Source organism: Pseudoalteromonas aliena SW19 (assembly GCF_014905615.1).
Taxonomy (GTDB): Bacteria; Pseudomonadota; Gammaproteobacteria; order Enterobacterales; family Alteromonadaceae; genus Pseudoalteromonas; species Pseudoalteromonas aliena.
The window spans coordinates 287,618-402,960 of sequence record NZ_AQGU01000027.1 but is presented as its reverse complement, the minus strand read 5'-3'; the positions used below and the strand labels follow the sequence as shown (position 1 = coordinate 402,960).

At 39.4% G+C, this 115,343-nt stretch carries 103 protein-coding genes and 1 pseudogene (2 of these 104 running past the window's edge); 36 read left to right on the top strand and 68 right to left on the bottom strand.

What is annotated here, in order from left to right; translation table 11 throughout:
* From nusB to PALI_RS15155, 11 genes are all read right to left on the bottom strand, one after another.
* On the bottom strand, positions 1-397 hold the 5' portion of the coding sequence (gene nusB / locus PALI_RS15205; protein ID WP_002961751.1) for a transcription antitermination factor NusB. The gene continues 14 nt to the left of window position 1, outside the view; 397 of the gene's 411 nt are visible here — the first part of the coding sequence; its start codon is at positions 395-397; its stop codon lies off the left edge, out of view.
* Between the two features lie 15 nt (positions 398-412).
* The gene (gene ribH, locus PALI_RS15200) at positions 413-877 is read right to left on the bottom strand and encodes a 6,7-dimethyl-8-ribityllumazine synthase (RefSeq protein ID WP_007587130.1); all 465 of its coding nucleotides are present in this window, start codon (positions 875-877) and stop codon (positions 413-415) included.
* Positions 878-978: 101 nt separating this feature from the next.
* A complete protein-coding gene (gene ribBA, locus PALI_RS15195; protein WP_193156359.1) occupies positions 979-2,091 on the bottom strand; it encodes a bifunctional 3,4-dihydroxy-2-butanone-4-phosphate synthase/GTP cyclohydrolase II in 1,113 nt (370 codons plus the stop codon).
* Between the two features lie 29 nt (positions 2,092-2,120).
* Positions 2,121-2,774 (bottom strand): riboflavin synthase, encoded by a 654-nt coding sequence (locus PALI_RS15190; protein ID WP_077535894.1) that lies wholly within the window; start codon positions 2,772-2,774, stop codon positions 2,121-2,123.
* Positions 2,775-2,798: 24 nt separating this feature from the next.
* Entirely contained in the window at positions 2,799-3,923 is a 1,125-nt protein-coding gene (gene ribD, locus PALI_RS15185; RefSeq protein WP_193156358.1) for a bifunctional diaminohydroxyphosphoribosylaminopyrimidine deaminase/5-amino-6-(5-phosphoribosylamino)uracil reductase RibD, read from the bottom strand.
* A gap of 166 nt (positions 3,924-4,089) precedes the next feature.
* Positions 4,090-4,539 (bottom strand): transcriptional regulator NrdR, encoded by a 450-nt coding sequence (nrdR, locus tag PALI_RS15180; protein ID WP_077535896.1) that lies wholly within the window; start codon positions 4,537-4,539, stop codon positions 4,090-4,092.
* Positions 4,540-4,905: 366 nt separating this feature from the next.
* On the bottom strand, positions 4,906-6,162 hold the full coding sequence (glyA, locus tag PALI_RS15175) for a serine hydroxymethyltransferase (protein ID WP_193156357.1): 1,257 nt from the start codon (positions 6,160-6,162) through the stop codon (positions 4,906-4,908).
* Between the two features lie 258 nt (positions 6,163-6,420).
* Positions 6,421-7,713, bottom strand: coding sequence for a threonine synthase (thrC, locus tag PALI_RS15170; protein WP_193156356.1), 1,293 nt, complete (start codon positions 7,711-7,713; stop codon positions 6,421-6,423).
* A gap of 11 nt (positions 7,714-7,724) precedes the next feature.
* The gene (gene thrB / locus PALI_RS15165; RefSeq protein ID WP_193156355.1) at positions 7,725-8,660 is read right to left on the bottom strand and encodes a homoserine kinase; all 936 of its coding nucleotides are present in this window, start codon (positions 8,658-8,660) and stop codon (positions 7,725-7,727) included.
* A gap of 9 nt (positions 8,661-8,669) precedes the next feature.
* Complete coding sequence (gene thrA / locus PALI_RS15160; RefSeq protein ID WP_193156354.1) at positions 8,670-11,087, bottom strand: bifunctional aspartate kinase/homoserine dehydrogenase I; 2,418 nt, start codon at positions 11,085-11,087, stop codon at positions 8,670-8,672.
* 228 nt (positions 11,088-11,315) lie between these two features.
* Complete coding sequence (locus tag PALI_RS15155) at positions 11,316-11,681, bottom strand: response regulator (protein ID WP_182702852.1); 366 nt, start codon at positions 11,679-11,681, stop codon at positions 11,316-11,318.
* Between the two features lie 353 nt (positions 11,682-12,034).
* Here PALI_RS15155 and PALI_RS15150 point away from each other — a divergent pair, with 353 nt between their 5' ends.
* Positions 12,035-13,801 (top strand): sensor histidine kinase, encoded by a 1,767-nt coding sequence (locus PALI_RS15150; protein ID WP_193156353.1) that lies wholly within the window; start codon positions 12,035-12,037, stop codon positions 13,799-13,801.
* An 84-nt stretch (positions 13,802-13,885) separates the two neighbouring features.
* On the top strand, positions 13,886-14,803 hold the full coding sequence (gene rdgC / locus PALI_RS15145) for a recombination-associated protein RdgC (RefSeq protein ID WP_182702854.1): 918 nt from the start codon (positions 13,886-13,888) through the stop codon (positions 14,801-14,803).
* Between the two features lie 449 nt (positions 14,804-15,252).
* Here rdgC and PALI_RS15140 read toward each other — a convergent pair whose 3' ends face one another.
* Positions 15,253-16,092 (bottom strand): HDOD domain-containing protein, encoded by an 840-nt coding sequence (locus PALI_RS15140; protein WP_193156352.1) that lies wholly within the window; start codon positions 16,090-16,092, stop codon positions 15,253-15,255.
* 295 nt (positions 16,093-16,387) lie between these two features.
* Here PALI_RS15140 and PALI_RS15135 point away from each other — a divergent pair, with 295 nt between their 5' ends.
* Positions 16,388-18,094 carry a dipeptidyl-peptidase 3 family protein gene (locus tag PALI_RS15135; protein ID WP_193156351.1) on the top strand — a complete coding sequence of 569 codons (1,707 nt, stop codon included), beginning with the start codon at positions 16,388-16,390 and terminating at the stop codon, positions 18,092-18,094.
* 216 nt (positions 18,095-18,310) lie between these two features.
* On the opposite strand, the gene PALI_RS15130 is transcribed toward PALI_RS15135, so the two are convergent.
* Together PALI_RS15130 and PALI_RS15125 are read right to left on the bottom strand one after the other, a co-directional pair.
* On the bottom strand, positions 18,311-18,844 hold the full coding sequence (locus tag PALI_RS15130; RefSeq protein ID WP_193156350.1) for a fused DSP-PTPase phosphatase/NAD kinase-like protein: 534 nt from the start codon (positions 18,842-18,844) through the stop codon (positions 18,311-18,313).
* Between the two features lie 30 nt (positions 18,845-18,874).
* Complete coding sequence (locus tag PALI_RS15125; RefSeq protein WP_193156349.1) at positions 18,875-19,273, bottom strand: HIT domain-containing protein; 399 nt, start codon at positions 19,271-19,273, stop codon at positions 18,875-18,877.
* Positions 19,274-19,385: 112 nt separating this feature from the next.
* Between PALI_RS15125 and PALI_RS15120 the strand changes: the two genes are divergently transcribed.
* Positions 19,386-21,611 (top strand): S9 family peptidase, encoded by a 2,226-nt coding sequence (locus tag PALI_RS15120; protein ID WP_193156348.1) that lies wholly within the window; start codon positions 19,386-19,388, stop codon positions 21,609-21,611.
* Positions 21,612-21,755: 144 nt separating this feature from the next.
* Positions 21,756-23,393, top strand: coding sequence for a methyl-accepting chemotaxis protein (locus tag PALI_RS15115; protein WP_193156347.1), 1,638 nt, complete (start codon positions 21,756-21,758; stop codon positions 23,391-23,393).
* 66 nt (positions 23,394-23,459) lie between these two features.
* On the opposite strand, the gene PALI_RS15110 is transcribed toward PALI_RS15115, so the two are convergent.
* Both PALI_RS15110 and dinB read right to left on the bottom strand, forming a co-directional pair.
* On the bottom strand, positions 23,460-24,995 hold the full coding sequence (locus PALI_RS15110; RefSeq protein WP_193156346.1) for a M17 family metallopeptidase: 1,536 nt from the start codon (positions 24,993-24,995) through the stop codon (positions 23,460-23,462).
* 130 nt (positions 24,996-25,125) lie between these two features.
* Positions 25,126-26,178, bottom strand: a complete 1,053-nt coding sequence (dinB, locus tag PALI_RS15105; protein WP_193156345.1) for a DNA polymerase IV — start codon at positions 26,176-26,178, stop codon at positions 25,126-25,128.
* A gap of 395 nt (positions 26,179-26,573) precedes the next feature.
* On the opposite strand from dinB, the gene PALI_RS15100 reads away from it, so the two are divergent.
* Positions 26,574-27,008 (top strand): acyl-CoA thioesterase, encoded by a 435-nt coding sequence (locus PALI_RS15100; protein ID WP_193156344.1) that lies wholly within the window; start codon positions 26,574-26,576, stop codon positions 27,006-27,008.
* Between the two features lie 9 nt (positions 27,009-27,017).
* On the top strand, positions 27,018-28,070 hold the full coding sequence (locus tag PALI_RS15095) for an aldo/keto reductase (RefSeq protein ID WP_193156343.1): 1,053 nt from the start codon (positions 27,018-27,020) through the stop codon (positions 28,068-28,070).
* Positions 28,071-28,325: 255 nt separating this feature from the next.
* On the opposite strand, the gene PALI_RS15090 is transcribed toward PALI_RS15095, so the two are convergent.
* Genes PALI_RS15090 through PALI_RS15065 form a run of 6 tightly spaced genes read right to left on the bottom strand, consistent with a single transcriptional unit; the run spans position 28,326 to position 34,503 of the window.
* The gene (locus PALI_RS15090; protein ID WP_193156342.1) at positions 28,326-28,940 is read right to left on the bottom strand and encodes a fumarylacetoacetate hydrolase family protein; all 615 of its coding nucleotides are present in this window, start codon (positions 28,938-28,940) and stop codon (positions 28,326-28,328) included.
* 13 nt (positions 28,941-28,953) lie between these two features.
* On the bottom strand, positions 28,954-30,924 hold the full coding sequence (locus tag PALI_RS15085) for a hybrid sensor histidine kinase/response regulator (RefSeq protein WP_193156341.1): 1,971 nt from the start codon (positions 30,922-30,924) through the stop codon (positions 28,954-28,956).
* Positions 30,925-30,934: 10 nt separating this feature from the next.
* Positions 30,935-31,396 carry a response regulator gene (locus PALI_RS15080; RefSeq protein ID WP_077535915.1) on the bottom strand — a complete coding sequence of 154 codons (462 nt, stop codon included), beginning with the start codon at positions 31,394-31,396 and terminating at the stop codon, positions 30,935-30,937.
* The gene (locus PALI_RS15075) at positions 31,397-32,881 is read right to left on the bottom strand and encodes a sensor histidine kinase (protein ID WP_193156340.1); all 1,485 of its coding nucleotides are present in this window, start codon (positions 32,879-32,881) and stop codon (positions 31,397-31,399) included.
* A 28-nt stretch (positions 32,882-32,909) separates the two neighbouring features.
* Positions 32,910-33,128: a histidine kinase gene (locus PALI_RS15070; RefSeq protein ID WP_138585652.1), complete on the bottom strand. Its 219-nt coding sequence runs from the start codon at positions 33,126-33,128 to the stop codon at positions 32,910-32,912.
* A 34-nt stretch (positions 33,129-33,162) separates the two neighbouring features.
* Positions 33,163-34,503 carry a sigma-54-dependent transcriptional regulator gene (locus tag PALI_RS15065; RefSeq protein WP_077535918.1) on the bottom strand — a complete coding sequence of 447 codons (1,341 nt, stop codon included), beginning with the start codon at positions 34,501-34,503 and terminating at the stop codon, positions 33,163-33,165.
* Positions 34,504-34,937: 434 nt separating this feature from the next.
* On the opposite strand from PALI_RS15065, the gene PALI_RS15060 reads away from it, so the two are divergent.
* Entirely contained in the window at positions 34,938-35,465 is a 528-nt protein-coding gene (locus PALI_RS15060; protein ID WP_193156339.1) for an NUDIX hydrolase, read from the top strand.
* A 290-nt stretch (positions 35,466-35,755) separates the two neighbouring features.
* Here the strand turns inward: PALI_RS15060 and PALI_RS15055 are convergent, their stop codons facing one another.
* Genes PALI_RS15055 through PALI_RS15045 form a run of 3 tightly spaced genes read right to left on the bottom strand, consistent with a single transcriptional unit; the run spans position 35,756 to position 37,907 of the window.
* Positions 35,756-36,250: a YgjV family protein gene (locus PALI_RS15055; protein WP_077535920.1), complete on the bottom strand. Its 495-nt coding sequence runs from the start codon at positions 36,248-36,250 to the stop codon at positions 35,756-35,758.
* A gap of 49 nt (positions 36,251-36,299) precedes the next feature.
* A complete protein-coding gene (locus PALI_RS15050) occupies positions 36,300-36,866 on the bottom strand; it encodes a Crp/Fnr family transcriptional regulator (RefSeq protein WP_138585750.1) in 567 nt (188 codons plus the stop codon).
* A complete protein-coding gene (locus PALI_RS15045; protein ID WP_193156338.1) occupies positions 36,867-37,907 on the bottom strand; it encodes an NAD(P)H-dependent flavin oxidoreductase in 1,041 nt (346 codons plus the stop codon).
* Positions 37,908-38,107: 200 nt separating this feature from the next.
* Here PALI_RS15045 and PALI_RS15040 point away from each other — a divergent pair, with 200 nt between their 5' ends.
* Entirely contained in the window at positions 38,108-39,484 is a 1,377-nt protein-coding gene (locus PALI_RS15040; protein WP_193156337.1) for an NAD-dependent succinate-semialdehyde dehydrogenase, read from the top strand.
* 266 nt (positions 39,485-39,750) lie between these two features.
* Here the strand turns inward: PALI_RS15040 and PALI_RS15035 are convergent, their stop codons facing one another.
* From PALI_RS15035 to PALI_RS15025, 3 genes are all read right to left on the bottom strand, one after another.
* Positions 39,751-40,602 (bottom strand): hypothetical protein, encoded by an 852-nt coding sequence (locus tag PALI_RS15035; protein ID WP_193156336.1) that lies wholly within the window; start codon positions 40,600-40,602, stop codon positions 39,751-39,753.
* A 211-nt stretch (positions 40,603-40,813) separates the two neighbouring features.
* Entirely contained in the window at positions 40,814-41,893 is a 1,080-nt protein-coding gene (locus PALI_RS15030) for an endonuclease/exonuclease/phosphatase family protein (RefSeq protein ID WP_193156335.1), read from the bottom strand.
* A 113-nt stretch (positions 41,894-42,006) separates the two neighbouring features.
* On the bottom strand, positions 42,007-42,255 hold the full coding sequence (locus tag PALI_RS15025; RefSeq protein WP_039485113.1) for a TIGR03643 family protein: 249 nt from the start codon (positions 42,253-42,255) through the stop codon (positions 42,007-42,009).
* A 124-nt stretch (positions 42,256-42,379) separates the two neighbouring features.
* Here PALI_RS15025 and PALI_RS15020 point away from each other — a divergent pair, with 124 nt between their 5' ends.
* The 3 genes from PALI_RS15020 to PALI_RS15010 all read left to right on the top strand — a co-directional run bounded on the left by PALI_RS15020 (position 42,380) and on the right by PALI_RS15010 (position 45,905).
* Positions 42,380-43,078 carry a substrate-binding periplasmic protein gene (locus PALI_RS15020; protein WP_193156334.1) on the top strand — a complete coding sequence of 233 codons (699 nt, stop codon included), beginning with the start codon at positions 42,380-42,382 and terminating at the stop codon, positions 43,076-43,078.
* Between the two features lie 35 nt (positions 43,079-43,113).
* The gene (locus PALI_RS15015; protein WP_077535926.1) at positions 43,114-43,770 is read left to right on the top strand and encodes a YoaK family protein; all 657 of its coding nucleotides are present in this window, start codon (positions 43,114-43,116) and stop codon (positions 43,768-43,770) included.
* Positions 43,771-43,844: 74 nt separating this feature from the next.
* Entirely contained in the window at positions 43,845-45,905 is a 2,061-nt protein-coding gene (locus PALI_RS15010; protein ID WP_193156333.1) for a TonB-dependent receptor, read from the top strand.
* A 4-nt stretch (positions 45,906-45,909) separates the two neighbouring features.
* Here PALI_RS15010 and PALI_RS15005 read toward each other — a convergent pair.
* Positions 45,910-46,059: pseudogene (locus PALI_RS15005) on the bottom strand (helix-turn-helix domain-containing protein); the annotation flags it as partial.
* Here PALI_RS15005 and PALI_RS15000 point away from each other — a divergent pair.
* Positions 46,056-46,478 (top strand): MFS transporter, encoded by a 423-nt coding sequence (locus PALI_RS15000; protein WP_226894558.1) that lies wholly within the window; start codon positions 46,056-46,058, stop codon positions 46,476-46,478. The pseudogene PALI_RS15005 and the gene PALI_RS15000 sit on opposite strands and share 4 nt — an antisense overlap.
* On the opposite strand, the gene PALI_RS14995 is transcribed toward PALI_RS15000, so the two are convergent.
* The 3 genes from PALI_RS14995 to PALI_RS14985 form a co-directional block, all read right to left on the bottom strand.
* A complete protein-coding gene (locus PALI_RS14995) occupies positions 46,458-46,679 on the bottom strand; it encodes a hypothetical protein (RefSeq protein ID WP_193156332.1) in 222 nt (73 codons plus the stop codon). The genes PALI_RS15000 and PALI_RS14995 overlap by 21 nt on opposite strands.
* A gap of 134 nt (positions 46,680-46,813) precedes the next feature.
* Complete coding sequence (locus PALI_RS14990) at positions 46,814-47,221, bottom strand: GFA family protein (RefSeq protein WP_193156331.1); 408 nt, start codon at positions 47,219-47,221, stop codon at positions 46,814-46,816.
* Between the two features lie 231 nt (positions 47,222-47,452).
* On the bottom strand, positions 47,453-48,745 hold the full coding sequence (locus PALI_RS14985; protein ID WP_193156330.1) for an amidohydrolase: 1,293 nt from the start codon (positions 48,743-48,745) through the stop codon (positions 47,453-47,455).
* 823 nt (positions 48,746-49,568) lie between these two features.
* On the opposite strand from PALI_RS14985, the gene PALI_RS14980 reads away from it, so the two are divergent.
* Positions 49,569-49,877 (top strand): hypothetical protein, encoded by a 309-nt coding sequence (locus PALI_RS14980; RefSeq protein ID WP_077535933.1) that lies wholly within the window; start codon positions 49,569-49,571, stop codon positions 49,875-49,877.
* Between the two features lie 200 nt (positions 49,878-50,077).
* Here the strand turns inward: PALI_RS14980 and PALI_RS14975 are convergent, their stop codons facing one another.
* Positions 50,078-50,224 (bottom strand): hypothetical protein, encoded by a 147-nt coding sequence (locus PALI_RS14975; protein WP_193156329.1) that lies wholly within the window; start codon positions 50,222-50,224, stop codon positions 50,078-50,080.
* A gap of 146 nt (positions 50,225-50,370) precedes the next feature.
* On the opposite strand from PALI_RS14975, the gene PALI_RS14970 reads away from it, so the two are divergent.
* Together PALI_RS14970 and PALI_RS14965 are read left to right on the top strand one after the other, a co-directional pair.
* Positions 50,371-51,228: a chitodextrinase gene (locus PALI_RS14970; protein ID WP_193156328.1), complete on the top strand. Its 858-nt coding sequence runs from the start codon at positions 50,371-50,373 to the stop codon at positions 51,226-51,228.
* Positions 51,225-52,379 carry a KTSC domain-containing protein gene (locus PALI_RS14965; protein ID WP_193156327.1) on the top strand — a complete coding sequence of 385 codons (1,155 nt, stop codon included), beginning with the start codon at positions 51,225-51,227 and terminating at the stop codon, positions 52,377-52,379. Before PALI_RS14970 ends, PALI_RS14965 begins: the two co-directional genes overlap by 4 nt.
* Before the next feature lie 176 nt (positions 52,380-52,555).
* Here the strand turns inward: PALI_RS14965 and PALI_RS14960 are convergent, their stop codons facing one another.
* From PALI_RS14960 to PALI_RS14930, 7 genes are all read right to left on the bottom strand, one after another.
* Positions 52,556-53,449 (bottom strand): Abi family protein, encoded by an 894-nt coding sequence (locus PALI_RS14960; protein WP_193156326.1) that lies wholly within the window; start codon positions 53,447-53,449, stop codon positions 52,556-52,558.
* Between the two features lie 398 nt (positions 53,450-53,847).
* On the bottom strand, positions 53,848-54,366 hold the full coding sequence (locus PALI_RS14955; protein WP_007579957.1) for a hypothetical protein: 519 nt from the start codon (positions 54,364-54,366) through the stop codon (positions 53,848-53,850).
* A 9-nt stretch (positions 54,367-54,375) separates the two neighbouring features.
* Positions 54,376-55,491 (bottom strand): hypothetical protein, encoded by a 1,116-nt coding sequence (locus PALI_RS14950; protein WP_007579956.1) that lies wholly within the window; start codon positions 55,489-55,491, stop codon positions 54,376-54,378.
* A 1,147-nt stretch (positions 55,492-56,638) separates the two neighbouring features.
* Complete coding sequence (gcvP, locus tag PALI_RS14945) at positions 56,639-59,530, bottom strand: aminomethyl-transferring glycine dehydrogenase (protein ID WP_193156325.1); 2,892 nt, start codon at positions 59,528-59,530, stop codon at positions 56,639-56,641.
* A gap of 172 nt (positions 59,531-59,702) precedes the next feature.
* Entirely contained in the window at positions 59,703-60,092 is a 390-nt protein-coding gene (gene gcvH / locus PALI_RS14940) for a glycine cleavage system protein GcvH (protein WP_193156324.1), read from the bottom strand.
* Positions 60,093-60,165: 73 nt separating this feature from the next.
* Positions 60,166-61,248: a glycine cleavage system aminomethyltransferase GcvT gene (gene gcvT, locus PALI_RS14935; protein ID WP_193156323.1), complete on the bottom strand. Its 1,083-nt coding sequence runs from the start codon at positions 61,246-61,248 to the stop codon at positions 60,166-60,168.
* A gap of 97 nt (positions 61,249-61,345) precedes the next feature.
* The gene (locus PALI_RS14930) at positions 61,346-61,945 is read right to left on the bottom strand and encodes a hypothetical protein (RefSeq protein WP_193156322.1); all 600 of its coding nucleotides are present in this window, start codon (positions 61,943-61,945) and stop codon (positions 61,346-61,348) included.
* A gap of 127 nt (positions 61,946-62,072) precedes the next feature.
* On the opposite strand from PALI_RS14930, the gene PALI_RS14925 reads away from it, so the two are divergent.
* Together PALI_RS14925 and PALI_RS14920 are read left to right on the top strand one after the other, a co-directional pair.
* On the top strand, positions 62,073-62,918 hold the full coding sequence (locus PALI_RS14925) for a LysR family transcriptional regulator (protein ID WP_077535947.1): 846 nt from the start codon (positions 62,073-62,075) through the stop codon (positions 62,916-62,918).
* Positions 62,919-63,215: 297 nt separating this feature from the next.
* Positions 63,216-65,372, top strand: a complete 2,157-nt coding sequence (locus PALI_RS14920) for a TonB-dependent receptor family protein (protein WP_193156321.1) — start codon at positions 63,216-63,218, stop codon at positions 65,370-65,372.
* Between the two features lie 530 nt (positions 65,373-65,902).
* Here the strand turns inward: PALI_RS14920 and rlmB are convergent.
* From rlmB to PALI_RS14890, 6 genes are all read right to left on the bottom strand, one after another.
* Positions 65,903-66,646: a 23S rRNA (guanosine(2251)-2'-O)-methyltransferase RlmB gene (rlmB, locus tag PALI_RS14915; protein ID WP_193156320.1), complete on the bottom strand. Its 744-nt coding sequence runs from the start codon at positions 66,644-66,646 to the stop codon at positions 65,903-65,905.
* Positions 66,643-69,135, bottom strand: a complete 2,493-nt coding sequence (rnr, locus tag PALI_RS14910; protein WP_193156319.1) for a ribonuclease R — start codon at positions 69,133-69,135, stop codon at positions 66,643-66,645. Before rnr ends, rlmB begins: the two co-directional genes overlap by 4 nt.
* Positions 69,136-69,523: 388 nt before the next feature.
* Entirely contained in the window at positions 69,524-70,258 is a 735-nt protein-coding gene (locus PALI_RS14905) for an enoyl-CoA hydratase/isomerase family protein (RefSeq protein ID WP_193156318.1), read from the bottom strand.
* 160 nt (positions 70,259-70,418) lie between these two features.
* Positions 70,419-71,033 (bottom strand): response regulator transcription factor, encoded by a 615-nt coding sequence (locus PALI_RS14900; RefSeq protein ID WP_077535951.1) that lies wholly within the window; start codon positions 71,031-71,033, stop codon positions 70,419-70,421.
* On the bottom strand, positions 71,030-72,133 hold the full coding sequence (locus PALI_RS14895) for a sensor histidine kinase (protein ID WP_193156317.1): 1,104 nt from the start codon (positions 72,131-72,133) through the stop codon (positions 71,030-71,032). The genes PALI_RS14900 and PALI_RS14895 overlap by 4 nt, the downstream gene beginning before the upstream one ends.
* Complete coding sequence (locus PALI_RS14890; RefSeq protein ID WP_193156316.1) at positions 72,130-72,300, bottom strand: hypothetical protein; 171 nt, start codon at positions 72,298-72,300, stop codon at positions 72,130-72,132. The genes PALI_RS14895 and PALI_RS14890 overlap by 4 nt, the downstream gene beginning before the upstream one ends.
* A gap of 165 nt (positions 72,301-72,465) precedes the next feature.
* Here PALI_RS14890 and PALI_RS14885 point away from each other — a divergent pair, with 165 nt between their 5' ends.
* The 4 genes from PALI_RS14885 to queG all read left to right on the top strand — a co-directional run bounded on the left by PALI_RS14885 (position 72,466) and on the right by queG (position 76,562).
* Positions 72,466-73,332, top strand: coding sequence for a DMT family transporter (locus tag PALI_RS14885; protein ID WP_077535953.1), 867 nt, complete (start codon positions 72,466-72,468; stop codon positions 73,330-73,332).
* Entirely contained in the window at positions 73,329-74,033 is a 705-nt protein-coding gene (locus PALI_RS14880; protein ID WP_077535954.1) for a glycerophosphodiester phosphodiesterase, read from the top strand. Before PALI_RS14885 ends, PALI_RS14880 begins: the two co-directional genes overlap by 4 nt.
* A 51-nt stretch (positions 74,034-74,084) precedes the next feature.
* A complete protein-coding gene (locus PALI_RS14875) occupies positions 74,085-75,305 on the top strand; it encodes a methyl-accepting chemotaxis protein (protein ID WP_193156315.1) in 1,221 nt (406 codons plus the stop codon).
* A 117-nt stretch (positions 75,306-75,422) separates the two neighbouring features.
* Entirely contained in the window at positions 75,423-76,562 is a 1,140-nt protein-coding gene (gene queG / locus PALI_RS14870; protein ID WP_404935937.1) for a tRNA epoxyqueuosine(34) reductase QueG, read from the top strand.
* A gap of 34 nt (positions 76,563-76,596) precedes the next feature.
* Here the strand turns inward: queG and PALI_RS14865 are convergent, their stop codons facing one another.
* The 3 genes from PALI_RS14865 to PALI_RS14855 form a co-directional block, all read right to left on the bottom strand.
* The gene (locus PALI_RS14865; RefSeq protein WP_077535956.1) at positions 76,597-77,724 is read right to left on the bottom strand and encodes a response regulator; all 1,128 of its coding nucleotides are present in this window, start codon (positions 77,722-77,724) and stop codon (positions 76,597-76,599) included.
* Positions 77,725-77,788: 64 nt separating this feature from the next.
* Positions 77,789-79,771, bottom strand: coding sequence for a sensor histidine kinase (locus PALI_RS14860; RefSeq protein ID WP_193156313.1), 1,983 nt, complete (start codon positions 79,769-79,771; stop codon positions 77,789-77,791).
* A 116-nt stretch (positions 79,772-79,887) separates the two neighbouring features.
* Positions 79,888-80,376: a GNAT family N-acetyltransferase gene (locus PALI_RS14855; RefSeq protein WP_077535958.1), complete on the bottom strand. Its 489-nt coding sequence runs from the start codon at positions 80,374-80,376 to the stop codon at positions 79,888-79,890.
* 81 nt (positions 80,377-80,457) lie between these two features.
* Here PALI_RS14855 and PALI_RS14850 point away from each other — a divergent pair, with 81 nt between their 5' ends.
* The 5 genes from PALI_RS14850 (at position 80,458) to PALI_RS14830 (ending at position 85,774) form a co-directional block, all read left to right on the top strand.
* The gene (locus PALI_RS14850; protein ID WP_193156312.1) at positions 80,458-81,033 is read left to right on the top strand and encodes a glutathione peroxidase; all 576 of its coding nucleotides are present in this window, start codon (positions 80,458-80,460) and stop codon (positions 81,031-81,033) included.
* A gap of 83 nt (positions 81,034-81,116) precedes the next feature.
* Positions 81,117-81,398: a peptidylprolyl isomerase gene (locus tag PALI_RS14845; protein WP_077535960.1), complete on the top strand. Its 282-nt coding sequence runs from the start codon at positions 81,117-81,119 to the stop codon at positions 81,396-81,398.
* 525 nt (positions 81,399-81,923) lie between these two features.
* Entirely contained in the window at positions 81,924-82,274 is a 351-nt protein-coding gene (locus PALI_RS14840; protein ID WP_007579911.1) for a DUF2750 domain-containing protein, read from the top strand.
* A 98-nt stretch (positions 82,275-82,372) separates the two neighbouring features.
* A complete protein-coding gene (locus PALI_RS14835; RefSeq protein ID WP_193156311.1) occupies positions 82,373-83,053 on the top strand; it encodes a site-specific integrase in 681 nt (226 codons plus the stop codon).
* A gap of 147 nt (positions 83,054-83,200) precedes the next feature.
* Positions 83,201-85,774, top strand: coding sequence for a M1 family metallopeptidase (locus tag PALI_RS14830; protein ID WP_193156310.1), 2,574 nt, complete (start codon positions 83,201-83,203; stop codon positions 85,772-85,774).
* A 68-nt stretch (positions 85,775-85,842) separates the two neighbouring features.
* Here PALI_RS14830 and PALI_RS14825 read toward each other — a convergent pair whose 3' ends face one another.
* A complete protein-coding gene (locus PALI_RS14825; RefSeq protein ID WP_007579906.1) occupies positions 85,843-86,208 on the bottom strand; it encodes a hypothetical protein in 366 nt (121 codons plus the stop codon).
* A 73-nt stretch (positions 86,209-86,281) separates the two neighbouring features.
* Positions 86,282-87,157 (bottom strand): TolB-like translocation protein, encoded by an 876-nt coding sequence (locus PALI_RS14820; RefSeq protein WP_193156309.1) that lies wholly within the window; start codon positions 87,155-87,157, stop codon positions 86,282-86,284.
* A gap of 157 nt (positions 87,158-87,314) precedes the next feature.
* On the opposite strand from PALI_RS14820, the gene PALI_RS14815 reads away from it, so the two are divergent.
* The 3 genes from PALI_RS14815 to yjjG all read left to right on the top strand — a co-directional run bounded on the left by PALI_RS14815 (position 87,315) and on the right by yjjG (position 89,532).
* Positions 87,315-88,214, top strand: a complete 900-nt coding sequence (locus PALI_RS14815) for a phosphoribulokinase (RefSeq protein ID WP_138584668.1) — start codon at positions 87,315-87,317, stop codon at positions 88,212-88,214.
* A gap of 84 nt (positions 88,215-88,298) precedes the next feature.
* Complete coding sequence (gene yjjX, locus PALI_RS14810) at positions 88,299-88,844, top strand: inosine/xanthosine triphosphatase (RefSeq protein ID WP_193156308.1); 546 nt, start codon at positions 88,299-88,301, stop codon at positions 88,842-88,844.
* A 13-nt stretch (positions 88,845-88,857) separates the two neighbouring features.
* Positions 88,858-89,532 (top strand): pyrimidine 5'-nucleotidase, encoded by a 675-nt coding sequence (gene yjjG, locus PALI_RS14805; RefSeq protein WP_193156307.1) that lies wholly within the window; start codon positions 88,858-88,860, stop codon positions 89,530-89,532.
* Positions 89,533-89,612: 80 nt separating this feature from the next.
* On the opposite strand, the gene lpxC is transcribed toward yjjG, so the two are convergent.
* From lpxC to mraZ, 16 genes are all read right to left on the bottom strand, one after another.
* Positions 89,613-90,524: a UDP-3-O-acyl-N-acetylglucosamine deacetylase gene (lpxC, locus tag PALI_RS14800; RefSeq protein WP_077535966.1), complete on the bottom strand. Its 912-nt coding sequence runs from the start codon at positions 90,522-90,524 to the stop codon at positions 89,613-89,615.
* A 103-nt stretch (positions 90,525-90,627) separates the two neighbouring features.
* Positions 90,628-91,878, bottom strand: coding sequence for a cell division protein FtsZ (gene ftsZ / locus PALI_RS14795; RefSeq protein ID WP_182701934.1), 1,251 nt, complete (start codon positions 91,876-91,878; stop codon positions 90,628-90,630).
* Positions 91,879-91,899: 21 nt separating this feature from the next.
* A complete protein-coding gene (ftsA, locus tag PALI_RS14790; protein WP_077535968.1) occupies positions 91,900-93,132 on the bottom strand; it encodes a cell division protein FtsA in 1,233 nt (410 codons plus the stop codon).
* Entirely contained in the window at positions 93,129-93,908 is a 780-nt protein-coding gene (locus PALI_RS14785; protein ID WP_077535969.1) for a cell division protein FtsQ/DivIB, read from the bottom strand. Before PALI_RS14785 ends, ftsA begins: the two co-directional genes overlap by 4 nt.
* A 1-nt stretch (position 93,909) precedes the next feature.
* The gene (locus PALI_RS14780; protein ID WP_193156306.1) at positions 93,910-94,830 is read right to left on the bottom strand and encodes a D-alanine--D-alanine ligase; all 921 of its coding nucleotides are present in this window, start codon (positions 94,828-94,830) and stop codon (positions 93,910-93,912) included.
* A complete protein-coding gene (murC, locus tag PALI_RS14775) occupies positions 94,827-96,278 on the bottom strand; it encodes a UDP-N-acetylmuramate--L-alanine ligase (protein WP_193156305.1) in 1,452 nt (483 codons plus the stop codon). Before murC ends, PALI_RS14780 begins: the two co-directional genes overlap by 4 nt.
* Entirely contained in the window at positions 96,279-97,355 is a 1,077-nt protein-coding gene (gene murG / locus PALI_RS14770) for an undecaprenyldiphospho-muramoylpentapeptide beta-N-acetylglucosaminyltransferase (RefSeq protein WP_193156304.1), read from the bottom strand. It abuts the gene before it with no gap.
* Complete coding sequence (ftsW, locus tag PALI_RS14765; RefSeq protein ID WP_193156303.1) at positions 97,352-98,527, bottom strand: cell division protein FtsW; 1,176 nt, start codon at positions 98,525-98,527, stop codon at positions 97,352-97,354. Before ftsW ends, murG begins: the two co-directional genes overlap by 4 nt.
* On the bottom strand, positions 98,524-99,858 hold the full coding sequence (murD, locus tag PALI_RS14760) for a UDP-N-acetylmuramoyl-L-alanine--D-glutamate ligase (protein ID WP_193156302.1): 1,335 nt from the start codon (positions 99,856-99,858) through the stop codon (positions 98,524-98,526). The genes ftsW and murD overlap by 4 nt, the downstream gene beginning before the upstream one ends.
* Complete coding sequence (mraY, locus tag PALI_RS14755; protein WP_077535975.1) at positions 99,859-100,941, bottom strand: phospho-N-acetylmuramoyl-pentapeptide-transferase; 1,083 nt, start codon at positions 100,939-100,941, stop codon at positions 99,859-99,861.
* The gene (locus PALI_RS14750; protein WP_193156301.1) at positions 100,941-102,323 is read right to left on the bottom strand and encodes a UDP-N-acetylmuramoyl-tripeptide--D-alanyl-D-alanine ligase; all 1,383 of its coding nucleotides are present in this window, start codon (positions 102,321-102,323) and stop codon (positions 100,941-100,943) included. The genes mraY and PALI_RS14750 overlap by 1 nt, the downstream gene beginning before the upstream one ends.
* A complete protein-coding gene (murE, locus tag PALI_RS14745; RefSeq protein ID WP_193156300.1) occupies positions 102,320-103,798 on the bottom strand; it encodes a UDP-N-acetylmuramoyl-L-alanyl-D-glutamate--2,6-diaminopimelate ligase in 1,479 nt (492 codons plus the stop codon). The genes PALI_RS14750 and murE overlap by 4 nt, the downstream gene beginning before the upstream one ends.
* Complete coding sequence (locus tag PALI_RS14740; protein WP_193156299.1) at positions 103,791-105,608, bottom strand: penicillin-binding transpeptidase domain-containing protein; 1,818 nt, start codon at positions 105,606-105,608, stop codon at positions 103,791-103,793. Before PALI_RS14740 ends, murE begins: the two co-directional genes overlap by 8 nt.
* A complete protein-coding gene (ftsL, locus tag PALI_RS14735) occupies positions 105,605-105,934 on the bottom strand; it encodes a cell division protein FtsL (RefSeq protein WP_077535979.1) in 330 nt (109 codons plus the stop codon). Before ftsL ends, PALI_RS14740 begins: the two co-directional genes overlap by 4 nt.
* Entirely contained in the window at positions 105,931-106,869 is a 939-nt protein-coding gene (gene rsmH / locus PALI_RS14730; protein ID WP_077535980.1) for a 16S rRNA (cytosine(1402)-N(4))-methyltransferase RsmH, read from the bottom strand. The genes ftsL and rsmH overlap by 4 nt, the downstream gene beginning before the upstream one ends.
* Positions 106,870-106,897: 28 nt before the next feature.
* Entirely contained in the window at positions 106,898-107,356 is a 459-nt protein-coding gene (mraZ, locus tag PALI_RS14725; protein ID WP_138584678.1) for a division/cell wall cluster transcriptional repressor MraZ, read from the bottom strand.
* Positions 107,357-107,853: 497 nt separating this feature from the next.
* On the opposite strand from mraZ, the gene PALI_RS14720 reads away from it, so the two are divergent.
* The 5 genes from PALI_RS14720 (at position 107,854) to PALI_RS14700 (ending at position 113,572) form a co-directional block, all read left to right on the top strand.
* Complete coding sequence (locus PALI_RS14720) at positions 107,854-108,192, top strand: DUF883 domain-containing protein (RefSeq protein ID WP_077535982.1); 339 nt, start codon at positions 107,854-107,856, stop codon at positions 108,190-108,192.
* Between the two features lie 6 nt (positions 108,193-108,198).
* Positions 108,199-108,645, top strand: a complete 447-nt coding sequence (locus PALI_RS14715) for a hypothetical protein (protein WP_193156298.1) — start codon at positions 108,199-108,201, stop codon at positions 108,643-108,645.
* Positions 108,646-108,655: 10 nt separating this feature from the next.
* Positions 108,656-108,898: a hypothetical protein gene (locus PALI_RS14710; protein WP_138584680.1), complete on the top strand. Its 243-nt coding sequence runs from the start codon at positions 108,656-108,658 to the stop codon at positions 108,896-108,898.
* Positions 108,899-109,542: 644 nt separating this feature from the next.
* Complete coding sequence (locus tag PALI_RS14705) at positions 109,543-112,587, top strand: bifunctional diguanylate cyclase/phosphodiesterase (protein ID WP_193156373.1); 3,045 nt, start codon at positions 109,543-109,545, stop codon at positions 112,585-112,587.
* An 85-nt stretch (positions 112,588-112,672) separates the two neighbouring features.
* Positions 112,673-113,572 (top strand): LysR family transcriptional regulator, encoded by a 900-nt coding sequence (locus tag PALI_RS14700; protein WP_193156297.1) that lies wholly within the window; start codon positions 112,673-112,675, stop codon positions 113,570-113,572.
* 30 nt (positions 113,573-113,602) lie between these two features.
* Here the strand turns inward: PALI_RS14700 and PALI_RS14695 are convergent, their stop codons facing one another.
* The gene (locus PALI_RS14695) at positions 113,603-114,547 is read right to left on the bottom strand and encodes a YihY/virulence factor BrkB family protein (RefSeq protein ID WP_193156296.1); all 945 of its coding nucleotides are present in this window, start codon (positions 114,545-114,547) and stop codon (positions 113,603-113,605) included.
* Between the two features lie 120 nt (positions 114,548-114,667).
* On the opposite strand from PALI_RS14695, the gene PALI_RS14690 reads away from it, so the two are divergent.
* Positions 114,668-115,343, top strand: partial view of a mechanosensitive ion channel family protein gene (locus PALI_RS14690; protein ID WP_193156295.1) — the 5' portion only. The gene runs 401 nt beyond the window's last position; only the first 676 of its 1,077 coding nucleotides appear in the window; it begins with the start codon at positions 114,668-114,670; its stop codon lies off the right edge, out of view.

Genomic DNA, 115,343 nt, shown 5'->3' with positions numbered 1-115,343 from the left:
GCTTAACAGCTTTATCAAGTACACCGTTTACAAATTTATGGCTGTCTTCTGCGCCAAATATTTTAGCCAGCTCAATACCTTCGTTAATAGCCACTTTATAAGGTACGTCTTCACGGAACTTAAGTTCATAGCTGCTTAAACGTAAAATTGCGCGCTCAACCATATCTAAGTCATCAAACGGACGTGTTAAATGTGGTGATACAGCTTCGTCTAGTTGCTTATAATTTACAGCAACACCCGTCGCTAGATCTTTAAAGTATTCAACATCAATTTTAGTAACGTCTGTTTCGATCAACATTTGTTGTTCGATATCGGCAATTAAATTGCCACTTATTTGCCAAGAATAAACGGCTTGGAGTGCTAAGATACGTGCTTTACGTCTTGCTGCTGGTTTCACAAAAATTCCTTAAACTTAAATTTTATCTAACACATTAACCATTTCGAGCGCGCCTAAAGCAGCTTCGCCGCCTTTATTGCCCATTTTGGTGCCAGCACGCTCAATTGCTTGTTCAATGCTTTCTGTGGTTAATACGCCAAATGCAACCGGGATATCATACTCAAGTGATACTTGCGCAAGACCTTTGTTTGATTCGCCAGCAACTAGGTCAAAATGTGGTGTACCACCTCTGATCACTACGCCTAAAGCGATGATTGCATCATACTCTTTTTTTGCCGCAACGCGTTTAGCCGCTAAAGGTAATTCTACTGCACCAGGTACATAAATAACGGTAATATCGTCATCAGATACGCCACCAGTGCGTTTTAGCTCATCAACAGCACCGGCAAGGAGGCTGCTACCAATAAAGTCATTAAAACGAGAAATGACAATGGCAAATTTCTTGCCCGGAGCGTACTTACTACCTTCAATAATTTTCATTTGATAACCCTAAAAATAAGTTCAAGCGGTTGCGATTGCGCAAAAATTGCTGCGCATCATACCATAAAAATAAAATAATAGACTAGTTAAAAGCAGAGCGCTTATTGTGGCTCAATATAGTCAATAACTTCTAAATGAAAGCCCGAAAGTGCATGGTACTTTTTAGGGCGACTCATTAATCGCATTTGCTTAATTCCCAGATCAGCAAGTATTTGCGAGCCAACACCAACAGTACGAGATGTTCCTTGGAACTTACGAGGTGTCACATTCTCGCCTGCATCAGCTGCGGCAAATGCCTTTACTGTTGCCTCTAATTCTTCTGTACTTTCTTGTTTACCTAAAATAACTAATACACCGTCGTTTTTAGTAATGTATGCCATGGCATCAGAAAGCCCCCAACTCCGGTCTGCGCTTCTGTCTGAAAGTAAAATATCGTTAAAAGTACTCTGCAAATGTACGCGGACAAGTGTAGGTTCTTGCTCTTTTATTTCGCCCTTGAGCAATACGTAATGTAATTGGCCGTCGATCGTGTCTTTGTAAGTTACTAAATCAAAGTCACCATGCTCTGTAGGCAGCTTACATTTTGCAACTTGTTCAATCGTGGTTTCGTTTAAATTACGATATTCGATTAAATCAGCAATGGTGCCAATTTTAATATCATGTTGTTTTGCAAAAACTTCTAAATCAGGGCGGCGCGCCATTGTGCCATCAGCATTTAGAATTTCAACAATAACAGATGATGCTTCAAGCCCAGCTAAACGGGCTAAGTCACAGCCTGCTTCAGTGTGCCCTGCGCGAGTGAGTACGCCACCAGGTTGTGCCATGATAGGAAAAATATGACCTGGTTGAACAATATCACTTGGTACTGCGCCTTTTGCTATAGCAGCTTGTACTGTACGCGCTCTATCAGCGGCAGAAATACCCGTAGTTACACCTTTTGCGGCTTCAATCGACATTGTAAAGTTTGTCGAAAATGCAGCGCCATTATTTTTAACCATAAGCGGTAAATCAAGTTGCTCGCAACGCTCTTGCGTCATGGTTAAACAAATTAAACCACGGCCATGAGTTGCCATAAAATTAATTGCTTCTGCGCTAATATGTTCTGCTGCGATAATTAAATCGCCTTCATTCTCTCTGTCTTCATCGTCCATTAAAATAACCATTTTACCAATTTTAATGTCGTCGATGATTTCTTGTGCGCTGTGTAAATTCATAAATTTGCTCGTGTAAGTTGTCAGTTTCGTTATTTAATAAAGCCCGCTTTAGCGAGTAAGCTCATCGAAATATTTGAGCCAGTTGGTTGTTCTGCACCTTTTATAAGACGCTCTAAATAACGTGCAATTTGATCGACTTCTAAATTAACTTGAGTGCCCACTTTAAAATGAGCAATGGTAGTTTGCTCACTCGTATGAGGAACAATTGTTAATTTGAATTTATTACCTTCGACAGCGTTAACTGTCAGGCTTATACCATCAATACATACCGAACCTTTGTACGGAATGTATTTCATTAAATCTTCGTCAGTTGCAAGCCAATATTCTGTTGCCCGGGCGTTTTTTGTGACGCTTGTAATCGTTGCAATACCATCAACATGACCAGAGACCAAATGGCCCCCCAGACGAGAAACAGGTTGCATGGCTTTTTCAAGATTAACAGTTTGCCCTATAGCATAGTGAGCAAATCCAGTTAAACCAATCGTCTCATTAGATAAGTCAGCACTAAAACCATCAATATGTTTATCAACTACGGTTAAGCAAACGCCATTGGTTGCAATGCTATCGCCTAGCTTTACGTCTTTCATATCAAGATCAGCACTTTGAATACGAATGGCTAAGTCGCCTTGTTTTTTTTGTAATAAAGCAATTTTGCCTGTGGCTTCTATTATTCCAGTAAACATAGCGCTACTCTTTTTTAAGTGATTTTAATAAGTTTTCAGCGCAGTGATACGTATATCGTCACCAATGCGTGTACATTCATTAAATGTTAAATTAACGGTGTTTTGCATACTCGTCAACTCAGAAAAATTAACTAAACTTTTTGCATTGTGGCCCATTAGTCTAGGCGCTAAATAAAAAACAAACTCGTCAATTAAATCAAGTTCTGTCATTTTACCAGCAAGTGTTGCGCCCGCTTCAAGCCATACATTATTAAACTGCAGTTGCCCAAGCTTTTCTAAAACAGCCTGCAAATCAACTTTGCCATTACTTTCTTTTACTTCAATATGCTTTACAAAATGCGGCCACTGCAGTGATTTATCAACCTTGGTGGTAAATATAATTATATCACTTTGAATATTGAATAAAGCAAGGTTAGGCGTTAAGCGATTTTGAGAATCAATAATAACGCGCACAGGTTGCCGTAGCGCTAAATCAGTGGGGAGTGGGCACGGTAATTCACTTAGTCGTACATTTAATTTTGCATCATCTACTAACACGGTATCGGCGCCGGTTAAAATAGCGCAGCTTTTTGCACGGTATAGCTGTACGTCTTGGCGAGCAGCGGTGCCTGTGATCCACTTACTTTGACCATTTTTAAGCGCTGTTTTACCATCTATACTTGCTGCCATTTTGCAGGTTACATACGGCAAACCTCGCTCCATTCGCTTAAAAAAGCCAACGTTGAGTGCCCGCGCTTGTGATTCAAGTAACCCATAAGCAACGTCAATGCCCGCGTCGCTCAGTATTTTAAGGCCTTTACCTGCAACTTGTGGGTTTGTATCAACCATAGCGGCAATTACTTTTACTATGCCCGCCTTTTTTAAGCCTTCAGCACACGGTGGTGTACGCCCATAGTGACTACAAGGTTCAAGCGTTACATAAGCCGTTGCACCTTGTGCATTATTACCCGCTATTGCCAGTGCATTTACTTCAGCATGACCTTGACCAGCTAATTGATGGAACCCCTCACCAATGATTTGATTATTCTTAACTAATACACAGCCAACATTAGGATTAGGTGTGGTAGTAAACTCGCCTTTTTTGGCAAGCTCTATGGCGCGTGCCATATACATTTCGTCATGTTCGGTAAAAGTAATTTGGCTTTGCATTTATTATACCAATTGCGTTAAATAAGTGGTCTATTATAGCGCTAAGAAAATAGCGCAATAACAAGGCGAAAATTATGACATATAGTTGTTCTATATGAATAATTTTTAACGCAGTGAGTGCGCTATTTAATGCGATAGAATGATCATGTTTTTAATAAAATTGGTATTACTCCCCTAAGCGGGCAATTTCTTCGCCAAATTCGCGTATATCTTCAAAAGAGCGATAAACAGAAGCAAACCTTACATAAGCAACTTTATCGAGCTTTTTAAGCGCTTCCATAATGCATTCACCCACTAAGTGGCTTGAAATCTCTCGCTCACCCGTTGCACGTAATTGTGATTTTATTATGTTAACCACTTCTTCAACCTGTTCAGTACTCACTGGACGTTTCTCAAGTGCACGATTTAAACCATTCAACAGTTTATCTTCATTAAACGGCTCCCGACTGCCATCTTGTTTAACAACACGTGGCATAACCAGTTCAGCGCCTTCAAATGTAGTAAAGCGCTCGTGACAGTCGTTGCACTCACGGCGCCTACGAACTTGATGGCCTCCACCAACTAGGCGTGAATCAATAACTTTAGTATCTTTTGCTGTACAAAATGGGCAATGCATAACTCGGTACTTCCGTTTTAAAACAAAAAAGACCGCTAAATAGCGGTCTTTTATCTTAGCAAAAAAAAGGGCCTGTTGACCTTTCAGGATTAAATTTGTTCTATCTAGGGGCGATTTAATCGCGGCGCGAGGTTTGTAACCTAATGGGCTAAGTAAAAACCGAGCAACAAAGAGTAAATAGCCCCTAGGACGAACCCGAGGGCAGCGCATGTTTGGTATTTATGCTGCGTTATCGCCTATTTATGGGGAATAACCACACTACATAGGCTCTGCCTTGCCTAAAAACCAAACAGACTGCTGCAAATTAAACCTCGAAAGATAAACAGGCCCTAGCTGTTGTGCTCTAAATTACTGCTGCTTATGCAATTAAGCGTAAACAGGTAGTTTTGCACAAATTGCTTTTACTTTTTCTTTAACTTGCGCCTGTACAGATTCATCAGTGATGTTATCTAGTACGTCACAAATCCAGCCAGCAAGCTCTTTTGATTCTTCTTCTTTGAAACCACGACGAGTGATTGCAGGAGAACCAATACGCAAACCAGATGTTACAAACGGAGAACGTGGATCGTTTGGCACTGAGTTTTTATTAACTGTGATGTTAGCGTTACCAAGGGCTGCGTCTGCATCTTTACCAGTGATATCTTTATCGATTAAATCGAGTAGGAATAAGTGGTTTTCAGTTTTGTCAGATACGATTTTGTAGCCGCGCTCTTGCATTACAGCAACCATTGCTTTTGCGTTTTTAACAACTTGTGTTTGGTATACTTTAAATTCTGGTTGAAGTGCTTCTTTAAATGCCACTGCTTTTGCTGCAATAACATGACATAAAGGACCACCTTGGCCACCAGGGAAAACAGCGCTGTTAAGCTTTTTGTAGATTGCTTCGTCGCCACATGCAGAAATAATCAAACCACCACGAGGACCAGCAAGTGTTTTATGCGTAGTTGTAGTTACAACATGTGCATGAGGAACTGGGCTTGGGTAAACACCCGCCGCAATTAAACCTGCAACGTGAGCCATATCAACAAACAGGTAAGCACCTACTTTGTCAGCAATTTCACGGAATTTAGCCCAATCAACAATACCTGAGTACGCTGAGAAACCACCAATGATCATTTTTGGTTTGTGCTCAAGTGCTAGTGCTTCAACTTGTGCGTAATCAATTTCGCCCGTTGCTTCATCTAGTCCGTATTGGATTGCATTGTAAAGCTTACCAGAGAAGCTTACGTGAGAACCGTGAGTTAAGTGACCACCATGAGCTAGGCTCATACCTAGTACAGTATCGCCAGCGTCTAATAAAGCTAGAAAAACAGCTGCATTTGCTTGCGAACCAGCATGTGGTTGTACGTTAGCGTAGTCAGAACCAAATAATTCATTAGCACGGTCAATTGCTAATTGCTCAACAACATCTACATGCTCACAACCGCCATAATAACGTTTGCCAGGGTAACCTTCTGCGTATTTGTTTGTAAGCTGTGAACCCTGCGCTTCTAGTACGCGTGGGCTACAGTAGTTTTCTGAAGCGATTAGTTCGATATGCTCTTCTTGGCGAGCAGTTTCTTTGGTTATCGCGTCAAATAACTCTGGATCAAAATCCGAAATATTCATGTTACGTTCTAACATTGGGGTCTCCTAGGGCAACGTGTATGGTGTTTTTTAGAGGCTTTATTGTACGCTTTAAACGACTCTTTGCCTACGCTCTTAAGTTGAGGATATTTAAACAGGGATTGAAACTATTTCACAGACTTTTTAAGATGATATTTTTTAATAAGTACATAATTATTTTAAATGCATTTCATTTTTCACATTTAATTAGCTAATGAAAGCCTCTCTTTTTTGAATTATAATTTATAAAAAAAGCGGCCATAGCCGCTTCAATTATTATTTTTTATTACCGAGTTTTGCAAGTATTTCAGTACGCAAAGCATCGTAATCGGCGTTTATATCGCTTGCCAAGCACGGTTTTGCTAATGCATCGCTAAGTGGTTTTGGCATCTCTAATTCAATATTTAAAATATCCTCTACACTTTCTTTAAACTTAGCAGGATGAGCAGTTGCTAAAAAGATACCCGCTACACCAGGCGCTCGATTTTCAACAAGACCTTGGTACGCAATAGCAGTGTGAGGCTCTGCAACATAACCCATTTGTTGAATTTTTTTCATCACGGATTGCGTGTTTTGCTCGTTTACGCTAGTTGAATAAAAGTTATCGTAGCTAAACCAGTTATTATCTAACATTGTTTGCACACGCGGCCAGTTGTTTGGCTTACTTACATCCATTGCATTTGAAAGCGACTCAAGCGTTGCGTTTGGCGTCCACGTTTTATCAAGCATAAAGCGCGGCACAGTATCATTTTGGTTGGTTGTTGCACTTAGTTTGCCTACAGGTAAGCCAATAACCGCACCAATCATTGCAGCGCACACATTACCAAAGTTACCACTTGGTACTGATATGTGAGCCGTTGCGCGTTTTTCTTTTGGTAGCTGTGCAATGGCTTCAAAGTAGTAACAAACCTGAGCAACTAGACGGCTAATATTAATTGAGTTAGCTGAGTTTAGCCCAAGTGTTAATTTAACTTCTTCGTCTAAAAAGGCATTTTTAACTAACTCTTGGCAATCATCAAAGCTGCCCTCAACTGCGTAACAATGAATGTTATTACCAAGCGTTGTAAATAGCTTTTGCTGAGCAAGTGAAATTTTGCCTTTAGGGTATAAAACAACCACATCGACATTTGGTTTATTATAAAAAGCATGAGCAACTGCGGCACCGGTATCGCCCGATGTTGCTGTTAAAATAGTTACTTTCTCGTCTTTATTAAACTGCGCTAAACACTCTGCCATAAAGCGACCGCCAAAGTCTTTAAACGCAAGTGTAGGACCATGAAACAACTCTAAGCAGTATGTATTCTCTTGTACTTCCACCAGCTTAACTGGAAAGTTAAATGCATTTTTAACCATTTGTGCCACAATGTCGCTTGGCAGCTCATCACCAATCAGGTGGGATAATATTTTGCCACTGCGTGTAACAAAGTCCATATCAAGCAATGCATCAACATCGGACAGTGGCAGCAGGGATTCAGGGAAAAACACACCTTGATTACGACCCAAACCTGTTTTTACGGCTTCAACGAACGACACTTTTTGTGAGCACTCTTTTAAATTATGTAATTGCATGACTACCTATCCTATAAAACTGTTAATTGACGCGTGCCGTCGTTATCTAATTTACAAATGTGGCAAAAGCCTTGTTCGTTAATGTAATTTGCCTCTAACCACTGCGCGCATTGCTGTGCAGCTTCAAGTGTTTTACATACGCTAAACAAGGTGGGCCCTGCGCCCGAAATACTCACTATTTCAGCGCCCAGCGCTGGCAAGCTTGCTTTGGCTTCACTAAAACCTTTAATAAGCGGTGCCCGGTAAGGTTCTGCTATTTCATCTTTCATTATGCTCAGCGCCTCGTCAAAACGGTTAGTTAACAGTAAGCTACTAAATGCCGATAAACGCTGTGCAAACTCAACACTTGCATGCATGCTCAACTCTTTTGGTAAAACCGAGCGCGCTTTTGCAGTGTTGAGTGAAAAACCAGGGAACGCAGCAACGTAGTACCAATTTTCATCAACAGGCAGTGCAATCGATTTATCAGGGATTAAACCACCTGTTAATTGCAAACCACCTAAATAACATGGCGTGATGTTGTCGTAATGACGGCCACCGCTCACTACAGCTTCGAAGTCAGCCATAAGCTCAATAAGCTCAACCTGACTTAAGTTAGTTTGTGCAAATTGATCAAGAGCAGCAAAGGTAGCCACGACCGAGCATGCACTAGATCCAAGTCCAGATCCAATTGGTAAATTCTTTTTAAGCTCGAGCTTTACGCTTGGCATATCAGGCGCAACATGCGCTCTAAAATGCACTAAACACTGGTACGCTAAATTATCCTGCGCATCACTTGGTAACTTATGAGCGTACTCGCCTGTGCAAATAAATTCGTCGCTTGGTGCTGCGCTAACAACGGCTACATCGCCTAATAAACTGCCATCAATTGGCGCAAGGGCTGCGCCAAGGGCATCAAAACCCACTGCAAAATTACCAATAGACGCCGGCGCATATACTTCAATCATAATGTGCTCCTAGCGCGATAGCGTTTTTAAAATATCAGCAAATACACCCGCTGCTGTTACTTCAGAGCCTGCACCATAACCACGAATTACAAACGGACGCGGCTGGTAGTATTGGCTTAAAATAGCAAGTGCATTTTCGCCATCGCGAATAACACTAAGTGCATGTTTTTCATCTACCGCTTCAATACCTACTTTACAGTGACCTTCTTTAATTTTTCCTACATAACGAAGTACCTTACCTTCGCTCGCAGCGCTTTGAATGCGGTCATTAAAATCAGCATCTAGGCTTGGTAGTTTTGCCATAAACTCATCAACGCTATCGCCTTGTGCAAAACCAACTGGTAATACCGATTCAACTTCGATATCGCTCAGCTCTAATTTCATACCTGCTTCGCGTGCAATGATCAGTAACTTACGTGCTACATCGGTACCCGATAAATCATCACGAGGGTCTGGCTCTGTAAAGCCGCTTTCTTTGGCTTTAATGGTTGCCTCAGAAAGTGATAAACCATCTTGAAGTGCGCCAAACATATACGAAAGTGAACCTGATAAAATACCGCTAAACTCTAACAATTCATCACCAGCACCAAATAACGATTGTAAGTTATCGATTACTGGTAAGCCTGCACCAACGTTTGTTTCGTATAAGAATTTCCGATTATTCTTTTGCGTAGCAGCTATTAAGTCTTGGTAATACGTGTATGAGCTTGTTGTGGCTTTTTTGTTCGCTGCAACCACATGAAAACCTGCATTTAAAAAGTCTAGGTATTGCGCAGCAAGTGCATCTGACGATGTACAATCAACAATTACTGGATTAACTAAATGATTTTGTTTAACAAACTGCTCTACTAGTTTTAAATCAAACGCTTGCTCAGATAAGGATAGTTTTTGCTGCCAATCAGAAAAAGCAATACCTTCACTATCTAGATGTAATTGACGAGAGTTAGCAACACCATACAAGTTGAGTTTAATATTACGCTTTTCAAGCCACGCTTGTTGACGTTCAAGCTGATTAATAAGCTCTTGTCCTACTAAGCCACAACCTAGTAAAAACACATCAATTGACGGCACATGCGTGAAAAAGTTTTCATGGCATATTTTTACAGCGTCATTACATAACTCACCATCAATTACCGCAGAAATAGCACTTTCTGTAGAATCCTGTGCAATTGCCACAATATTTACTTGCGCTTGTGCAAGCGATGCAAAAAACTTAGCCGCTAATCCACGGTGTGCGCGCATGTTGTCACCCACTAAAGTAACAATGGCTAAATTACGCTGTACTTGTACAGGCTCAATAAGCCCTGCTTGTAATTCAAGCTTAAATGCAGTTTGTAGCGCATCGAGTGCAAGTGCGAGGTCTGTTTCGTGCACACAAAAGCTAATGCTAAATTCGCATGATGATTGTGTAATTAAAACAATAGATACGTTATCGTGGGCAAGCGCATTAAATACTTTAGATGCCATGCCTACTTTACCTTTCATGCCCGGGCCTGAAACCGTTAGCATTGCAAGTTCTTGTAGGCTCGAAAGCGCTTTTACCGGCTCGTCTGATGAATAATCGTTACCAATTAATGAACCTTGTGCGTCTGGGTTATGCGTATTTTTAATTTCACATGGCACGCCTGCTTTAGCACACGGTAAGATTGTTTTAGGATGAAGTACTTTTGCACCAAAATAAGAAAGCTCCATCGCTTCTTTATAAGATAAAAAATCTACCTTAGTCGCTTTTTTGATATAACGAGGATCAGCGCTGTATACGCCATCAACATCTGTCCAAATTTGGCAAATTTCAGCGTCTAAACAGGCTGCTGCAATTGCTGCTGAGTAATCAGAGCCATTACGGCCAAGCGTTGTAAGCTCACCTTTGTCATTACTTGCTGTAAAGCCAGGCATGATATAAATAGTTGCAGGGTTTTCTTTAAGTACAGCTTGAAAGCGCGACTTACTTAAGACTAAATCAGCTTCGGCATCAATATAACCACCAGTAGAAGCAATACAGCTTGTCGCTTCTAGGTATCTTGCATCGTGAGAGCTCAATAAAGCCTGCATTAAAGAAACACTAACGCGTTCTCCAAAGCTAATTACGAACGCACGAACTTGCTCAGGGCAACACTGTATAAGTGACACGCCATCTAGTTTATTTTTAAGCTCGTCTAAGTTTGGCCAGCTTGTAACTACCACACCACTTTTTTCAACGTCAGCTTTTAAACCTTCACAACGGCTAACTAATATTTGCCATTGCTGCGAAAAATCTAAACCTTGCTCTGCGGCACTTGCCAGTGCAACCAGTGAATCTGTCATGCCACCTGGCGCAGATAACACTAATAACATTTCATCTTTTAACTGTGCTTTAACTAATTGAGCTACCTGCTCAAGGCAAGCAAAGTCGGCAAGCGACGAGCCTCCAAATTTTAAAACGCGCATTATTTATGTTCCTCATCCCATAAAACGAAAAAAGGCCTGTGTTCTAAGTGAACACAGGCCTTTAAATTTGTTGCACCGACCTATGCCACTATCCAGTAAGAATGGTGGTTGTAATAATGATGGTCAGTACGCGATTAATTGTTTTCATAGGCTAAGACTGCCTTAACAAAGGCTATGCTGTCAACCCTAAATTAAAAGATAAAACAGCCTTTTTTGACAAAAAAAGGCTCAATGAATGCCAAATTTATGCAGTATCTCATTCATCCTATTTTTATCTATGGGTTTATTCACAAAATCAATTGCACCCAATTGAGTCACTCGCTGCTTCATTTTTTCTTGAATATCAGCAGAGATAACAAGTACAAAGCACTCTATTTTATTTGCTTTTATATGTTCAAGTACTTGGACACCATCCACTTCTGGCATAGTTAAATCTAAACACAATAAATCAAAATTATTCGTTTTAAATAGCTCAATGGCTTTTGCACCATTTACAGCCTGTTGAATATCTACATCAATACACTGTTGCAGACACCTAATGACCTGTTTACGTGCGACGGTTGAATCGTCACATACCAAAATAGAAAAATTCATAGTTTTTACTACTGAGTGAACATAATTAAAATTATTAATGAGGAGCTACCTATAGCATCCTACGTGTCAGTACCGCTATACGCAACAAAGTAACGTTAACTCTTTTATATAAAGTTTATATTTGTTACGTTTATGTTAGTGTAACTAGTTGCTTGTATATACTTAAAAATAAAATAATTTGTAGATTAAAATAAATAGTTAATCCATTACAAGCTTTATCTATAGTAAATTAAAGGTTAACTAGAATATAAAAGGCAAGAAAATTAAATGTTTTATGTATTTTTAAGCATTTATTGACTAACTTTTAACTAAATAAATAAATATAGTCTAAACAAAGGAATAACTGAACACTCATGTTACAACAAAGCCTTTCTAAAAAGTTATTGACTAGCGTGCTATCAGTCTATTTTTTGCTGACATTTGTGGTCACTTGCGGGCAAGTTATTGCTGAGTACGTCAATACTAAAGATTATATTAGAGACGAATTAGCAACGTTACAAAAAACCTTCAGCCGCAGTTTAACTAGAGCAATTTGGGAATTAAATACCAAACAAACCATCACAACTGCTGAGGGGCTATTAGCGATCCCTATGATTGAAGGCATAATTGTGCGCGATGATAGTGGTGAAATAATCTCGCAACTTGGTCGCTCTCTCGATATACACAAACTATATAGCCAACAATTGGTACAAGAAGAAGTTATTCTTGAAGACGCCAAATCAGGTTTATTTGGGTATACCTTCCCGCTTATTTTTGAATTTTCAGGACGCGCAACTCAAGTTGGTGACGTTACGCTTTTTTCTAGTCGAGAAGTTGTTTTTAGCCGCATTATGGTGTCAATTTACTTTTTAATTGGCAATGCAATGATTAAAACTACTTTTTTAATTATTCTCTTTTTAATGGCTTTTAGAAAGCTGCTTACAGATCCCTTAGCCCAACTAACCGATCAAATAGAAAACTTAGAACTTGATGAACTCGAAGGTGAACATATTGAAATTGAAACCGATGAGCATAACGAACTCAAAGTTATGGAAAAATCATTCAATAGACTTATCGATAAAGTAGTTCAATATCGCAAAGAGTTAGAGCTCGCACAAAAAGAGCTCATTATTAGTAATGAAAAACTAGATCAACACAATGTTCAATTAGAGCAAGATGTAGCTCGCAAAACATCAAACTTAAGCCAAGCTATGATGGATTTACAACAACAAAAATACGAGCTCGAAAAACAAAAAATTGTCCTCACCGATGAAATCGATTTACGCCGTAGCACCGAACTAGAACTACTAACAAAACAAACTGAATTAGAGCGTTATGTAGAAGAATTAAGTCTTGCTCAAGAGCGCTTACTTGGCACCGAAAAAATGGCTGCACTTGGCGGGCTCGTTGCAGGGATAACTCACGACATTAACACCCCAATCGGTATTGGAGTAACTGCTATATCATTTTTACAAGAGCGCCTAAATCAGATAGATGTTGCTTATAAAGAAAAAACTCTTTCACCTAAAGTGCTCGAAAACTTTATTAACGATGCGAAGCAAAGTACCAGTTTGCTAACGACAAACTTAGACAGAGCGTCTGAATTAATAGCCAGCTTTAAACAAATTGCAGTTGATCAGGCAAGTGAAGCGGTCAGAACGATTAATTTTAAAGATTACATCAATGAGGTTATTCGCTCACTTCACCCGCAATTAAAAAAAACAGCGCACTCAATTAAGCTCGCATGTCCCGAGGATCTAATCTTAAATTTACCTGCGGGCGCTATAAGTCAAATTTTTACTAATTTAATCATGAACTCGCTGATTCATGGTTTCGAAGGAAAAAACAACGGCATTATAGATATAAACATAGCCAGCAACGAAACCGATTTAATCATTAATTATAAAGATAATGGTAATGGAGTAACGAGCGAGCAACTCGAAAAACTATTTAATCCATTTTTTACAACTAAGCGAGATCAGGGCGGTAGTGGGCTTGGTACTCACATTATGCTCAATCTAGTAAAACAAACTTTAAGCGGCTCAATTGAAGCCACCAGTAATACTGGTGAAGGTTTAAGTTATGTAATTAAATTCCCCAAAAACATGCAAAAGCCTTTGCCTATATTTAATCAAGATTAAATCGTCATAACAATAAAATCAGTCATTTCGAGATACTGATTTTATTGTTATGATTGAACAAATTTTTCAAATGGATCAATCCCCATGTGGTTTAGTAACCTTATTTGTTACCGCTTTAAACAAGATGTTTCGTACACTCAAGAAGATTTCGATAAAGCATTAGAGCAAGATTTATTTCGTCCATGTACAGGCCAAGAGCTTTCTACATTTGGCTGGACTAAGGCATTTGGAAAGCACGGTGATACGCTCTCGCATTTTTCACAAAAAAGTATTTTAGTTTGCGCCAAGCGTGAAGAAAAGGTTCTCCCTGCATCAGTTATCAACGAACTTGTTGCTGAAAAAGTCGATTTAATTGAAGCTGAAGAAAATCGCCCTGTTAAGAAAAAAGAAAAAGATGAATTGAAAGAAAATATCCTTCATGCCCTTCTTCCACAAGCATTTAAAAAGTCGAGCCTACAGTTTGCATTTATTGATCAAGAAAATGGCTGGGTAGTAGTAAACAGTGGCAGTTTTAATAAAGCTGAAGAACTACTTGCACTACTGCGTAAATCGTTAGGGACACTTCCTGTAGTTCCTGCTTTTGCTAATTACGACTTAGATGTATTTTTAACTGATTGGTTAACTAACTTCAGTACGCCAGAAGGTTTTGCTATAGGTTCTGACGCTGAGCTTGAAGAAGCAGATGACAGCGGCGCACAAGTTAAACTTAAAGGCCATGACCTATCGTGTGATGAAGTAAAATCGCATCTTGAAAGTGGTAAACGCGTCACTAAACTTGCACTTGATTGGCAAGAGCGCGTTAAGTTCATGCTGCAAAACGACGGTTCGATTAAGCGTTTAAGCTATTCAGAAACGTTAAAAGAAGAAAATGCTGATATCCCTAAAGAAGATATGGCTGTAAAACTAGACGCAGATTTCATTCTCTCATCAGAAGAGATCAAACAGCTCCTAGAAGAACTTACACAAGGTTTAGGTGATGCTGACGATTTAGTTAAACCATAACCAGTTGAATATTAAAAAAGCACGATTTAATCGTGCTTTTTTAATGCGTTGAATTTACTTGCAATAGGCCCGCTATTGACGCGTAAATTCGCCTTGTTTTCACTGAAAATCTCTGGCTAGAGAAAATAAAACTAGGGCCTGTTGACCTTTCAGGATTAAAATTTGTTCAATCTAGGGGCGATTTAATCGCGACGTGAGGTTTGTAACCTAGTGGGCTAAGTAAAAACCGAGCAACAAAGAGTAAATTGCCCCTAGGCAGAACCCAAGGGCAGCGCATGTTTGGCATTTATGCTGCGTTATCGCCTATTTATGGGGAATAACCACACTACATAGGCTCTGCCTTGCTTAAATACCAAACACACTGCTGCAAATTTAACCTCGAAAGATAAACAGGCCTTAAATATCAACATGATTCAATACGTTAGTAAATCTCTTAACCAGAGTTCAGGTTAGCTAAACATTTCTTTTACGTCATCGAGCATATCGTTATATTCATCGCTAGAAAATAACTCCATTGATGAGATAACACCTTTATCAATATACACTTGTAACGCAGCAGATTTATCCGAAACCTGCAGTGTTCCCTCTAATATGGCACCTATTCGAATAAAATCTACATAACTGATTTTTTCTGGTTTATACGCAGGATCGGCCCAGCTCAATGCAACGTCAGAAAACTCATCAGGAAACTCCCATGCATTCATTATAGAAGAACCGACTTTGCCACTGAGTTTTTGAATTGCATGCGCTAAAAAGCTAGGATTAGCAAAGACTTCAGGATGACGTTCAGCTTCAGTCAAAATAGGCAAAACACCAATATTATAAACAAGCGCTGCTAACGTAATTGAATCACGATTTAATGAAGTGTGTTTATTATTTAGTAAATAAAACTCCATTAATGAAATTGAATGACACGCAACTGTTAACGTTTTTTGCCACGCCTTACCCATGTATCCTTTGATCAACTCATTGTTTGAAACGAATAACTGCTCCATAGCCATAGCTGTTACAATATTTTTAATTTGACGCAATCCAATGCGCGTTACAGCTTGATGTAAATTAGATACTTTCACTGAACGGCCCATTATGGCGCTATTTGCAACTTTAATCATACGGGCAGATAAAGCAGGGTCCTGTGAAATAACATCTGACATTTTAGTTAAATTTACTTCAGGGTTATCAGCCGCCTGTCTAACTTTAACGGCCACTTCTGGCAACGTAGGTAAAACAAGCGTATCGTTATTTATTCTATCGACTAAAATCGTTAATAGTGCATTTTCTGTAGACATAGAGCGGTCATCCTTTTGTTCTTTAGTTATAATATAACTGCAAGCCTCGACAATTAATTTTTATAGCAGTGGTAATACAATAAGTATTGTCTAACTTACCGTTAAAGTTAAGGAAATTATAGATATTTATTTTATTCACCTCTTTTCATCTGCACAATTAACCATACAACGCCTAATACTTGCTATTTGCCATTTAGTTTTGCTTTAATGCATCACAATAGGGAAGCGTACATACTTTTTGTTATTTTATTAGCGCTCACACATTATTAAATTTACTTTTTTAACAGGCAATATAATGATCTTAAATAAAATTAGCCAAGCAATTATACTCTCTGGCGTTGTTTTTCTTAGTGCATGTTCAGAGCAAGCCCCCTCATCAACCAACGCCACAGCAAAAACAGAAAAACTAACCAGTGCTGCAGATAAGCAAATGACTCCAGCGCTTATTAATGCAGACAAACAGCGTTTAGATATCTATACCGATTTTAGCCTGCAAAGCGATTTATCACATTTAAGTGATAACCAAAAAGCGATGCTTGTGAAACTTATTGATGCTTCAAAAATAATGGATGAGTTATTTTGGAAACAAGCATTTGGTGAGAGTAAAGATACTTTTTTAGCTAAATTAAACGATGAAAAAATACGCCTATTTGCAGATATTAACTACGGCCCATGGGATCGTTTAAATGGTGATGAAGCGTTTTTATCAGGATATAAAGAAAAACCACTTGGTGCGCAGTTTTACCCTGCCGACATAACTAAAGAAGAGTTAAACAACGCAGACGTTAAAGATAAAACGGGGCTTTACTCAGTTATTAAGCGTGATGAGCAAGGCAAACTTTACAGCGTCCCTTATTCTAAAGAATATGCTGTTGAGCTTGCAAAAGCAGCGGACCTTCTTCGCGAAGCAAGTAAACTTGCTGATGATAAAGAATTTGCAAGTTACCTAAACCTACGTGCCGATGCCTTGCAAAAAGATGATTTCCAAAATTCTGATTTTGCTTGGATGGACATGAAGAATAACCCAATTGATGTGGTTATTGGCCCTATAGAAACTTATGAAGATCAATTATTTGGTTACCGCGCTGCTTATGAATCCTATGTGTTAATTAAAGATTTAAAATGGAGTGAACGGTTAGCTAAATTTGCAGCCTTTTTACCTGAGCTGCAAAAAGACTTACCTGTAGATGCTAAATACAAACAAGAAGTGCCAGGCTCTGATGCCGACCTAAATGCATATGATGTTGTTTATTATGCTGGCCATTCCAACGCAGGCAGTAAAACAATTGCCATTAATCTACCAAACGATGAGCAAGTTCAGCTAGAAAAAGGGACTCGTCGTCTACAACTTAAAAACGCAATGCGTGCTAAGTTTGATAAAATTTTAGTGCCAATTTCAGAGCAACTTATTGTTTCTGAGCAACGTAAACATATTACTTTTGATGCGTTTTTTGCCAACACTATGTTTCATGAAGTAGCGCATGGTTTAGGCATCAAAAATACGATTACCGACAAAGGAACTGTTCGCCAATCACTACAAGAGCATGCAAGTGCGCTTGAAGAAGGCAAAGCCGATATTTTAGGCCTGTACATGATTGAGCAATTACTTAAAAAGGGCGAAATTACAGAAGGAACTATTGAAGATTATTACACGACCTTCATGGCGGGCATATTTCGTTCTGTGCGCTTTGGTGCATCAAGTGCACATGGTAAAGCAAATATGATCCGCTTTAACTTTTTTGCTCAAGAAGGCGCTTTTTCTAAAAATGAAGCGGGTTTATACCGCGTAAATATGGAAAAAATGAGTATGGCAATGGCTAAGCTTTCTCGTCTAATTTTAACCTTACAAGGTGATGGCGATTACGAAAAAGTTGATCAGCTAATTGCAACTCATGGCGGCATTAAAGAAGAACTTGCTAAAGACTTAGAAAAATTAAGCCAAGCAAATATTCCTGTAGATGTTACGTTTAAACAAGGTAAAGAGGTACTAGGTTTAAAATAACCTAGCACGGTGATAATTTAAGAGCGTTACAGCAAACACTGTAACGCTTTTTTATTATACCAATTGCATTAAATTAGTGATCTATTATAGCGATAAGAAAATAGCGCAATAGCAAGGCTAAAATTATGATACATAGTTGTTCTATATAAATAATTTTTAACGTAGTTAGTGAGTTATTTAATACGCTAGAATGATCATGTTTTAAAAAAATTGGTATTATTTATCGTTTACCACTTCGCGCACTACAGGCTCTAGGCTTTTCATACCCCAGCGCCTTCCTTTATCGAGCGCAGCCTCTACATCAAGACCCTGCTCATGTGCAGAAATTGCCATCAATGCCCCAACTCGATTACTGCTTGCACAATGCACTAAAATCGATTCACCCTTAAACTCATTAAGTAAGTTTATTAAATTACGCGCATTTTCAACTGTAACATCCTGCGCACCTGCGATCGGTAATGCGTGATAGTTCATTCCTAGAGATCGTACAAACTCACCTTCATCCCACGTTTGTTCACTAAAGGAGCGTAAGTTTATGACGTGCTTTACACCCGCTTGCGATAGCAACTTAATTTGTTCAGCGCTAGGTTGTGCCGCCGAGTAAACATGATTGCTATGTTCGACTAAATTTTTTATAGCTGTCTTTTTAATAATTTCAGCGTTAACTGGCTGCTCAGTTGCAACAGCAAAGTACCCACCTGATAACGCGACAATAAATAAACCCGTACAAAGTTGATTGATTAGCTTCATTTTATTCCTCATTTATATTATTAACCGCTATTAAAAATAGGTTTTTAATTTTACTATTTGCTCATCAGTATAAAGGACAGCAGAAAATTTGCCCCATACAGGCGCAGGCCATGCCTTATCGCTTTTAAAACGTGCTATGTGATGAATATGTAATTGCGGTACCATATTACCCAAAGCCGCTACATTTAGCTTATCGGGGTTAAAAACTTTTATTAGTAGCTTACTGAGTTTTGCTGACTCTTTTAAATACACAATTTGATCAGCTTCAGATAAATCAATAATCTCTTTTAAATTAGGCTGCCTAGGCACTAATACAAACCATGGGTACTGGCTGTCGTTTAATAAAAGCACTTTACACAATGGCCAGTTGGCAAGCTCGATACAATCACGTTTAAGCTCCGGCGCTAATTCGAATACAGGGTTAGTCATGGTTATGTCCTACTTAGTCTTTAATAATGGCTACTTTATAGCATTTAGTTGCAGTTGCACACGCTTGGCTTTACCATTCAAAGCACTATTTATAATAAGCTAAGGCAACCTTGTGCTAAAAAAAATAAAACATCTTTCACTGGCTATGCCACTAATAGTTGGCGCTATTAGTGTTCAAGCAAAACCTTTATCGCTGGAGCGTATTTTTGACGATCCGAGCTTGTCGGGTAAATCCCCTGTACAACTTAAATTTTCTCCTGATGGTAGTCGCGTAACTTATTTACAAGGTAAGAGCGATGACTATAACCGCTATGACTTATGGGAATACAACCTAAAAGATAACACTAACCGTATATTGGTTGATTCGGCAAAGTTATTTTCAGGCCCAGAAAACTTATCCGATGAAGAAAAAGCGCGCCGCGAACGCCAACGTATTTTTGGTAAAGGCATACTTGAATATAAATGGTCTAAAGATGGCAGCGCACTGTTATTTCCACTGAACGGCGACCTTTACTATTACGATTTAGCCTCTGCTAAAAGTAAAAAGTTAACCGATACTGAAACATTTGAAACCGATGCACGCTTTTCACCTAAAGGGAATTATGTTTCGTTTATTCGTGAGCAAAACCTATTCGCTTTAGAGCTTGATTCAGGTAAAGAAATTCAGCTTAGTAAAGATGGCGGCGGTGTAATTAAAAACGGCATGGCCGAATTTGTTGCACAAGAAGAAATGAGCCGTATGACGGGCTACTGGTGGTCTGGGGACGAAACTAAAATTGCTTATACCCGTGTTGATGAAACACCCGTAAAAGAAGCTATCCGTAACGAAATTTACGCTGATGAAGTGAAATTATTCAATCAACGCTACCCGTTTACAGGTACCGATAACGTAAAAATTCAACTTGGTGTTGTTAAGCTAAACGATCAACAAGTAGATTGGATTGATTTAGGTAAAGACGAAGACATTTATATTGCACGTGCCAAATGGCTAAAAGACGGCAATACATTGTCGTACCAATGGCAAAACCGCTCGCAACATAAATTAGAGCTTCGTTTTTATAACAGCGAAACTAAAATACAAAAAGTAGCACTGACCGAAAATAGCGAAACGTGGATTAACCTACATTTTGACCTTGAATTTTTAAAGGACAAAAAACACTTTGTATGGGCGTCTGAGCGCAACGGTTTTAAACACTTATACCTGTATCGCACAAACGGTCAACTTGTTCGCCAAATTACCTCTGGTGATTGGGCTGTTGATAGCTTAAAAGGCATTGATGAAAACAAAGGCATTGTTTACTTTGCTGCTCGTAAAGACACGCCTCTTGAAAGCCACTTATACAGCGCCTCTTTATTTAAAAAAGGTAATACAAAACGTATCACCGAAAAAGGTCAGTACCATAATGTTGTGCTCGCAAAAGACAGCAAAACTTTTATCGATAATAGCTCGTCTGATAATAAACCAAACTCTGCAGCGCTTCGCAAAGTAAACGGCGAATTTATTACATGGCTTGAAGAAAACAAGCTTGATAGCAACCACCCGCTTACCCCTTATTTAAACGATTTAACAAAACCAGAATACGGCACAATTAAAGCCGATGATGGCCAAGTTATGCATTACCGTTTATTCAAACCTAGTAACATCACTGATGGTAAAAAACACCCTGTTATTGTTAACGTATACGGCGGCCCGCATGCCCAACGAGTGACGAATAGCTGGCGTAGTAAAAATTTGTATTTTCAGTACATGGCGCAGCAAGGTTATGTAATTTTTCAACTGGACAACCGTGGTTCGTACAACCGTGGTAAAAAGTTTGAAGATGCGATTTATAAACACCTTGGTGTAGTGGAAGTTGCCGATCAAATTAAGGGCGTAGAGTTTTTACGCACACTTGACTATGTAGATCCAGAACGTATTGGCATATATGGTCATAGTTACGGTGGTTACATGGCGCTTATGACAATGTTTAAAGCAGGTGACTACTTTAAAGCCGGCGTATCGGGTGCTCCAGTAACCGATTGGGCATTGTATGATACGCACTACACTGAGCGCTATTTAGGACACCCTGACACAAACGCAAAAGGCTATGAAGCCAGTGCTGTTTTTCCATATACAGACGGCTTAAAAGGCCCATTGATGATCTACCACGGTATGGCTGACGATAACGTTTTATTTACCCATGCCACAAAGCTATTTAAACAATTGCAAGATAACGAAAAGCAGTTTGAAATGATGACCTACCCAGGCTCTAAACACAGCTTACGCGGTAAGCAAGTGCAAACACATTTACATAAAACCATTACAAATTTCTTTAATCGTCATTTTGATGTTGAATAACTGGAAAATTTGAAAAGTAGACTAAAGGCTGATTGATAAATCAGCCTTTTTTTTGTCTTATAGAGTGCTAAGCATAGATTTAACTTTCTTTTTAACTATGCTTATTATATGCACTTGCAGTGCGCACTTATCGAGGATGAATGTATGCCCAACCTACGCCGCTTTAGTATATTTCAACGCTTTTATTTATTAGTAGGTGTTGTGGTAATTGGACTTGTTGTATTGAGTATATCAAGCTTAACTCATCAATATAGTTCACTTAAAAACGAACAACATATCAAAACACAAAATGTAGTTGAAACGGCTTACAGCATTATTGAGCACTTTTATACGCTTGAGAAGAATAATGAACTCACTCAACAACAAGCACAGTCACAAGCATTACATACAATTAGTGCACTTCGGTACGACAAAACCAACTACTTTTGGATAAACGATTACCAACCAAATATGGTAATGCATCCTATTAAACCAGCCCTAGATGGTAAAAACTTAACAAATAATAAAGACCCCGACGGTAAAACACTATTTGTTGATATGGTTAATATAGTTAAGCGTGATGGTGAAGGTTTTATACCGTATAAATGGCCTAAGCCCGGAAAAGAGCAGCCAGTTGATAAAATTGCGTTTGTAAAAGGGTTTAACCAATGGCAATGGATCATTGGCTCGGGTGTGTACCTTGACTCGATTGATGAGGCATTTAGCGAACAACGTAATCTAATAGTCATCAGTGCAATCATTATGATTACTGCGGTTATTTTACTTAGCTACTTTATAGGTAAGAGTATTTTAACTCCAACCCGCTTAGCTGCCGATATGATGAAAGATATTTCACAAGGAGAAGGCGATTTAACACGTACGCTAAATGAGTCTGGTAATGACGAAATTTCAGAGTTATCTCACTCTTTTAACTTATTTATATTGAAAATGCGAGAGTCGCTTATTCATGTTTCGCAAAGTGCGTACGATGTAAGCGAGCATGCACATACTGTTGACGAATCAAGTAAAACGAGTCATTCGTTTATTGAGCTTCAAAACGATAGCTCAACGCAAGTCGCTGCCGCTATGGAGCAAATGACTCACCAAATACACGATGTGAGCCGTAATGCTGAAGCTGCTGAACAAGCTGCAAATGAGGCCGCTCATAATGCATCAACAGGTAAAAGTGTGGTGGCAACAACGATTACCGCAATAAAAACTCTTTCGACTAATATAGAAACTGTAAGCCGCGTTACTGAGGATTTAGCAAACGAAAGTAATAACATAGGTTCGGTCCTTGATGTGATTCGAAGCATTTCGGAGCAAACAAACCTGTTGGCACTTAATGCTGCAATAGAGGCTGCACGTGCGGGCGAACACGGTCGAGGTTTTGCTGTTGTTGCCGATGAGGTACGAACACTGGCGAGTCGCACAGGGCAAAGCACTGATGAAATTCAAACAATGATAACAAAATTACAAGAAGGTGCTAAAGCCGCTGTAGAAGCTGTAAAATCAAGCCAAACGCTTTCACTGTCAACGGTTGAGCAAGCATCGTCAGCAAATACTTCACTAGATGAAATAGAAAGACTGGTATCAGTGATCACTGAAATGAATAGCCAGATAGCACGCGCTACAGAGCAACAAACACAAGCCGCCGATGAGGTTAATTTACGTATTAACGACTTATCCCATTCAACAAGCGAATCGCTTGATAATACCAAACAGCTAACAGGCGCTAGTAATAAGCTAAAACAAAGTAGCATATCGCTATCAACTGTTGTTAAACGATTTAAGTTAGATTGATTTTTAAATAATAAAAAGCCCTGAAAACAGGGCTTTTTTACGTGCTAAATTAAAGCTGGTTTACAACTACAAACAATAAAGAGCAAATAAGCTCGTCACTGATGCAGCCGTTGGTTTACCGTGCTGCCAATCACCACCTTCAACACCGCTACCCGCAATATCCATATGTACATAAGGCAGAGGTTGTTCAGAGTCGTTACCATGCTTATCTAATCCGCCAACAATAGCCATAAATGCCATCGGAAATTGATGCCCACGCGCAGTAACTGCAGACGCTGCGTTATTACTAGAGAGTACATCGTCAGCAAGTGTGCGCGGTTTGATAAAGTCGTAATCTTCACGGCGTGAGCGCGATACTTCTGCGCCATCGGCCCATAGGTCACCACAGTCAGCTATTTGACGTGAAATACCAGCGCTACGAGCAGGACCATTTTCAACATAAGCTCCATAAGGTCCCATTGCACGAGCTGCGTGGCCTGTTAATGTAGCCACAGTAAATAGCGTTGGATTGATTTCACCCTTAGCCAAATCTTTCATTTCACTAAGTAAGTCGCCCATTGCTAAGCGCCCTTCTGCATCGGTATTACCAATACGTACACGTATACCTTCGCGGCTAGTGATAATTTCATCTGGTACAAAACAATCCGAACCAATAGAATTACGAACAACGGCTAAATAAGCGATGACTTTAACGCCTTTAGGCTGAAAATCAGCAACGGCTTTCATAAAGCCCGCAACAGATGCTGCGCCACCTTTATCGCGGCTCATACCTGCCATATAACCGCCTACTTTTAAATCGGCACCACCTGTGTCATACACCAGGCCTTTACCAACAAACATAAGTGTTCGCGTAATTTCGCCACTTGGTACATATTCAAGCTTAACAACGCGTGGATGATGGCGCTCTACAGCGTACGATGCACGAGCAACAGTGCTTAACATTGGGTAATTTTTATCAATCGCTGCAATATCATCAATCACGTCAACGGCAATATTTGAGCCTTTAAATAAATCAACGCAGTAATCAGCAAAGCGTGGTGGAGCCATACGCTCAGGCTCAGTACCACACAAATCACGTGCAGCGTATTGACCTGCTGCAATTGCATTAACAGCGTTAATTGTTTGCTCATTTGCGCCAACTAAACCGATATTTGTTATAGGTTCAATACTCTCACCATGAAACTCACGTGCTTCTAACGGCTGCCACAATGCTTGGCAAGCACCTAAATAAGCAACTTCCAGCGCATGTTGGTAACGGCTATCAGCATTTAAGTTTGGTAAAAATAATGCAGGATTAACACTGCCCGACGCCTTCGCTTCGTTAATTGCAAGTTTAGCGGCATCAAAATAACGGCGTACGTCGTCGTAATCTCTATTTAAAGGACCCGTTGGCGCAAGAATCACTCTTTTATTTTCAATTACTAATAAAGTAATTTGCTTACCAATACGAGAATCAACTTTTGATTGTGCTAAAACAGCATCTCGTAGTGGATTGTTTGGTAATTGAGAAAAATCATCACTGATAATGATTAATGCATCATGAGATGTACATTCAAGGCTAGCACTTACTGGCTGAGCCAACACGGCTTGTGGATATGCCATAAATAAAGGTCCTGTTAAAAAACATAAGCCTCTATTATCGTCGATTTAAATATTGAAGACCAGCAAGCTGCGACAAGCATTTAGTTTAATTGCTTGTTTATTGGCAACTTGCAGTTACAGGCTTTGCCACTTAATCGAGAATACTAAGCTGTAAATTATGCTCTGGCTGGTTTTTTATACCCACGCCAAGACCTAAAAGCCTTACTGGCTGCTGCACACCTCGTTGATAAGCTTTAGTTAGTAACTGAGTAAAAATTTCAGTGTTTAATTGATGGTATGCCTGATCCGCAGAAGTCACTACAAAATTGGCAAATTTAACTTTAACGCTCAGTTTATTAATTCTGTTTTGTAATTGTTGTTTATCTAAACGTACCTTCAACTCCTCTAACAACTTAGGGAGTTGCTCTAGGCATTCTTGTAAGCTGTTTTTATTGTATTCATAAGTATGCTCAACACTTAACGATTTTCTAATTCGATTGGTAGAGACTTTACCAACATATTCACCCGCACACTTTTGATAAAGAGAAACACCAAAGTTACCTACATGCTGCTGCATCCAATTTACGCCTTTTTCGCGCACATCTTTGCCGGTGTATAACCCTTTTAAATTGAGTTTTTCGAGCGTTACTTTCCCCACCCCAGGAATTTTACCCAGTGGTAACTGCGCTAAAAAACCATCAACTTCATTGGGTAATACTACAAATTGCCCGTTGGGCTTATTTTCGTCACTCGCTATTTTGGCAATAAACTTAATTGGCGCAATCCCTGCTGATGCAGTCAGCCCAGTTGCATTGTAAATATCGGCTCTTATTTGTTGTGCAATAAGCGTAGCACTGCCTTTACAGGCGGCACTATTTGTTACATCAAGGTAAGCTTCATCAAGGGAAAGTGGCTCAATTAAATCTGTGTAGTGGTTAAATACTTCGCGTATTTGGTTTGAGGCCTCTTTATAAACAGCCATACGTCCGGATACAATCACTAAATCGGGGCATAATTGTTTAGCATGGTAATTAGACATGGCAGAGCGTACACCATATTCTCTAGCAAGGTAATTAGCGGTTGAAAGTACACCTCGCCGGCTATTACCGCCGATTGCCAACGGTACATTAGCAAGCTCAGGATTGTCGCGCATTTCTACTGCGGCGTAAAAACAATCCATATCTATGTGAATAAACTTTTTCATCGCCACAAAATAACTGTTTATTTATACAGTCATTATTATGCAAACACTTTTAATATGCAAGCGCCTAGCTAATCTAAAATGACTGCTTAAATCGCCTCGTTTTTTTAAAGCAATACAGCCAAAAAGCAAATTCAAGTAAAAACCCTGCGGCAAGTAAACACACTCCTACCGAGAGATTTCCCATTGCATAACAAATAAACGACATAATAAAAATTAAACATGCTAGAACCCAATTAACTACTTGTTGCATATGCGTTTCTCCTATTTATATAACATAACTGTAGACCTTAATTTAAATAGGCACAATGATTAGCTAAAAATGCCATATTAATTACCTTGAGGTCATAACTTCATATTGATAACCTAAGTGCTTTAAAATTAAGAGCTATAAGTTTATGCAAACGTTTAAAGATCAATATCCTATTCATACTGATATTACCGTAGCTTGGGCTGACATGGATGCCCTCCAACACGTTAATAACGTGGTTTACTTACGTTATTTTGAAATAGCTCGAATAGACTTTTTAAACAAAATAAACCTATTTGATACAATTACCCCAAGCGGTATTGGTCCAGTTATAAGCGAAAACAATGTGCGCTATAAACGCCCAGTTACTTTTCCAGATACACTTACTGTCGGTGTTACCATCACTGACATTAAAGAAGATCGCTTTATGATGAATTACACTGTATTTAGCCATGCACAAAATGCGATAACCACTACGGGTAATTCAAAAGTGGTTATGTTTGACTTTACAACAGGGCAAAAAGCGCTAATTACTGAGCCTCTTTTATCAGCTCTAACCACCCATGCTCAACCTAATAACTAAGGAAGTTTTATGCAATATAGTCCACTTGGTAGCAGTGGTGTAGACGTATCTCGAGTGTGTTTAGGCAGTATGACTTGGGGTTTACAAAATACTCAGCGCGATGCCGATGAACAAATAGCTTACGCACTCTCTAAAGGCGTCAATTTTATTGATACCGCCGAAATGTATGCGGTGCCGCCCTCTCCCGATACATATGGAAAAACAGAGCAAATTATTGGCGACTGGTTTTCACGTAATCAGCAAAAACGTAGCGATATAATTCTCGCCACAAAAATAGCGGGAAATGGCTTATCGTGGGTGAGAGGCGGCGGTAATATTACTCGTCAATCGGTTATTGAAGCTGTTGATGAGTCACTTAAACGCTTACAAACAGACTATATTGATTTATATCAGCTACATTGGCCCAATCGCTCTACGCCTCATTTTGGTAGGCAATGGCCTGGTATGCTTAAATTTACAAACGTAAATACACAAGAACATCAAGCTGGCATGCTGGATATTTTAGAAGGTTTAAACGACTGCGTAAAAGCCGGAAAAATTAAACACTGCGGTTTATCTGACGACACACCTTGGGGGATAAGCCAATTTTTAAACTTGGCAAAAGAGCATAATTTACCTCGTATGGTATCTATTCAAAACGAGTTTAGCTTAGCGCATACCAAAGATTGGCCCTATTTAATTGAGCAATGTGTGCATGAGGATATTGCTTACTTACCATGGTCACCTTTAGCCGCCGGTTTATTAACAGGTAAATACTTAAATGGTGCTCGCCCAGAAGGTTCTCGCTGGACCTTTATGCAGCGTAACGGTATTTTTAGAGATACACCAAACGCAGAGCAAGCGACTAAACAATATGTTGAGCTGGCGCATGCTAATAATATAACGCCAGCACAGCTTGCACTCGCATGGTGTAATCAAGTAGACGGTGTAACGTCGTCTATTATTGGTGCAACAAGTATGGCGCAATTAAAAGAAGATATTGATGCATTTGATATTACGCTAAGTGATGACGTGCTAACTGGCATTGATACTATTTTTAGAAATAATCCGATGCCGTATTAGGGCTTGTTGACCTTTGTGGATTGAAATTTGTTCAATCTAGGGACGATTTAATCGCGGCGCGAGGTTTGTAATCTATAGTCTAAGTAAGAAGAGAGCAACAAAGAGTTAATCGTCCCTAAAAAAAACCCAAAGGGCAGCGCATGTTTGGTATTTATGCTGCAAAATCAGTCACGACAGGTCAATACGCCCCAATGTAAGTCTGCTGATTTAAAACAGATAATTAAATGATATTTAATTATCTGTTTAGTTACCTATTTAACTTGCTTGCCAGTGATGCTCTAGTAAACACTGATCATTGGCATAAAGCGCGACAGCAAAAATACTTTTCGCGGTTACCTCCCCTACACCAGAAGGTGTACCTGTCATGATCACATCACCATCTTCTAAGCTCATAAACTCGCTGATATTTTGTAAAATAGATTCTGGGTCGTTTAGCATAAAATGAGTATCACCTTGCTGAATAACAGCATTATTAATTTTAAGCTCAAACGTAAAATGCTGCATTGCATCTGTTAACTCTACAAAATTAGTTAGAATAACTGAGCCGTCAAATGCTTTAGCTCGCTCCCAAGGGAGTCCTTTATTTTTTAATTTACTTTGTACTGTACGCTTAGTTAAATCAAGGCCTAACCCAACACCTACAAACTTTTTATTTTTTACAACAAAACATAGCTCTGTTTCATAGTGCAGCGTATCGCCGTTATGAGCCGAATTTAATCGCGTGGTAATTGCACTATTTGGCTTATTGAATAACACCATTTGATCTGGTGTTTCATTATTTAACTCCGCAATGTGCGCAGTGTAATTTCGACCAACACAGACTACTTTTGATGGCGTTAATTCTTCAGATACTAACTTTATTGAATGCATATAAATAATGTCCCTATGAGCTAATAAGCGTTTCAAGTAAGCTCAAATTAATAGGTTTTAGTAAAACATGGTCAATATTTAAATCTTTTATCTCTTTAGGATCAGGCTCTGCACCACTTACAATTACCAAGCGTAACTCAGGGTAACGCTCATTAATTTGCTGGCCTAAATCAACCCCTCGCCCATCAGGCAGGTGCATATCTAACAATACTTTATTAAATTGCTGATCGTGATTGAGTATTTGTAAACATTGCGCACAACTCGATGCTATCACGGTTTCCACACCTAAACTTTCTAAAAGCAACTGTGTTATTTGCGCTGCATCATGGTCATCTTCAACAAGTAAAAAACGCTGTTTTTTTTCTGTTAAGCCTTTATCACTGTTTATATCTTTAGCTTTAGGCGCGTGCTCTGGCGCCATTAAGTAATCTTGTAAGCATTGATATAAAGCGGCACTATCAACCGGCTTTGGTATTACATCATTAAAACCAAGTGCTGCCAGCTCCTCATGTATCCCTTTCATCGTTGCAGCCGTCAGCGCGATTATTGGGCCTTTATAACCCATTTTTCTAAGCTCTATAGTAGCTTCTTTGCCGCCCATTACAGGCATATGAATATCAATAAAAATAATATCATAAGGCGCTTTATACGCATCCGCGATGCGTACTTTTTCAAGTGCTTGCTGACCATGCTCTGCATAATCAACCCTCGCACCACAAGAGCTGATCATGTGCCCTACTAGCATGCGTAAATCACGTAAATCATCAACAACTAATACACGGCCACTTACTTTACAAGGAGCTAATTTACTGTGTAACTGCGGCGCACTACTAAAGTTAAGAACTTGTCGCTCTACCTCACTAATATCCCCAGGATACACCGAAATGGTAAATGTAGAGCCTTTGCCAAACTCAGATTGTAAATTAATATCGCCATGCATACGTGCTAATAATTCTGCGCATATTGCTAAACCAAGACCCGCTCCGCCAACAGAGCGCGATTCCACATCGGCTATTTGCTCAAACGGCTTAAAAATAAGTTTTTGTTTTTCAGGTGCAATCCCCATGCCCGTGTCTTTAATACTAAAAAACAGCATTTCTTGGTCATCAACCCATTGGGTCCACGCATTAATAACAATTTCGCCTTTATCGGTAAATTTAACGGCATTATTTATTAAATTTATTAATATTTGACGAACTCTTGTGGCATCAAGTCGTGCAACTAAAGGCAGTGGTTTATCTGATTCAAAACGAAGCGTAAGCCCTTTATCAAGTACCGATACACGCATTAAGGTATAAACATCCGCAAGCATGCTATCGAGGTTTACTTCGCTTAAGGTAAGCTCGAGTTTATCGGCGGCTATTTTAGATAAATCGAGAACATCGTTTAATAAGCTTAATAAATGCTTACCGTTTCGATAAATAACTCCCAATTCATTTTCTGCTTGCTGACTAAAGTCGCTCTGCATTAATAATTCGGTATAACCTAAAATAGACGACAGTGGAGTGCGTAGTTCATGGCTCAAATGAGCTAAAAAGCGGTCTTTTGAGCGGTTTTCTGCTTCTGCTTTTAAACGCTCAACTCGCTCACCTTCTACATCTTTTCGTGCCAAAGCATAACGAATGGCGCGAGCAAAACGGCTCGAGCTCATTTCCGTTTTTATTAAGTAATCAACTGCACCCGCATCAAGCGCTGCGCAATCTAACTCGTCGTTGGATTGGCCGGTGAGCATAATAATCGGGCCGCTAAAGCCATTGGCAATGGCTTCCTTTAATACATCTAATCCGTTTGATGCACCTAAGCGGTAATCAAGTAGGCAAATGTCGTGCTCATTCTTACTAAGCGTCGCAATTGCCTGCTCAGGGGAGCTAACCCATTGAATGTTAAACGTGTGTGAATCTAATTGGTCTAGATAGTCGCAGGTGAGTATGTAATCATCTTCATCATCTTCTACAAGCAGCAACTGAGTCACTTTATCTAACATAAAATCTCCATTAATCGTTAAATGTTGCTGGCAGCTCTACAAACTCTACCCAATACTTTCCTAACGTTTTCATTAGCTCAACTAAGCCATCAAACGTCACCGGTTTTGTAATATAAGATGCAGCTCCTAAGTTATATCCCTTAACCATATCTTCTTCTTGTTTAGACGTAGTTAAAATAACAACCGGAATCCCTTTTAGGTTAGGGTTTGCTTTTATTGCCTCAAGCGCTTCACGACCGTCCATTCTTGGCATGTTTAGATCTAGTAATATAAGCCCAGGACGCGGCGACACAGCTTTATCGGCAAATTTCCCCCTGCGCTCTAAGTATTCGAGTAATTCAACGCCGTCCTCAACAAAATGAAGATCGTTAAGTACACGGCTTTCAGCAAGGGCATCTTGTGTTAACAAACGATCATCTTCATCATCGTCCGCCATTAAAATAGTAATCGGTTTTACTTTTGAATAGGGCATTTAAGCCTCTCCTTGCAATGTGAAAAGCGCAGCTTCCACAGGTAGTTTTATAATGAAGGTCGCACCTTCACCGTCTTTACTTTGGGCTGTAATTGTTCCGCCGTGGCGCTCCACAATTCGTCGACATACAGAAAGACCAATACCGGTGCCTTTGTACTCAGAGCGACCATGTAAGCGCTGAAACGGAACAAATATTTTATCGGCGTAGTCTTGTGAAAAACCAATGCCATTATCTGTTATCGTAATAATTTGAAAACTTAAATGCGTATTATGATCAGCACTAAAAATATCTTCATGCTGATAGCTTATCTTTATATGCGGGCTCACATCAGCTCTTCTAAATTTAACTGCATTTGACAGCAAGTTTAAAAATAATTGCTGCATTTGACTTTTATCTGCTTGAATAACAGGTAAGTCTTCTACATCAATTTGTGCGTTAGATTCTTTTATCGCGATTTCTAAATCACTTAATACATCGGTTACAACTTCGTTTAAACTTGTATCAGCAAACTCTTTACCGCGCGTAGCAATACGCGAAAACTCAAGTAAGTCATTAATTAAATTAGACATACGCTGGGCAGCGTTTTTCATGCGGCCAATATAATCGATGCCTTTTTCGCCCAACTCATCTTTGAACATGGTTTCAAGGCGATCACTAAATGCTTGAATTTTACGAAGCGGCTCTTGTAAATCATGGCTCGCAACAAAAGCAAATTCTTCTAACTCTCGATTACTGCGACTCAGTTCATCTGAATATAGTGTTAGCTCTTGCGTTCGCTCCGACACTTTAGCGGCTAACGTTTCGTTTTGTTTTTCAAGCTCAAAACGATATTGGGCCGCATTTCTTAAATTAAGACGCGTCATAATAAACATTCCAATAATAAGCAGAGCACTTGTTATTGCTGTAATCGCAAAGGTAATTTTTGCCTCATTTTTAATTTTTGCTAATTTCGCAAAGTGACTCACTTTAAAGAGTAGTTCTCGGTCTTGAATTTCATTAACATTTTCACGAATTTGCTTATAAAGTTTTCTGCCTTTATGTGTATTAAGTATATATAACGCACGTCGCTCTTTGTCATTAAGAGCAAGATTAACCGTGGTCTTTAATTCTTTAATTTTACTGCCTGTAAGTACTAACAACTGGGCAATTCGATCTGCTTGGCCGTCTATTTCAGAATGAAGCGATTTTACATGATTTGTTTGCTCCTCTAACTGCCCTATCGCATCGTAGTAAGGCGTTAAATAATCATCCTCTTCCGTTAATAAATAACCACGTTGACCCGATTCAGCTTGTACGATAGACAAATGCAGTTTCTCTATTGCGGTTGTCAGCATATTAGTATTGTCTAAACTTTTTTGAGTTTGCGTTAACCCTTGAATCGTATTCAATGCTAAAAAGGCATTGCCTACAATAATGCTTAATATCACCACAATAAAAGCGGCCCACGTAATGTTCGCTTTACCTTGCTGTTTTTGCTTGCTCATAGATGTGTAAACGCCTGAGTTAAATTTGTTAATCGTTATTATGATCAGTAATATTTTGCAAACTTTCACTGCATTGCTGGCAGTTCAAAATTATTTTATCCAGAGCTTCAATCGCCTTTTGTTTGGGCATATCGTTTTCTAACACTAACTTTATTAGCTCCGCGTTCATTGAAATTCTATTCAACGGAGCTCTTGCATCATGAACAAGTTTATTAAGCGCTGTGCTTTGCTTACTTTCTTCAGTCACAATAATATTTCCTTTTGTTTAACCAAAATCTAAGTTACTTGTACTCACCGATTCCACCGTAAGCATTAAGGCGGTTATAAAGTGTTTTAGTACTAATACCTAACATTTGTGCCGCAAGCGTTTTATTGCCTTGCACTTTATCGAGCGTTGCATGAATCAGCTCTTTTTCAACTTCTTCAATTGTTTGCCCTGCCGACACCTGTTTTTCTGCTGCTTGATTATTAACACGCGAAAAAGGCGACTCTAAATTGTCAGGCAGCGTAATATCACTGGTTTGCGGATCACTCATAATAAAGGCACGGTGAATTGCATGGCGAAGCTCACGTACATTACCAGGCCATTCATAGCTTTGTAGCTCTTTTAGCTGTTGCGCTGTCCAGCTAAACGCGGTGCCATTTTCATCATTTAATTGCTCTAAAAATGCTTTGGCTAAAAGCGGAATATCTTCTTTGCGATCGCGCAGTGGCGGTATATCAATAGGAAAAACAGCCAGTCTAAAATAAATATCTTCACGAATTACATTGTTGTGCGCTAAATCGCTAAGCGTGCGGTTAGTCGCCGAAATAACACGACAGTTAGTCGGTATTTCTCGGTTACCGCCTACACGCGTTACTTTTTTAGTTTCAAGTACTCGCAGTAAATTTGGTTGCATATCAATTGGCATTTCGGTTACTTCATCCAAAAATAAAGTCCCGTTATTTGATTGCTCAAATACGCCCTCTTTGCGTGCGATTGCTCCCGTAAAAGCCCCTTTTTCATGGCCAAACAATTCACTACCAATTAATTCTTTTGAAAGCGCTCCACAGTTACTCGCAACTAATGGCCCTTCACATTGGCTTGCGTTATGAATAGCTTGCGCCACCACCTCTTTACCTGCACCACTTTCACCCATAAGCATTACGTTCGCATTTGTTTTAGCTACACGTTCAATCATGTTGTAAAGTTTTTGCATTGCTTCTGATTCGCCAATCAGCCCACCAAAATGACGAGTAATACCGCTCGACTTGGCTTTTTTAACTGCTTTTTTAGGACCATTTAAAACCAGCTCTAAATCTTCTCGCTGTAATGGTTTTAATAGATGCCCAACATTAGGCTCGCACATTTCAGCTAAAATACCTTTAACTGAAGGGTGTCCCGATATAAGTGTAATTTTTGGAGACTGTCCAATCATTTTTAAATGGTCAAGAAGGTGTAAACCGCTGCCGTCAGGTAACATAAAATCAAGAAGAACATGATCGAAGGTATTATTTTCAAACCACTGATGCGCTTCTTTTAAACTGGTCGCGGTGTTTATATTATGGCCGAGAAATTCGACGATATGGCAAACAACATCGCTAAACTCGACGTCATCATCTACTAAAAGTATATTTAACATGATAAATCCTTATTCTTTTTTATCATTCTACGCACCCTTACACCTAATTTAAAGGAAGGTGTGCTTAAAAGCGCTTTCATCTAAATAAACTAAATGGGTTAACGTCTTATTTTACCAACCAGAGATTTACGTGTGCTGAAAAAAAACGATCACATTAATTTCTATTACTTGCAACTTCACAACGTACTTGAGTGATACAGCTGATATAATTAACCTGAACTGTAGATAATAAATCCATCTCAAGCAGCTACTTTTAATGCGAGCTGCGTTGAATTTACTTGCAATCGCCCGCTATTGACGCGTAAATTCGCCTTGTTTTCACCGAAAACCTCTGGCTAGAGAAAAAATTATAATTTCATTATAGTTCAATATGTTAGTAAATTTCTTAACCAGAGCTTAGGTTAATCAGAGCGCAAAAAAAAGTGGGATAAAAAATGCAGCAATTAAAAACCCTAATTCATTCCGGTATTAATATTGATCAAGGAACTATTTTTGTTCGCTTGACCGCGCGCGCCATTGTTATTAAAAATAATAAAATATTATTAATGTACACCAATCGATATGAAGACTACAGCTTACCTGGCGGTGGGGTGGATGAAGGCGAAAGCATTGAGCAAGGTTTGATCCGCGAACTAAATGAGGAAACTGGCGCGCAACAAATAAATGTTGTTAAAGCCTTTGGCCTCTACGAAGAGTACCGACCTTGGTATAAAGATGATTTTGATATTATTCATATAAAATCATATTGCTATGTATGCAATATTGCCGATGAATTTGGTAAAGCTCAATTAGAGCATTACGAACAGCAAAATGGTATGACCGCTAAATGGGTGAATATTAACGATGCGATTGCACATAATGAGCGCACGCTTGCTAACAGCGAGAAACAAGGATTATCAATCCTCCGTGAAACCTATTTACTCAAAAAAATTGCGACACAATTTTTCGAACCTCCTTACTAGGGCGTGTTGACCTTTGTGGATTGAAATTTGTTCAATCTAGGGGCGATTTAATCGCGGCGCGAGGTTTGTAACCTAGTGGGCTAAGTAAAAACCGAGCAACAAAGAGTTAATCGTCCTAGAAAGAACCCAAAGGGCAGCGCATGTTTGGTATCTATGCTGCGTTATCGCCTATTTATGGGGAACAACCACACATCACAAGCTTTGCCTTGCCTAAATATCAAATATACTGCTGCAAAATCAATCACGAAAGGTCAACACGCCCTAGGGCCTCATCAACCTTGTGTATACCTCTAAACCGATTTTTTAGGGGTATAAAAGCGATATAACCCGAGCATATTACTTGCCAAAAATAAACACTCCATCAGTACTGCAACGGGTGACCCAGCAAACACGTTATGACTTATCCAAAAAGATGTACCTAACACCATAAGCAAGCGTAAGTACAAATCTTGTTTTTGAAACGATGCAAATGTTTGAATAAGTGTTGCTGCCAATGCCAAGCCACTCAACCAGTTATGCCAAGTAAAATATACGGCCAAACAACTAAGCAACATAAAAACGAGCATCACCCATGTTTTTCGTGCAAATACACAATACAGATAACGCAGTGCGGCTATTAGCATTAAGCTTCCTGCACTGGCATGGCCAAGTATAAAAAAATGTGCTGAGGTCAGTAAAACAGAGCTAAATAAGCAGCCTAAAATAAATGTACGCGACTTAAACTGAAAAGATGCTAAATCTAGCAAAGTAGCAATAGTAACCAAGCACTGAGCAAGTAAGAACATAATGACTCCTGAAAAAACAGCAGTCTAACTGGCTTTATTTTATTTGCCCTTAACTTAAGTTAAGCCGCTTACGAATTCGTGATAAAGAAATTGCCGAGATACCAATATACATTGCGACTTCTATTAGGCTCAATTGTGCTAACCAATGCGGTTTTTGCAAAAGTAAGTAGCGGTAACGTTGCTCGGGACTATTAAGTAATAAAAAAGCTTCTTTGGCTTCTTTAAAAATTAGCTGTTGAGTAATAAGCTTCACCTTAATATCTTGCCACTTGCTTTGCTCAAAAAGACTCAATGGAACAACGATAACTGTTGCTGCTTTTATTACTTTTAATTGATAAAAAGCATCTGTATCTGCAAGCCAGTTAGCAAACAACAAAGCAAATTCATCTTTAAAATAAAACTCCTTACATTTTTGACTGCCATCAGCCGTTGAATGTAAAGCGCCTAATACCCCATCTATAATCAAATAGCCAAAGCGCTGTTTTTGCCCTTGTTGCAACAAAACAGTATCGCGAGAAAATTGCTTAATGGGGTATTGTTCGCCAAGCTTTAACTTTAAATCTCGTGCAAGTACTGCATAGCTATCACCAAGCTCAATAGTGTGCCGATGATTCATTTAAACCAACCACTTTTGCATTAATGTTTGTGTTATTTGAGCTGCGCTCATGTGCTCCCTTGGGATGTATTTTTGACCACACCACAACGGCGAAAAGCCACTATCACCCAATGCTTCAGCTCTGCTTCTCAATGCCGTTATTGCAATACTCGCATAAGGAAATGGCGGCACATGTAAAGGCATTGAACCAAGCTCTTTCATTGCACGATTACAAATACCTCGGGCTGCACGCCCTGAAAATAATGTAGTGAGCGCTGTATTGTCTTTCTGCTGGGATAAAATAGCATTGCGATGAATCGCTGACGTATTTGCCTCGTTACATAATAAATAAGCACTGCCTACTTGCACGCCTGCGGCTCCCAGCGCTTGCATATGCGCTACATCATCCTCAGTTGCAATACCACCAGCAGCAATAACAGGCACAACCAATTGAGCAACACATTCTTGCACTAGCTCAGCGGTACTTTTATGCAAACTTAAATCCATAGATAAAAAATGGCCTCGGTGCCCACCCGCCTCTAAACCCTGAGCTATAACAGCATCAGCACCATTATCGACAAGCCATTTTGCCTCTTCAATGGTTGTTGCAGTAGAAATAACGCTTGCCCCCCAGCTTTTAATTTGTTCAAGCAAAAACGGCGCAGGTAAACCAAAATGAAAACTCACCACAGCCGGTTTATAAGGCGCAATAATATCGATAATACTTTGATTTATAGGCTGTCGAGAAGCTTCGTCCGCTAAGCTACTTTCGGCAATGGCGTATTCATTAAAATAAGGGGCCAATGTTAAATGCCATTGTTGTTTTTGCAGCTTGGTGTATTGCAAGGTTGAATGGCAAAAAAAGTTAAGATTATAAGGCTTACTGGTTGAACGACTAAGTAACTCTAGCTGCTCTATAAGTTGTATTTTAGAGAGCATTGCGCACGGCAAAGAGCCCAATCCACCAGCCTCACAGACACTGGCAGCTAATACTGCATCTTGCACACCAGCCATTGGCGCCTGTATTAGCGCAGTGGAAATATCAAAAAGTGTTCGTATCATTTTTATTCCCTATGTAACTTTTTCTGCAACTTGCACTATTTACAAAACATACCATAAATACATTACATAAAAAATAAGCACCTTTATAAATAAAAATTAAAAAACAATAAATAACAATAAGTTAAAGTTATTTTTATATATTTAGACAGCTGGCGTTCGTTTTGCATTACTCCCCATACATAATTAGTAAGGAGATAGAAATGAGTAACACAGTTAAAACGATTAATCCGGCAACTGAGAAAACCATTGAAACCTATACGCTACTTTCTCAAAAAGAAGCGGAGCAGGTAATAGAAAAATCTCACGAAACATATTTAAAATGGCGTTTAACGTCATTCGCTGAACGTGCAAAATATTTAAATAACTTAGCATCACTTTTTGAAGAACAAAAAGAAGCGATCGCAAAACTCATGACCGAAGAAATGGGTAAAGTATACGAGCAAGGCTTTCAAGAAGTTGAGCTATGTGCAGGAATTTGTCGTTATACTGCTGAAAATGGCCCACAAGTACTCGCCGATGAAGAGCGCGATATGGACGGTGGTCGTGCAATTATTAGTTACCAACCAACGGGCGTTCTGCTGGGTATTCAGCCGTGGAACTTCCCGCTTTATCAGGTAATTCGTTACAGTGCCGCTAACATCATGGCGGGTAACACTACAGTACTAAAACATGCCGGTAATGTATTTGGCATGGCTGAAAAAATTGAAGCGCTATTTAAACAAGCCGGTTTCCCAGAGTACTGTTTCAGCAACTTACTCATCGACGGTAAAACCGCCAGCTCACTCATTGCGCACAAAGCAATTAGCGGCGTAACCTTTACGGGTAGTGATGCCACAGGTAAAAAAGTAGCTGAAGAAGCGGGTAAACACGCTAAAAAAACAGTGTTAGAGCTGGGCAGCAACGATGCGTACTTAGTACTTGATGACGCCGATTTAGAGCTTGCAGTTAAAACCTGTGTAACCGGGCGCATGATCAACAATGGCGAAACGTGTGTTTCTGCTAAACGTTATGTTGTTGTTGAGTCACTTTACGATGACTTTAAAGCGCAAATAAAAGAGCAATTTGAAGCCATGAAAATGGGCGACCCAATGGCTGATGACACAGACCTAGGCCCAATGGCCCGTGAAGATTTACGCGATGGTATTCACGACCAAGTAATGGAATCAGTAAAAGCAGGTGCAAACATAGTAACAGGTGGTGAAATACCATCGCAAACGGGTTACTACTACCCACCAACGCTACTTGATAATTTATCGCCAGGTATGCCTGCTTACGACGACGAATTATTTGGCCCTGTCGCTTCGCTTATTAAAGCCAAAGACAACGACGATGCAATGCGTATCGCCAACGACTCTCGCTATGGCTTAGGCGGTGGTATTTTCTCAAAAGATGAAAATAAAGCCATTGAGCTTGCTAAAAAGCACTTCGACACCGGCATGATCAATATCAATGGTTATGGCTTAGCACAGCCTAACTTACCGTTTGGTGGTGTTAAAGGCAGTGGCTATGGCCGAGAACACGGCGGCTTTGGTATGCGCGAATTCGTAAATGTTAAAAGCATTATGATCGCCAGCTAATTTAGCTGCATAAATGAAATAAGTGTTTAAAATAAAAAATTACTAAGCCTAAAAGTGGATAACCGCTTTTAGGCTTTTTTATTTGTAGCTTTTAGAGGATAGCTTTCAATAAAGGAAACGCCGAGTTTAAACCATATTCGTAGGTACGATTTTCCATCGCGCTTTTAATATGAGGAGTCAAAGACTGCAAACATAGCCTTTAATGGGGAATAAATATCGTGGTCTAATTTTATATTTAATCGTAAACACTTATATCAACTAAGTGTTTAGTCGTTTTCCAATGCTCTCGCTAAATCATTTACTGCGGCCTGAACAACTAACCAAGAAATATTACATGTATCGGCATCAGGATACATTTTACTAGCCATTTGCTCATAAGGATGTATTAGATTACGAAAACCTCTAAGTGCATGAGAAAACTGTCTAACATCCATACCTAACCAACCTACGTTATGTGCCACATCAATCATTTCAGCTAGCTTCCAATGTGCGAAATTTTTTACTTTTCCTGACTTTGAATCTTTAGGCGCAGTAGTGCACTGATTTGCTTTACCGGGGTTTCTTTGAAGAACTCCTAATAATAATCCTTCAAGCATACTACCCATGATTATTATTGCTGAAAGGTGGGCTTTAGAATCGACGCAACGCTGAGCTTCTTCCCAACGCTCTACAAGTATCTTTCCTACTTCTGATTCAAGACCTAACGCCATAAAATCAGGTGCAGGCATTGGAAAAAGTGAAGAAGTTTTTCCATTTTCATCTGAAAAGTTAATATCACATTTTTCAAACTTAGGTTCAAGACCTTCTAATTTAATCTTGAAACCCTCTACATAGAGGATTTCATTCAGCATGACTAATGCACTTTTAATTTTATCTCTATCACCTTTGTATTCTTTTGGTGATGAAAGACGTTTGAGAACAACAGCTAATTGTTCACGATTACATTCTTTAAGCTTTTCATGTACCCACCACTGTCGAGTTGAGCCATCATGGACAAATTGAGGTAATCCAGAGCGCTCAAAAAAGCTTGTGATCTTTGAGCTAGAACGATATTCAGGATGGTTTTCTCCATTACCACAAATAAATTCAGCAATTCTATCTAGTGTACTATCGTCCATGAGGTTCCTTAATGAATCAACAGCCAAATATCTATACATTACAATCTAACAAACCTGATAACTTATGTCTTCTTTCACTTTTAATTCAATTACCTGCCGAAATAAGTTAATTATTCTTCAATACTTCGAGTTTAAATATTTGTGATGAAACTGAAGATTAGTGCTTAAATATAATCAAGCTCTAAGCTTTGATTAGTATGACTGAAGGCTATCACTTATTCTCAAACCTCGGCACCTTTCGCTTATCGGCTTTACTCATAGCGAGTTCTTGAATTTCTTCTTGCTTATGCTGCGCCGATTTAGTTTCTAATGACTGCTGATCAGCGTTTTCGTAAGAAAGCTCAGTAAGTAGCGCAAAGTGATCTGAGCCGTATTTAGCGAGGCGTTTAATACTTTTAACTTTAAATCCAGAGCTATGAAATAAATGATCGAGCGGCCAACGCATAAAAAAGTAGCTTGCATGAAAGGTGTTATAAAAACCACGGCCTTTCCGAGGGTCTAACAAGCCGCTTATTTGCATAAACAAACGGGTGCTGCGCGACCAAGCTACGTCGTTCAAATCACCGGCAACTATGGCAGGTCGTGTAGGATTTTTAAGTGCTTTAGCCACCATTATTAGCTCCGAGTCGCGCGGGCGTGATGAGTCTTCCTCCGTTGGGCTTGGCGGTGCGGGGTGAATAAAATGCCCTTGCATTTGCAGGCCTTCATCGTTTTCAAATAAAATATGAATTGAGGGAATATCTTTTTCTATTAGCTCACATATTTGTGCATCGAGTATTTTAAATTTGCTGTATAAATGCATGCCGTAGCGGTTGTCTTTAGGGCATTCTATGTAATACGGGTAATTTTTTTTAATGACTGATAATTTGTTTTCCCACCAGCTGTCACTTTCGAGCGTAATAAGTAGGTCGGGTTGATGCTCATCAACAAGGCTAATTAACTGCTCACTTTTATGGTTCGACATAAGTACATTTGCCGACATAATTCTTATGCTGTGGTCGATGTGCTTAGGCGCACTTTGCACTTCTTTTTTAGCAAGCCACGTATACGGGTAAATCCATTTACCTTGTAAAATCATTATAAGTAATGAGGTTAAGGCTATAAATACATAACCTATTGCGCTGCTTTGCCATAATAAAAATAGTGAGGCAACAGTAACTAAACTGGCAATATAAAACACTTGTAAGCGCACAAAATCGCAGCTACGCACTAAGTAATGCTGGCTGTAAGACATAGGTAACAAAGTAACTAGTAAAAAAAAAGCGATGATAATAGCCAGCGCAATGAGCATTTAAATGTCCTTATGGGTTAACTTCAAGATTGAAACAGCAGGGATTTAGTACCCCAACTTAACAAACGATCATGAACAACGAATGAAATTGTAACCCTTTGGATTAGAGCAAATCAACGTTGTTTATATTGTGTTTTACAGTGACTGCGCATGATAGCAGGATCGCGAAGTTTTAAATGTTTTGTTTTACGACCAGCATGACGCTTTCGCCAAACCTTAAAGCTGCCTTTTGATATATGTTCTCGCATAAAAACAACTAATTGTGAGTATTTTAATCCATACAATTGCTCTATTGCTTCAAAAGGAGTTCTGTCTTCCCACGCCATTTCTATAATGCGTGATTGTTGCTCTGCGTTAAACATGGTCTATCCCACAAAATTTTATTTATACGCTTAGTAAAAATACTTAGATCAATACAAATATTTCAATTCGGCTGTATACTAAACAGCCAGGTATATACTCACAAAAAATATCGGATTAGCATTTATGCGCACAATATTGTTTTTTATGGTTTCAATTTTTTCTTCGTTACTATCTGCTGCGCCTCAAAAAAAATTACGCTGCGTAACAACTCATTACCCACCTTTTACAATCTACGATGAAAATAGCGATACATTTACTGGTCTAGACATTGAATACTTAACCTTTATTGAGCGTAATTTAAACCTGCACATTGAGATTGTTCACTTGCCTTGGGCACGTGTTAAAAAAGAGATGAGATTAGGTTACTACGATTGCTATTTTTCGTTGGCTAATAACAAAGAGCGCGCAAAATACTTAGATTTTACTAATGAACCACTGCATATTACTCAATTTGGCTTATTTGCTTTAAATAACGACAAACTGCTCACTAATGATTTATCAAACTCCACCGTCGCTATGCTTCGCGGCGTTCCTCTACCCAGTACTATTGCTTCGCAATACAATATAAAGGGTAACCGTTTAATCCAGTCACTCTCAACCAAAGCAAACTTTGAACTACTTGAAAAAAAACGTGTTGAATACGTTATTACTAACTACCAAGCGGGATTATGGTATTCAAAAGAATACAAAAATATTTATGCTCGCCAACTTAATGAATTTTCGCTCCCTGTTTATATTGCCTTTAAACGTGGCATAATTGATACAAAGTTAGTTGATGAGCAAATAAAGCGCTTTAAAAATCAAGTGTATAAAAGCAATTAACTCGATTAAAAAATTTCCTCACTACGGCATAACTAATGTTTACAAAATTACCAAAATGGGTTGAATATGGCGCGTTTACGCTTGCATTTATAGCGGGCATTGTGAACGCTGTGGGGTTATTAGGTTTTGAACATCAAGCTATTTCGCACGTATCGGGCTCTGTTACTTTGCTAGGTATTAAAGCAATAACGAGTAAAGTAACAGCACTATTACTGCTGTGTGTAATAATTAGCTTTATGCTGGGGTCGGCACTTTCTGGATTTTTACTCTCAGGTGGTTCATTAAAATTAGGCCGCCATTACGACACCTTACTTTTTATTGAAGCGCTGTTGTTACTAATTAGCGCTTACTTACTTGAAAATACATTCACTTACGGTATTGTTTTAGCCTCTGCTGCGTGCGGGCTACAAAATGCATTAGCCACTAATTACAGTGGTGCGGTTATACGCACCACACATTTAACCGGTATTTTTACAGATCTTGGTTTAATGATTGGCAGAGCATTAAAAGGAGAGCAATTTGATACCCGCAAATGTGTTATCTTTTTACTCATTATTAGCGGCTTTTTACTCGGTGGGATTGTAGGTTATATTTTATTTAATTACTTTTTAATGCTTGCGTTGTTATTTCCAGCAGCGGCATGCTTACTGCTCTCAGTTACATATAAAATCTATAGGCTACGTGCGTTTTAACGTAACAACTTTAAATACATATCAAAACCACATAGTATAAAGCCAATGCACTATATTTTGTCCTCAAGGAATGTATGAAACCTTATTTTTTGCCACTGTTATTACCCTTTAGCTACACTGCATTTGCCGATAATCAAAATAATGATGCAATAGAAACCATAACAACCACTGCATCACGTATTGAAGCGCTTTCTACCCCACTCCCATTATCAATAAGTACACTCAGTGAAGCGCAGTTAAATAGCATAGCACCTACCCATATTGAAGAAGCCTTGCAACGTGTAGCGGGTACAAATATTCAACGCGGAAATGGTCAAGAGTATTTACCCGCACTACGTTCACAAGTACTTTCGGGCGCTGGCGCATGTGGTGGCATATTAACCCTAGAGGATGGTATACCACTGAGAGCCGCTGGATTTTGCAATATAAACGAGCTATTTGAAGCGCACAGCGAAATGGCGCAGCGCATTGAAGTATTAAAAGGCCCAGGCTCTGCACTTTATGGCTCAAACGCTGTGCATGGTGTTATTAATGTTATAACACCCGACACTACTCAAGGCGGCGGTTTAGTTGGTTTAGATTATGGCTCGTACGGCTATACTCGCTACAAATTACGCGCAGGGCAAGATTACGGTAATAGCGGCATAGGCATTAACGTAAGTGTTACCGACGATAGCGGTTACCGCGACGACGAAAGCGTAGAGCAACAAAAAGTAAATATTCGCCATCGCTATTCAAATAATAATTTATTACTGACCTCTGGGCTAACTTACACAAACCTAGATCAGCAAACTGCTGGATTTATTACCGGTTTTGAAAGCTATAAAAACGAAGACCTCGCGCAAAAAAACTTTGATCCAAACGCATTTAGAAAAGCACGCGCATTTAGAGCGTGGAGCAATGCAACATGGCAATTAAACAACGATGATGTGCTCTCTACTACGTTATATTTTCGCGAGCAAAGTATGGACTTTTTTAAGCACTTTTTGCCCGGCACACCGCTTGAAAAAAACAGCCAAACCGGCTTTGGCGTTCAATCGCTTTATCAACATAATTTACAAAGCAATATAAAAGTAAACATAGGGCTTGATGGCGAATACACGCAAGCCGACTTTACTCAAAGCCAAAATGAGCCCACTCAAGGCTCTGCATTTTTAGTTGCTACAGTGCCACAAGGTAAGCATTACGATTACGATATAAACGCAACGCTTTATGCGCCTTTTGTATCGGTTGATTGGCAATTAAATAAGTGGTTAGTAACAGCGGGTTTGCGCTACGAGCATATGCGGTACGACTACACCAATAATATGCTAGCAGGTAGAACAAAAGACGATGGCAGTGAATGCGGATTTGGTGGCTGCCGATACAGCCGCCCAGCGAGTGCTAAGAATAGCTTTAGTAATTTATCGCCAAAGCTTGGGGTTAGCTATCAGTACAATACAAATAACACGCTTTATGCAAACTTTTCGCGCGGTTACCGAGCGCCACAAGCCGCTGAGTTATACCAATTACAACGCAAGCAAACAACAGCAAATTTAAATGCCGAAATAGCGAATAACGCAGAGCTGGGTATGAAAGGGGTTTACGAAAAACTACGTTATGGCGTGTCGGTTTACGCTATGAGTAAACACAACACAATTTACCGCGATAGCGACTTTTTTACGGTAAACAATGGCAGCTCTCGCCATCGTGGCATTGAGCTTGAACTTGACTACCAGCTCACAAAAACGCTTGCGCTTAACTTTGCTGGTACTTACGCAAAGCATACTTATACTAACAACCAAGTACTCAATGGTTTGAACATAAACGGCAACGACATAGACACCGCGCCGCGTAATATTGCTAATCTTGATTTAACATGGCAAGCACTCAGTAATACGCAATTTGCTTTGCAGTGGCATCGCGTTGGTAACTATTACACCGTTCCAGAAAACATAAATAAATACCAAGGGCATGATATTTTAAGCCTGCGCGCACAGTGGCAAGTTACTAATAACCTTGAAGTGCTTGCTCGCGTAATTAACTTAACTGATGAGGCTTATGCAGAGCGCGCCGATTATACGAGCTTTACAGGCGACAGGTACTTTCCAAGCAAACCACGTACCGCAATGCTTTCGGCAACTTATACGTGGTAAGGCGTTAATTTAACTGATTTAAATCGCTCATGTATTTCATGGGCGACTTTTTCATTACCTTTTTAAACATAGTTATAAACGCACTAACCGACTCATACCCTAATAACTCCGACACCTGCTGTACACTTTGCTTATCAGAAAGCGACGGCATTGCCTAGGTTAATACTAATTCCGCTACTTTCCAAATTAAAAGATCAAAGCGCGCTTAGCTTTATTTTAGCCATGTTGAGTGCACTTAGTGCATTGGGGCTGCTTTACATGCCTAACTTTGCTTTTGTGTGGACCTTAATGTTGGTTTTTTGCTCTGGTGCATGTTTTATATTGGGGCTATCGTTTATTAGTTTACGAAGCGATAACTCTCAGCAAGCAGCATCGCTTTCGGGTATGTCACAAAGTGTAGGGTATTTACTCGCCGCTATCGGACCAATGCTTGCTGGAGCATTGCATACGACAACAGGAAATTGGAACATGCCATTGTGGCTGTGTGCTATTGCAGGTGTATTGTGTGCACTGTGCGGTTTGGGCAGTGGTAAAAATACCACTTTAGCCAAATCAGCTAACGAGTTGCTGTAGCCACGAAAATAAACCATGTGACGACTTATTGCTAAGATGCTTTTGCTCATAGCGTTTGTTAGTAGCTTGGCGCTGCTCACGGCGCTCTTGCGCTAAGTTAGCTTTTGCAGCAAACCGTAGCCGCTGCTCTTGCGTTAATTCATTATTAAAATTTATTGCTGTTTTATTTACTGCACGGCTGCTTTTTGGTGAACTACACATAATATTTCCTCTGTTGTAACTAACCTGAACTCTGGACAATAAATCCCTTAACCAGAGTTCAGGTTAACTACTAAAATAGACAGCTGTTTAACTAATAAAATTTCAGAAAAACTGACTTTCTACAAAATTTATTTTTATGGCGTAGTTTCAAAAGCTGGTATTTTGTGTAAATCGTTCAACCAACTTAGCGTTGATTGAGACCAAATTTGTACAGACGGTTTAAACTCATCACGTTGGTCAACTGCGCCAATGCGCAGGCCATACACTCGATCTTGTTTTGCTGCGTTTGTAGCATAAAGTGTTGTACCGCAGTTACCGCAAAAACCTTGCGCACGTTTATTACCACTTTGTGCTGTTTTAACAAACTCTTTCGGCTCACCTTGGGTAAATACTACTGAGTTTGGCTCTGCAATTATAACAGCTCTAAATGGGCCACTCGACATACGTTGGCAATCGGTACAATGGCAAACAAGTACATTATTATTTTGAGACTTTGCTTGGTATTTAATTTCACCACAGTAACAGCTTCCAGTAATTACCATTATTTAAATCCTTAATGCTTATGAAGATTGAATCGAGATATAAGACCGGCAATATCGATTCATTATTTTTAATCTTACAGAAAAACTGCTCGCCGGTTCATTTGTATACTCGGTTAGTTTTTTAATACTGTGTGCTTTTTTAAAATTGAGCAAGTGCTAAAAATATGATGCGATGTTTTAAATAAAACAGCAATACCACGTTAAGCTAATAGCGTAACGTGGTCGTTTAAACTATTTTTTATGCGTGTTTAAATAGTCAATAGCTAACAAACTAAGCGCCTTAGTGCCTACTTTAAACGATGACTCGTCGGCATAAAAATAAGGTGAGTGATTGCTAGCCACTGTATTTAAGTCTTGCTCGCTTGGTGTGCCGCCTAAAAACACAAATACGCTTGGGATCTTTAGCGCATAAAATGAAAAATCTTCAGCCCCGGTTATTTTTCCCATTTCGACTAGGTTATTCTTACCTGCTGCCTTTTCAAGACTAGGTAACATTTGCGCGGTCAATTCTGGGTTATTAATTGTAACAGGGTAACCTTCGTGAATACGTACCTCTGCTGTCGCCCCTGACGATTTAGCAATGTGTGTAGCCGTTGTTTTTATTTTTTCAAATATTTTTGCGCGGTTATCCATATCAAAGTTACGAATTGTACCCACCATTTCAACTTCTTCTGGAATAATATTATTACGTACACCACCCGCTATTTTCCCAAACGAGACAATCGCAGGCTCTTTAGTAATATTAATTTGACGACTAACAATATGATTTATCCCTGTTACTATTTGCGCCGCTGCCGCAATAGGGTCAACCCCTGTCCACGGTGCAGAACCATGCGCTTGTTTGCCATGGACTGTTATTTCAAATCGATCCGCACTCGCCATAGCAGGACCACTCCTGTAGCCTATTTTTCCGCTATGTAAGCCTGATGTTATGTGTAAACCAAATGCTGCATCAGGTTTATACTTTTTAAATATTCCCTCCTTTAGCATTAACTCAGCGCCACCTTCTTCGCCTTCTGGTGCTCCTTCTTCTGCTGGTTGAAACACAAACATAACGTTGCCGTGCAGCTCGCCTTTCATATTGGCAAGTACCTCTGCTGCGCCCATCAACATAGCTACGTGAGTGTCGTGTCCACAGGCATGCATAATACCTACATCAACTCCTCGATAGTTCGTCGTTTTTGTTGATTTAAAAGCTACATCCGCTTTTTCGGTAACTGGCAACGCATCCATATCTGCACGTAACATAACGGTTGGACCCGGTTTAGCGCCTTTTAAAATACCTATTACACCGGTATAGGCAATGTCGGTTTGTACTTGCATACCGAGTGCTTTTAAATGTTTAGCGACTATGCCAGCAGTGCGTATTTCGCGATTACCAAGCTCTGGGTTTTGGTGAAAGTCGCGTCGCCATTTTATAACTTGCTGTTCTACGCTTTTTACCTGCTGATCTAAATTTGCACTTGCATTAAAAGTACTTAATGCTGATAACCCTATCGCTAATGATATAAGTGATTTTTTCATCCTATTTCCTTTATTATTATAGTGAACCCAAACAGTTAGTTTATATTTTCAAACAATACCTTCGCGTATTAACTTACAGCATTTAATGACTTTTACTATATCCAGAAAAATTATAAATATAAATTTAGATTCGTATTGCTATGTGATTTTCATTTTAAGCTAAAGTACTCCACCTTCGAGCTCAATTAGTAATTTCGCTTGCTCACATCACTCTAAAAACGGCTATTTCAACCATAATTATTCATTAAAATGATCGTTGCTATACCAAGTCACTTAATTAAGAGATCTACTTTGAGGTAAGAAAGCCTTGTCGATAACAAGATAAAAATTTAGTTATTCTAAGTCAGTATTTTTAATTCTGTTAGCGTCAAGTTTAGTTCCACAAACTAATTAAATATTGTTACGGCTTGGTATTAAATCACCTCAAAAAAGTGGTTAATTAATCTGAACTTTGGTTAATGAATTTACTAACGTATTGAATAATGGTGATATTTAAATTTATTTTCTCTAGCAAGAGATTTTCAGTGAAAATAAGGCGAATTTACGTGTCAATAGCTGGCCTATTGCAAGTAAATTCAACGCAGTTAGCGCTGTAAATAGCTGCTCGAGATAGATTTACTATCCAGAGCTCAGGTTAATTAGCACAAAAAACTTATCTTCGCTGCTTATTTAAAAGAGTGAACCTGCATTTTAAAGCGTACCAGCAAGGCATACATATAATAAATTCTATTCAATACTTGGCTGAGAGTTGTTGCCTGCCTACAAGCTTGCGTATAATGCCCGCATTCCGGCTGCATTTTTTAGCCGCTAACTTGGATTAAACATGAAAAAACTCTCTGCAGTGCAAATAAAACAGCAAACTCTTGTGCTTAATATTGCCGATAAACTAGAAGAACAAGGTCGTGCTGAACTTCCTGGTATGCTGCAATGTTGGTTTGACGTTCAATACCACTTATTTCCAGGCTCTTTGCTAATGTGCTTTCAATTTGAGAGTGAGCAAGTGTTATCTGCGGCAGAGCCAGAGTTATTAAAGTGGCAAAAGCGTTTAAGCGGAGCAATGTTAAAAAAAGGCGTTATTTTAAAAGACATGCGCAAACATTTAGTTTTTACGCTCAAAGGGCCTGATGAATAAATCAGGCATTAACGATAGCATCGTATTCTTTTAACTAAAATTCATTATTGTGCTGCGGGAGTTTGCCTCAATTGTTGATAAATCAGTATTTGGATCAGTAATACGAGTAAAAATAAGTTCGAGCTTACCTAACGGCAATCGGTTACTGAGCTTTTGATATTCTCCTTGGAGCAGCTGCTTATTTTTTTACTCAGCAATCATCAATAAAATACGGAGTAGCCTTCCAACTCCATCCCTAAATCACTAATAATAACCTGTTCATCTTTTTGATAAACACCGTAAAACCCTTTGGTAAATATTTGCAGTAATGTGATCAAATTCAGAGTGCAAATCTTATTTTTTGCCAATTACCAATCCCACGTTTAACTCCCTTCCACCATCACGCCCTAATCACTCTGTAATAATTTTGAAAATTCAGTCCTTCACCTTGCAATTACCTAAAAACTGGGCTTGATTTAAAAAGTAATGGAACTCCAATTAAAAGGAATTTGATATGATTAAGCTCATAATTATCGTTGGCATATTGTTTCACTCACAAACTTACGCTGCCAATATTTTTCAACTACCTCAGCAATCCGCAAATACTAACTTAGCAGACATTGAGCCAAATCATCAGCCATGGGAGGCCGGTTCAATATACGTAGCTGGTGATGTAGTCACTCACAACAACAGCCTATTTATTGCTGCCTTTTGGGTTAAAGGGATTGAACCAATAGAAAATCAACCCCACTGGGATGGCTGGATTTGGGTACAAGATACAGTGATAAAAAAGTGGCAAGCAAACAAGGTATACCGAGGTGGCAATTTGGTAAAACACAATACCGATTATTATTTTGCCCGTTATTGGAATAAGAATAATAAACCCAAACCCCATAGCAGCTGGCAACGCATTCAAGACTTATTTTACCTAACACCAGATTTACCTCCTGCGCACCCAGATGACTATAAAACGCTAGACGGTATTGACCAAAATGATAATGGTATTCGTGATGATTATGAACGGCTTGTATATGAAAAGTTTGATTCACCGCAGCTCATCACTTTTAGTTTAGGCACAGCCTCAACGTTACAATTAGTTATTGATATTGAACAAGGTCGTATACCAAATTTAGATGCGGAAATTGGTAAACAGATTATTTTAGATCTGATTAACATAAGTTACTGTGTTCGATATTTACAAAATTCACACCCACACTTTAGAGAACCCGAAGTTTTATACTTTAATACGATAGATAGAGCGTACGCTAACCGTAAAAGTCAAAATAAAATTAGTGACTATATTGCTTGGGATGACGATTTTCATTACGGCGCTGATAGAGACTGCAAAATACTTAAGGAGGACATAAAATGAAAGCTACATATATTTTGTTCTTACTTATATTTCCAATTTTTACTTATGGTAATTATCATGCACTAGATCGGTACTGCTCTAAAAATATTGATAATGTACGCATTTTCTATGTAAATGGGGTGCGGACTAATATCAAGCAATACAAAGCTAATTTAAATGAATTAAGTTACTTTCAAGATTTTCATCTACCAGAATTTAAAAAAGGAGCACTTCCTGCGGGAAGTTATAATAAAAGTGAAGCTATACTTATGCAAATATATGAAGTCGCACAGCAAAAATATAGTGACTTACCCGTATTCTCACCAGAGTACCGTATAATAACGGCAATAATTGGAGGCACAGTTAGCTCACTATCAGATATAGATATCGCTCAAATTGAATCAGTTTTACAGGATGTATTTACTGAAGTAAATTACTCTATTATTGACGAGACAGACTATAAAAATGCATTTCAAAGACTTCAATTTCAGATGCATTCTTGCAACCGTATTATTCTTATTGGTCACTCACAAGGTAACTTTTACACCAATGCTCTTTTTGAGGAAGCCATATCTACTTATCAATATAGCGACGGGTATCTTGCTTCCGATTATCCAATGGTTAGCCTAGCCGCAGTAGCAACACCAACAAGTTCAATGGGAGGAAGTTTGGGGGAGGAATATAAAGAGATTATTTCACACCTTACACTTGACGAAGACTGGGTCATGCGAGCCGTGAGGGTTTTATTTGGTAGTTTACCTTCAAACTATTCTGCTGAGTCTTTATTTGATTCAACTGGTCATGGGCTAATTGATAGCTATCTCAGAAATAATGCAGTTGCAAATGCAATAAGCGCTGGGATCAAGCTTTCTATGTTAAACCAAACCCCATTTCCTTTGTTTGAACAACACCCAGTAAATTCAAGTGCTTTTTCACACATTGGCTATTCAACGATCAATAAAATCCTTGACCTAAAATTCAAATCAGGAAGCGTTTACCGTTATTATAATATACCTATCTTATTATGGGATGAGCTGTATTACTCAACATCAATGGGTAAGTTTTATAATGAAAATATTCGGGGCCAATACCCTGTTGATAAGTTGGATATTGAAAATAGGGTTTATTTAAAAATGACAACACTTGAGCCAGTTGCGATAGATGAAAAATAACTTAAATGATAAATGCATCAAAATTTAATGTAGGTCGCGGACTTATCCCGACAAAGTAAGTACAGAGTTTGAAAGTTTCAAATTGGCGAGTAAAAACAGTTAGCCAAACCGAAAATCACACGCGCAAGCAAGTTTAGCTTGCCTATGGCCAACAGGGTCACCCATTAGTTTCTAATTTATTTAATGCTATTCCAGATAGGTAACGTTTTCCAATTTTCAGGGAAGCCCATTTCGGTTACGTCAATATTATACACCTCAATCAAGCTAGCTAACTTTTGTTTCCAATGGTGATTAGGGCTAATTAAATCCATAAAATAAGCACACATAACGAGTGTGTTGTATAACTGCTTAGCTGTATCACTAAAACTATTAAGTAAAACACTGTCGCCATTTGTTGGCAGCTTCATGGTAAATGTAAAATCTCGGTTGTATAAACGGCTGTGGTGGGCACAGATATTACGCACCGTCGTTATGTGGTGTAAAAAAGATGAAAGTATTGTTTCTTTTACTTTATATGAATCTGCAATATCATTTTTTAGCGCTCGTCGCCCTATTGCATCATAACTTCTTGAAAGCCAGCCGAAGCTCATTACTTCAGCAATAATCCAAATAGCGGGTGTGTCTTCATTATATTTGTGATTTTGCTTTTTTATATTTGTATCTGACGTTCGTTGAATTTCAGCACAAATATTACTAACGAAGTCATTATGATTAAATTTAGAAGTAAATGCAGTAGGATTTAAATGTGCATGTGAACCATGCTTTTTTGCTAAATGATATGCCCACTGAGTTCGCAGAGAAACTTCTATTCGCTCAATGGCATCAAGTAGTAACAGTCTTAATTCTCTATCGAAAGAATACAGATTTAACACTTGCTCAAACGTAGTAGCAGACTTAAAAGTATGGTTTTGATGATCTTCAATAAACGACCACCAATAAGTGCCTAGCCTGTAATAATTGATATGGCTAAGATAAAAGGCTGCTGATTCTTTATCATTAATTACTAGCCCGCGATCTTCTAGTAAGTCGACTTGCTGCGCAAATGTTATGGGGGCTTTAGGGAACTGCATGAAGGCTAAATCCTTTTATCATGCTATAGAAATAATTAACCCCTCGCAGGGCGCTGAGCTTACGGGTAGCGGGAGGGGTGTTGTTACGCGTAATTATAGAGCTTAAAAGTATAATTTCAAGATATTTGTAGTTTGGGCTGATACTGGCGCTAAACGATAACTGTGGGGCAAGCCAAGGGACTAATTTATATGGCGTTCTTTATTCAAGCCACGATTCATATTCACACCAATCGACGTCATGACTAGGTGCGTAGTCATATTTAAATTGAGTTTAAATAATAAGAACGCTTAGTTTTGAATAAAAAGGTCAAGCAAAAACAGTAGCCTGCTTGACCGGAACTTTCTAATGGATGAGTTTTTTATATTTCGAAAGTGGGATCACGGATACTGACACCCTATTATTTATTTAACTTATCCTGAATTTCTTGCTCTGTCTTCCTGTAACTTAGACTATGAATAAAGTCGATATTCGCACCCATAATCCTAAGCACCGACCAAACCTGATTAAGCACTAAGTATAAAATAAAACCAAAATAAAATAATTTAAACCAATATGAATATTCTTTAACAAATATAAATGACTCAAATATAGGTTTTAGTGTGTTCAGCATTAAAATCCAAATAAGAACAAAAGCTGAAGTAAATATAGTCAAAACGAGCATTTTGATTCTTTGTGTTGCCTCAATCCCTTCTAAAAGCTTTACTTTTTTGGGGTTAGCTAAGGCAGTTATAGCTTCGGGGTATAGATACGCAACCCAAATTCCTGCAAGTGTAAAAACAGCGGCTGAAATATTCTGAAGAGTGGCCAATACTGGTGAAAACTTTGAAACTGCAACTGTATCACTAAAAGTAGCAGCAACAGCAATACCTATTATTAAGAAAGCAACTTGTTTTAATGTCCAAATAAAAGCATCCATATTTTAACCTTAAGCTAATTTAGCAGTTTCTTCAAAGTCAACTAACAGCTTTTCTCTTTGAGCATCTAAGCAATCGAATACATCAATAGCTTGGAAATAAGTATCGCAGACTTTAATACAATCTAATTTTATATGCTTTCTTGCAACATAGCTATTAAACCACTTTGTAGAATCTTCATCATTAAGCCTAAAACCAACATTGTTCCAGCCAGAGGTTACATGCTCCTCGACTTGCACTTCCATTATACCTTTCAATTGATGCTCATCCAAACGTGTTGGTTCAATTATTTCTACCTCTTGATCTCTTTTTAACTTTGGTTGTTTCTTCTTTATCTTATTAAAAAAAGAAAACAGACCATCTTCTTCTATTTCTTTTTTATAAGAAATAGTATCTCGTACAACAAGGTGAGTTATGTTATCAGCGAGATACTTCAAACTTACATTTTTAATGTTAAGCTCTTTTTTGCAAGCTCTAAATAAGTAAGTCATCTCATTGTCATTAGCATCGTTATATCTAACTCTTTTTACAGTCACTTCTTTTCCATTAGGTGCATCTTGTTGGTACTGAGTAACTCTCTTACATTCATTAGGGATAAAATTATCTATACACCGCTTAAAGTAGTCAGTAATCAAATCTGTTGCAGCAACAGAATGGGGAAATTTAATACTCGCAATGAGCCCAAGACGAGGAATAAACCAATAATACATTGGCTTTGCATAAATTAATTTTTTACCTTTGACTTGTTTATCAACCCTTACTACACTTCCGGCTTTATCCCCAAACTTAGCATCTTCCACAAAGCCATTTAATGAATCATCGCCATTTTCTAAGGCTTTGCAAAATACAAATAATGCATCACCAGACTTTTCATCTTGAAAAAAATCTGCGCAATAAACTCTTTCTCTATTAGGGTTAGAATCTGCATCCCAAGGTAATGTATTTTTAAAGCTGTCCTTCCCTACATCTGCAACCCACTTAGCAACCTCATTTATAGTTTCAGTAAGCCCGCCACTAACATGATTATATTTATTTTTAGTTTTCCCGTTAAGTGTATTTATTTTTTCAAGTTTATGTAGTCCGCACTCTGTAACTTCAAAAAATGTAATGAGCCCACTTTCTGCCATATGACTTCCTTAAAACATAGGTTTTTAAAAAATAAATATTAACAGGTAAAAAGGTGTTTAAAAAGCAATAAGTTAACACTAGCTGAATATAAAACTGTGCAAATATCAAAAATTACTTTAGTCATTCCTATTTTTATAAGCCAAGACCAAACACCAACCTCACGTTTAACACCCTTCCTCGTCATCACGCCCTGAAAATAAACAATTGATGAGTGATGTCGCGCATGGATGCGCGATAAGGCGAAATTAGGCCATGGATGGCCTATCTTCGCCGTTTACGTTCACATCAATTGTGGTTTGAAGGATTAAGCGTGATGCTCGGGTGCGCTGAGAGTGTCCAGAGAGGGACCAGCGGCAGCCCCTCTTTGGCTGCCGTCGCCAGCGCGACAAAACCTTGAATAAGGTTTCTAATTTCTAGAAGTACCAAACGTATTCGCGTTATCTGTAATAGTAACCTCAAACACCCATTCAAATACTTATTCGGGCTACCGCCCGCGCGTAAGCAAGCTAAACGCCTACAATAAATAACACATACTCTTGGTTTTTGAGCGAGTAAGTATATTTGTGATTCGTTGGGTTTCGTTTCACTCTTCTCAACCTACGCCCATACGAAAATGCGAGGGTCAGATCTTGTTTCTTTCCAAAAGCAAACACCAATCTCACGTTTAACACCCTTCCCCCGTCATCACGCCCTGAAATAAGCAATTGATGAGTAATATCGCGCATGGATGCGCGATAAGGCGAAACTAGGCCATGGATGGCCTATCTTCGCCGTTTACGTTCACATCGATTGTGGTTTGAAGGAAATAGCGTGATGCTCGGGTGCGCTGAGCGTGTCCAGAGAGGGACCAGCGGCAGCCCCTCTTTGGCTGCCGCTGGTCCCTCTTTGGCTGCCGTCGCCAGCGCGACAAAACCTTGAATAAGGTTTCTAATCCCTCAATGAGCCAAAAGCAAACGAATATGCGCCAACAATACTTAAACACCTTTTGGGCTGCGCCCAACACGCCAGCAAGCTGTGCGTCTACAATGTTTAAACACACACAAAAAAGCCGCTGCATTGCTGCAACGGCTTTTTTAATTTTTGATAAATTCCCAAACTATAATGGAGCTTACTATCCATTAAAGGTCAAAAAATTAGTCCCTGTTCTTAGTCGCGATAAGTCTCTACCGCTGGGCATGAACACACTAAGTTACGGTCGCCGTATACATCATCTATACGTGTAACGGTTGGCCAGAACTTGTTTTTAGCCACTGCAGGCACTGGGAATGCAGCGTAAAAACGGTCGTATGCGCGGTCCCATTCGTTACCTAATACGTCGCCTTGTGTATGCGGTGCAAACACTAGCGGGTTGTTTTCGATTGACCATTCGCCAGAGATTACTTTTTCAATTTCGCCTTTAATTGACACCATTGCTTCGATAAAGCGGTCAATCTCACCTTTTGATTCAGACTCAGTTGGCTCAATCATTAATGTGCCAGCTACTGGGAACGACATAGTGGGTGAATGGAAGCCATAATCTTGCAGGCGCTTAGCGACGTCCATTTCAGTAATGCCTGATAGCTCTTTAAGCGGGCGTAGGTCAACAATACATTCGTGAGCAACACGGTTGTTACGACCACGGTATAAAATTGGGAAGTGCTTGCTTAGCTCATGCGTTAAGTAGTTAGCATTAACGATAGCCATTTCAGTGGCTTGTTTTAAGCCCTCTGACCCCATCATGGTAATGTAAGCCCATGAAATAGGTAAAATAGCGGCTGAGCCGTAAGGCGCTGCCGATACCGCACCGTTACCAATGTTAGTACCTGGTACGTTAATTACGCTGTGGTTTGGCATAAATGGCGCAAGGTGCGATTTAACACCAATTGGGCCAACACCTGGACCACCGCCACCGTGTGGAATACAAAACGTTTTATGCAAGTTTAAGTGCGATACGTCTGAGCCAATAAAGCCAGGGCTTGTTACACCAACTTGCGCGTTCATGTTAGCGCCGTCCATGTAAACTTGGCCGCCGTGCTCATGAATAATGTCACAAATCTCGCGAATTGTTTCTTCGTATACGCCGTGCGTAGACGGGTATGTGATCATGATGCACGATAAGTTTTCAGACACTTCCTCAGCTTTCGCTTTAAGATCGCTCATGTCTACGTTACCGTTTTTATCGCAGTTAACTACCACAATTTTCATGCTCGCCATTTGTGCTGATGCAGGGTTAGTACCGTGCGCAGAGCTTGGGATCAAACATACATTACGGTGTGCATCGCCGCGTGACTCGTGGTATTTACGAATCGCGATTAAGCCTGCATATTCACCTTGCGCGCCAGAGTTTGGCTGAAGTGATACTGCATCGTAACCGGTAATGTTTACTAGCCAGTCGTGTAGCTCACCAATCATTATTTGGTAACCTTGGGCTTGATCCAGCGGGCAGAATGGGTGAAGGTTTGCAAACTCAGGCCACGTAATTGGGATCATCTCTGCGGTCGCGTTTAGTTTCATGGTACATGAGCCTAACGAGATCATTGAGTGATTAAGCGATAAGTCTTTGCTTTCTAGTCGCTTAATGTAGCGAAGCATGTCTGTTTCGCTGTGGTAGCTGTTAAAGTTTGGATGCGTTAGTACTTCGTCATCACGTACTAAACTTGCAGGGATTGACTCGCTGCCATTTGCTTCAACGTCGGCTGCTATAGCGTCAACACTTAGGCCATGGCCTTCGCCTAAAATAATATCGAATAACTCAGTAATATCGGCACGTGTTGTTGTTTCTGATACCGAAATTGAGTACTCGCCTTCGTGGTTTGTTGCAAAGTTTACGCCTTTTGCAATTGCACGCGCTATTATGTCGTATTTGCTGTCGCTTACTACTGTTAGCGTATCAAACCAAGTACTGTGCTTAAGTGCGATGCCTTTAGCTTTTAAGCCTGTTGCTAAAATATCAGCAAAGCGATGTATACGCTGCGCGATAGTTTTTAAGCCTTGTGGGCCGTGGTACACCGCGTAAAACGCTGCCATATTGGCAAGTAATACTTGCGCTGTACAAATGTTTGAATTGGCTTTGTCGCGACGAATGTGTTGTTCGCGCGTTTGCATTGCCATACGTAGTGCATCGTTACCTAAACGGTCTTTAGATACACCAATAATACGACCTGGTAATGAACGTTTGTATGCGTCACGTGTTGCAAAAAATGCAGCATGAGGGCCGCCGTAACCCATAGGTACGCCAAAACGTTGAGCCGAACCAAGTACTACGTCTGCGCCTAGTTTACCTGGTGCTTTTAATAGTAATAAACTCATTATGTCGGCAGCAACACAGGCAATGGCCTTTTTGCTTTGTACGCCAGCAATTAGGTCAGTTATGTCTACCACTTCGCCTGATGTAGATGGGTATTGGAACAATGCGCCAAAAATGTCGTGGTTTACGGCATCTTCTGCTTTACCTACAATTATTTCAAAACCAAACTGCTCGGCACGCGTTGTTACTACGTCGATTGTTTGTGTGTGTACGTCGTCAGCAATAAAAAAGGCGTTTGCTTTTTTCGCTTTTGATACGCGTTTTGCAAGGCCCATAGCCTCTGCAGCGGCTGTTGATTCGTCAAGTAGTGATGCACTTGCTAAATCAAGGCCAGTTAAATCTAGGGTCATAGTCTGGAAGTTTAATAATGATTCTAAACGCCCTTGTGCAATCTCTGGCTGATACGGTGTGTACGCAGTATACCACCCCGGATTTTCAAGTACGTTACGTAAAATTACGTGTGGTACATGTGTTGGGTGGTAACCTTGACCAATGTATGATTTGAAAACTTTATTTTTGCTTGCTACTGACTTTAAGTAGCTTAGTGTTTCAACTTCAGTACGGCTTTGTCCAACTGTTAGCGGTTGCTCTAGGCGAATGCTAGCAGGTACAGTTTGATCGATCAGCTCTTGTACACTCGATACTTCAAGCGCGCTCAGCATGTCGCTTACTTGCTCTGGGCTTGGCCCAATATGGCGGCGAATAAAATCTTGCTTTTGCTCTAACTGTTCAAGAGATTTGGCGTTTGACATGTGTCCAGATTCCTATGATCCAAAAAAGTGTAATTATTACTAATGGGTAACTAGTAATAATAAAAATATTTATGATTTAGCTGCTTACCATGTATGGAAAAATAAGCACTTTAATCATAAAAGCCCCAATGTTTTAAATAGTGGGGCTTTTAATGCAAACAATAATTAACGATTATTCTTCGTCGATAGTGTGCGAGTAACCTTCAGCGTCAAGCAAGTTTTCTAGCTCAGACTCGTCAGATGCTTTAATACGGAATAACCAACCGTCACCGTAAGCATCGCTGTTTACTGTTTCAGGTGAATCTTCAAGCTCGTCGTTAATTGCAACAATTTCACCGCTGATCGGGGCATAAATGTCTGATGCTGCTTTAACCGACTCTGCTACTGCACAATCTTCGCCAGCGTCTACTTCATCACCCACTTCTGGTAATTCAACAAATACCATGTCGCCAAGAAGCTCTTGTGCATGCTCAGAAATACCAACAGTAAATGTACCGTCGCCTTCGTTACGAACCCACTCGTGTGAAGGTGCGTATTTTAACTCGCTAGGAATGTTGCTCATTTTATTTGTCCTTTGGTTTATATTGGGAGGATATCAATCACTGTAATTACACTGATTGATATAACCAAATTATTTAAATTATTGATTTACCGTTACGTACAAAGCTAGGCTTTACTACTTTAACGTTTACTAATTTTTTACGCATTTCTACTTGAGCTGTGTCGCCTGTTGAACGTGGTACACGTGCAAGGGCTACACTAAAACCAAGTGTTGGTGAGAAAGTACCTGAGGTAATAACCCCTTCACCACCATCAACAATTACTTTTGAACCGCTACGCAGCACGCCTTTTTCTTCAAACACTAAGCCAACTAGTTTGTCAGTGCTTTTTTCTGCGCGTTGCTTAACAAGTACGTCACGACCAATAAAGTCGCGATCTTCTGGTTCCCATGCAATGGTCCATGCCATGTTAGCTGCAAGTGGAGATACGCTTTCGTCCATATCTAGGCCGTAAAGGTTCATACCTGCTTCTAAACGTAGCGTGTCGCGTGCACCTAAACCAGCAGGCGCTACACCTGCATCTAGCAGTTGTTGCCATAAATCGGCCGCTTGGTCGTTCGGTACTACTATTTCGTAACCGTCTTCGCCAGTATAACCCGTTGTGGCAATAAATAAATCACCTACTTGCACACCAAAAAACGGCTTCATGCCTTCAACAGCGGCTTGTTGCTCAGTATTTAAAAGTGTGGCTGTTTTTGCTTTTGCGTTAGGGCCTTGCACTGCAATCATTGCAAACTCTGGGCGCTCAGTAACTGTAACGGTAAAATCGCTCGATACTTTAGCTAAATGTGCGAGGTCTTTTTCACGTGTCGCTGAGTTAACAACTAGGCGATAAAACGTTTCGCTAAAAAAGTAAATAATTAAATCATCAATTACGCCGCCTTGCTCATTAAGCATGCCGGTGTAAAGTGCTTTACCAGGCACTGTTAATTTAGCTACGTCGTTTGCTACTAACTTACGTAAAAATGCTTGAGCTTGCTCGCCTTCAATATCAACAATTGTCATGTGTGATACGTCAAACATACCTGCATCAGTACGAACGGCATTATGTTCTTCTATTTGTGAGCCGTAGTTGATTGGCATTTCCCAGCCATGAAAATCAACCATTTTTGCGCCCGCTTCTAGGTGCTTAGCATGTAGTACAGTTTTAGACGTCATAACATTCCTTCACGTTTAAATTAACCCTTAATGGGCGTGGCTTAAATAGATCTAAAAACAGGTAAGCATTACTATACTTACCTGTTGTTTATATTCGTTATGCGGCTTGATTTTGCATAAGTGCAAAACCATGCGCTTGCATATAGCTTTGCCATTTTTGTAGCTCTGGCGTTTTTGCTATAAGCACAAAGTGTTGTTCATCGCTTTTATCAATAGCAGTAATAAATACCTCACCACTTTGCGCGCCGTAACAAAGTTGCGCGTCAGAAAGGCGTAAACCTGGCGTTAACTTAAAAGCATCAACTAGGGTATCAAATGCGTTTTCGCCGCTTAGGGTAAAAGTAGTTAGGTCGGTACGAGTAACATAATCAATATCAAAACGAAGCTGTTGTTCATTTATAAGTGATTGTAATTGAAGGCTTGCGCTGTGTGGTAATACAAATCTAAAAGCGGTTTCGCTAAAATAATATACAGCGTAGCTATAATCAGAATTTAGGTCTTCGTCGAGCGACCCTTTCAATCCTAAGCCACTGGCCGTTAATTTAGTTAAATCGTGGCCTAAAATGGTACTTAAAAATACCGATGCTTCACTACCGCTAAAATCCATTACAACGGTGTTGTTATTTGCTTGCAAAGCGTTGACAACCGCGCTGCTAGCGTTGCTGTGGCGGGCAAACATAATTGGGTTAAAAGTCATAACAAACACCTATGTATTTTCAATGTATAAAAGTATATTGCGCAAGATGTATAACAACAAATTGTAATTATTTATCAATTGATAAATAATACTTATATATATGGCGACATAAATTGTAATTTTAAATATGAAAAATATATCAACCGACAGTTTACGCACCTTTGTTATGGTCGTTGAGGTAAGCGGCTTTGCTAAAGCTGGCGATTTATTGGGTTTGTCGCAACCGGCAGTAAGCTTGCAAATAAAGCGCTTGGAAGATGTGCTTGGATATAAGTTATTTAAAAAACAAGGCCAGCGCCAGGTACTTAACCAGTACGGCGAGCTATTACTGCCGATGGCAAAGCAAATGATGCAATACAACGATGCTATTTTGCAGCAATTTACCTCCGAAAATATTGCCGGTAGAGTGCGTTTGGGTATTCCTAGCGAATTTGCTGCGCGTATTTTGCCTTCCATTATTGGCGATTTTGTGGCGCTCTACCCTGAGGTGTCTTTAGAAGTTAAATCACGTTTGAGTAAGCATTTGCTTTCGGCTTCTCGCCAAGATCAATTTGATCTAGTCCTCGCCCTTAATGAACGGCTCAGCTCTGAAAAATTCCCGATTTTTATGCAAGACAAACTCGTATGGGTGGGCGACTTATCACTGGCTCAAAATGACGTAGTTACTTTAGTTACGGCGCCAGAGGGGTGTATTTATCGTCGCCGCGCAATTGATGCATTAAAAAGTGCCGGCATAAAATACCGTATTGTTTATAGCAATGCCGATTTAACCGGTCTTATTGCAGCGCTCAAAGAAGGGCTTGGCATTACCGTCCTTGCTAAAAGTACTGTACCCAGCGAGCTTAACTATCAGGTGCAAACTAAACACTTACCTGCCCTTGGCGATATTGGCATAAGTTTAGTTAAAAGTGCCGGAGAGTCGGAAAATGCGGTTGATAAACTCGCTGAATTTATAGCCCTGCGTTTAGGTTAAAGTAAGTGCTCAATTAGTTGAGCCGTTATTAACTAACCTGAACTCTAGATAATAAATCTATCTCAAGCAGCTATTTCAGCGCTAACTGCGTTAAATTTACTTGCAATAGGCTAACTGTGTTAGTAAATACCTTAACCAGAGTTCTGGTAAATTAGTATAATTTAGTTAACTAAGTTGCATAAGAAGACGTTTTTAGTTCTAAAAAACTGAATCATTAAATACTTAATAACATTGATTCGTATTCGTTAACGTGTTCAAATTACGCCAATTTCGATAATTGACATGATTAGGAACATAATGAACCCTAAATTTTTAGTATCTACCCTAGCAGCTGCGGTTGCTTTGTCTTTTAGTGCTACTGCAATAGCAAAAGACACCAGCGATAAAGAACAACGCTTTGAACAAATTACCGTTATTGGTTCACAACAAGCAATTAACGATATTCCAGGTTCGGCTACGTTTATTTCTGACGAAGAACTGCAAAAATTTGAATTCACCGATATTTCTCGCGTTTTAGCCTCTGTTCCGGGCGTTTACGTGCAAGAAGAAGACGGCTACGGTCTTCGCCCTAACATTGGTATGCGCGGTACAGGTACTGGCCGTAACGATAAAATTTCTGTAATGGAAGACGGTGTACTAGTTGCACCTGCGCCTTACTCTGCCCCTTCTGCTTACTACTTCCCTACTATGGGTCGTATGGAATCTATCGAAGTATTAAAAGGTGCGGCTTCTGTTAAGTATGGCCCTCGTACTACGGGCGGTGTTTTAAACTTGCTTTCACGCAGCCTACCTACTGAACCAAACAGCTCAAAAGGTATGATAGATGCAGCCCTTGGTAGCGACGGTTACTACAAAGGTCACGCTTACTTTGGTAAAGAAAAAAACAACACAGCAGGTTTAATTGAAGTATTTACTTACGGCGCAGACGGCTTTAAAGAGCTGCCAGTAGGCAATGACAACACCGGCTTTGAAAAAACAGATTTACTATTAAAGTTTGGCCATACGTTTGGTCAAAACGATGCGCATAATTTAGAGCTAAAAATTAAGTACTCTGACGAAACATCAGACGAAACATACATGGGCTTAACAGACGAAGACTATCAAGAAAGTCCTTATCGTCGTTATGCTGCATCGCAAAACGATGAAATGAACACTCGCCACAATGCATACCAGCTTAACTACGCGTATCGTTTTGGTGCTGGCTATGAGCTTTTAGCTACAGCTTACTTAAACGATTTTCATCGTAACTGGTATAAAGCCAGCAAAGTAAGTGAAAGCTACCTTGCGCAATACAGCGAATTTGAAGCAAACCCAACAAGCGAAGGTATCGAAGATATTGCTATTAAAGCTAACAACCGCGATTACCAAGCTAAAGGGATTCAGTCTGAATTACATATCCCTGCTGGCGATCACTACATTACGGTTGGCGTACGTTACCACGAAGACGAAATGGATCGTTTTCAATGGCAAGACAAATACACACTAAATCAAGATTTAAGCATGACGCTAACATCGCAAGGTGTTCCAGGCTCTGATAGCAACCGTGTAGATAGCGCAAAAGCAAGTACCTTGTTTATTCAAGACGAGTGGACAATTGATGCGTTAGTGATCAGTGCGGGTCTTCGTTATGAAGACATTACTATTACACGTGAAGAGTGGTCTAAATCAGATCCTACTCGCAGCAACGGTTTAACTAAAGATGTGTCTAACGACACTGAAATTTTAGTTCCGTCGTTAGGTGCTACTTACACACTTAACGAAAACGTGACACTACTTGCGGGCATTCAAAAAGGCTATGCACCTGCAGCACCGGGTAATGCAGTTCAAGAAGAAGAAGAAAGTGTAAACATCGAGTTTGGCTCTCGCTTCAATATGGATAGCTTTAGCGGTGAAGTTATTGCATTTTACTCTGATTACGACAACATGCACGGTAACTGTACTGCATCTGTAGGTTGTAGCGACGACAACATTGGCGACCAATACAACTACGGTAAAGTAGAAGTATCAGGCTTTGAGTTTAGCGCTGGCCGTACGTTTGCGACTGATGCAGCTATGTTCCCAGTTAAATTAACGTACACTTACACTGATTCTGAATTTAAAAACGATTTTGATTCAGAGATTTGGGGCGCGGTAGAAAAAGGCGATGCAATGCCTTACGTACCAGAAAACCAAGTAGCGTTATCATTAGGTGCTGAGTTTTCTGCTTTTGTAGTAAACAGCCAAGTGCGTTACGTATCTGATGCGCACGCGAACTTAACGCAGTCAGGCTTAAACGCAATTGATAGCCGCGTTGTGTGGGATTTAGCCGCTAAATACTTAATTGATGAGAATCAAAAAGTATACCTAAGCGTTGATAACCTGTTTGATAAAACATACATTGCTAACCGTTCAAACGGTGGCATTCAACCTGGTAAGCCGCGTACTGTACAGATGGGCTACACTTACTCATTCTAAATTAAAAGCTGGTTAAACGGTTCACTAACAGCGTTAATAATTTTTTATGTAAGAACACTACACATCTAAATTATTGCCTTGTTATTAAACCGTTTACCTGCGCTTTGTATAGGATAAATGGTTCACTAACAGCGTTAATAATTTTTTATGTAAAAGCACTACACATCTAAATTATTGCCTTGTTATTAAACCGTTTACCTGCGCTTTGTATAGGAGAAATGGTTCACTAACAGCGTTAATAATTTTTTATGTAAAAGCACTACACATCTAAATTATTGCCTTGTTATTAAACCGTTTACCTGCGCTTTGTATAGGAGAAATGGTTCACTAGCTGTGTTAAAAATAACTGATATAAGAACAGCTATATTTCGTTATTTTTGCCTTGCTATAGAGCTATTTTACTATCGCTATAATAGAGCATCAATTGGTGTAAAGTTAAAGCGTAAATTACAGATACAAAAAAGCCGAGATTGAATTTCAATCTCGGCTTTTTTAATACTTAATTTAAATTAGGTATTATTTATTAGGTATTAGTTATTTGCGTTACGTTGGCGTAATACTTCAAACAAACAAATACCCGTGGCTACCGATACGTTTAAGCTTGAAACAGTACCCGCCATTGGGATTTTAACGAGCATATCGCAATGCTCACGCGTTAAGCGGCGCATGCCCTCGCCTTCTGCGCCCATAACAATCGCCATTGGGCCTGTTAAGCTTGCATCAAATACGTGGTTATCAGTTTCACCAGCAGTGCCTACAACCCATACGCCTGCATCTTTAATTTCGCGAAGCGTACGCGCAAGGTTAGTCACTTGAATAAGCGGCACTGTTTCGGCTGCACCACAAGCTACTTTACGTGCTGTACCGTTAAGCTTAGCAGAACGATCTTTAGGTACAATGATAGCGTGAACACCCGCAGCATCTGCACTACGTAGGCATGCGCCTAAGTTATGCGGATCGGTAATGCCATCGAGCACAAGTAAAAACGGTGTATCTTCACGAGCGATTATCGCATCAAGATCTTTTTCATTAAACGTAGGCGCTGCTTTTACGTTGGCAATAATACCTTGATGCTGCTCACCTTTTGATTTGCTATCAAGGGCTTTGCGCTGCATAAACTGTACTGAAATACCAAATTTAAGTGCTTCATCAATAATCGGAGTTGAGCGTTTGTCGTCACGGCCTTTGAGGGCGTAAATTTCAACAAAACGCTCTGGTTCGCTTTCTAAAATTGCTTCAACAGAATGAAAGCCAAAAATTAATTCATTACTCACGTATTGTCTGCTCCTGGGCTAGTACGTTTACGGGCATTTTTGCCTGGTCTTTTAGGCTTTTTAACGGCCTTCTTCTTCGGTTTTTTCTTTACGGCAGTGTCTGCTGCTTTTTTATCTGCGGGTTTAGTTGCAGACTTATTTGCAGGCTTACCTTTATCTTTGTTCGCTGGCTTTTTTTTGCCTTTTGGTTTGTCATCGCTGTGCGATTTTTTACCCGGAACTTTGCCTGCTTTTAATTGTGCACGTACGCTTGCTGGTGCATGCTCAGATTTTCCTGCGCCTTTTGGTGCACGACGACGAGAGTATCTGTCTTGTGCTACATCGCCTTTAAGCGTTAAGTTTATACGGCGATCGTCTAAGCTAACCGACGCAACCTGTACAGTGACTTTGTCGCCAAGACGATATACAGTATTGGTGTGCTCACCAATCAAGCAATGTTTTGCAGCATCGTGTGCAAAAAATTCGTCACCTAAATTAGTAACATGGATCAATCCGTCAATTTGTAAATCGTCTAAACGAATAAACAAACCAAAGTTAGTAACTGATGAAATAACACCGTTAAACTCGTCACCTACGTGATCTTGCATAAATTCGCATTTAAGCCAATCAGCTACTTCACGAGTTGCATCGTCGGCGCGGCGCTCTGTTGTAGAACATTGCTCACCGAGTTGATCAACTTCATCATCGGTATACGCGTATTCGCCAGACGTTTGCTGACCTTGTGCTTTTATTACTGCTTTAATAGCACGATGTACTACTAAATCTGGGTAACGACGTATTGGCGATGTAAAATGCGCGTAAGCCGATAACGCTAATCCAAAGTGACCAATGTTATCTGGCTGATATACCGCTTGTTTCATTGAACGCAGTAGCATAGTTTGAATAAGCTCGGCTTCTGGGCGGTCGCCTAGTCGCGCTAGTACTTGGGTTATTTCTTTTGGCGTTGGCTCGTCGCTCAAAGTGCTTTCGATACCTAACTCGCCTAAGAACTTAGTAAAGTTACCTAGTTTTTCGCTGTCGGGTTCGTCATGCACACGATAAAGCGCGCTTGCTTCGTGCTTTTCAAGAATTTTAGCCGCCGATACGTTGGCTAAAATCATACATTCTTCAATGAGTTTGTGCGCGTCGTTACGAATAACAGGCACTATTGATTCTATTTTACGCTGAGCGTTAAATACAAAACGTGTTTCTAGAGTTTCAAACTCAATGGCACCACGGTCTTGGCGTGCTGCTTTAAGTGCCATGTACATTTGCTGTAAGTCAGTTAAATGTGGCACGACAGCTGAGTATTCTTCGCGTAGTTTTTCGTCGTTTTGTAAAATAGCATTTACTTTGGTGTAAGTTAAACGTGCATGCGAGTTCATTATCGCTTCGTAAAACTTATAACCCGAAAGTTTGCCCGCGCTCGATACGGTCATTTCGGCAACCATACATAAGCGATCTACTTTTGGATTAAGCGAACATAATCCGTTAGAAAGCACTTTTGGTAGCATCGGAATTACTTGCTCAGGAAAATACACTGAGTTACCACGTAAAATTGCTTCTTTGTTAAGCGGCGTGTTCATTCCTACATAATGCGATACATCGGCAATAGCAACCCATAAGCGCCAGCCACCTGATTTTTTAGGTTCGCAATATACGGCGTCATCAAAGTCGCGAGCGTCTTCGCCATCAATGGTTACAAGTGGTAAATCACGTAAATCTACACGGCCTTGTTTGTCAGCCTCTTCAACAAACTCACCTAGGTGAGCAACTTGTGCTTCAACTTCTTCTGGCCATACGTGTGGAATATCGTGATTACGCAACGCAACTTCAATTTCCATACCTGGGGCTAAATGCTCACCCAATACATCAACAACTTTACCTACCGCATTCATGTTGCGACTCGGATTTTGGGTGATTTTAACCTGCACCATTTGGTTATGGCGGGCACCGTTTTCGTTGCCTGGTAAAATCATTATATCTTGCGTTATGCGCGGGTCTTCAGCGACTACAACAGCAATACCGTGCTCAACAAAATAACGGCCAACAACTGGCGCACGCTCATTTGTAAGTACTTTTATAATACGTGCATCGCATTTTGAACCTGAGCCACGTTTGGTGCCTTTAGCAAGTACAATGTCGCCATGTAGCACCATGTTCATTTGATGCTTAGCAATAAACCAATCTTTACTCTCGCCTTCAACTTCTAAAAAGCCAAAACCGTCTCTGTGGCCTATTACTTTGCCTTTAGTTAAACCGGCTTCGTCAATCAGGGCGTAGCATTTAAATTTATTGAAATACAGCTGTCCGTCACGCTCCATAGCGCGAAGGCGGCGTTTAAATGCTATTTGGCGCTCGTCATCATTTACTGCTAGTTCTTCACATAATTGCGCATAGTTAGCAGGCTTTGAACGCTCTTGAAGGTGAGTAAGTATAAACTCACGGCTAGGGACTGGGTTTTCGTACTTTTCTTGTTCTCGACTGAGATTTGGATCTTGGTTTGACATTCACTATCTTGTTAGTTGGTTATGTAGGTATTTTAACCCATATAGTTAAAATGAGACAGGTAAAAGCTGTTAAACTTTTAAGAAAGCACTTTTACCTTGCAGTTTGGTCTGAAAATCTAGCGCAATGGGCCTTAACGAGTCCTTAATTGTGAAACGAGTTTTGGATTTAGCTAACACCGCTTTTACTAACTAACCTGAACTCTGGATAATAAATCTATCTCAAGCTGCTATTTTCAGCGCTAACTGCGTTGAATTTATTTGCAATAGGCCCGCTATTGACGCGTAAATTCGCCTTGCTTTCACTGAAAATCTCTGGCTAGAGAAAATAAATCTAAATATCACCATAATTCAATGTGTTAGTAAATATCTTAACCAGAGTTTAGGTTAACTATTTATTTTGTAAGTTTCCCCAAAGCACTTTACTTATATTATCAATAAAGCTTGGGTCCTCTTCTTTCATTGTTAGTAAAATTTGTTTGTTCATTTGTGTTTTATTTTGTTTATAGATCCAGCGATTTTTATTAAATTGCTGAGCAAATTCAAGCACGCCAACTTGTAGCTCATCGTTATTTGTAAACACCGCTTCAACCACTTTGTTGTCTAGCAACTGCAGAGCGCCGACTCGCTCACCCGACATAGCTAAACGATTAAAAAATGTTTGCGAAATTGCTTTATTAATTATAGGAAACATTGAGGGTACAAACGGCACCATTACATCCACTTCTGGGAAACAAAAAAAGCCTTTATCTGACTTCATAAATCTAAAATCGCACGCACACGCAAGCACAGAACCATTACCATAGGTATGCCCGTTTAACGCAGCAATAATAGGCATAGGAAAAGTAACTATGCGCTTGAATAAGTCGCCTATTTGCACCATAAAATCGGAAATTGCTGCAGGTAAAATGCTTGGGTTAGACATCCACTCGAGGTCGATACCTAATGACCAGTTTTTATCACTCGAAGACGTTAAAATAACTGACTTAATATTTTGATCAGCTTCAATGTGGTCAAGGTGTAAATTAAACTCAGCCAAAAACGCTGGATTGTGACGGTTTTCAGCGGTATTCATGGTGAGTATAGCGGTATTATTTTTAGTTGTTAGCTCTATTATATTAGCCATTAAACCCTCTTTTAACGCTTTTTAAGTTGATTTTAAGCGCTGTTCGTTACTTTTATAGTTATTGGTAACATAGTAATACTTTACTCATAACTTATAAACCCACTATTTTATTCTCGAACGAGCACAAACACATTTACGTGTTTTATACCTTGCTTTAAATCTATAGCCATCCTTTTTGTTTAGCTATACGTGCTGCATCTATTCGATTTGTGGCATTAAGCTTTGCGATAGCATCTGAGAGATAATTACGTGTGGTGCCCTCGCTGATAAATAGCTGCTTGGCTATTTCGCTAGTTTTAAGGCCATCGCTTGCAAGTTTTAGCGCTTTACGCTCTTTATCGGTCAGCGGGTCCGAGTCATCTAATGCATTAATAGCAAGCTCTGGATCTATTACTTTTTGACCTTGCATGACTTTTTTAAGGGCATTTATTAATTCTTCACTTGGTGCTTCTTTTAAAATAAAGCCTTTAGCCCCTGCGGCAATCGAACGTCTTATATAACCAGCGCGAGAAAACGTAGTCATAATAACCATTTTTATTTTTGGGTATTTGGCTGCAATTTGCTCGCTAAGCTCTATCCCATTCATATTTGGCATTTCTATATCAGTTAAAATTACATCTGGATGTAAATCACTATCAAGCATCTTAATTGCATTGAGTGCATCTTGGCCGTTACTTGCTTGCCCAATAACCTCTATATTAAAATCAAGGCTTAACAGTGCAGCAATTGCATCGCGAACAAGCGCCTGATCTTCCACTAAATATACTTTGATCATTGTAAATCCTTAGCCGTAATTGGCAGCATTACATTTAAAGTAAAGGTATCGCCACAGGTAAATGAAGCACTGCCCTTTAATTGTTCTGCTCGCTCTTTAATACCACTGAGGCCATTGCCCGAATTCAATGCGCTGCATGGAGCATGGTCAATAACGGTTATGAGTAATTGCTGCGCTGTTTGCTCTATATTTATTTCACAGATTTTTGTGCTGCTATGGCGCAATAGATTTGTAACTGCCTCTTTAATTATAAGACCAGCGAACCCCTCGACTTTAAAGGGTAAAGTATTTAAAACCACATTAAATGTAACATTAAAGTCTTGCTCTATTAATCGTTGTTTTAGCTGTGCTACTTGGCTGACAAGATTAAGCTGTTTTAAATCACTTACGGCGCTTCTTACGTCACTAAGTAATTGCCTTGCAAGATCTGCCACTTGTGCAATCTCGCTATTTGCTTGAGCGTAACGCTCACCTTGGTTTAATTTATTGGCAAGCTCAGCCTTTAAAGCAATAGATGACAGTGAGTGGCCTAAAATGTCGTGTAAGTCGCGAGCTATCCGTTCGCGCTCAGCAATAGCTGCTAACTGCTCTAATTGGTTAGCACTTTCCTGCTCACGTTTTTTGTACAGGCTCTCTCTTTTAGCTGCAATACCGTAACTAAATAAGGCGGCACATAGAATCAAAGCCACAGCTAAAAAGTACTCAACTTTTCCTATATCACCAATATATGCACTTAATAAAACAGTTAGAATTATCGCTAATGCGCCATAAAATCTTTGCAGTTTACTGTATGTGTAACCGGCTACATAGGCGACAAAACCAAATAAGGTAGGCGTGCCTGAGTTATAAAAAGTAGCGCAGAAACAAATTAATAGCATGGCTACAAACAACTTAGTTACACCTGTATTTTTGCAGTTTATTGCTTTTACATACAAAAGAATAAAAGCAATATAAAAGGCTAAAGACATAGTTATTTGGTTAGCCGTAAAGCTCGCAAAATTAATTATTAGTGGGAGTAAATAAAAGCCGGTAAAAATTAAATGTCCATATTTCCAAAAATCTTTATCGCTTTGTTGAGAGTAAGTGTTAAGTGAGCTCATACTAATACCTCAGGCATATTATTTTTATTTATTGCACTATTTTTATTAATAAAGATAAATAACACAAAAACACACACAAACATAAAGCAATCGACATAGGTAATAGTAAAACTAAGCGACTCTAAAAAATCGCTAATAGATAAACTGAATAAAATAAATGTACTCATGTTTTAATTCCCTTCTTTTAAGTAGGGCAATTATGACAACATACATAAGTAATATGAGTGTGGATTGTCACCAACATTCCTGACATTTGTCAGATGTTAAAAAATTCATCTCAAGAATTTTTAAGCGATGTTAATATGCTAAAAAAAGCACGATAAGGAATCTAAATGCAATCCCAACAACAAAGCTTACTTTACTTACATATTGCGGTATTACTTTTTGGCGGAACGGCTCTGTTTGCAAAACTGATTGGTTTAAATGCGCTTGATATAACCGTTTATAGAGCAGCAATTGCTGGCATTGCTATTTACATTTTACTTAATGTGCAAAAAAAGCAGATTAAACTTAATAAACCTAAAGATTATTTAATTGCGATATTACTCGGTGCGGCTGTTGGTATACATTGGGTGACTTACTTTGCTGGCATGCAAATGGCGGGGATAACAATTGGTATGCTCGCATTTTTTAGCTACCCAGTTATTACGGTGTTTTTAGAACCTTTAGTAAATAAAAGTAAACCTAAAACTAAAGATGTGATCAGTGCCGCAGTCGTTATATTAGGTATTTACCTACTCGTGCCTACGGCAAATTTAGGTGATGATGTCACCCTCGGAGTAATAACTGGCGTGGTCTCAGCGCTATTTTTTTCAATAAGAAATATTACCCATAAACGTTATTTTAGCCAATATGGCGGCCCACAAACGATGTTTTATCAAACTTTAGTGGCCAGCCTTATGTTATGTGCTTTTATTGAAGTACCTGTATATGAAGTAAGTAACCATGACTTATTATTAATTTTAATTGCCGGAGTTATATTTACAGCAACACCCCATTCATTATTTGCAGCCAGTTTAAAACATTTATCTGCCGCTACTGCGGGGTTGATTTCTTGCCTTCAACCTCTTTATGGCACACTATTAGCTATAATTATCATCCATGAACGCCCGTCAATAATGACGCTTGTTGGTGGCGTATTAATTGTTAGCGCGGCCTGTTTTGAAACGTGGTCAATTACACGAAAAGGACGACAATGAAAGTATTTGCACACAGAGGCGCAAGCGGGCATTTTCCTGAAAATACTAAAAGCGCTATTTTGGAAGCATTAAAGATAGGCGTAGATGGCATTGAAGTAGACATACAAAGCGCCATTGATGATTACATGTTAATTCACGACTCATGGCTAGATAGAACTACAAATGGCACAGGCAAAGTAAATGAGTTTCATGTATCTGAATTAACTAAATTAAATGCGGGTAATGGTGAAGTAATACCAACACTACAACAACTATTCGATTGGAATAACAACAAAACATTACTCAACCTTGAACTAAAACATGCATTTGAACTTGAGAAATTTGCCACTCAACTCGAAAACAACATAAGTGCGAGAAAAATATCATGTGCTAATGTTTTAGTATCGTCATTTGATCACCATCAATTACTCTGGCTTAAGAGGCGTTTACCCTGGTTGAAAATAGGCGCACTCACGTCTTCGATTCCTATCAACTATGCTAAATTTGCTGAAGACCTAAATGCCTATAGTGTTCATGTGGACAAAAGCTTTGTAAATAAAGCGTTTACTGACGATGCAAAAAAAAGAGGACTAAAGATTTATGCTTATACGGTCGATAAAGAACAAGACATAGCGCTAATGCTTGATTATGGCATAGATGGGATTTTTACAAACTACCCTACGCAAACAAAAGCTTACCTGTTATCGTTACAAACAAGCTAACTGCCTTACTTATGATTTATTACTAAATTAAAATCACAAAGGTTTATGGAAATGAGCGGTTTTATGAAAATTTATAACTACATTGAGCAAACCTTCTTTTTTACGTTAACTCGTAAAATTGTGGGAAATTTAAGTTTTGTATTTTTATTTCAAGCTATTACGCTATTTTGGCTATACCAAAGTTTAAGCGAGCAGCAACAAAGTACAGGGATGTTTTGGTTACTCACGCTGGTAATTATTGCAGGCTTTGTATTTACGCTTTTTTATATGCGCTTTTTAATTGTTCGCCCTATTACTGCTATGCGTAATACGCTTATAAAAATCAATCAACAAGATGGTAATTTAGCCGCTAAGCTACCTCATTTTTCATATGACGAATTTAGAGATTTAAGCACACAATACAATGCATTTACTACTCATTTAGGCGAGTTGCTAAATACAACTTATTGCAGCGCTGAAGCAAGCGCTGATAGTAATAAAGCGGTTAGTGAATCAATGCAAAATACACAGCATTCAAGCGAGCAACAAATACATTTAAGTCGCAGTATTATTGACGCTAGTATGCAAATAACTCAAAGCTTACAAAATATCGTGAGTAATACCGACAGTGTACACAATGTTAATAATGAACATTTAGCGTTTGTAAAACTCTCAGCGAAGGAGCTTTCAACACTTGTTGAGCAAGTTAAATTAATTACCAATATGCTGGGAAATTTTTCAAATACGATCGCGGGTTTAAAAGAAAATAGCGAAAACATTCGCAGTATTTTGAAGATGGTTGAAGAGTTTTCAGATCAAACCAACTTATTAGCATTAAACGCGGCTATAGAAGCAGCAAGAGCCGGCGAAGCTGGAAGAGGCTTTGCGGTTGTAGCCGATGAAGTACGCACACTTTCTATAAAAGTAAGTGGCGCAACAAGGCAAATTAGCGATTTTATTACTCAAATGAATGAGCTAGTAAACGAGACAAATAAAGAGTCAGAGCAATTAATTACTCACTCCAACAATGCGCAAAATTCAATAAGCGCAACGTCTGATGGGTTTGGTAAAATGCTCAATGAGTTTGAGCATAATCAGCAACAATTACAGCAAATAGCCAGCGCTGTACATTTACTTGAGCAAACACAAAATCAAACTCACCAATCTGTTGAGCAAATTGTTGAGCTTGGTGAACATGCTAAACAGCTAATAGACACTGCATCGGCAGATAGTGAGCAATCCCAACAACTAAGCTTACAAACTCAACAACAATTAAAACGGTTTGTGCTTTAACAATCGGTGGCTTATGAAAACGTGTTTTTCTTTAGAGGTTGAACTACTTTTAATCTACAAAGATAAACACGCCCGAGTAAATATGCTAAATTACGCCGCTATTTATTTAAGTGTGTGATGTGTGTGAGCAACCCGACCCCAGACTATAAAAAAATTGCCCTACAAATAAAAGCTTGGGGGTTAGAACTTGGCTTCAGTGAAGTGGGTATTACTGATATTGATTTAAGCCAGCACGAAGCACAACTTCAGCGCTGGCTTGATGCAGGCTTTCATGGTTCGATGGATTATATGGCAGCGCACGGTATGAAGCGCGCTCGACCAGCCGAACTTGTACCTGGCACTCAACGCGTTATTTCGGTAAAAATGAATTACCTTCCGCCCGATGCTGGCTTTGCAAAAACATTAAAAAATAAAGAAAAAGCCTATATAAGCCGTTATGCACTGGGTCGCGATTACCATAAATTAATGCGCAATCGATTAAAAAAATTAGGCCAAAAAATAGAACAAGAAATTGGCGAATATGGCTTTAGGCCTTTTGTAGATTCAGCCCCTGTACTTGAACGCCAGTTAGCTGAAAAAGCAGGTTTAGGCTGGCGTGGTAAAAACTCCTTACTAATTAATCAAAAAGCAGGGTCGTGGTTTTTTTTAGGCGAACTATTTATTGATTTGCCATTACCTATAGACGCCGAAAACACCTTTGAGGGCTGCGGTAAATGTGTTGCCTGTATAACGCTTTGCCCTACGGGTGCGATTGTAGAGCCCTATGTAGTAGATGCTCGCAAATGTATATCCTATTTAACAATAGAACTTCAGGGGCCTATTCCAGAGCAATATAGAGCACTATTAGGTAATCGTGTTTATGGCTGCGATGATTGCCAGTTAGTTTGCCCTTGGAATCGATATGGCCAAATTACTGATGAAAATGACTTTCACCCTCGCACACAATTAAAAGATAAAGACTTACTTGAGTTATTTGCTTGGGATGAGCCTACATTTTTAAAAAATACTGAAGGTAGCCCTATCCGTCGTATTGGCCACGAACGTTGGTTACGTAATATAGCAGTGGGCTTAGGTAATGCTGAGTTTAGCCCTGCTATTATTCACGCTCTTGAAGATAAAGGTCAACATTGCAGTGCGCTGGTTTTAGAGCATATTGAATGGGCACTAGCCCAACAAAATGATAAACAACGAGTTGCGCTACGTAAAACGGCCAGATTGATAAGAATTGTAGAAAAAGGCTTACCCAGAGATGCATAACATAACTTGAGTAAACCTTTATATTGCGAAGTAGTTAACTTTTCAAAAGTAATGACAGATCTTGCTCAATTTCGGCAAAAGCGGCTTTAACTTGTTGAACTGATTCTTCCCTCGCAATTGATTTTTGAATTGTTTCATCCACTTTTTTATAGATGAATATTTCTTGATCTTCATCTAACCCCATAGTTGGGATCCTTACTTCTAGATCTTCTTGTAGCTGTTTAAACACTTTTTCATTATTTTTACGATTATCATTTAGTAAACTAATTAAGCCATGAAACTTACTATGCACAGCACTTGCCACCGAATTTAGTTTCTCTTGCTGAGACTCAAGCATTTGTTTAGTTAATATCGCACGCAATTGCTGCTCAGTAACACTAACAATAAAGCAAGCATGATCGCGAATACGCCCGTGTTTATCGGGATCATGGTCTGGCATATTTAAAATCAATAAACTAATAAATTCATAATTTACTAAAATTCGATGTGAGAATTCATGTAACCGCCCTTTATTTTTAAGCATCTCAAATAACTCAATAACAATAGGTGAACAGACTCCATGTAATGCAAAATGATCAATATTATTGTCATACCTAAACTCAACGTTACTCTGCAAGTCAAATGACTGCAGACAGCTTACAAGGGCCTTACCAAGCGTTTGTGGATCATTTATAAAACCTATATTTTCAACATAATTAACTATTTGACCCATTTCACTACTATTTGCCATTGCATTGAACGCTGTTGAGGTAGCGGCCTCAACCTGCTTCTCAAGACTTTCTTTTTCTCTTAATACTTGGCTTAAGTTATTTAATTTTGACTTAAGTTCATTATGCCCAAATGGCTTGACAATATAATCCTCAGCGCCAACAGAGTAGCCTTCCATCCGCTCCTCAACCGTCCCCCTTGCTGATACAAACATGACAATTATATGCGCCGTATTTGGGTTAGATTTTAGGTTTTTACACACTTCGTAGCCATTCATTTGTGGCATGCTCACATCGAGCAAAATAACTTGTGGCATATATTCTTCAACCATGTCCAAGCATTCAGGGCCGCTCGTAGCAACTTTTAATTCAAAATCAAGAGACTCTAAGATTTCTTCAATTATCTCGAGGTTAAAAGGTTCGTCGTCAACTGCAAGAATTTTAGTTAAAGCCATAATATTTTACCTATTCAAATTCTAGAAAGTTATTGTGTTTGCCAATCAATTTTTAACTACTTTGCTACGCTAGCTCTTCATTTTCGGAGTGTTCGTCTTGCTTAATCTCCAGTGGGAATTGTATACAAATCGTCGCTCCACCATTTTCATTATTAATAGCTCTGATATCGCCTTGGTGCAAGGAGACAAACTCCCTACATAAAGCAAGCCCTAAACCAGTCCCACCTGCACCACTATTTGTTTTACTGCTTTGCACAAATTTAGTAAAAATATGCTCTAGTTCATCCTCAGGTATACCAACGCCATCATCAACAACTTCTATTATGGCAAACCCATTGTCTGATTCTAAGTTGACAGTTATTTTACTTTTTCGATCGCTAAACTTTAGTGCGTTACCTAATACATTTCGTAATAGTTGATTTATTTGCTCTTCATCACACTGCGCAACAACAGCAGGAGGTTGAGTTACAAATACAATTTCAATTTCCTTTTCCATTGCAGTACCTGCAACATCATCAATGCTCATTTTGATAATATTAGCTAAATTATTTGATCGGGGATTAAAAGGAAACTTTCCGACGTCAAGTTTAGATAAATCGAGCAAATTATTGAGTAAAGAAAGCAATCGCTCCCCACTACTTTCAATACGAGATAAATACTTTAAAAGCTTTTCTTTGGCTAAGTCACCCGCTTCAAGTTTATCTAAACCAAAACGCGCAAAGCTTAATATTGAATGCATTGGGGTGCGCAGTTCGTGTGACATATTTGCTAAAAATTCCGATTTACTTAAATTTGCCGCCTCTGCAACATTTTTAGCATGCTCTAACTGTGAAGTGCGTGCTCTTACTTGTTCTTCTAAAATATCTTTTGCTTCAAGTAGCAACTCTTCTTTTTGCTTTAAATGCGTTACGTTTTTAAATATGACCGCAAGTGCAATTTCGCCATGATGATCTATTTCATTAAATGATCCCACAAGCGGTATGTACCCACCCGCTGTTTTTGATAAGTATAGATCACAACTAAATTGTCGATTACTGTTTAAAGTAGATATTTTATCTTTAATAATTGCACTTGAATCTGAATCTAAAAAATTAAAAACCGACTTATTCTCAAGCTTATTAAACGTCAAATTAAATAACTTTAAACACGAATTATTAGCTTCAATTACGTTACCATCACGCTCAAATAGCATAATCGCATCGGGTGTGTTTTTATAAATAACTTGCAGTAAACTGTCTTTTTCAATGAGCGCATCTACTGTATCTTGGAGTCTTTCTACAAGCTCAGTATTGTGCCTTTGCAATAACTCGGTTTGCCATAATTTATGTACTGACTGCAAAAGAATATTATCATTAAGTGGTTTAATTAACACATCTTCAACCCCTTGACGAATTGCTTCTATCATCGAAACTTGATCTGAGCGAGAGGTAAAAAGTAAGCACCGGCAGCGGGGATATTCAACTTTTAATTTAGAAAAAATTTCAAGCCCCGTTGTATCGCCCAAACTAAAATCACTAATAAGTATATCTAAATCCCTATTTGTAACGACCTCTAAAGCTTCTTCAAAGTTAGTGGCTGTGTATGTTTTTATGTGCGCGCCCACTAAGCTGTTTTTCATATTTTCGAGACGTTCAGGTATATGGTCCACTAATAGAATTGTTGGTAACTGAAGTATATGATTCGAGCCTATTTCTAACAGACTTTCTAATAAAGACGTAATTTCTTTGTTTGAAAAAAACGGGTAAACCACTGTTGCATTAGGCACAACATGATTGAGCTCACTAAATGTAGTAAGCTGCTGGCCACTTTCAGCTTTTGGAGCAAGAAGCATAAAACGCTCTTGCGGTACTTTTTCAACTAAATATGCTATTGCAGTGACGGGAACGCCGTGCGCTATGACAATTAAGTCATAGCAACTCATATTGGTATACATTTTTAGCATAGAAAAATGAATTAATTCGACTTCACAGCCAATTAATTCTAAAAGTACCTTTACGCGCATAGCGATTACGCTGCTGCTATCTACAATTAATATTTTCCGAATCATCAAGCTACACTTACAGTTAATTAACTTAATATATAAATAGCGTAGTCTAATATTATTGGTTAGCACATTTTCCCATATATATTTACAAGAAAAAAATAACTATATAGTGGCGGGAGTTATTGCAAATGTTTTCCAAAAATCGTTAAGCTGTATAGCTTCCCATCCATAATGGCAACATTAGGAAGCTCTCCCCACACTGCAAAATTAAAGTGCTTAAATAGTTTAACACTTGGTAAGTTATGGCTAAAAATAAAGCCCAGTAATACTTTAATATTTAATTGTTTAGCTTGGGTTTGTGCAAAATTCATTAATTTTTTACCCAACCCTTTACCTTGTGCTTTTGCGGTAATGTAAATACTCATTTCAACAGTACCATCGTAGGCTGGACGACCATAAAATGATTTGTAACTTAACCATGCCAATACTTGGTTGTTTTCACAGTAAACGTAAATTGGCCGTTCTGCGGTATGACTATTAAACCAATCACGCTTTTCTGCAACAGTTACATTTTCTGTATCGGCGGTTACCATCCGCCCAGCAATGGTTTCGTTATAAATGGCGACAATGTCGCTAAGATCATTAATATTTGCTAAACGAGTGGTCATAAGTCATTACATGGTTGATCAATTTTCTCTATATTAGCGTATCATCATCAACTCTAACAATCGGAAATATAGGCGTTCGTTATGCTAAAAAAAGTTATTATAGGGCTCAGTATTTTATTTATAACTGTTACCGCGCAAGCTCAAAATAATTTCGATAGCAATGAGCAATCTGAACAAACCTGCACGGATTTTACTAATGTCGATATTCGTAAACTGCGCTCTGAAGAATCTATCAATTTATGTCAATTCAAAAATAAACCGCTGTTAATAGTAAACACAGCCAGTAATTGTGGCTTCACACCTCAGTTTAAAGATCTGGAAACACTATACCAACAATATAAAGAACAAGGGTTAGTCGTATTGGGGTTTCCTTCTGATGACTTTTTTCAAGAAGAAAACGATGAAAAAGACACAGCTAAAGTTTGCTTTATAAACTATGGGGTTACTTTTCCTATGTTTGCTACCAGTGAAGTACGTGGCAGCAACGCAAATCCAATCTTTAATCACTTAAACGCACAAACCAGCTCTCCTAACTGGAACTTTTATAAGTACCTTGTGTCTGCGGATCGTAAAACAATATTGCGTTTTAATAGTAAAATGTTACCAAATTCAGAGCAGATGATCTCAGCAATTGAAACTGTGCTTTCTGAGAAATAAGTTTATACTGGTACAATTAGTTGAAACTAACTAGAATGACATTTCATTAGGTTAAAAAAACACCAAATATAAGCGGAGAATTTATGACAGTGGCAAGCGCACGACACATCCTAGTAGACAGTGAAGCACAATGTTTAGACTTAAAAGAAAAAATTGAGCAAGGTGAAGCTTTTGCTGAGTTAGCAAAAGCACATTCTAATTGTCCTTCTGGCCAAGACGGCGGTGCCCTTGGTGAATTTGGTCCAGGTATGATGGTACCAGAATTTGATAAAGTGGTATTTTCTGCACCAATTAATGAAGTACAAGGCCCAGTGCAAACACAATTTGGTTATCATTTGCTTGAAGTAACCAGTCGTTCAGAATAATTTGATACATACCATTTATTAAAAGCCGCTCGTGCGGCTTTTTTATTAAATACCCATGCAGTCGAATTAGAACTTAGGCACAATAAAATAACGTCAACCTAGGGGCTGTTGATATTTCAAGTATACTTTTTAAACAAACGCCCCCTAATCGAGCAAATAAAAATCCTCCCAAAAACAACCTATTTAAATCGACGCTATGTTCACGCTTATTAACTCTAGCTCCATAGTGCGCTTTTTGCTTCAATAAGCCAGCCAAAGCTAATTGCATCAAATTAGCGATAAGTTTTCTAACTTACAAACGAACCGACTGAGCAAATATTAAACTGTTTAAATACTGATTTATGTGATCAAGTATTTAAAAGCTGTGAATACCTCAACATCAGTTTATACTACCTACTTGATTTGCTTTCGCGAACGGACTGACTTTAGTCAGCATCCAAAGCGTATTGCTTTTTATAAGCAATACAGCAAGCACTAAGCGGCAATAGATACTAATTCTCGTCACTAATTTAAAAAGGTAAACACATGAGCGATATCGAAATTGAATCACAACTGGTTAACTTCGTAGAAAAAGTACGTGTTAGCGAAGTAATTTGGGCACTCGGTGCAGAAGATAATGGCTTTGTAGTATGTGATTCTAATCAATTTGACGAAACTGACGTGTTACTACTTTGGGAAAGTGAAGCAGCAGCTAAAGCGCAATGTAAAGAAGAATGGAAAGACTACAGTCCTGTAGAGATCAACCTTGATGAATTTTTAGATGCATGGGTTGAAGACTTAAATGAAGATAATGCACTGGTTGGTATTAACTGGAATGATGACCAAGTATGCGCAGAAATTGAACCAACAGGCTTAGCTCGCGCACTGAGTGAGTAATACGCCACCTGCTTTATTTTTAAAGCGAGTAAACCCAACTAGCATCAACTGTTAGTTGGGTATAAGATAAAACACATCATTATTTTCAAGGTATTACGTTGAAAACCCATCTTGGTCGCCGGCCTTTTTCTGCCATGGAACTACACACGCTTTATAATGGATATATATACGGTGATTTTAAGGTTGCTCGCGAACAAGCGAAACATTGGCATTTTTGGCTGCCTTTAATTGCCTACTATAGTGGCGCTTACAGCGATGAGGTTGGTTGCTTAACACTTGACGATCTATCTGTTGAAAAAAACATTCTATGCTTTAACTTTCATACACATGGAAAAATAAAACCTCGTTTGGTCCCTGTACATCAAGCTCTTATAAATGCTGGCTTTAATGAATACATAGCGTTTATTAAATCGCAAAATCAACACCGGTTAATGTTCGATTTACCGGCTAAAACGGGTAGGTACAGTGAAAAAGTACGCATTTGGTTTTCAGGTGAAGGTGAGCGAGCTGGCTACTTACAAAAATGTGATATCCCAAACGTAGATCAACTCGGTATGAAAACAGCAATAAGCAGCCTGCGCCTTAACTTTGAACAGCAAGTTCGTATATATGCCCTACAAGCCAGCTCTAAAGATGCCTTCAATTATTTAATGGGCTTTAGCGAGTATCAACACGATACGTTTAACGACACCACTTTGCTAAATACCGTTATTCAACAACTACGTATCATTAATACAAATTTAAGCTGGCAGCGCTTTATAACGCGCGAAAGTCACTGACAAACGTTGTTACTATTTACCCTTAATGTCACCGTTATAATCAATTACTCTATTTAAAAAAACTGTTAGGATATCTAACCCCTAATTATATGAGCATAAAAAAGCCTGTTTAGGGTAGTTTCTAACAACAACAATCTAGGGAACACTATGTTTTTTAAAAGCCTTTTAACAGTGAGCGTTGCACTGGCAATGAATGCTGCACACGCTAACGAATTCGTTATCGAAAAACTCGCAAAACCAAGCTCACAACAGGTGTCGTTAACGCTCGACCCAAGCCAAGATACATTTACAGGGATGACTGAGATTTCCCTAGAAGTACTAAAACCAACAAAATACATTGAGTTAAATGGCGTAGCTTACGCTGTTAAAATGGCGCAATTACTTGGCGAAGAAAATTGTGATTTAAACAACGAAATGCTTAAAACAGGCAAAGTGAAATTTAGTTGTGACGAGCAAATTCAACCAGGTAAATACACACTAAAAGTAGATTTTTCAGCGCCGTATAACCGTCAGAGTGTAGGCCTGTACAAAACGTTAGATCAAGGAACGCCTTACTTATTTACTCAATTTGAGATGAGCGACGCGCGTCGTGCGTTTCCTGTATTTGACGAACCAAGCTACAAAATCCCATTTCAGTTAACAATTACTGCGCCTACATCACAAAAAGTATATGCCAACACACCAGAGCTTAAAGCAATCGTTAATGGCGATATGACCACACACTACTTTGATAAAACGCCGCCAATTCCTTCATACTTAGTCGCTATGGCTGTTGGCCCGTTTGAAGAATTAGAAATTAAAGGTATGCCAATTCCTGGTCGTGTAATTACTCCGCAAGGTAAAATTCATTTAGCCCAATACGCAAAAGAAAACATGCCAAAAGTACTGAACGCACTTGAAGAATACTTTGGCATTCCTTATGTATATAAAAAATTAGACTCTGTTGCAGTGCCAGAATTTCCATTTGGTGCAATGGAAAATTCAGGCTTAGTAACCTACCGAGAAGATATTTTATTAGTTGATTTAGCCGCTGCAACACGTAGCAAAAAACAGCGCAATGTATCAATTATTGCTCACGAACTTGCTCACCAATGGTACGGTAACTTAGTCACCATGAAATGGTGGAACGATTTATGGCTAAATGAAGCATTTGCTAGCTGGATGGCTGCGAAAATTACTAAGCAGCTTAACCCTGAGTTTGAATCGCACTTAGACCTGCCACAAAACAACGTAATGGCACTTGATGCGCGTTTAAGTACTAAGCCCATTCGTAAGCCAATAAAAACTGAAGCCGACATTATGGACGGTTTAGGTCTTGCTTACAGCAAAGGTAGCTCAGTACTTGCGATGGTTGAAAACTGGATTGGCGAAGACGCGTTTCAAAAAGGGATTCAAAGCTACTTAAAAGAATTCTCTTACAAAAACGCAGAAGCAGCTGATTTATGGGAAGCTCTAGGTAAAGCATCAAATAAAGATGTCGCAGGTGTTTTAAAATCGTTTATTGAACAGTCTTCCTTCCCACTAGTTAAAGTAACTCAGCAAGGCAGCAAAGTAACGATTTCACAAAGTCGCTTTGTAAACGCAGGTGTTGATGCGCCAGAACAATTATGGAATGTACCTGTTGCTATTAAATATGGCGCGGGCGATAAAGTAAAAACAGCAAACGTATTACTTAATAAACAAAGCCAAACGCTAGATTTAGACTTTGAGCCAGAATGGATTTATCCTGATCAAGGTGCACTAGGCTATTACCGCTGGGTAATGGATGACACGCAATTTAACGCACTTATCGATAATGCAGCAAGCGTATTGACTGACCGCGAGCGTTTGGCGTTATTATCAGCCACTGACGCGCTACTTGATGCTGGTGTTATATCTGCGGCTAAGTTAATGCAAACACTTGAAGTATTCGCAAGCGATAACCACCCTCGCGTAGCAAATACCGCATTAGGTTACTTAGTATCGCAACAACGTACGTTTAAAGACGATAGCAATAAAGACCTATGGCCTGCATTTATTCGTGATGCAGTTACTCCTGCAGCTAAAAAATATGGTTTAGAGGCAAAAGCTGGAGAAGATGGTGCTATTGCACAACTTCGTGCGGCGGTTGTATCACGCTTAGGTTTTGATGGTGAAGATCAAGTTATAATTAATAAAGCCAAAGAGCAAACGCAAGTGTATTTAAACAACCCACAAAAAGTAGATCCTTACTTAGCGGGCACTTATTTAAGACTGGCAGCTTTTCATGGTGATAAAGCATTACTTGATCAGTTTATGACGACATTTAAAACCACAAAAGATCCACAAGTACGCACTAATATGCTTGCTGCAATGGGCTTTTTTGGCAACCCTGAGCTACAAAAAGCCGTTTTAGCTTACAGCTTAACGGATGAAGTAACCGCCTCTGATATGCGTACTATTTTGTCTGGTCAAAGTTACACAGACGAACGCCAAGCATTGTTTATTGACTGGATATACGCCAATTACGATAAATTAACAACAAGCTTGCCACCGTTCTTTGTACCTAACTTACCGTACTTTACAACCGCAAGTTGTAATGCAAAAAGCTTAGCTAAAACACAAGACTTTTTTAACAAAAAAGTAGCCGATGTAGCAGGTTATGCACGTACGTTAAGTAAACTTGAAGAAAGCACAAATGACTGTATCGCACTTAAAACTCGCGAACTAGAGTCGGTTAATAGCTTCTTAAAAAGTAAGTAATTCTTAGTGATTAAGCTATAAAAATACAAAAGCCGCTGAATATAAATTCAGCGGCTTTTTATGTTTTATTAATTACCAATAATCATAGTTAGCTTAGCTATAAAGTCTTTTGCTGCTTGCTCAGAGTTTATTTTAAATGCCACACCATAGTGAATAGGTTGAGCACTTTTAAAAATACGTGTCGGGAAGCGTGTCATCTCGCTGCTATGAAAATACCCTTGCGCACGTGTTACGCCATCAATATCACTAAAATCATCGCTAAATACTTCAAATGCAGGGCGAATTACTATTTTACCTTTGCCACTTTCACTATGAGTATAAAAAGCTTCTTTAGAGTTTACTAACATGTATTCTGCAATATTTTTAATCTTAAAATTACTTCTGCATTGTAATTTAATAAGCTGCTCTGTCAGCTCGTCTGCACTATAAGCCACGTGTAATCCCTATTAGTTAATTTACGCATTAGATTAACGCATACACAATAAAATCTGAATTTATTTGTCTGCTTTACTTCGTTATATCACATACAAAAGCGAGCTTTTCATTGTTATAACTCATTCTTGTTATATTCGTTTTACAGTAAGTGCTTAAATCAAGCCATTGCGATATTTCATTACTGCCATTAAGCTTGCGCTGATAAACACGGTTTTTAATAGCGTAAGCAATCGTTGCATCGTCTTTTAAAATAAAATCTTGAACTTGAGATGGTAACCTTAGTAAGTCTTCAACCTGTTTATTTTGAGGGTTAAAGCTAGCTAAAATGTGTTGTTCGTTTTTAGTGTAACTAAATAAAAATGTAGCAGTCGAGTTATTATAAATAAGCGTGCGGCCAATGTTGCTTGCAACAACCTGACCTTTAGCAGCCTCTACTGAAGTATATTGAAGTGTGTGGGGCTCACCTAAAATAAACATCACTAAATCATTCTTAATACCCCAAGCATGATAACCAACGGGCTCTATCCAATCAAAAATTCGTGTTGCGGGCCCCTCACTTAAAGGTGAATATTGCCAGAGTTTTTGCTTACCATCGGCTTCAACTACAATAGCTGATAAATTACTTTTATCTGGCATCAATGTTGGCGAATATTCGCTGACAGCTGACTTGGTGAGATTGCTAACCTGCTGAGTTGTTAAGTCGTAGTAGGCAATATCAGTTTGGCTTTTATCACCAACTAATACCTCGTAAGTAAAATATAAACCTGTACTGGTTAAGTAAGGCTGATTGTTATAACTTGTTTTATCGCTCACTATCGTCACTTGCAAGCCATAAGGTGTATTTAAATCAGCAAGTAATATTTGGCTTTTTGGCATACTAGCGTTTGCTATACCTAGGCTCAGGACACTTACGCAAAAGAAGCCTAGTAATGGTTTAATAAGTTTCATGCTTTCTCTCGTTTTAATTTTAAGCACCTCATGATAACGTTATTCGCTGATGCCGTCACTTGGCCTGAGTCAGTCAACGCTTAAAATATCCAAACAACTTAAAATAGTGTTAAGTTTAGTCTGGTTATAAAATCGGGTCCTAAAAAAGAGAATTAACATGTCAGCTAAAAACCCTATTATTGCAATAACTGGTTCATCGGGTGCGGGTACAACCACCACAACCAATGCAATTAAACATATTTTTCGTAGCCTTAATATTCAAGCTGCTTTTATCGAAGGAGATAGCTTTCATCGTTACACTCGCCCTGAAATGGATAAAAAAGTACGTGAAGCACAACAAGAAGGCAAACACATTAGTTACTTTGGCCGAGAAGCCAATGACTTCAGCGCGCTAGAAGCATTATTTAGCAATTATGGCGAAACTGGACAAGGCAAATTACGTCGCTATTTACACACATTTGATGAGGCTGTTCCCTACAATCAATTACCTGGTACGTTCACTCCTTGGCAAGATCTTGATCAAAACACTGATATTTTATTTTACGAAGGTTTACATGGTGGCGTTGTCGATCAGGATGTAGATGTAGCGAAACATGTCGACTTATTAATAGGCATGGTACCTATTATTAACCTTGAATGGATTCAAAAGCTAATCCGTGATACTTCTGAACGTGGCCATTCTCGCGAAGCTGTTATGGGGTCTATTGTACGTAGCATGGATGACTATATTAATCACATTACTCCGCAATTCTCGCGTACGCATATAAACTTTCAGCGTGTACCAACAGTTGATACCTCAAACCCATTTAGCGCAAAAGATATTCCATCACTTGATGAAAGCTTTGTCGTTATTCGCTTTAGAGGAATTGATGATGTTGATTTTCCGTATTATTTACGCATGATCGAAGGCAGCTTTATGTCCCGTATCAATACACTTGTGGTGCCTGGTGGTAAAATGGGTTTAGCAATGGAGTTGGTACTTACCCCTCTCATTAAAGATATTATTTTAAAAAAGCGCGCATTAGAAAACTTAGCCCCACTTGATTTGCCTATTTGATTAGCCTATTTAATTAGCCTTGCTACTCTTTTTTGTTAACGCTAACTCACGTACACTGCTGATTTTGTTTAAAATGAGATCTGTATGTCACAACAATTAAAAATTATTGTTGGTTCTAAAAATCCTGTAAAAATAAATGCCGCTAAGCATATTTTTTCTATGTATTTTCCCGCCCATACTATTAACTGTGAAGGTGTTAATGCTCCCTCAGGCGTTCCAGAACAGCCGATTGGCGAAGACGAAACACGTATTGGCGCACAAAATCGTGTTAATTATTGCAAAGAGCATCACCAAGCTCACTACTACGTGGCAATGGAAGGCGGTGCAGAGCAATTTAGCTATGGTGCAGCAACCTTTGCTTACGTAGTTATTGATAATGCCTTAAATCAAGTTGTAGGGCGCAGCAGCAACCTCCCCTTGCCTCAAGTGCTTTATAACGCATTACTTAAAGGCGAAGAACTTGGCGACGTAATGGACAAGGCATTTAATACTATCAACGTTAAACAAAAAGGGGGCGCTATTGGGTTACTTACAAACAACCACGCCACGCGTGAAAGCACCTATACACAAGCACTCACTTTAGCTATGGCGCCCTTTCTACATGTAGATCTCTACAGCCAAACAAATTAATTTAGGAAGTTGAATGAAATACAACTATGTATTGTTTGATGCAGACGAAACCTTATTTAGGTTTGATATTTTAGCGGGCATGACTCGCATGTTTAAAGCTTACAACGTAGATTTTAGCCAAGACGATTATATTCATTATCAAAAAACCAATAAGCAGCTGTGGATTGATTATCAAAATGGCACTATTAGCGCAGATTACTTACAAATAACACGCTTTAATGAGTGGGCTTCAAAGCTTAATGTGCCCGCAAAAGAGCTAAACGATGCTTTTTTAGATGCGATGGCGCAAATTTGCGAGCCATTACCCGGTGCTATTGAGCTTTTAAATAAACTTAAGCCAAATGCTCGATTAGGTATTATTACTAATGGATTTGCCCGCCTACAAACAGTACGCCTTGAGCATACTGGCTTAAAAGATATGTTTGAATGGTTAGTAATATCTGAACTTGTGGGTATAGCAAAACCAAATAAAGCGATTTTCGAGCACACATTTGAGCTAATGGGTAACCCAGATAAAAGCGAGATACTTATGGTAGGTGATACCGCGGCAAGTGACATACTTGGCGGCAACAATGCTGGTATTGATACTTGCTGGTTACAGCATCCTGGTGAGCAATTAGCCGACGGAATAAAGCCAACCTATACAGTAACTCATTTAAATCAGTTACAAGCTATTTTGGAGTTATAATTGAGTGAATTTTACGCAAAAAAATGACGCTAATTAGCGTCATTTTTTATAGCTGTTTATAAGCTCAACTTTAATACTGATTAGGTATGAGCTAACTCAAGACCGGGTGCAGGCATCGTTACAGGCGTTTCAAATGTAGCCCACTCCCATGCTGACTCTGTTGCCATTATTTTACGAAGTAATTTATTATTTAAATCATGACCTGATTTAAATGCGGTTACTTTACCTAAAAGGTTATGACCTGTCATAAACATGTCACCAACACAGTCTAATATCTTGTGCTTAACAAACTCATCGCTATAACGTAAACCGTTAGGATTTAAAACTTTGAATTCATCAAGTACCACAGCACTATCCATACTACCACCTAGCGCTAGGTTGTTTGCATGCATGTATTCAATGTCTTTCATAAATCCAAAAGTACGCGCGCGACTGATTTCTTCAATAAAGCTTTGTGTTGTTATATCTAAACCAATACGTTGGCGACTTTCGTTGATAGCTGGATGGTTAAATGCAATTTCAAAGTCGATATGAAAACCATCATACGGCTCAACTTCAGCCCACTTACCATCTTCTTCAATACGTACTTTTTCTTTGATTCGAATAAAGCGTTTAGCCGTATTTTGCTCTTCAATACCACCTTTTTGTAACAAGTATATGAATGGTAATGCACTACCATCCATAATCGGCACTTCTGAGCTGTCTAATTCAACAATTAGATTATCAATCCCCATTGCAGCAACTGCTGCAATAAGATGCTCAGTAGTCGATAAGCGAACGCCATCTTTATTAATTAAACAGGTACATAATTGCGTATCACCAACGGCTTCAGGTGTTGTTTCAAAATCAACAACCGGATCAAGGTCTACACGGCGAAATACAATCCCAGTATTTGCGCTCGCAGGTCGGAGAGTTATTGTGACCTTCTCACCTTTATGAAGTCCAATTCCTATGGCTTTGACTACTTGTGCAATCGTACGCTGTTTAATCATAGGTTCGCTCACTTAAAATTAATTACATTCAGACGGCGGATTTTAACATAAATACACCTAAAATCCAATTTTCGTTCAAATTACGAACGAAAGTACTATTTTATTAATCAGCTTGTTTACGTAAAAAAGCGGGGATATCAAAATAATCACTGCCTTCTGATTTATCCGCTTTTTTACTGCTTTGCGTTGAAGAACTCATATTGCTATTTGAGCTAGAAGAAGGCGCTTGTTCTTTGCTCTCAACTTTTGCATTAGCAGTACTACTTTCTTCAGTGCTTGTGCCTTGACTCGCAAAGCTTGGTACGTACATGCTGCTCGATTGGTTTGAAGAACTTGCAACATCAGAACCTGATGCTTTTTTAAAGCCGTTATCTACAATACCAAACTGCGGGCGACGATCGCCTCCTAAGCCAGTTGCAACAACTGTTACTCGTAATTCATCTGTCATTTCTGGGTCAATAACTGCACCAACAACAACCGTTGCGTTTTCTGACGCAAGCGCTTTAACGTGATTACCCACAATTTCAAATTCTTCAATCGCAATGTCCATACCGGCGGTAATATTAACCAAGATACCTTTAGCGCCGGTTAAATCAACGTCTTCTAGTAATGGGCTTGAAATAGCCGCTTCTGCTGCTTCTTGGGCACGATCAGGGCCTGATGCAGATGCAGTTCCCATCATAGCAGTACCCATTGCAGACATTACCGTTCTTACATCGGCGAAATCCACGTTAATTAAACCAGAACGTGTAATTAGCTCTGCAATACCTTGAACCGCGCCAAATAATACGTCATTTGCTTTAGCGAAGGCATCTAGAAGTGTAGTCCCTTTCCCTAAAACTTTAAGTAATTTATTGTTCGGAATTGTAATAAGCGAATCTACAATTTCTGACAATTCATTAATACCTTGCTCAGCGGCTGCTGCACGTTTTTTGCCTTCAAAGTCAAAAGGACGTGTTACGACTGCAACAGTTAAAATACCTAGCTCTTTTGCTATTTTAGCAACTACCGGTGCTGCACCAGTACCTGTACCACCGCCCATACCCGCTGCAATAAAGACCATATCTGCGCCTTCAAGGCTAGCACGAATGGTATCAGCATCTTCTTCAGCCGATTGACGGCCTACATCAGGATTTGCGCCCGCACCCAGCCCAGAGGTTATTTGCGTGCCCAATTGCACTGTAATATCTGCAGATGAATTACGTAATGCTTGTGCATCCGTATTAGCGGCTATAAAGCGCACGCCTTCAATCTGTTGTTTTACCATGTGCTCAACAGCGTTACCGCCGCCACCGCCCACGCCTATTACCTTTATGACAGCTTCTTCGCTGTGTTGTTCCATTATATCAAACATGTTTACTCTCCGACTTGAGCATTAAAACTCGCCTTGAAACCATTTTGCAATGCGGTTCCACCAATTATTGTTATCCTCTGCTTTCGACTTTTGTGCATTCATCGATTGCATGGTACGGCCGTATTGTAACAAACCAACAGCGGTTGCGTACGAAGGATCATCTACGTAGTCTGTCAAACCAACTATCCCGATTGGTTTGCCTATTCTTACTGGCATTTGGAAAATGTCTTCTGCCACTTCCATTGCGCCAGTCATTTTAGCAGTTCCGCCTGTTATAACTAGGCCTGCCGCAATTTGGTCTTCTAAACCCGAACGACGAATTTCTTCCATCGCCAATTCAAATAATTCTCTAAAACGAGGTTCAACAACCTCTGATAACGTATGACGCGACATCAATCTTGCTGGTCGTCCGCCCACGCTTGGTACTTCAATTGTGTCTTCGCTACTTGCCATTTGGCTACTTGCACATGCATATTGTACTTTGAGTGACTCTGCATGTGATATAGGTGTACGAAATATTTTTGCAATATCACCCGTCACTTGATTACCGGCGACAGGAATAACCGCTGAATGACGCAGCGCGCCATTAATATAAATAGTGATATCCATTGTACCACCACCAATATCAAGTACAGCAACACCGAGCTCTTTTTCATCGGGTGTCAGCACTGAATAACACGATGCTAATGCTGTAAAAATAAGTTGATCGACTTCAAGGCCACAACGGTGTACGCATTTTTCAATGTTTTTAGCCATATCGTTTGAACACGTAATAATATGTGCACGTGCTTCCATTCGAACGCCACTCATGCCCAATGGGTTTTTAATACCCTCTTGCATGTCAATACTGTACTCTTGCGGCAGAGCATGCAGCATTTTACGTTCAGCCGAAATAGGTACCGAACGCGCGATATGAATAACATTTTCAATGTCTTCATCCGTCACTTCGGTATTGTTAATAGCCACTACGCCGCTTTCGTTTTGGCATTGAATATGTTTACCAGAGATACCCAAGTACACTGAGCTAATGCGACAATCGGCCATTAATTCAGCTTCGTCTATAGCTCGGCGAATAGACTCAGACACTAAGTTTAAATCGTTAACACCGCCTTTATCCATACCATGAGATACTTGGCTGCCCACACCAACAATGCTGAGCTTGTTATCTGCGGTGATTTCACCTACCGTAGCAACCACTTTCGAGGTGCCAACGTCTAATCCTATTACTAGGTTTCTTTCTGCTGACTTAGTCATGCCTTACTCTTATTTTGTAATTGTTCTTCTTGCACTGGCTTATAACTCACTGCAAGGCCGGTATCATACCGTAAATCGATTGTGTCTATTTGTGCATCTTCACGTTGTTTCATTCGCGGGTAAACATCTATAAACCGCTGTACACGTTTAGCTTTATCTTTGCGCCCTAAATTTAAACGCACCCCGTTATCTAACCATAACTGCCACGAAAAACGCTCCGATAACGCTAAACTTTTTAATGTTAAAGAGTTAACTCTAAGCATCTCATCAAGTTGTTTAAAGGCCACCCATGCTTCTTGTTCGCTACCCTCTGGTCCAAACAACTGCGGTAAATCGGCACTTATTTTATCACTGCTAGCTTGAAAAGCTTCACCACTTTGATTCAGTAATAAATCACTGTTCCAGTGCGCGACGACTTCATGTTCCACTACATAGACTTGTATTGTATCGGGCCATTGTTTTCGTACCGATACAGTAGCTACCCAAGGTAAATCTTGCACAAGTTGTTGCACATGCTTTACATCGAGTTCAAAAAAGCTACTTAAATCCGCTTTTTTTATTGCTTTTATAATCGCGGTTTCATCGGTGTACTTTGGATGTCCTTGCACAGTTAACTGCTTAATTTGGGCATCTTTATTTTCAACTAGCCAATCTGAAATACCAGTGGTTAGTTGTACTAAACCAATCACTACAACTAGAAAAAAGCTTACTCCAAAAATTAGCGACCAATTTAGTTGCTGTTTGATTTTTAGTGCTTTTTCTAAAAGGGGATGCATATTAAAGCGTTTGCTCCAAAATGCGAACAACTAATTGCTCAAAACTTGCCCCATTTGCTTTTGCTGCCATTGGCACTAGCGATTTTTCGGTCATACCTGGGACTGTGTTTACCTCTAGTAGGTAAAAATGCCCTTGCTCGTCTTGCATTGCATCAACACGACCCCACCCACTTGCACCCACTAAATCAAATGCATCAAGTGACATTGCTTGTAAGTTCGTTGTATTCTCAGCTGATAAATTTGCAGGGCAATGGTACTGCGTTGTACTTGACTGATACTTAGCTTGGTAATCATAAAACCCGTTAGGCGTCGTCATTTCAATTACTGGCTGTACTTCATCACCCAATATCGTCACGGTGAACTCGCGTCCAGTGATCCATTGCTCGACAAGCACTTGGCTATCAAATTTAAATGCATTTGCCAGCGCTTTTTCAAGCTCTTGTACTGTACTTGCTTGTGCCATACCGATGCTTGAGCCCTCGTGCGATGGCTTAACCATTACCTTTTTAAATTTATTCATTATTGAAGATGCATCGAAGCCTTTTTTAGCATCAACAACGGTATAAGGTGCCGTACTTAATCCGGCCGACTTAAATAAATGCTTACAGCGCACTTTATCCATAGCAAGTGCCGAACCGAGTACATTACTCCCCGTGTAAGGCAAGTTCATAAATTCAAGCGCACCTTGCACAGTACCGTCTTCACCACCTCGACCATGTAGCGCAATAAAAACACGTTCTATGTTTAGTTCTTTTAACTCCCATAATGAACGAGTTTGCGGATCAAATGCAATTGCATCAACACCACTGTTTTGCAGTGCATTTAAAACGGCTTGACCAGATTTTAATGACACTTCACGCTCTGCTGAGTTTCCACCTAGCAATACCGCTACTTTACCAAACTGTGCATTTACCTGAGTCATACTTCACCTTGTTTAAGTTTTTCTATCGACATACCCGTTGCAGCTAAGGTTTTTACTAATTGCCCTATATTACCTGCACCTTGGGTTAATACTAAATCGTTATTTTGTAAGCACTCGGCCAGCATACCAGCAAGCTCTCCACTTGAAGCTACATGCAATGGCTCTTTACCACGTTGGCGTAAGCTGCGGCATAAGCTTTTACTATCGGCACCTAAGATGGGTTCCTCACCGGCGCTATACACGTCAAGCAGTAATAGTTGATCGACGTCAGCAAGCACTTTAACAAAATCTTCGTACAAGTCGCGTGTACGGGTAAAGCGATGTGGTTGATAAACCATGACTAAGCGTTTATCTGGCCAGCCTTCACGTGCAGCTGCAATTGTTGCAGCAACTTCTGATGGGTGGTGTCCGTAATCATCAACGAGCATCACACTACCGCGTTCATTTTCAAATTCACCATAGTGTTGAAAACGTCGACCAATCCCTTCAAATTTTTGTAGGGCTTCTAAAATTGCGTGATTCGCAATATTTTGATCTTTTGCTACAGCAATTGCTGCGGTGGCATTAAGTGCATTATGCTTACCTGGCATGTTTAACTTTACCGTTAAGCTCTCACCTTGCTTATTAGTCACGGTAAACTCACAAGTATTAGCCGATTGGCTAAAATTGCCCATCCGATAATCTGCATCACTTGATTCGCCATACGTAATAACAGGGCGGCCAAAACGCGGGATGAGCTCAGCAGCTACTTCCGAATCAATACACACAACAGCTAAGCCATAGAACGGTAAGTTATGAATAAAATCCACATACGTGTCTTTCATTTTTTCAAGGCTACCGCCATACGTTTCCATGTGATCTTCTTCAATATTAGTGATCACTGAAACCATAGGCTGTAAATGTAAAAACGATGCATCACTTTCATCAGCTTCTGCTATTAAAAAATCGCTTTTACCTACTTTCGCGTTACTTCCGGCGCTATTGAGTAAACCACCAATAATAAACGTTGGATCTAGCCCTGCTTGCCCGTAAATACTCGCAATTAAGCTCGTTGTGGTCGTTTTCCCATGCGTTCCCGCAATCGCTATACCGTGGCGAAAACGCATTAACTCTGCTAACATTTCTGCACGACGCACAACCGGAACTCTTGCTGCTTTTGCTGCAATTATTTCAGGGTTTGTTTCGTCAATTGCACTTGAAACGACCACTACGTTGGCATCTTTTACGTTGTTTTCGTGATGCCCAATAAAGACTTCCGCGCCCGCTTTAATTAAACGATCTGTCATTGCACTATGCGCAATATCTGAGCCTGTAATACGGTAACCTTCAAAAGCGAGTACTTCAGCAATACCGCCCATACCCGCACCACCAATACCGATAAAGTGTATTGTTTCAATTCGACGCATTGCAGGTCGTGTGTGTTTTTCTTGTACTGATGCTTCTTTCACTTACACTCTCTTATTTGTTGCTTGCTCACAGTGCATTGCAACGCATTCTGTGGCATCTAAAATGGCTTGTTTATGAGCATTTGCTGCCATTTGTTTAATTAATATTGGCTTGGCTAAATAGGGGCTTAAAAGTTCAACTATTGATTGCTTGTTAAACTGCCCTTGTGGCATTAACAATGCCCCATTTGCCATAACTAAGTATTGCGCATTCGCGGTTTGATGGTCGTCTACGGCATGTGGAAACGGAACAAAAACAGCCATTTTCCCTGCGGCTGCAATTTCGCTAACAGTTAATGCGCCCGCTCGGCAAATAACAATATCAGCCCAAGCATACGCTGCATCCATATCATCAATAAACTCAGCTATCTTTATTTTATTATCATCAAAAGTATGTAATTTATAAGCGTCTTCTACACTGCCTAGATGCCCTTTCCCCGTTTGGTGCCATACACTTATTGCGGTGGCATTACTCAACATTTTAAATGCTTCAGGCAATGTTTGATTGAGCACTTGTGCTCCAAGCGAACCACCTACTACTAAAATATTGATAGGGCTTGATATTTCGCGCTTAGGTATGTCAATAACGCTTTGACGTACCGGATTACCAACAAGCTCAGCAGTACCATGCGCAAAAGCACTTGGAAAAGCAGCTAATACACGATCTGCAAATTTAGCGAGCCATTTATTACTCATTCCTGCAACGGCATTTTGTTCATGGATCACCAATGGGATACCTAAACTTTTAGCAGCAATTCCCGTTGGACCCGTCACATACCCACCCATAGCGAGTACGACATCAGGACGCTGCTTTTTTAAAACGTTACGCGCTTGCAGTATTGCGTTAAGCACCATAAATGGGGCTTTTATAAGGCGTTTTAACCCATTACCACGCACGCCTTTTACATTAATAAAGTCAATGTCTATATTATGCTTTGGTACAACATGCGCTTCCATTCTATCTGGTGTGCCTATCCAGCTAACTTGCCAACCTTGCTGCTTTAAATAGTCAGCCACCGCAATGCCAGGAAAAATATGACCGCCCGTTCCACCAGCCACTACTACTAATCGTTTGCTCATCGCTTACCTCCGCGTGAGGTGGCTTGCTTGGTTGCCATCTTAGTTTCAAAATCTACGCGTAATAAAATACCCGTGGCTATCGTCATTATTAATAAACTTGAACCACCATAAGAAATAAACGGCAGTGTTAAGCCTTTTGTTGGTAAAATACCAGCACTCGCGCCTACATTAACCATGGTTTGAAATGCAAACCAAATACCAATAGCAAACGAAAAGTAACCTTCATATTCTTTACCGCACCTTAGTGCTTGCTGGCCAATTAATAAGGCTCTAAATACTAAGGTACCGAGTACCATTAAAATACTTACAACGCCTATTAAACCAAGTTCTTCGCCTATTACAGCAAAAATAAAATCATTGTGTGCTTCTGGTAAATATTGCAGTTTTTGTACGCTATTACCTAGCCCTTGACCAAACCAACCGCCTTGGCTATAAGCCATTAGTGACTGCACTAATTGGTAACCTTTGCCAAACGGATCATCCCAAGGATCTAAAAAACCAACAACTCGAGCCATACGATATGGTTCAACAATAATCAGTAAAACTACGAGACCAATCCCCGTTAAAATCAATACAAAAAATTGCCATAACTTCGCACCGGCTAAAAACAACAAACCAACGGTTGTTACAAACATTACCACTACGGTGCCCAAATCTGGTTGCAGTAAAATAAGCAGCGCATATACAGCAAATACAGCAATGGGCTTTGCAAAGCCTTTTATATTTTCTTGTACTTCTTCGCGCTTTCTTACTAAATAACCTGCTATATAACTAAAGAAGTATAATTTAGCAGCCTCTGCGACCTGAAAGCCTACGGGGCCAATGGGTATCCATCTTTTTGCACCGTTTACTTCACGTCCAATTATCAATACAGCAATTAATAACACCATGCCCAGTATCAACAGATAAGGATTTGAACGTTTCCACCAATCCATTGGTACGCAAACAGTTATCCAAAAAAGTACAAGGGCCATCGCTAAAAACATGCTGTGGCGAATAGTTATATGGTAGGGATCGTTAAATAATCGCTCTGCGGTAGGCATTGACGCACTAGTAACCATTATAAAACCAACACCAATAAGCATTATTACACAATATAATAGCGGCACGTCGTATAACTGCCCTGAAGGCTTGGGCGTTAATGCGTCTTTTATATCAGCAAAAGCAATCATATTTGATCTGCCAGAACGCACTGAACAAAGTCATCACCACGCTGCATATAATTGTTATACATATCTATACTGGCGCACGCCGGTGCTAATAAAACAATATTGCCTGCGCTACTAAGTACTTTGGCCAAAGCAACGGCTTCTTCCATATTGTTTGTTAAATAGCTCTTATTGGTAATCACAGCTAAGTCACTTGCATCTTTACCAAAACAAATTAATGCTTTTACATGCTGTTCTATGTAGGGTTTAAGCGCATTTAAATCAGCGCCTTTGGCATCGCCACCAGCAATAACGATAAGGTTCTCATCGTCACTAGCTAAACTATCTATTGCAGCTATAGTGGCTCCAACATTGGTCGCCTTTGAATCGTTAAAATACTTTACACCGTTAAGCTCAGCTACAAATTGGCAGCGATGAGCCAACCCATTGAATTGACCTAACGCGTTTTTATATTGCTTTTTGCTTACTTCAAAAGGACTTAAAAGCGCCATAACTGCTAGTGCATTTAAATAATTATGCTTACCTACCACAGCTAGCGTACTCACAGGTAAAAAGGCATCGCCTTTAAGCATAAAATGAGTTTCGTTATTGTACTGCGCTAAATAAAAATCACCTTGTTGAGCACCAAAGCTAATTTTGGGGGTTGTACTACGCTCAATAGGATGTGTTTGACTATCGTCGGCATTGACTACAATAAGCTCTGCACAATTATAAATACTGCGTTTTGAATCTATATAAGCTTGATAGCTATCGTAACGATCTAGGTGATCCTCAGATACATTTAATACAGTTGCGCTTATAGGCTTTAAACTTTTGGTAGTATCTAGTTGAAAACTTGATAGCTCCAATACATACACATCAAACTTATCATCAAGTAAATCAAGCACCGCCGTGCCAATATTTCCACCTAATGCAACTTTATAGCCGGCTTCTTTTAGTACTTCATAGGCAAGTGTCACCACGGTTGATTTACCATTAGAGCCCGTTACTGCAACAACCGGTTTTGTGTTAATACGCGCAAATAACTCTACATCACCAATAACTTCAACGTCATTGCTAATTGCCAGAGCAATTGCCGGTATTTTTAAACTAAGGCCGGGGCTTACAATAATCATATTGCTTGAGCAAAGTGCTGCGTTATCTAAATCACCAAAGTGGGTAATCAGTGCTGGTGCATACTCTTTAAGCCAATCAATTCCCGGTGGGTTTACTCTGCTATCAACTACTTTAGGTGTAATACCGTGAGATAATAAAAAACGCACAATGCCCAGACCGGTTATACCGAGTCCGAGCACTGTTATTTGTTTATTTTTTATCTCGTTTAAATACTGCATTTATCGAATCTTTAATGTCGCAAGGCCAGCGAGTACTAGCACTATTGAAATAATCCAAAAGCGCACAATAACACGCGGCTCTGGCCAGCCTTTTAATTCATAATGATGATGAATTGGCGCCATTCTAAAGATCCGTTGCCCACGTAATTTATACGAGCCAACTTGTAATATTACCGACAACGCCTCCATAACAAACACACCACCCATAATAATAAGTAGTAACTCTTGACGAACTAACACTGCAATAATGCCCAGGGCACCACCTAGAGCTAATGAACCTACATCACCCATAAACACTTGCGCTGGGTAAGTGTTAAACCACAAAAAGCCAAGCCCAGCCCCTACTATGGCGGTACATACAACAACAAGTTCACTCGCCAACGGCAAATGCGGGATATGTAAGTAAGCCGAAAAGTTAATATTACCCGTTAAATAAGCAATAATAGCCAACGCTGAAGCCACTAAAATAGTGGGCACAATGGCTAAGCCATCAAGTCCATCGGTAAGGTTTACCGCATTTGAGGTGCCTACCAAAGCAAAATAAGTAATCACAATATAAAATAAACCAAGTTGTGGCAGCACATCTTTAAAAAATGGCACAACAAGTGAAGTTTCTGATGCCTGTGTACTTGTAAAGTACAAGGCAGTCGCCACAACTAATGCAATGACCGATTGCCAAAAGTACTTCCACTTAGCAATTAGACCTTTTGGATCTTTACGAATAACTTTACGGTAATCATCAACAAAGCCAACAATACCTAACGAGCCAATTACAAACAGTGTGGCCCATACATATTTATTTGATAAATCAGCCCAAAGGAGTGTACTGGTAAAAATAGCCGCTAAAATAAGCAGGCCACCCATAGTCGGCGTACCCGACTTAGATAAATGCGATTGCGGACCATCGTCTCGAACTGTTTGACCTATTTGCATGCGTTGCAAACCACGAATTAACTTAGGCCCTAAATAAAGAGACATAGTTAGTGCCGTTAAAATACCTAAAATGGCGCGTAGCGTTAAATACGAAAAAACATGAAAACCACTAAAATACTGTGTTAAATACTCAGCCAGCCAAACTAACATTATGATACTCCATTGATGGCTTGTTGCTGGCCATTAACTAAATCGGTTACTAATAATTCCATGCGAGAACTGCGCGATCCTTTCACGACTATTGTTGTTTTTTTATTCACTTTATTAATACTTGTTTGAATTTGTTGCAGCATTTGCTCACGATTCGAAAAATGACGGTTAGGTAGCTCAAACACATCGCTCGCGCATTTACTCAATACCCCTAACGTAAATAACTCGTCGATGCCTTGTTGTTGAGCGTATTCACCGACTTCTTGGTGATACTTTCGTGCATCTTCGCCAAGTTCACCCATATCCCCTAACGCTAAAATTCGGTGACCTTGCATGTCGCTTAATAAATCAATGGCTGCTTTTACCGACTTAACGTTAGCATTGTAAGTGTCATCCACTACAGTGAGTAAATCAGATACTTCAATTAAATTAACGCGCCCTTTTACATCATTCATTGTGGCAAGTGCATTGGCTATTTCTTCAAGGCTTACATTAAACTCGCTGGTAAGTGCTGCTGCAATAAGCGCATTACCCACATTGTGCTTACCTGGCAGTGCTAAAGTAACGGGTAGTTTTTTACTTTTAGTACAAAGCGTAAAGCTTGCACGCGCATTTTTATCAAGTGAAATGTCTTCTGCCCAAATATCGAGTTTTTCGGTCGTTGATAAGCACTTAACATTTTTATTTTTGAGCTTGTCTAACCAGTACTGACTAAATTCACTATCGCAATTAACAATGGCAACCCCATTATCTTTGAGGCCATCAAAAATCTCACCTTTCGCTTTTGCAACGCCCATTAAGCTACCAAAGCCTTCTAAATGTGCTGCGGCAACATTACACACAACAGCCACATCAGGTTTTGTCATTGCCGTGGTATAGGCTATTTCGCCTAAGTGATTTGCGCCCAGTTCAATAACTGCAAAGCGGTGCTGTGGCTCTAAACGCAATAGCGTCAGTGGCACACCAATATCGTTGTTAAAATTACCTTTAGTGGCTAATACATCACCATGAACCGACAAAATAGCGGCGCACATTTCTTTTACCGTGGTTTTACCCACACTGCCTGTAATCGCAATTGTTTTAGGTGCCACTTGCGCCATAACAGCAGTGCCAATGACGCCCAGTGCAATACGTGTATCACTCACTATAAATTGTGCAATATCTACATCTACTTTATGCTGAACAATAACGCCAATAGCGCCCTTTTGTTTAGCCTCGGCTATAAATTTGTGGCCGTCAAAATTAGGCCCCTTGAGTGCTAGAAACACTTCCCCTTCGCACACTGTGCGAGTATCGGTGTTTATGTTTAACACATTTAGATTATCACCTTGATAATCGGTTGTTAGCACATTAGCTAACCAATTAAAATCCATTGGGATCATTGTTTTATCCCTCTTACTGCTTTTTTTAGTTGTTCTTGTACATAGCGGCGATCGCAAAAATCGATGCGCTCATCGCCTATAATTTGATAATCTTCGTGGCCTTTACCTGCAACCAATATCACCTCATCCGCTTTAGCATTATTTATTGCATAGCTGATGGCTGTTGCTCTATCGGCCTCTAAATGCGCCTTTCTTGGGTCCGTTAAGCCTGCTGCCACATCGGCAATAATTGCATTGGGATCTTCTGAGCGAGGGTTATCACTGGTAATAATAACTTTATCCGCGTTTTGCTCTGCGGCTTGCGCCATGAGTGCTCGTTTACCTTTATCTCTATCACCACCACATCCAAATACACAACTCACACCACCTGGGACATGCTGCTGTAATGCTTGTAAAGCAAGCGCAAGCGCATCCGGTGTGTGTGCGTAATCAACCACACACGTTGGCATACCAGCTTGGCTAAATGCTTGCATTCGACCCGCCACTGGTTGTAATTGCGCACAACCTACAATTAACAGTTCAAGCGGATAGCCTAACCCTAATAGGGTCGCAAGCGCTGCCGTTAAGTTATATAAGTTGAATTCGCCAAACAGCGGTGATTTAATTGATATATCACCCCAGCTAGTCGATAACTGCGCCGAAATACCGTCACTTGAATATTCAACATCAGAAAAATAAACGTACTGAGCATTTTTTGGGATTAAGTTTTTACGGCCATAACAAATAAGATTATTAAAATCGTATTTTTCAAGCCATTGCTCAGCTTGAGAATCATCTTGATTAAGCACTACAACCTGAGGTTCAAAATCACGAAATAGCATTAATTTCGCATCACCATAACTTGCCATATCACCATGGTAATCTAAGTGATCCCGCGAGAGGTTAGTAAACACAGCCGCTTTAAAATGGCACTGTGCAACACGCTGCTGTACCAGCCCATGAGACGATACTTCCATTGCCACCAGCTTTTTATGCTGCAAATTTAAATCGCTAAAAATATGCTGTAAATCAACTGTTGAAGGCGTGGTATTTATCAGTGGAATTAAGTTATCAGGATGACCATAACCTAAAGTACCTATAATAGCGGACTCAGTACTACAAAATTGCGCTAAGTGGGCAATCATTGCTGTGGTGGTCGATTTACCATTTGTACCTGTTACGCCTATCAAATCAAGTGATTGACTAGGCTGTTCATAAAAACGGCTTGCTAGTTCTGGAAGTTTTTTATCAAGCTCCGACACCAAATACAGTGGTTCAAAGCCTATTTCAAATTCACATAATCTGTCAGCAATAATAGCTGTTGCGCCATTTTCAATTGCTTTAGCAATAAATTGTCCGCCATCAAGTGAATGGCCTTTAATAGCAACAAATACATCACCTGCCGTTACCTCACGACTATCAATGCGTAAGTGTTTTACCAACTGCGAAGGCGCATCAATATCTATGTATTTTAAAATTTCTTTTAAATCACGCATCGTTATCTTTACCTTTTACGTACGCAACCTCGTCCTTGTCTGGTGCAACGTTCAATATTCTTAATGCGTTAGAGATGATTTCTGCAAATGCAGGGCCAGCAATGGCACCTCCATAGTACACATCACCACCTGGTTCATTAATCATAACTACCACAGCCAAACGCGGATCACTTGCAGGTGCAATACCAGCAAAATAACCTACATATTCATCACCATACCCACCTGCAACGGCTTTTTTAGAAGTCCCCGTTTTGCCAGCGGCACGGTAACCATCAACCTTAATTTTGTGCGCAGTACCACCTTCTTCAAACACACTTTCCATCATGCTAACGACGGCTTCTACGTCTTTTTGCTTAAAAACACGATCACCTTCTGGAATATTATCTTGCTTTAAAATCGTCAATGGCCGATTAACGCCACCAGCACCCAACATGGTATAAAAACGCGCCATTTGTGCAGTACTTACTGAAATGGCATAGCCAAACGATAAAGTGGCAATCTCAAAATCTGACCAACGACGATTTGGATAAAATAAACCACTGCTTTCACCTACCATGCCAGTGCCGGTATCACTACCAAACCCTACTTTTTCATATAAACCCACGAGGTAGTCTTTAGGCACTAGTTGCGTGATTTTAGCCACCCCCATATTTGAAGAGTATTTTAAAATTTCACGTAATGTCATTTCGCCATGGTTGCGAGTATCTTTAACTAAACTCCCTCCCAAACGCATCCAACCCGGATACGTATTAACTTTATCATCAGCCTGAATTGCGCCGTAGTCTAGCCCAGCCAAAATGGCTAGAGGCTTAACGGTTGAGCCTGGTTCAAACAAATCGGTAATTGCGCGGTTGCGGCGTTTATGTGGAGCAGCGTCAGTTAAATTATTTGGGTTAAATGAGGGACTATTTACCATTGCCAGTACTTCACCGGTTTTGACATCAACTACCATCGCCGAGCCCGACGTTGCTTTATAAGTTAATACCGCTGATTTTACTGCTTTATAAGCAATACCTTGAATACGTTGATCAATACTAAGCGCAATGCTATCTGGCTCTACGCGTTCGCGTTCATCCAATACTTCAACTTCGCGCCCCTGTGCATCTTTACGAATAGTACGGCGGCCTTCTTCACCTGTTAATGCGTTTTCGTAAAGTTTTTCAATGCCTTCAATCCCTTTCCCGTCAATATTGGTAAAACCAATAACATGCGCGCTAACCTCTCCCGCAGGATAGTAACGTTTAGATTCATCTAATAAATGAATGCCAGGAAGGCGTAAATCGCCAATGTAATTAGCAACGGCAGGAGTAACTTGGCGCTTGAGGTAAACAAATCGACGAGTCGGATCATCTAAAAGTCGTGTGTTTATTTTTTTAGGGTCAATACGTAAAACATCAGCGAGTTCACGCCAACGTATATCGTTTTTGTAATATAGTGCGGTGCGTTTATTAAGCTCTGCGGTATTATCTATTAGTGATTGTTGATCTTCACCACTTTTACGCGCTTGTTTAACAACTTTAGCGACGAGTGATTTATGAAGTGCCTTAGGATCAGCATAAACACTAACTACCGGTACGCTTACAGCGAGTTCTTTGCCATTGCGGTCAAAAATCATTCCGCGCTGCACATGTAGTTTTTCAACACGTACGGTGCGTTTGTCACTTTCAGAACGCGCTTTATCAGGTTCAATGACTTGTAAATAAGCAGCGCGAGATACCAAGGTTACAAACACCATAAACACAACAGCGCACACTAGCATGAAACGCCATGTAATTAAGTTATTTGCTGGTTTTTTTCCTCGCGTTCTCATTGTAATATTATTACCTGTTCATCTTGGCTTGTCGGCCGTTTCATTTTTAACTGCGATATAGCAACTTCTTCAATACGCGCATGCTGCGAATAAAACTCTTCTTCAACCAGTAAGTAACGCCACTCCAAGTCAAGCTCATCACGCTCTTGCAATAGCATATCTTGTTTAATTAGCTCACCACGTGAAAGGTGGGTTATTTGTACAACAGTAAAACAAGAAGCGAATATCACAACCAACAAAGCCGAGGTAAGCGCATTCGCTCCTAGACCTTTAACTATTTCAAAAAATAAGTTGGGTGGTTGACGATGATTCGCTTTTTTACTCATCCCAATCTCTGTGCAATCCTAAGTACTGAACTACGAGAGCGTGGATTTCGCTGAACTTCTGCAGCACTTGGTTTAATAGCTTTACCCACTGCTTTTAACGTCAGATTTTTATTTATTTGAGCGTCAGTTAAAGGCAGACCTCTGGGTAACACTTCTCCCCTACTCTGTTTTCTAATAAACTGTTTAACAATACGGTCTTCTAATGAATGAAACGAAATAACCACTAAACGCCCACCAGGCTTAAGCACGTTAACAGCAGACTGCAGCGCAGTTTGAATTTCTTCTAGTTCGCTATTTATGTAAATACGAATTGCTTGAAAAGTACGGGTCGCGGGGTGCTTAAACTTATCTTTTACCGGCACTGCTTCATCAACTAAATCAGCAAGCTGCTTAGTTGTAGTAATTGGCGTGTGCTCTCTGATCTCAAGAATTTTATGAGCAATACGTTTACCAAACTTTTCCTCACCCAGTTTTTTAATTACATGGGTAATATCATCTAATTCAGCCTCAGCTAACCACTGTGCTGCACTTCGCCCAGTTGTAGGGTCCATTCGCATATCAAGCGGGCCGTCTTTCATAAAACTAAAACCACGCTCAGCGTCATCAAGTTGTGGCGACGACACACCTATATCCAATAAAATGCCATCGACTTTACCAATGAGATCGTTTTGCTCTGCTACTTCGTAAAGTTTAGAGAAGCGACTATGAGCAATTGCAAAACGAGAGTCATCTGCAAACTTTTCAGCAGACTGTATTGCTTGTGGATCTTGATCGATTGCTTGCAAACGACCTTCATCACCAAGGCGAGCTAATATTTGCCCTGAATGACCGCCACGTCCAAATGTACCATCCATGTATATACCGTCTGGCTTAATTGCAAGGGCATCGATAGTCTCATCCATCAAAACGGATACATGTTCAAATTGCGCTGTCATTAGCTATTGTTTGCCTTTTTTTGTGCTATCAGAGTGTGAAATTATCTAAATCTAAGTTGGGCTCAAAATCACCAAGCCTTTCAAGCTCAGTATCTTGGCGCATCTGTTCGTGCCAACGCGCTTCATCCCAAATTTCAAATTTATTCATCAAACCAACTAGCATGATTTTTTTGCCAAGCTCTGCATGTGCACGCAATGAAGGCGCTAACAAAATTCGACCATTTTTATCGAGTTGATACTCAGTGGCGTTCCCGAGCAACATACGTTGCATGCGACGGGCTCGTGGGTTCATATTCGAAACTTTTGCTAAGCGACACTCTATTTCGAGCCACTCAGCCAGTGGATATAACCATAAACACGGCTCATTTAATGCGACGGTACAAATAACCGTTCCCTGATCTTCAGACAATAAAGGTTCTCGGTACTTAGTTGGTACCGCAAAACGCCCCTTGTCATCCAAACTCAGTGAACTTGCGCCACGAAACATAAAAAGCCTACTTTGAGTTATTTAAAGCAACTATAAATCACTTTGATCCAATTTGATCCACTAAAAACCACTTTTCTCCACAGTGCTCCAGTTTAGGGCTTGACAAGGCTTTTTGTCAAGTAAGCAGGCTCGCTTTAACAAGTCTCAAAGCTAGAAAAAATAAGGGTTCAAGCAAAGCGATTGAATTGTGTGGAAAAAAGTGGAGTCATCGTATAAAAAAAACTTTATTGGCTTTAAGTAACCTACTTTTGACAAACTACACTTACTGAATAAACAGTGAATATTCACTGTTTATTTAATCCTTTTGTATTGCTTTGTAAAATTTACTCAAATGGGGAGTAAGAGTTACTGTTTATTTTTAATAAAAAATATCGAAAAACACTCACAAACATTAAAAAACCTTAAAATTCAATGACTTTAAATAAATATAAAGTTTGGTTTAATCATTGCATCATCCAAATCACTATTTAAATACTTTAACTTATTAAGGATTGATTATGGCTACTGCAACAAATACGAAAGCAAACACAACTTCAGATATTAAGCCCGACGTTAAATCATCAAATACAGAAGCGCCTCTTACAGAAAAAGCGGCATCTGCTGCACATGATGCGGTAGATGCCCTTTCTAGCAAAGCGGCAACAGCTGAAAGCAATGTTCGCAAAGGCGCTTCTAGTTCAGCTGAAGCACTCAGTGAAAAGCAACTTTTAGCACGTGAAAAACTAAGTGAGTGCACAGCTAAAACACGTGCTTTTGCAGCTGAAAATCCATTAGCAACAGCAGGTATTGCTTTTGCTGCGGGCATGTTAATTACATCATTATTTCGTCGTAAGTAACCTGTTATGAATAACCCACAAACAATCGCTGCCAAGGATGGTAATGAACAAAACCAAACTACTGAGCAACCGTGCCAAAAGGACGATTGGCAAGATCATATTGCAAAGCTTTTAGCATATTCAAAGCAGCTCAAGGATGATTACCAGACTCAAGGAGAGATCACCCATCAGCTTGCCAAAGCTGAATGGCGGTTATCGCTTAGATCGCTTGCATTGATCACGATATTTTTAGGATGCTTTGCCAGTGGTTTGGTTTTGTTGTGGGCGGGGATTTTAGGTGCTGTTGGGTTTGCTATGTTCGATCTATTTGGATCGGTATGGCTTGGTATTGCAGCAGCAACTTTACTGCAAATAGCATGTTTAGCATGGCTTTGGAAAAACACCGTTTATCTGAGCAATAAAATTGGCTTTAGTAAAACATTTAAAAGCTTAAAGCAGCTATTTAGTTTGTAAGGAAATTAATATGTTAGTTAATTATTTAATTAAAGAACCGAACAAGAACGTTCAAGCTTTAAGTGAAAAGATGGATATGCAAAATGAATTAAAACGCCAGCACCATGCGGCATTTCAATACAGATTAAAGCGTCTAGCTGCAACTAAGGTAGGTATAACCAGTGCCTTTTTAGCTGGTGCCGCCGTACAAGCAGGCAAAAGCGAAACAAGCTTAGTAAGAAAATACGGTTGGCTCGTAAGGTTATTAGCTTAAAGCCAATTAACTTTGCCGCGATCTGATCAAAGGTAGTCAAGTGCTTTTTGCTAAACAAGATTGTACATTTAAAACTACAATGTTACTCGACATGACAAAACCAATGACTGCTTCCATCACCTTTTAGTATAAATCCCTAACATGCCCAGAAAATACTGAATTTATCACTATAATAAAACCACTTTTTAATTCAATTCGCTTAATTAAATGAGCTTTTCAACCCCTCGTATAAATACTTGAGAAGTCCATTACGCAACTTTTTCATCTATGATTTAAATCCAACAACAATAGAAATATTGATCACCACATTTGCAAGAAGTGATCTATGCAGCGCTATAATAAACAGCGCTGGCATGGCTAACATTTGTAAAAAAGAGATTAACAGTTAGCAGAGCTAATAATTCAACTTTTTAGAATTAAAATCCAGCATAGTTGCTATTTATACATTAAGGATAATACGTTATGTTTATAAAACCTCCAAAAAAAACAGTAAGCATTTAAAAATAAACAATTTTTCTGCAAAACCCTATATTTAACATGGTTATTTTTTCTTTATTTGACTACAATAATCGCTCAGGGAAATAAATTACAGGGAACAGATTATTTTTACTTCATCACTTAAAAGCCAGCTCTATCGATTATTAATTTTGCTTAGCATACCGGGCGCTGCTGTAACGCTATTTACACTGTGTATTGAGCGTGGTGCTGCAATAGAAAAAAGTGAAGAAAAAGTAATTAACATAGCAAAGCATTTAACTCACCATCAAAAACAGATGGTCAGTGATGTTAAAAAACTAACTTTGTTTTTAGCTAAAAAAGTTTCAAATCATCAAGCTCTTCCAACCACTTGCCCAGCTTACTTCACTGATATTAAGGCGCTTTATACTAATGTGGCCAATATAGGCATTGTCGACAAAAACGGTGATGTAATGTGCGTTACCAACGGATATAGTAAAAATATTAATATAAGCGACCGCCCATACTTTAAAAATGCTATTTCAAAGAAAAGTTTTTCAATCGGATATTTTCAATACGATAGAAGCATTCAAGCACAAAGCGTTAATTTCGCTTACCCAATTATCGATGAGAATGGTCAGCTTATCGGTGCACTTGTTACCGTTATTGCGCTAAATTGGTGGAGTCTTGAATTAAATCAAGCCAGCTTTCCAGATGGAGCAAATGCGGTTATTGCTGATTCAAATGGCTTAATTCTTGCCAATTACCCTAATTCACTAAATCAGCTAGGCAAAAAGATTACTAACAAAAATTTACTCCACGATGATAAATTAAATGCCGTATTTAAAGATAAAAACGGGGTTAACCAAATATTTCATCGTTCTATTTTATATAAAGACATTAATAACAATAATTTAGATATTTATATAACGCTTCCTATTGATGACTTTATAGATCAAGTTAATCTTAACTTTATAAAAACTATTTTGGCTTTCCTAGCTACCATCACCCTGTTAACTTTTTTAGCGCGAAGAGTAATTAAATCAAGCATATTCAATCCTCTTAAAGATTTATCAAAAGCCACTGATCAGCTAGCCAGTGGCAGCATGCCCGACAGTAACGCAAAGCCTAACAGTCCTGAGTTATATGCTTTGTATAAACGCTTCGAAGTTATGGCAGCAACTCGATTAACAGCAGAAGCAAGATTAAAAAACAAACACGATGAACTCACCAGCTTGCTAAATGCCTTGCCTGACGGTTACCTGAAATTAAATAGTGATGGAGAGCTGCTCAATGTTGGTGGCCATATAAGCCCACTATTACTTACAAAATCAACCGCGCCAATGAACTTATCCTGCTTATTACCAAAAGCGAATGCACAGTTACTTTTGTCTTATTTATCCAAATCAAAAAAACAAGTGACTCTTGAATTTAAACTCGATGAAGGTACTGATGATTACTTTTTCGAAGCGCGTATTAATGCTCTTAACAAAGAAAACGAATACATACTCGTGCTGCGAGATATTAGTCAGAAAAAACAAGATGAAAAAGCACTGCATTTAGCGTCATTGGTTTACAGTAACAGCAGTGAAGGCATGGCAATAACTGACGCTGATGGCATAATTTATGATGTTAATCCTGCATTTTGTAAAGCCACGTTATACAGTAAAGAAGAAGTTATTGGTAAAACAACGCATATTTTATCATCCGGTAAACATCCAAAAGAATTTTATCAAAAAATGTGGTCAGAACTTCAAGCCACCGGCCGTTGGCAAGGCGAAGTTATAAACCGTAGAAAAAATGGCGAACTTTATACTGAATGGTTATTAATCGATACCGTATACGACGATAACCACACGCCTATTCGTCGTGTCGCTATTTTTACTGACTTAACAGAAAAAATTAAAGCGAATAACACAATTTGGCGACAAGCACATTTTGATCACCTTACCGACTTACCCAATCGTTTAGAACTAAAAGAACGCTTAAACCAGCGTTTTTCAGATTTAACCAGCGAAGATAATCAACTTGTTGTTATGTTGTTAGATATCGATCACTTTAAAGACATTAACGACACATTGGGCCATCATTACGGCGATCACTTACTTAAGCAAGTGTCGAAACGCATAGTGCAATCTGCAAAAAATGCAGAGTTTGTAGCAAGAATTGGTGGCGATGAGTTTGTTATTGTATTTAATAAAATCAAAAGTAATCGCCATATAAACCAAATTGCGAGTAATATTTTACTTAGCCTATCAACAGTATTAAATGTCGAAAAAGAAGAGTTATTTATCAGTGCAAGTATAGGTATTGCTTGCGCACCTTCGGATGGTGAAAATACTGAGCAATTATTAAAAGCCGCCGATCAGGCGATGTATAAAGCAAAAAGTAATGGCCGAAATGGCTTTGAATTTTTCTCTGCGGATATGCGCGAACAAGCTCAAGCACGTATGCAATTATTAAAAGATTTACGAAGCGCAATAGAACTCAAACAATTCGAGCTATTTTACCAACCTATTGTTAATTTAAGTGACTTGCACATCCACAAAGCCGAAGGATTAATTCGTTGGCAACATCCAGAAAAAGGCTTAATAAGCCCTATTGCATTCATTCCGCTAGCTGAAGAAACCAGGCAAATAAACGCACTTGGTCAGTTTGTGTTTGGCCAAGCCTTAGAAACACTCAATGACATTAAAAAATTAACCAGTAGTGAATTTCAAATAAGCGTTAACGTGTCGCCAGTGCAGCTTTCTACACTCGATAGCGGCATAGATGATTGGCCTAACATGTTAAAAGCAGCAAAACTCCCTGCTTCTTCTATTGTGGCCGAAATCACAGAAGGTTTGATGGTTAACCCCGAAGCGTTAACACAAACACGTCTTAAAACCTTGGTTCAGTCGGGTATGCAATTAGCACTGGATGATTTTGGCACTGGTTACTCTTCACTTGCTTATTTACAAGAAATGGACACCGACTACCTTAAAATAGATAAGCGTTTTGTTGATAATATTACGCAAGGAAGCCAAGAGCTTGCCCTTTGTGAAGCTATTATCGTAATGGCGCACCAATTGGGATTAAAGGTTATTGCTGAAGGTATTGAAACAGAATTACAAATGCAATTACTGCTCGCTGCAGGATGTGATTACGGACAAGGGTACTTATTCTCCAAGCCACTAAATAAAAGTCGCTTTATGGCACTTTTAGCAGATAAAAAGATGATCATTTCTATCTAAGATTAAATAACGCCACAAGTGCAATAAAAGCAAGTTCTTCACGGTCAAGTTACTCAATCGATAAAAGCAGTAATAGGATTGAAACATGGCAAAGGCAACGTTAGAGCAATGGAGAATGTTTAAAGCCGTTGTTGAGTGTGGCGGATTTGCAGGTGCAAGTGCCGCAGTGCATAAGAGTCAATCAACAGTACATCATGCTGTGCAAAAGTTAGAAGCGGCTCTGCAAATAAAGTTACTTGAGGTGAAAGGTCGAAAAGCATTTTTAACCGACAGCGGTAAGCTTATTTTACGCAGGGCTGAATTTTTAATACAAGAAGCAAGTAACATAGAGTCAGTTGCCACTTCGCTCAGCAAAGGTATAGAAAACACCTTAAAAATAGCCGTTGATGAAGCACTCCCCCAAGCTGTTTTATATCAAGCTCTTGTTAAAACGAGTGAACTCTACCCATTACTAAAAATCGATTTAATCGAAAACGTACCTACTAGTACGAATGAGCTTTTAAACAATGCAGTTGTTGATTTAGCTATTTCATCTATTCCTACATTTGGTATTAGCTGCGATAAGCTGTGCGATATAGAATTTATTGCCGTAGCTCATAAAGAACATGTTTTGCATCAGCATTCTGAACAATTAAGCTTTCGCGATTTAAAATCACATCGACAAATCATAGTGCGCGATTTAATAACTCACACACGCTACAACGAAGATTGTAGTAGTACAGAACGCTTAGATTTAGATATGTACTGGACTGTGAGCCATTTACGTGACGCTATTGATATGGTGAGTCAAAACTTAGGTTTTGCGTGGCTACCAATAACGCATATATCTTACCTTATTGATAATAGAACATTAAAAACGCTTAATTTGGCACAAGGCGCAACCCGGGCTTTGCGCTTATATTTAACGTGTGACGACACCGATAGACTTGGGCCCGCAGCACAAGAATTTAAAGAACAGCTAAAACTAATTATTAACAAAACCTAAGTAACCAGCTTAAAGTTAAAATTACGCCCCCTAAACATCTAAATTATCGGCAACATATGCGCCTCTCTCGCCTCGCTTTTTAGCAGGCCCCACGGTGCTATCCTTCGCCGTTTGCTGCTCTGTTGCCGCATTTATAACCGCGCCTAACGTGACGATGTATGCACTGATATACAGCCACATAAGCATAATCACTACACCACCTAAAGAGCCATAGGTTTCGTTATAACTCGCAAAGCGCGACACATAAAATGAAAAGCCAATGGAGGCTGCAATCCAAAGCACAGTTGCAATAGACGACCCCATCGTGATCCAACGCCACTTAGCCGCCTTACGATGCGGTGCATAGCGGTATAACAACACCAATGCAAAGTTAAATGTAAATGCAAGTAATGGCCAAGAAATAAACTTAATTAATAAATCAATACTCTCTTTTAAGCCCACCAAATTAAGGACAATAGGTAAAATACCTATGATCACAAGTGCAAAAATGGCGACAACAATCGCCCCAACCGAAAAAATAAATCGCATTAACAATGCTTTAAAAAAAGATCGCTTTTCATATTCGTGATAACTAATATTACACGCAGTAATTAATGCTTGGCTCCCCTTTGAACTACTCCAAATCGTTAATACTAATGTCCCAAAAGCACTTAAGCTCAAGCTTGTGTGAGAGCTTTTTGCAAGATTAGATACCTGCGATAAAATAAGCTCTCGTGTGCTTTGGGGTAGCAAAGTAACAAATTGGCTTAAATGCTCGCTAATATCAGTGGGTGATGCAAAATAAGCATAAACCGACACTACAGCCGCAATAGCAGGAAAAATTGCCAGCAAGGCATAAAAAGCCACACCAGCAGCTACCAACGATAAATTATCTTGACTTGTTTTTTTAAAGATACGCTTTGCAATATCCCACCATCCCAAAATAGGAATGTGCGCTGGTTGCTTTGCTTGTTGACCCCGTTTAGCCTCACTCATCCTAAGCTCCTGTATTTGTAATACATTGATACAGCAAAATACTTGCCAAAACAAAATAGTGATTGGTATTAAACTTGCTACTATGTAGTTTATAAAGGACTCAAACATAGACAGGCAGCCATGCACAGCATTTTACCAAGCAACATAACACTCACTAATACGCTACCTGCGGCAGAAGCAATTAAAGTAAGCACACTATCGTGGCAGTTTTTTTATGACCAAGGTATGCAATTACTTCACACCGCAGCGCAATTATTACCCACTTTGCTATTAGGTGTTATTTTACTCGTTATAAGCTATTTAATTGCGGGGCCACTGTCGCGATTACTTATAAAACCCATTAACTTTATAACCGACAGTAAACTGGTTGTATTAGTGGCTAGGCGTGGTATTAGCACCCTGATTATTTTATTAGGCCTGTACTTATTTTTACGCTTAGCGGGGCTTACCGAATTTGCAGTGGCGATAATGAGTGGCACTGGATTAATCGGCCTTATTTTAGGTTTTGCCTTTAGAGACATAGCTGAAAACTTTATTGCCAGTTTACTTTTAAGCGTGCAACGCCCTTTTAAAATTGATGATGTAATAGAAGTAGACGGCAGATTGGGTGTTGTTAAAAAAGTAACAGCGCGTGCAACAACACTCGTTGATTACGATGGTAACCATATTCAAATACCGAATGCGACAGTGTACAAAAATACCATTAAAAACCTGACCGCTAATCCAAAAATGCGCGGAAAAGTAGAAATAGGTATTGGTTACGATAACGATATACGCAGTACACAAACTCTCGCCC

Excerpts from the sequence above, each read along its gene's own strand:
- PALI_RS14750 (WP_193156301.1), bottom strand. The coding sequence starts at position 102,323 with ATGATCCCAATGGATTTTAATTGGTTAGCTAATGTGCTAACAACCGAT.
- PALI_RS14900 (WP_077535951.1), bottom strand. The coding sequence starts at position 71,033 with ATGATCAAAGTATATTTAGTGGAAGATCAGGCGCTTGTTCGCGATGCA.
- PALI_RS14860 (WP_193156313.1), bottom strand. The coding sequence starts at position 79,771 with ATGATTCGGAAAATATTAATTGTAGATAGCAGCAGCGTAATCGCTATG.
- PALI_RS14970 (WP_193156328.1), top strand. The coding sequence starts at position 50,371 with ATGATTAAGCTCATAATTATCGTTGGCATATTGTTTCACTCACAAACT.
- PALI_RS15045 (WP_193156338.1), bottom strand. The coding sequence starts at position 37,907 with ATGATACGAACACTTTTTGATATTTCCACTGCGCTAATACAGGCGCCA.
- PALI_RS15020 (WP_193156334.1), top strand. The coding sequence starts at position 42,380 with ATGCGCACAATATTGTTTTTTATGGTTTCAATTTTTTCTTCGTTACTA.
- ribD (WP_193156358.1), bottom strand. The coding sequence starts at position 3,923 with ATGCAAAGCCAAATTACTTTTACCGAACATGACGAAATGTATATGGCA.
- thrB (WP_193156355.1), bottom strand. The coding sequence starts at position 8,660 with ATGATTGAAGTATATGCGCCGGCGTCTATTGGTAATTTTGCAGTGGGT.
- PALI_RS14695 (WP_193156296.1), bottom strand. The coding sequence starts at position 114,547 with ATGAGTGAGGCTAAACGGGGTCAACAAGCAAAGCAACCAGCGCACATT.
- murD (WP_193156302.1), bottom strand. The coding sequence starts at position 99,858 with ATGCAGTATTTAAACGAGATAAAAAATAAACAAATAACAGTGCTCGGA.
- PALI_RS14950 (WP_007579956.1), bottom strand. The coding sequence starts at position 55,491 with ATGGCAGAAAGTGGGCTCATTACATTTTTTGAAGTTACAGAGTGCGGA.
- PALI_RS15095 (WP_193156343.1), top strand. The coding sequence starts at position 27,018 with ATGCAATATAGTCCACTTGGTAGCAGTGGTGTAGACGTATCTCGAGTG.
- rdgC (WP_182702854.1), top strand. The coding sequence starts at position 13,886 with ATGTGGTTTAGTAACCTTATTTGTTACCGCTTTAAACAAGATGTTTCG.
- PALI_RS14985 (WP_193156330.1), bottom strand. The coding sequence starts at position 48,745 with ATGAAAAAATCACTTATATCATTAGCGATAGGGTTATCAGCATTAAGT.
- PALI_RS15090 (WP_193156342.1), bottom strand. The coding sequence starts at position 28,940 with ATGCATTCAATAAAGTTAGTATCTGAAGAATTAACGCCATCAAAAGTA.
- glyA (WP_193156357.1), bottom strand. The coding sequence starts at position 6,162 with ATGTTAGAACGTAACATGAATATTTCGGATTTTGATCCAGAGTTATTT.
- rsmH (WP_077535980.1), bottom strand. The coding sequence starts at position 106,869 with ATGACAGCGCAATTTGAACATGTATCCGTTTTGATGGATGAGACTATC.
- PALI_RS14965 (WP_193156327.1), top strand. The coding sequence starts at position 51,225 with ATGAAAGCTACATATATTTTGTTCTTACTTATATTTCCAATTTTTACT.
- gcvH (WP_193156324.1), bottom strand. The coding sequence starts at position 60,092 with ATGAGCAACATTCCTAGCGAGTTAAAATACGCACCTTCACACGAGTGG.
- murG (WP_193156304.1), bottom strand. The coding sequence starts at position 97,355 with ATGAGCAAACGATTAGTAGTAGTGGCTGGTGGAACGGGCGGTCATATT.
- PALI_RS15150 (WP_193156353.1), top strand. The coding sequence starts at position 12,035 with ATGTTACAACAAAGCCTTTCTAAAAAGTTATTGACTAGCGTGCTATCA.
- ftsA (WP_077535968.1), bottom strand. The coding sequence starts at position 93,132 with ATGACTAAGTCAGCAGAAAGAAACCTAGTAATAGGATTAGACGTTGGC.
- PALI_RS14925 (WP_077535947.1), top strand. The coding sequence starts at position 62,073 with ATGAAAAATATATCAACCGACAGTTTACGCACCTTTGTTATGGTCGTT.
- PALI_RS15015 (WP_077535926.1), top strand. The coding sequence starts at position 43,114 with ATGTTTACAAAATTACCAAAATGGGTTGAATATGGCGCGTTTACGCTT.
- ftsZ (WP_182701934.1), bottom strand. The coding sequence starts at position 91,878 with ATGTTTGATATAATGGAACAACACAGCGAAGAAGCTGTCATAAAGGTA.
- PALI_RS14845 (WP_077535960.1), top strand. The coding sequence starts at position 81,117 with ATGACAGTGGCAAGCGCACGACACATCCTAGTAGACAGTGAAGCACAA.
- PALI_RS14920 (WP_193156321.1), top strand. The coding sequence starts at position 63,216 with ATGAACCCTAAATTTTTAGTATCTACCCTAGCAGCTGCGGTTGCTTTG.
- PALI_RS15130 (WP_193156350.1), bottom strand. The coding sequence starts at position 18,844 with ATGAAGCTAATCAATCAACTTTGTACGGGTTTATTTATTGTCGCGTTA.
- PALI_RS15085 (WP_193156341.1), bottom strand. The coding sequence starts at position 30,924 with ATGTTAGATAAAGTGACTCAGTTGCTGCTTGTAGAAGATGATGAAGAT.
- PALI_RS14815 (WP_138584668.1), top strand. The coding sequence starts at position 87,315 with ATGTCAGCTAAAAACCCTATTATTGCAATAACTGGTTCATCGGGTGCG.
- PALI_RS15115 (WP_193156347.1), top strand. The coding sequence starts at position 21,756 with ATGCCCAACCTACGCCGCTTTAGTATATTTCAACGCTTTTATTTATTA.
- gcvP (WP_193156325.1), bottom strand. The coding sequence starts at position 59,530 with ATGTCAAACGCCAAATCTCTTGAACAGTTAGAGCAAAAGCAAGATTTT.
- PALI_RS15035 (WP_193156336.1), bottom strand. The coding sequence starts at position 40,602 with ATGGACGATAGTACACTAGATAGAATTGCTGAATTTATTTGTGGTAAT.
- ribH (WP_007587130.1), bottom strand. The coding sequence starts at position 877 with ATGAAAATTATTGAAGGTAGTAAGTACGCTCCGGGCAAGAAATTTGCC.
- thrA (WP_193156354.1), bottom strand. The coding sequence starts at position 11,087 with ATGCGCGTTTTAAAATTTGGAGGCTCGTCGCTTGCCGACTTTGCTTGC.
- PALI_RS15190 (WP_077535894.1), bottom strand. The coding sequence starts at position 2,774 with ATGTTTACTGGAATAATAGAAGCCACAGGCAAAATTGCTTTATTACAA.
- PALI_RS14890 (WP_193156316.1), bottom strand. The coding sequence starts at position 72,300 with ATGAGTACATTTATTTTATTCAGTTTATCTATTAGCGATTTTTTAGAG.
- PALI_RS14820 (WP_193156309.1), bottom strand. The coding sequence starts at position 87,157 with ATGAAACTTATTAAACCATTACTAGGCTTCTTTTGCGTAAGTGTCCTG.
- ftsW (WP_193156303.1), bottom strand. The coding sequence starts at position 98,527 with ATGATTGCTTTTGCTGATATAAAAGACGCATTAACGCCCAAGCCTTCA.
- PALI_RS14885 (WP_077535953.1), top strand. The coding sequence starts at position 72,466 with ATGCAATCCCAACAACAAAGCTTACTTTACTTACATATTGCGGTATTA.
- PALI_RS15050 (WP_138585750.1), bottom strand. The coding sequence starts at position 36,866 with ATGAATCATCGGCACACTATTGAGCTTGGTGATAGCTATGCAGTACTT.
- PALI_RS15075 (WP_193156340.1), bottom strand. The coding sequence starts at position 32,881 with ATGAGCAAGCAAAAACAGCAAGGTAAAGCGAACATTACGTGGGCCGCT.
- PALI_RS14895 (WP_193156317.1), bottom strand. The coding sequence starts at position 72,133 with ATGAGCTCACTTAACACTTACTCTCAACAAAGCGATAAAGATTTTTGG.
- thrC (WP_193156356.1), bottom strand. The coding sequence starts at position 7,713 with ATGCAATTACATAATTTAAAAGAGTGCTCACAAAAAGTGTCGTTCGTT.
- PALI_RS14700 (WP_193156297.1), top strand. The coding sequence starts at position 112,673 with ATGGCAAAGGCAACGTTAGAGCAATGGAGAATGTTTAAAGCCGTTGTT.
- PALI_RS14955 (WP_007579957.1), bottom strand. The coding sequence starts at position 54,366 with ATGGATGCTTTTATTTGGACATTAAAACAAGTTGCTTTCTTAATAATA.
- PALI_RS14855 (WP_077535958.1), bottom strand. The coding sequence starts at position 80,376 with ATGACCACTCGTTTAGCAAATATTAATGATCTTAGCGACATTGTCGCC.
- PALI_RS15140 (WP_193156352.1), bottom strand. The coding sequence starts at position 16,092 with ATGTCTACAGAAAATGCACTATTAACGATTTTAGTCGATAGAATAAAT.
- yjjG (WP_193156307.1), top strand. The coding sequence starts at position 88,858 with ATGAAATACAACTATGTATTGTTTGATGCAGACGAAACCTTATTTAGG.
- PALI_RS14960 (WP_193156326.1), bottom strand. The coding sequence starts at position 53,449 with ATGCAGTTCCCTAAAGCCCCCATAACATTTGCGCAGCAAGTCGACTTA.
- murE (WP_193156300.1), bottom strand. The coding sequence starts at position 103,798 with ATGCGTGATTTAAAAGAAATTTTAAAATACATAGATATTGATGCGCCT.
- gcvT (WP_193156323.1), bottom strand. The coding sequence starts at position 61,248 with ATGACGTCTAAAACTGTACTACATGCTAAGCACCTAGAAGCGGGCGCA.
- PALI_RS14990 (WP_193156331.1), bottom strand. The coding sequence starts at position 47,221 with ATGGTAATTACTGGAAGCTGTTACTGTGGTGAAATTAAATACCAAGCA.
- ribBA (WP_193156359.1), bottom strand. The coding sequence starts at position 2,091 with ATGAATTTACACAGCGCACAAGAAATCATCGACGACATTAAAATTGGT.
- yjjX (WP_193156308.1), top strand. The coding sequence starts at position 88,299 with ATGTCACAACAATTAAAAATTATTGTTGGTTCTAAAAATCCTGTAAAA.
- PALI_RS14865 (WP_077535956.1), bottom strand. The coding sequence starts at position 77,724 with ATGGCTTTAACTAAAATTCTTGCAGTTGACGACGAACCTTTTAACCTC.
- PALI_RS14880 (WP_077535954.1), top strand. The coding sequence starts at position 73,329 with ATGAAAGTATTTGCACACAGAGGCGCAAGCGGGCATTTTCCTGAAAAT.
- PALI_RS15040 (WP_193156337.1), top strand. The coding sequence starts at position 38,108 with ATGAGTAACACAGTTAAAACGATTAATCCGGCAACTGAGAAAACCATT.
- PALI_RS15110 (WP_193156346.1), bottom strand. The coding sequence starts at position 24,995 with ATGGCATATCCACAAGCCGTGTTGGCTCAGCCAGTAAGTGCTAGCCTT.
- mraY (WP_077535975.1), bottom strand. The coding sequence starts at position 100,941 with ATGTTAGTTTGGCTGGCTGAGTATTTAACACAGTATTTTAGTGGTTTT.
- PALI_RS15065 (WP_077535918.1), bottom strand. The coding sequence starts at position 34,503 with ATGTTAAATATACTTTTAGTAGATGATGACGTCGAGTTTAGCGATGTT.
- PALI_RS14905 (WP_193156318.1), bottom strand. The coding sequence starts at position 70,258 with ATGGCTAATATAATAGAGCTAACAACTAAAAATAATACCGCTATACTC.
- PALI_RS14715 (WP_193156298.1), top strand. The coding sequence starts at position 108,199 with ATGAATAACCCACAAACAATCGCTGCCAAGGATGGTAATGAACAAAAC.
- PALI_RS14830 (WP_193156310.1), top strand. The coding sequence starts at position 83,201 with ATGTTTTTTAAAAGCCTTTTAACAGTGAGCGTTGCACTGGCAATGAAT.
- PALI_RS14710 (WP_138584680.1), top strand. The coding sequence starts at position 108,656 with ATGTTAGTTAATTATTTAATTAAAGAACCGAACAAGAACGTTCAAGCT.
- rnr (WP_193156319.1), bottom strand. The coding sequence starts at position 69,135 with ATGTCAAACCAAGATCCAAATCTCAGTCGAGAACAAGAAAAGTACGAA.
- PALI_RS14780 (WP_193156306.1), bottom strand. The coding sequence starts at position 94,830 with ATGACTCAGGTAAATGCACAGTTTGGTAAAGTAGCGGTATTGCTAGGT.
- dinB (WP_193156345.1), bottom strand. The coding sequence starts at position 26,178 with ATGAAAAAGTTTATTCACATAGATATGGATTGTTTTTACGCCGCAGTA.
- PALI_RS14875 (WP_193156315.1), top strand. The coding sequence starts at position 74,085 with ATGAGCGGTTTTATGAAAATTTATAACTACATTGAGCAAACCTTCTTT.
- PALI_RS14995 (WP_193156332.1), bottom strand. The coding sequence starts at position 46,679 with ATGTGTAGTTCACCAAAAAGCAGCCGTGCAGTAAATAAAACAGCAATA.
- PALI_RS15030 (WP_193156335.1), bottom strand. The coding sequence starts at position 41,893 with ATGCTCATTGCGCTGGCTATTATCATCGCTTTTTTTTTACTAGTTACT.
- PALI_RS14850 (WP_193156312.1), top strand. The coding sequence starts at position 80,458 with ATGCTAAAAAAAGTTATTATAGGGCTCAGTATTTTATTTATAACTGTT.
- PALI_RS15055 (WP_077535920.1), bottom strand. The coding sequence starts at position 36,250 with ATGTTCTTACTTGCTCAGTGCTTGGTTACTATTGCTACTTTGCTAGAT.
- PALI_RS14785 (WP_077535969.1), bottom strand. The coding sequence starts at position 93,908 with ATGCATCCCCTTTTAGAAAAAGCACTAAAAATCAAACAGCAACTAAAT.
- PALI_RS14840 (WP_007579911.1), top strand. The coding sequence starts at position 81,924 with ATGAGCGATATCGAAATTGAATCACAACTGGTTAACTTCGTAGAAAAA.
- PALI_RS14720 (WP_077535982.1), top strand. The coding sequence starts at position 107,854 with ATGGCTACTGCAACAAATACGAAAGCAAACACAACTTCAGATATTAAG.
- PALI_RS15100 (WP_193156344.1), top strand. The coding sequence starts at position 26,574 with ATGCAAACGTTTAAAGATCAATATCCTATTCATACTGATATTACCGTA.
- PALI_RS15135 (WP_193156351.1), top strand. The coding sequence starts at position 16,388 with ATGATCTTAAATAAAATTAGCCAAGCAATTATACTCTCTGGCGTTGTT.
- lpxC (WP_077535966.1), bottom strand. The coding sequence starts at position 90,524 with ATGATTAAACAGCGTACGATTGCACAAGTAGTCAAAGCCATAGGAATT.
- PALI_RS15125 (WP_193156349.1), bottom strand. The coding sequence starts at position 19,273 with ATGACTAACCCTGTATTCGAATTAGCGCCGGAGCTTAAACGTGATTGT.
- ftsL (WP_077535979.1), bottom strand. The coding sequence starts at position 105,934 with ATGAGTAAAAAAGCGAATCATCGTCAACCACCCAACTTATTTTTTGAA.
- PALI_RS14930 (WP_193156322.1), bottom strand. The coding sequence starts at position 61,945 with ATGACTTTTAACCCAATTATGTTTGCCCGCCACAGCAACGCTAGCAGC.
- nrdR (WP_077535896.1), bottom strand. The coding sequence starts at position 4,539 with ATGCATTGCCCATTTTGTACAGCAAAAGATACTAAAGTTATTGATTCA.
- PALI_RS14980 (WP_077535933.1), top strand. The coding sequence starts at position 49,569 with ATGAAAAAACTCTCTGCAGTGCAAATAAAACAGCAAACTCTTGTGCTT.
- PALI_RS15010 (WP_193156333.1), top strand. The coding sequence starts at position 43,845 with ATGAAACCTTATTTTTTGCCACTGTTATTACCCTTTAGCTACACTGCA.
- mraZ (WP_138584678.1), bottom strand. The coding sequence starts at position 107,356 with ATGTTTCGTGGCGCAAGTTCACTGAGTTTGGATGACAAGGGGCGTTTT.
- PALI_RS14740 (WP_193156299.1), bottom strand. The coding sequence starts at position 105,608 with ATGAGAACGCGAGGAAAAAAACCAGCAAATAACTTAATTACATGGCGT.
- queG (WP_404935937.1), top strand. The coding sequence starts at position 75,423 with ATGTGTGTGAGCAACCCGACCCCAGACTATAAAAAAATTGCCCTACAA.
- PALI_RS15155 (WP_182702852.1), bottom strand. The coding sequence starts at position 11,681 with ATGAATTTTTCTATTTTGGTATGTGACGATTCAACCGTCGCACGTAAA.
- PALI_RS15060 (WP_193156339.1), top strand. The coding sequence starts at position 34,938 with ATGCAGCAATTAAAAACCCTAATTCATTCCGGTATTAATATTGATCAA.
- PALI_RS15080 (WP_077535915.1), bottom strand. The coding sequence starts at position 31,396 with ATGCCCTATTCAAAAGTAAAACCGATTACTATTTTAATGGCGGACGAT.
- PALI_RS15025 (WP_039485113.1), bottom strand. The coding sequence starts at position 42,255 with ATGTTTAACGCAGAGCAACAATCACGCATTATAGAAATGGCGTGGGAA.